Source organism: Senimuribacter intestinalis, assembly GCF_943192965.1.
Taxonomy (GTDB): domain Bacteria; phylum Bacillota; class Clostridia; order Peptostreptococcales; family Anaerovoracaceae; genus Senimuribacter; species Senimuribacter intestinalis.
Map to the genome: position 1 here is coordinate 1 of NZ_CALPCF010000012.1, position 109,309 is coordinate 109,309.

A 109,309-nucleotide genomic window follows, 5' to 3' on the forward strand; every position below is an offset into this window, starting at 1 on the left:
GTCGTATGTAACCATTTCTTGCGGTTCTACCGCTTTTTTGCAGTTTTCACACCAAAGCATTACATCACCTCTTCCATCGTTACTTGTCCGTCAAGTTGGGATTCCATAGCGTTTGCTGTTCTTAGCATGTCATATGCCCGGCTGCGGAGTTCCCGCGCCATTACCTTGGCTTCTTTCTTTGTTCCCAGCCGGTATCCGTGTCCTCTTGACTCGGATATGATTTGATAACCTTCACGCCGCAGCTGCCGAACAGCTTCTCTAAAGGTTCTCTCATTGATTCCGATTGCCGCCGCCAGTGTGAATCTATCCTGCGGCTTATTGGTTAGCATTGACAACACCATCATTTTTGTGGTATCATCAGGTTGGTTTTTTATGATTGCGCCTTCGGGCGCTTTTTCTTTACCCTTCATTTTCAGTCACCGCTTCCTCCGCTTCTTTTTCTGCCTTGAGAATTGCTTTTTCCGTTAAATATGAGAGTTCTCGCTTTGCGTTATCAGCATCAATTTCCTTTTTAAATAAGCCATATACAGCTGAAATGGTTTCTCCTAATTCACACATAATGTCCGAAGCTGTTCCTTCAATTGTGATGTGAATGTCTGTTTTAGTTGATGTTGCTTTAATCATTTGTTTTCCTCCTCAAAATGCCATCAGCGCACACAATGCTGCATAAGCGCCTACCGTTCCAAATATAAATCCTATAAGGGCTAGGGCAACATGTAGGTTGCTCTTGTAGTACTTTCCTCCTGGTTTAAATTCTTTCATCGTTTCTACCTCTTTCTTTATGTTTCTTACTGTTCTCCTTAAGGTATCTTTCGATTTCCTGTATTGAGTATCTCCGCTGCCCTCCCGCCCACTCTGGGGTTATTTCTCCCCGATTTTGTATCCGCTGCAAAGTCGACATTGAGATGCCTAAAATGTTAAGCACCTGTTTTGCGGAGTAATATACGGGCATTTGGTTCTTTTCCATTCACTTCCGTTCCTTTCTTACTCCTCCAAAAAGTATTCAATTGATACGCCGAAGTAATCGGCAAGAATTTTAAGCTTATCTACTTTCGGAGCATATCGTCCCGCTTTCCAGTGACTAAACATGGATTTGTTCAAGCCAGTTTCCTTACATACTTTGTAAGTTGAAAGTTTTCTATTTTTCAATAGTAGTTCAAATTTCTCATACAAATCAGATTCCTCCTCTCATTATTAGTTGACAAATCACAACTAGTATGCTATTCTAAATTTACTATAATCACAAAAAGCAACTAGTGCATACCATAAAGTTAGGATTTCGTTGTCTTTTCTTAACTTTATCTCTATTATAGTTGTTCATTCTAAACTTGTCAATAGCAAAAGTTGTTTTTTGTAAACTTTTTTTGTGAGGTACAATATGTTTGAAATTTCAAAGAGAATATGCGACTTAATAGATGCATCTCCGGAATTATCTGACTCTAAACTTGCTGAATATATTGGGGTAAATAAGTCATCAGTAAGTCAATGGAGAAATCAGCGAAGTGAACCAAAATCAAGATACATCTCAGACATTGCTGATTACTTAAATGTAAGTACAGATTATTTGCTTACCGGAGAAGAGGCAGAGAGTTACTACTTTGACCCAGAAGTATCTGAGATGGCGCAGGAGATGGCAACTCGACCAGAACTAAAGGTATTATTCAAAGCTAGCCGCAATGTTTCCAAAGAAAGCATTGAAGCTATAAATAACATGATTCAACAAATGACAAAGGATTAAGAAGGTGATGAAATGAACAGCAAAGTCATTTATCAAAACTTACCGTGTGATATAGATGGTTACACGGTTGCTAATCTTGATGACAATGGAGAGCCGTTTTATACCATTGTTTTAAACACCCGTCTTTCGGACGAGCGTCAAAGGCTTGCCTGTTATCATGAGCAGCTACATATTTTAGAGGCTGATTTTGATAAAGCAAAAGAAGTTGGAGTTGATGAAGTAGAAAAGGAAGTTCGCAAGTCGAAATACGAGTTTGCGATATAAACGTTAATATTATTGAAAGGATATGCCAATGAACTATTACGAATTACTTGAAATTAGGGAAGATGCCTCAGATGAAGTTATAAAAATGGCATATAAGGGTTTATTGCGCAAATATCACCCTGATGTTTATACAGGTGACCCAGAATTTGCACATGAAATCACTGCAAAACTTAATGAAGCCTATGAAGTACTTTCAGATCCAGACAAAAGAATGTATTATGATGCGATTCTGGCTGCTGAATGTTTTGCAAAAGATGCCGCTGAGTTTGAGAAAGAGTCAATTCAAAATGAAAGCAATACCACTGAGCCATCTAGCGATTTTGTATCCCCTCATCCTGATTCAAGTTTAAAAAGACCTAAAATGGCTTGGTTCTCATTCTATATCAATGTATGGCTAATTATAAGTGCTATTTCAGGAGGAATAGCCACTATATTGGAACTATCCAAAGATGGTGCTGGGGAGTTATTGTCTATGGGGGGATATTTGTCTGTTCTAATGCTCATGCTTTTGGCTTTTGACATTGCAATGGTTATCCTTCCAATTTATTTAACTTTCTCTCTTAGGAAATTTTCTAAACGGGCATATTATGTAAATATATTGTATTTGGCTATGCTCCCTGTTTTAAGAACGTTTTCTAATCTGGAGAACTACTTGCAAGATGATTCATACCTTGCAAGTTCACTTGTTGCAGGAATAGTATTTTCGGCATTAAACCTGCTGTACTTTGAAAAAAGATTATTCTTTTTCAATCAAGATGCCTTTCCTAACACCAAAATTTATTTTAAACAGTTAATTGCATTGATTTCCATTACTGTATTATTAAGTGGTGGACTCTATTGCATGTTACAACCCGCATTTACTACTAATACGCCTGATACAGACGGGAGTTCATACATTGATTCAACCGAAGTATTCACAATTGAAGAAACCCGACGAGCACACGATAACTTCAATGATTTGGCTATTTTGTTTGGATGGAATAACTGCGAAGAATTCATCCAAAAAGCAGAAGAAGATTTATCTATAGACCTAATGAGTTATACTTTAAAAGATAAGTACTGTTATCTCGCTTCTGAATGGCTTGGATTGGATTCTTATGATGATGCTCTAGGCGCAATAGACCCTATCAATGGAAATACAATAAAAGATTTCTGGGATTATCAGGACTATGTATACGGCGTATGTGAGGAATCTTTAAAAAGCGAATAAAAATTAATCAACAAAAACAGCCCCAGTTGGCGCTGGGGTATTTTTGCACCCAAAATGGAGGTTTATATGGCAAGTTTTAAGCATAGAAATAACGGAAAAGTACAAATCACTATAACCCGTGGAAAAAAGTTTGACGGTTCCCCTTGTCGCTATTACAGAGAGGTTGATTATGTTTCGGAAAAAAAGTTAAAAGAGGATGCAGCTTTGTTCCTCGCTGACATAATCAATGGCAAGGTATCAACAAGCGACTCTACAACCTTAAACGCTCTATTCAATGATTTTATGGCTCACAACGGTAATATTAGTACAGAGCTTAAGGTTTCGACTGCAAGACGCTATGAGTCTATTTACAACAACCAGATAAAAGATTTTTTTGGGAATCGACAAATTAGTAAAATTACAAAGGTTCAAATTCGTAATTGGGTGAAGGAATTATCCGAGAACGGAAAGAATCTTAGGACAGGAGAACCACTGTCTCCAAAAACTATAAAAAATGCCTTATCTTTACTAAGTACACTTTACAAATACGCCATTGAGGATTTGGATTTACTTGAAAAGAACCCCTGCGAACACGTAAAAGTTCCTAAATCTACTAAGAAATATAAAATTCAAAAGGATTTCTATAAAGAACATGAAATTGCCGACTTAATCTCTCTATTATTCAAAGAAAAAGACACCAATACCGGGAAATGTCATGCAACTGCCATTCTGTTAATACTATTTACTGGATTGCGTATAGGTGAGGCTATGGGTTTGCGCTGGGAAGATATAGATTTTAACGAAAGTACTATAAATATCGAAAGAATCAGGCTCATGGTGCCAAACGATGGTGTAATAGAAGATACTCCCAAAACCGAAGGCTCTGTAAGAATAATAACTGTTCCTGATTTTGTTATGGAAATGCTGAAAGACTTACAAATTTATCAAAGAAATAATAAAATCGTTTTAGGAGAGGAATATACAGATAGTGGCTATGTATTCACAGTCGCAGAGGGTACGCCACATCACCCACATAATACTTACCATTGGTTCAAACGATTTTTAAAAAGATACGGATTAAGAGATACAACTTTACACGATTTAAGACATACACATGCAGCAATCCTTTCATCTATTGGAGTTCAGATTATAGACGTTTCAAAAAGATTAGGGCATACCAATACTAGAATCACACAAGAAGTGTACGAATATTATTTTAGAAACACTGATAAAGATATATCTGACAAACTTGAGCAATTCTATCAAAGAATAAGAAAAATGTAGTCAAAATGTAGTCAAGCAAAAATCCAACGGTCACAACCGTTGGATTTTCAACATTTCTTTGGTGCGGTCTAAGGGATTCGAACCCCCACGGTTTCCCACACGGACCTGAACCGTGCGCGTCTGCCAATTCCGCCAAGACCGCATATTTAATTTTATCAGCTGTGTTCCTGCCGACTATTCTATTATACATGACTACAGAAAAAATGCAAGTAAAATTTTTAACTTTTTTGGAGTTTCTTCGTATTTTTCCTGATACATTGACTATAGCTGAGAATAATTTCCTTTCGCTGAATAAACCTGCCCTAGCAAATCCCATTACTTTGAGCCAAACATCAGTCAGCTTGATACATTCACTGAAAAATTTTTTATCATTACAGAACTTCACCCTTTGTTTGCCATAAAAAAGGAAAATATATCTACAAATCAGGCTAAAAAGGAGTGGATTGTTTCCGCAACCCGATTTTATCCTATATTTTCTCCTCATACAAATAAATTAGTACAAAGAAGTCGTTCTCCACTGCTCTTTTAACTGTAATCTCTGTTAGATTTTCCTTTTTTTGAACCAGCTAGGGGTAAAGTTCTGTAATTCATTTTAGCATCTCTATGTGAACCATCACCCTGAGGGCAATCTTGATGCAAACACTCTTCCGTAAGTCTGTGGCAGCTCTACGTTTTACCGATATTGCTCTGCTAAAATTCTTGCCACATGTACCCCGCTGGCAGAAGCCTGCGACAGAGAGTGTGTCACACCAGAACCATCACCCAAGGCATAAAGCCCCGGTACACAGGTTTCCAGATTTTCATCAACTCGCACCTTAGAATTGTAAAATTTGACTTCTACACCATAAAGCAGCGTATCTTCATTAGCCGTTCCTGGCGCAATTTTGTCCAAAGCGTAAATCATTTCAATGATACTATCAAGTTGTCGCTTTGGAATCACCAAACTCAAATCCCCCGGCGTTGCTCCAAGGGTCGGGCGGGTAAAACATTTTTCCATGCGCCTTGCACTGCTGCGACGCCCTTTAACTAAATCACCAAATCTCTGCAGCAGTACACCGCCGCCCAGCATATTAGAAAGACGAGCGATGGATTCGCCATATTCATTACTATCTTCAAAAGGCTCGGTAAAAGTATTGGATACCAAAAGCGCAAAGTTGGTGTTTTCCGTATGCAGAGACGGGTCTCCATAACTGTGTCCGTTGACCGTAACAATACCATTGGTATTCTCCGATACCACCTCACCGCAAGGGTTCATGCAAAAGGTTCGCACCATATCATTGTAGCGATCTGTCTTATAGACAATTTTGCCCTCATAAACTGCATCGGTAATATGTTTAAATACCTCAGCTGGAAGTTCAACACGGACGCCGATATCAACCCGGTTCTTTTTCTGCTCAATTCCCAGTTTGTCGCAAACACCAGAAATCCACTTGGATCCAGATCTTCCTGTTGCAAGTACCAGCTTGTCGCACGTAAAATCGCCCTTATTGGTATGCACCACAAAGCTGCCATCTTCCGCACGCTCCACATCCTCTATGGTCGTATAAAACTGAGTGTCGATTCTTTCCTTAATATAGTCAAAAATTCTGCCAAGAATTTCAATATTTCTGTCCGTTCCCAGATGGCGTACCTTTGCCTCCAACAGATGAAGATTATTCTGCAGGCAGCGAGTTTTCAAATCAGAATCGGCAGTGGAATAAAGCTTAGCTTCAGAACCGCCCATGGAACAAAGTACGCTGTCCACATACTCCATCAATTCCAGCGCTTCGTCTATTCCGACATATTTGTGCAAGTCACCACCAAACTGGATCGTGATATTGTACTTTCCATCAGATAAAGTTCCTGCGCCGCCGTAGCCGTTCATAATATGGCACGGACTGCATTTCACACAGGTTTTCGTCTTGCCTGTCTTAATCGGACAGACTCTCTTCTCAAGCGGCGCTCCCTTATCCAGCATTAAAACACTTGCCTTATGAGAAAGCTTTGTCAGCTCATAGCTCATAAAAACACCGCTGGCTCCTGCACCTGCGATGATGATATCATATTTTTTCATCGTCCTTCTCCTTATTTTATCAGTACCTGCTTTAGGCACACGCAAAAAATAGAACCGCCTCATAGAAGCGGTTCTTATGAATTACAAGCCTTCGGTCGGCAGTACTTTATTCAGCTTCTGCCATGATTGCATCGAATTCCTGTACAACACTGTTAAACAGTTCTTCATCTTCAATATCAACCAGTTCAAACTCGTCTTCACCGACTTCATTATATCCATAAAGATAAACATCATCTGAATCATCCAATGGAATCAGTGCAATGTAATCTTTACCGGCATGATCGAAAATACCCATAATTTCACATTCCAGTTCAACGCCGTCTTCAAACTCTAAAGTGATGATATCAGCCTCGTCCTGCATGTTGTTCTTGTTCTCTGCCATATTAATCCTCCATTTCGCCGGAATCTGTACCGGCTTCCAATTGTTTCTTCACTATCTTAATAATATACCATTATTACTGAAATTTATCAACTAAAATATTCTTTTATGTTCTTTGCGATTGTTTCTGTGATGCCGGGAACCTCTGAAAGCTGTTCCAAGGAGGCTTTTTTGATATTGTCGATGGACTCAAAATGATTCAAAAGCGCATTGCGCCTGGTCGGCCCTACACCACTGATATTATCGAGGACAGAGCGAATCGCATTTTTATTTCTCAGACTTCTGTGATAGTCAATCGCGAAACGGTGCACCTCTTCCTGAATAGTTCCTACATATTTAAATAGAATAGGTCTTTCCCGAAGTTCCATCTCTCTTCCGTCTTCAAAAACAATCGCTCTGGTTCTGTGGCTGTCATCTTTTGCCATACCCACCACCGGAATATCAAGCCCCAGCGCAAAGAGTACTTTTCTCGCTGCAGTGACCTGTCCCTGTCCGCCGTCCATAAAAATTGCATCAGGAAGCTTTGCAAATGCCGAATCTCCTGCTTTCGCTCGCTTAAATCTTCTATAAATCATTTCCTGAAGACTGCCGTAATCATTAGGGCCTTCAATGGTTTTTATCTTAAACCTTCGGTAATCCCTGCGAATCTGTTTCGTTCCTTCAAAGACCACCATTGCTCCGACAGAATCCACGCCGTTAGTGTTGGAAATATCATAGGACTCAATCCGATATGCCTTCTTTTCTTCCGGAATATAGCCTGCCTGCCGCATCACATCTGCTACCTGCTGCCGTACTGCCGTCTGCTTTTCTTCGTTAAGCTTTGCCTTCTGTGAAAGTGTCTTAGTCATTTCGATACAATCGCTCTGTGCCATTTTCAGAAGTGCCCGCTTCTCCCCTTTCTGCGGCACAAAAATCCGTACTTTTCTGCCATCCCTGCTCAAAAATTCTTCCAGAAGTTCCTTGTCAGCAGGTTCCTCTTCTACCAATATCTCCGGCGGCACAACAGCCCACTGACTGTAATACTGCTTGATAAATTCCATTACCATTTCACTTCTCGCATCGTTTTCCCCAGTTTGAATCTGAAAGTTTTCTCTGCCGGAAAGTTTACCGTCACGGACAGTAAACAGTACGATAAAAGAATTCTCCTGGTCTTTGACCGGCAGCACCACATCCAAATCCTTATCATGAACCATGGTAACGCGCTGCGTTTCGGAAATTGCCTCAATAGACAAGATATAGTCTCTATATTTGGCGGCTTCTTCAAACTCCAATTTCTCCGAAGCCTCCTGCATTTTCTCCGAAAGACTGCGAAGCAGCGGCTTTTCTTTTCCGCCGAGAAACTCAAGCACCTTGTCAATCTGCTGCCTATATTCTGCTTGGCTGATCTTTCCTGCGCAGACACCACGACACTGATTGATATGAAAATTCAAACAAGGTCTGTGACTTGCAGGAAACTCTCTGGCGCTGCATCTTTTCAGCGAGTAAATATTGGAGAGCAGCTCAACGATCTGATTCACTGCACCTGCATCACTGTAGGGACCAAAATACTTATTGCCGTCCTTTGCGATGATTCGCGTCTTTACAACTCTGGGGAAATCCTCTGTCGTGGTCACCTTTATATACGGATAGGTCTTGTCATCCCGCAGCAGCACATTGTATTTGGGCATATACTTCTTGATTAAATTGCACTCTAAAATCAGTGCCTCCATCTCCGTACTGCAGGTGATATACTCAAACTCTGCAATATGAGAAACCAGCGCCCGTACCTTGGGGTTGGTCTTTGCCGCACTCTGAAAGTACTGTCTGACGCGATTTCTCAGAGAAATCGCCTTTCCAACATAAATAACCTGACCCAGTTTATCCTTATGCATATAAACTCCCGGACAATCCGGGAGCTTTTTTAAATTCTCTTTGATATCAAACATGTCAGAACCGCCAATCTCTTTCCTTATGTTCCTGTTCTCTTCGCATTTCCTCTAAAGCGATTTCCATCACCTTCTGCTGGCGCAGTCTTCTCTTGCGACGGCGTGCCCTAGCTCTTGCCGCAGAAATCCAGACATAAGCTACAGCTGCCACAACGATAAAAATGCCGATTAAAACTGCCGCCAAATTGGAAATACCCAGATAAGAAGTGAACCAGCCAGTTTCAATATCTTCTTTGATAATTAAGTCGACCTCATTAACAAGTTCATCACCCACATAGATTTCCAGCTTACCTGCAACAGTTCCAGATTTAACCGGTGCTTCTATATCACTGCGCATAACAGTCTGCGTCGCAACCAATGACTTAGACGCCTCTTTCGGCAAATAAGCATAACCTGTTTCTGCAGTGTAAGCCTCCACACTGGTCTTTTCTCCGTGTTTGATTCTTACCTTGCCTTTTTCTTTGTCCTTGCCAATAACCTTTACACCCTCTACCTTAGCACAGGCATAACGAATCAGTTTTTCTACATCATTGGTCCGTTCTTCTGCCGTATCTCCCAGCACTACAATAAAAAGTTCCAGTCCGTCATTCTGGTAGCCCAAAGCGATACTGCAGTTGTTGGCATCCCAATAGCCTGTCTTTCCACCATAAACGCCTGAATCCTTATCTTTTAAAAAACTGAGATGCGTCTTCAGGTTTCGTTCCTTGCTCTTATTGGTCTTTTTTACAGTGTAGGAAGTACTTCCTGCCGCCTTTCTGATAACATCGTTAGACAATGCGGTCTTAGTTATCAGCATCATGTCGTAGGCTGAAGTGTGATGACCTTTTTGCTTCATACCATTTGGATTCTTAAACTGGGTGTTTTCGCAGCCGATGTTTACAGCCGTCTTATTCATCAGCTTAACAAAATCCTTCATGTTTCCAGATACTGCCTCGCCAAGAGCATAAGCAGCATCATTGCCCGACGGCAGCAGCGCGCCGTAAATCAAATCTTTTACGGTTAAAACCTCTCCTGCTTTTAAATTCATGGAAGCCTCTTTTTGGGAAGCCGCCGCGTGAGAAATAGTTACTTCTTTGTCTAAAGGCAGATTCTGCACTGCGAGAAGCACCGTCATCAGCTTGGTTACACTATACGGAGCAATTTTTTTGTTCATATTCTTAGAATAAACAACTTCTCCTGTATTCTGGCAATATACAATAGCGCCTCCTGCCGTCACATCCGGTTTTTCCACCTGTGCGCCAAAGACATGCGCTTCTGCAAAAAACAGCAGTATCATGACAATCAGTATAGATAATGTTTTCTTCAATGCATTACTCATAGTTTATCAATTCTCTTTCTCAGCCTGCCATGTCAGTTTTTTGTAGCTGTAATTCAAAATTCTATTGGTCGATGTGTATCTTCCGCCAGTAGTATCTTTCAGCACTACTGCGTAGACCAGTTTTCCTTTCCGCTGACAGGCTGAAACCAGTGACGCATTTTTGCCATCCCAGGTGCCGGTCTTTCCTGCAAAAACCCCAGATTTTGGGTATTTCTTTCCCGCAACCAAATAATTAGTCGTAGATATGTATCTCGCTTTATGTTTATTGGTTTTCGACATTTTATACATTTCCGTGCTGCATGCTGTTCTAATTAAATCTACCTCCATGGCAGCCTTTGCAATCTTTGCCATATCATATGCGGAAGCGTAGTGATCTTTTGCTTTCCATCCATGGGGGTTTGAAAAGTGACTGTCCACACAGCCCAGTTCCTTTGCCTTCTGATTCATAAGCACTGCAAACTTAGCCTTAGATCCAGATACACCATGAGCCAGTGCCACAGCCGCATCATTGCCCGATGGCAAAAGAGCCGCATAAATCAAGTCTTTGACTTTTACCTTTTCTCCGGCCTTTAAATAGGCTGTCGAGCCGCCGGTGTTTGCCGCCCATTTTGTTACGGTCACCGTATCCTTCGGCGATAAATGCTCCAGTGCCACCATACAGGTCAAAAGTTTGGTGGTGCTCAAGGGGTCCCGTCTGATGTGAGGGTTTTTAGAATAAATAGTAATGCCAGTTTCTCCGTCAATGACAATGCCGCTCTTTGCGCTGATCTCGGGTCTTTCCGGTTTTTCCGCGGCGTAAACAGCACTGCCTGTACCTACCGCTGTAAAAAGCAAAGAAAAAGAAAGCAGCACCGCCGCCGCCTTTCGTGCCTTATTTCTCCATAAGTGATTTTTTTGAGTCTCCATCATATACCCACCTTATTAAAATCTTTATCTCTAAATTTATTCTAACATGAATCCATGCGTTTTTGAATAGCCAACTTGCCTTTCTCTATAAAAAAATCAGCGACAGGAATTTCCCACCGCTGACTGCTTCGATAGAATTTTTAATTTTTAAAGAAATAATCCGCAAGCTCAAATCCGTTTTCAAAATAAGTACCTGCTGCGATGCCTGCCTTTTCGTTAAACTGACGACTGCTGTCTTCCGTTTTTTCATTTCTGCTGTCGTAAATTACGTATGGCACCGGCGTAGATGAATGGGTTCTGATTGCAAGAGGCGTTCTATGGTCAGGAACCTCCAGTACTTTGAAATCCTCACCATCAGCACGAAGAGCCTCCACAATCGGCTTCAGCACTTTACTATCGATGTCGGAAAGACACTGAATTTTTCCTTCCATATCCCCCTGGTGTCCGCATTCATCAGGACCTTCCAGATGGACATAGACAAAATCCTTGCCGTCTCTAAATTCTCTGATAGCTGCTTCTGCCTTTCCAGCGAAATTAGTGTGGAGCGTTCCAGTCGCCCCCTCTACATCAACAGAGTCAAGACCTGCACAGATTGCAATGCCTTTAATCAAATCGACTGCACTGATGGCAGTTCCTGTAATCTGATATTTATCGTAGAAAGAAGACAGCTGCGGTTTCTTGCCCTGACCCCAAATCCACAAAGAGTTAGCCGGGTTCAGTCCTTTTTCGATGCGTGCCTTGTTGACTGGATGATCCTTTAATATCCCGTAGCTTTTTCTCATCATCTCTGTCAAAAACTCGCTGCCTACACCTTTCGGCAGATAATCTCCTACCTTCTGATCCAGCACATCATGAGGAGGTGTCAGGTCAAAGCCAGTTTCACCGTTATGTACAATCAGACAGTGCCGATAGCTGGTTCCGGTATAAAACAGTTTTTCATCATCAGCAAAAGCCTCATTTACCGCCTGAATCAACTGATCTGCTTCTGCTGTAGTGATATCGCCCGAGCTGTGATCTTTGATGATTAAATCCTCATAAGCGCCTTCGCCGGAAAGTGTAATGATATTCGCTCTGTATGCTACATCAGTATCAGACATCTCAATACCGATGCTGGCAGCTTCTAGTGGTGAGCGACCGGTCAAATAGACCGTAGGATCATAACCCATTACCGCAAGATTGGCGGCATCGCTACCTGGTGCAATGCCGGGTGGCACGGTTCTTACCATGCCGATTTCTCCCTTTGCCGCAAGTCCGTCGATAAAAGGCATATTGGCAACTTCCAGCGGCGTCTTTCCGCCCAGCTGTTCGATATTCTCATCACCTGCCCCATCGGGAACCAAAATTAAATATTTCATCGATTTACTCCTTTTATTTTTAACGCAAAAGACTGTCTCAAAATAGAAACGATACTTGCACCATTTTATCCGAAAACGAGAACAATGGTGCACAAAAACCTATAATTACTGCTAATTCGCTTTCATCTGGAAACTGTAAACATCAAATCCGGAATCGAATTCTCCATAATATTCCATTTCAATCCAGAATTATGGTTCATTTTAAAGCCCAATCAAGAAAATCCGCACCATAAGCCTCTATTTCACCATAAATGATGCAGAATGTCGGTTTTACATTCTAAAAAATGCACCATTTTCGGTATTTTTAAGGAAAATGGTGCAAAAGAAGCAAAACTAATTTTGAAACAGTTCCTTCTGCATACTTTATTTGTTTTCTTCTTCGAACTTCTTCATAAATGCGATGAGCTTATCAATACCTTCCATCGGCATCGCATTATAAATGCTGGCTCTCATACCGCCTACAGTTCTGTGACCGTTCAGGTTTACCATGCCTTCTTCCTTGGCCTGCGCAACAAACTTCTTATCCAGTTCTGCATCACCTGTTACAAATACCACGTTCATCAGGGAGCGGTCTTCCTTCGCTACAGGACCTTTGAACAAGGCGCTACTGTCGATATAGTTATAAAGCTTCTCTGCTTTGGCAACATCCGCCGCGTGCATTGCCGGCACTCCGCCCATCTCTTTGATTAGCTTGAATACTTCACCAGCAATATAAATCGGGAAGCATGGCGGTGTATTATACATGGAATCCTTATCCGCATGAATCTTGTAGTCCAAATAAGTCGGTACTTTCTCATCTGCAAATCCCAGCAGGTCTTCTCTGATGATAACGATAGTTACACCTGCAGGCGCTACGTTCTTCTGTGCGCCGGCAAAGATCAGTCCAAACTTGCTGACATCAATTTCTTCGCTCAAAATACAGCTGGACATATCGGCTACCAGCGGAATATCGCCTGTATCAGGCACCTCATTAAAGTGCGTTCCGTAGATAGTATTGTTGTAGCAGACATAGACATAGTCTGCATCCGGTCTGATATCGTCTTTCGAGAATTTCGGAATATATGTATAAGTATCTTCTTCTGAACTTGCAATTACGCGAATATCCCCATATTTACAAGCTTCCTGGTATGCTTTCTTTGCCCAGGATCCTGTTACTACGTAGTCAGCCTTTTTAGAGGCTCTAAGCAGGTTTAATGGCACCATTGCAAATTGAAGAGTTCCTCCACCTTGTAAAAACATAACTTTGTAGTTATCAGGGATATTCATGATTTCTCTTAAGTTAGCTTCTGCATCTTCGATGATCTTTCCAAACTCTTTTGAACGGTGACTCATTTCCATTACTGACTGGCCGCAACCTTTATAATCAGCCAAGTTAGCTGCTGCATCCTCGATGACAGAAAGTGGTAACATCGATGGACCAGCGGAAAAGTTAAATACACGATTTGGTTTTGTCATTTCGTCGCCCTCCATTAGTTTTTTGAATTTATCTTACGCAGCCAAAAGCAAAATTTGCACTTAGCCCACATAAGAACGAATATTTTCTTATTATAACACTTTAATCCTTGAAAGTAAAGCGGTAAGGTGTTATAATTTTTCTAAATTAGAAAATACATTAGGAGGTACTTTTACATGTACAAAATTGGAACCTTAAATAAAATATCCCCCGTGGGACTTGCCCACCTTTCTGATAAATATACAGTCTCTGACGATATTTCTGAGGCAAACGGTATTCTGGTAAGAAGTCAGGACATGCACGAGATGCAGCTGCCTGAAAGTCTTTTATCCATTGCAAGAGCAGGTGCGGGTGTCAATAACATTCCCCTTGAGAAATGCGCTGACGCAGGTATCGTTGTCTTCAACACGCCAGGTGCTAATGCCAACGCTGTAAAAGAACTGGTGCTAGGCGGATTGTTCCTTGCTGCCAGAAATATTCCTGCAGGCATCGCATGGGCGGGGACCCTGACCGAAAATGTAGGTAAAGCAGTTGAAAAAGGAAAGAGTCAGTTTGCAGGAACTGAAATAAAGGGAAAAACTCTCGGAGTTGTCGGTCTTGGCGCTATCGGCGTGCTGGTTGCTAACGCCGCCGCTGATTTAGGCATGAAAGTAATTGGCTACGACCCATATTTCAGCGTGAAAGCAGCGCACAATTTGTGCTCCTGCATAGAAGTTAAAGAAGATGTCAAAGATCTACTCCCTCTGTGTGATTACATATCCATCCATGTTCCTGCTATGGATTCTACAAAAGGCATGTTCAACAGAGAACTGTTCGCACTGATGAAGGACGGTGCAATCCTGCTCAACTTCTCCAGAGATAAGCTAGTAAACGAAGCTAACCTGCTGACTGCTTTAGAAGCAGGAAAGCTCGGCAAATATGTGACCGACTTCCCAACAGACGGTGTACTGAACAAGGAAAATATTATCTGTCTGCCTCACCTTGGCGCATCTACTGCTGAAGCAGAAGACAACTGTGCAACCATGGCGGTAGAACAGACCATGGATTATATCGAAAATGGAAATATTGTAAACTCAGTAAACTTCCCTGCTGTAAACTTAGGTGCAAAAGCGTGTGCTTGCAGAGTTGCCATTGCAACCAAGGGCGTTGAAAATCCGCTGAAGCTGGCCTCTGATTTACTTGCAAACTATAAAGTTACTGCAATTTCCGGCAATGTTCGCGGCGCATACGGCTACGTACTGGCTAATGTAGCCGAAGCTGTTGCAAATGTTCCTTCTGCTGAAGGTGTAATCAAAATCAGAGTTATCTAATTCGCAAAATTCATTATGAAGATATACTTCAGCCCGGTCATCAGACCGGGCTATTTTATAAGGAGGATTATTTTGAGTAAGAAAAATAGAGTATTCAGCATCATCCAAGTTGGAAACAAAGATGATATGCCAAGCCGCGTCTATGACATCTCTCTGGTCAGTGCTGTCATTGCCAATGTCTTTTAGCAATCTTTGAAACCTTTCCCCAGGCAGATCCATACCTGCCCTTCTAAAATATTTTGAAGGTATTACAGTGATTTTTTTCACGGCGGAGAAAAATTGTAAAGTTTACTTGACATATCCTTCTCAATATCGTATACTCTATGTAAAGCTAGCTTTACATGCGGATTCAAAAGGAGTTACTATATGAAAAACCGTCTAGAAGAAATTCGTACGACTAAGGGGATCAAGCAGGATGAACTGGCAAAGGCATTGGAAGTTTCTCGCCAAACTATCAGTTCACTGGAAAACGGGAAATATAATCCCTCTATACTGCTTGCATTTAAAATCGCCAGATACTTTAAGCTGTCTATCGAAGATATCTTTATTTATGAGGAGGAATAAAACTATGCTGTGTAAAATATTGGGGAAAGATAATCCCGTGTTCAATCTTATTTTAATCATTGCCGGTGTCGTTGCTATCGCCTTTGGGATTTGGTATTCCTATATTACCCCAGAGGATGTACATCATCTGCAGATGCTGGCAGGTATGTTCACCGGCATGGGCAGTGCTTTTCTTGCCATCGGTGTCTTGAATACCCTTCGCTGCCACTTTGGCTCTGCCGAAAAGAGGAAACAGCGTGAAATAGAGCGAAACGACGAGAGAAATGTGCAGATTACCCGCTATGCCATGTCCTGGGCTGCCTTTGGTTCTGTTCTTTTCTCTGCAGTTCTCATCTTTGTACTCACTGCACTGAACTATATCCTGCCATCCATGCTGATTCTTGCAGGCGTGTATGTGGAACTGATTATATTTCTCGTTGCATACAAAATCCTTGAAAAGAAGATGTAATGTCCTATTGTGTCGGACTCAGTCTCTTTCTTATGTTGTATGATACAAATCCATGTCAGCAGAACGCAGGAAAACGTTCCAGTCATGGGCTTTTAAAAAGTAGAGAGGCAGATTCCTAAGAATCTGCCTCATATTGCATTTTTGCGTATTTAATTTATTCTACAATTCTTCTCACACAGATAACTGGTCCTGTATAGCTTACGCCGGTTACCGCAACACCCATGCCTTCGTTGACCGCATGGACAACTTGCCCGCCGCCGATATAAATCGCTACATGCCCGTAATAGCAGACCAAATCTCCCGGCATCGCCGCGCTGAGAGAAACTTCCTTTCCGTAGTTTCTCATTGCACCAGCATCATGCGCCATGGTAATTCCAAAATACTTATAGACCGCAAGAACAAAGCCTGAGCAATCTGCACCTTGCGTCAGACTGCTGCCGCCGTACACATACGGTGTACCCACAAAGCGAAGCGCATAATTTGCAATTGCAGAACCATTTCCCTGATAAGTTTTACCACCAGTCGGTGCAGCAAGCACACCGGTTCCCTTTACAACAATCCGTTTTTTCGGTTTTTTAATCACTTCCGAGTTGATTTCCTCGGTCTCTGTAACAATGCCATTTTTGGAAGTCACCAGTTCGGTAACCTTTTTCTTACCATAGGTGCCTTCCTGCTTTACAACCGTTGTATTCTTTAAAACTTCTGAAGAAGTTTCTTTGACAGTTCTAAACTTAATCTTTTTTTCCGAAGTAATTTCCTGCGTTACGAAAACGTCTACCATCGGCTTCATCTCATAGAGCCGAATCTCATCTCCCGGATACATCGTAGAAAAGTCATTGTCCTGGTTCATTTCCATGACCTCTTCCACTGTGAAGTCATAGTTCTGCGCAATACTCCAGAGGCTGTCGCCGCTCTTTACAGTATACGTCAGTTTTTCTTTTGTTCCGGAAAGAATATAGTCTACCGCCTCATCCACGTCAGATACTGCTGGTTTTTCTGAAACCTTGTAAGCCTTCATCTCTACAGTCATTTCCGGTGTGCATTCGATGGCTTTTACAATAGCCCCCTCTTGCACATAGTGATTCTTTACCGCACGAATTACCTGCTTTGCTGCTGATTCAGATGTAAGCACCGCAACTGTGTTTTCGCCAATCTTTACATCCCAGTAATCTTCGCTGGCATTAGCTTTAATTGTGGATGCGCAAAATGCGGCTGAAACAGTGATTGCAAGGATAACTATCCCTGCAATCAAATATTTTTTTGATTTAATTCGTTCTATTAAACTCATGATTCTCTTTAATCCTTCTCTTGCTCTTAGTCAAGAATGCGTCTCACGCCAATAATCGGACCTGTGTAAGTTGCACTGGTAACTCTGATTCCCAGTCTTTCATTCACTGCGTGAACTGCTTTGCCGTTTCCTGCATAAATAGCAACGTGCCCGGAATAAATCAGGATATCGCCCTTCTTTGCGTTTTTATAAGAAACTGCTTTTCCAACACCAGACTGCCCAGTCCGTGGCAAATCAATGCCAAAGTGCTTATACACAGCATATACAAATCCAGAACAATCAGCTCCGTTTGTCAAGCTAGTCCCACCGTAACGATAAGGATTCCCAACAAACTGCTTCGCATATTCTACAACCTCAGAACCTTCGACAAAATCAAAAGTCTTGCCAGCTTTTGCCGTAACAGAACCTGTACCCTTCAGTACAACCTTGTCCACTGGTTTCTTGATAGTTTGCTTAGAAATCAACTCACTATTTGTTTCCTCGCCATTTACCTTGGTGATTTTTTCCGTCACTGCTTGCTTGCCTTTAACGCCCTTGGTCTTCACCTTCTGTGTTCCCTTGGTCAAAGAACTTGTCTTCTTATAAACAGTGTTATAGTCAATTGACTTCGTAGATATAATTTCTTCCACCGTCGTTACTTCTACATATGGAACCTCTGAATACAGTACCATATACGTGCCCTCTTTGATAGTCTCATCGGTGTCATACTCACCAAAGTTCAAAGACGCCAGCTTCTTCGCAGAAATTCCCTTTTCTTTTGCAATGGATTTCAGCGTATCCCCTTCCTCTGTCTTATAAACGTAATATTCCACCTTACCTTCGCTGAGTTTAGCAATGGCTTCCTCCACATCTATTGTTCTGGCATTGCTACTGAATGCCGAAAACTCTTCATCAATGTAGGCTGTAATTTTCTTGATTTCAATGATAGGGTCAAACTGTACTTCCAGTACATTGGAGCCCTTGGACAGGTAATAATTCGATAACCCCTCTATTACCTGATTGGCAGATTCTTCAGAATCCACATATAATACTTCTTCATCTCCAATTACGACCGCCCATAACTCGGTTTCAAACTGATCTGCCGCATGAGCCGTACCAGTAAAACCAAATACAACCGTGAACATCATGGACATAATCAATAGAACTGAGGCAGTTGCTTTAAACACCCTTTTGATTTTAGTATTGACTCTCGTCATAGAATGATTTGACATAATACTATTTCCTTTTCATGTTTTTCAATTGTCTCACAGCTATTATCCTACTTTATATGCATCAAAAAGTCAAGTTTTATACGGTTTTTTCACACAATTTTCACAAACAAAAATCACCATAAACGTTTAAATTTCAACGTTTATGGTGATTTAATATTTCTTAATATTTCTTAAGAATTTACAGTTTTGTATTTCATATTTATTCTCAAAATAGAATAAATAATCACGCATAGTACGATTGCTGCACACACATCTAAAATCGAGTGCTGTTTCACAAAGCAGGTAGCCATACAAATCAGTCCTGCAATCACAACTGCTGTTACCTTTACCGACATAGATTCAATCGACTTTGTGGTACAAATTCCCATAGCTGCAAAAATAGCACCCTCTACATGAACGCTGGGCATCACATTTGTATTCGTATCCGCTTCATAAATCAGCCGAACTACCTGCGTCAGAAGATTTTCCCGAGGAAAAGTCTCCGGCCGCAAATCCTGTCCATTAGGAAAAATCAGACAAAATATAATACTTGCAGTAAAGCCGATAATAATGCAATACATGTACAGCTTAAAACCCTGCACATCACGCAATAAAAGCCAAAATCCCGTCACAAACAAAAGCGGATACCACAGGCAGTAAGGTATAATAAACCATTCATTAAATGGTATCAAATCATCTAGAAAGCAGTAGGACACCCAATAGTCCGCCGTCTCCGGCACACACTGCTCCATTAGAAAAAATCCAACCAAATAAACTGGCACATACAAAATTAGCAGCACATGACCGTATTCCTTAATCACAAACCCTCTTTTCATAGCAACCCTCTTACCTCCTCGGCACAATCAACCGAATGGCGCCTTGTATGTTCTTAATCTCAATAGTCTCACAGCCTTCCTGATATTCCCCGTCCAGTGTCCAAGGCATATCTTTGTCCGCAGTAATTTCCAGCTTACCGCTGCTGAAAAAGGACAGCATTGGCGAACTGTAATTCTGTGTAGTCAGTGCTAACAAAATCTGATTTAGTTCTAAAATGTTAGACGGCGCCTTAATGAGAAGTACCTCGAACAGACCATCATTCATATCCACCAAATCATCTGCAAGAGTTAAAAGACCTCCCACAGAAGTGGAATTACAAATTGCACCAAAGAGATAATCACCCCCATAGATGCCCTGCTCCATTTTCAGCCACAACCTGAGAGGCTTAATGGATGGAATATCCTTAATTCCTTCCAAAATATATGCTAAATGTCCCAGAGCATTTTTGATACTTTGCGGCGCTTCGTAGGAAGCTTTGGTAAACGCACCAAATGATGCAACATAGGAGAAATATCTCCCATTAAAACTGCCGATATCAAGTGCTCGTTCCTCGCCTGACACGATGTCTCTTGCCGCCTGCAAAATATCTTTTGATAAGTGAAGGCTGTTTGCAAAATCATTGGTGCTGCCAGCTGGAATATATCCAATAGGCTTGTCTGCTCCCGACAGCAGCAGCCCATCTATTACCTCATTGAATGTTCCATCGCCACCAATGCACACGATTAAATCAAAATCAGCCGCTTGTCCTTTTACAATCTCCGTGCCGTCACCTCTTGCCGCAGTCGTCTTTACTACCGTCTCAAAACCTGCCCTACAAAAAATATCAATTATCTCTACAAAATGTTTGTTTGCCTGTTTTGTTCCTGCGCAAGGATTCAAAATCACTAATACCTTTTTCATCAATCCCGTGTTCCTTTCTATCTTTCTATATCAATATACAGCTTAGCTTCCTCCTGTTCCTCAATCGGCCAATTCCATAAAATCCTCTTTACTACATTTTCGTCCCAGCGAAAATGCCCTGAGACCTTCATACCGTCTGCTGCAAAGAGACGATCTTCCTCTGCCGCAGGATCCTTCCCATGTTGAATCACATAACTTCTTCCCCAAAGATTTCGAAACGGGGATACAATCGCTACATGACTGGATTCAAAGGTCACAATATCCCCCGCCTGCCAAACAATCAGATTATCCACATCTGTACTCAGCACTTTGGAGTTTCGTTCGAAGAACCGTTCCAGCTGCGGAACCAAACGAAAGTCAATATTGGTATCTCTGATAGATATAACGTCTACATAAGCCTTTGGATAGTAGTAAGTATCTGCGTCAACCAAATCTTTAATGGATACATCAATACCCTCAAACGCCTTCCAGACCACATCCGTACAAACACCGATATCATCAGGCGGATAGCCGCCGGCAAAATAAGTATCTTCATATCGCAGTTCTTCATTGCTGATGTAAGCCCTTGCCGCCATAGTAATCATAAATCCCTGCTCTATCTCCTTAGAAGGCGCTAAATCTATTTCGTCCTGCGAAAACAGCACATAAGCAGTCACGCCTAGAGCAACCGCCAGAAACAATGACAGAAATACATAGAATCTCGCTTTTATCTGATATTTTCTTTGTCTCATTGTGCCGTTCCTCCTTTTGTGTCCTTCCATACTTTATTAAACAGAATTCCAAGACAAAGCACCCAAGATAAAAAGTAAAACCAAAACAACAAAGCTACCATGCTCGCCAGGGAACCATAAATAATATCGTAGTTAACCGTGTAGTCTGCATAATAGGAGTACACGATGGTTACAACCAGCATGCCCACCGCGCCCAAAATACTTCCTGGAAGGATCTCCCGAAACGGCAGTTTTTCGCTTGGCAGAACGTAATAATTATACGAAACCATCAGAAAGTACAGAACCCACGCAAGAGGCCATCTAAGCCAGGTCCATAAGGTATCAATTATGGTTCCTTCAACAAGTTTTCCGAGGAACAGCTGTAAAATCAGTTTCCCATATACCAGAATAATGGCGACAAAAGCAAGAGTAAATACCGTCAGCGCCATAGTTTTCACTGCACGAAACCTCTCGCCCCAAAAACTCCCAGTTGTTCTACCGTCTGAATAGGTATAATTGGTAATTCTCATCATGGAAAACTGAGCCCTGGAAGATGCCCACAGAGCCATAATCACCAGCACAATATTAGCTGTAGTCGCAGGTTTATAATTTAGCAGCCCCCGCAAAGTGTCACCCATACCCGGCGCAACGTATTCTCCTATCCATTCATCCAGAAAATCCAGTGAAATGTCCAAAATACCGAGAAGCTGCGACAAAACGATAATGGTCGGCACCAAAGACAGCATAATATAAAAAGACATCTGTGCTGCAAAGCCCTGATAATAAGGATCGCTAAACTGCTTGATTCCAAGAAGAATCATCTTGATCCATCTATTTTTTAACAACTATATATTCTCCCTTTCTTCAAGCAGCTTTTCAAGCTGCTTAAGCGCCTTCGCTCTGTGACTGATTTGATTTTTTTCCTCCGCTGAAAGCTGCGCAAAAGTTCTCTGATATCCGTCAGGAACAAAGAGGGGATCATAGCCAAATCCGTTTTCACCTACTGGCGCATCAATGATGTGACCTTCGCACTCACCGCGAGCTGCCAGTTGTGTGCCATCTGGATAGACCATCGTAATAACCGATACAAACTTCGCCCTTCTTTCCTTATAGGAAACACCCTCTAAAAGCATCAGCAGTTTCTCATTATTCTTAGTGTCGTTTCCATCCTCACCTGCAAATCTAGCAGAATAGACACCCGGTGCACCGCCAAGATAATCCACCATCAGTCCTGAATCATCTGCAATGGTAATTTTACCGCAAACTTTCATAATTTCATTTGCTTTTTTAAAGGAGTTTTCCTCAAAGGTCTCTCCATCCTCTTCAATTTCAAATTTGGGAATGCCCGCCTCATCTCTCGAAACGATGTTCATACCAAATTTCTTAGTAATTGCTTCAATTTCCGTGATTTTGTGCTGATTTCTGGAAGCAGCAATAATGGTTTCCATGATTTTGTCCTTTCTTTTAATTTACGCAGGTTTCGCTTCTTGGCAGCTTATCTGTTTAAGATTTCTTTTTGTATCTGGTGTAGCTGGCTACAGCCCTTAGTTGCCAAATCAAGAAGTTCAAGAAGCTGCACTTTCGTAAATGGCGCATCTTCGCCGGTTCCCTGCACTTCGATGAACTCGCCCTTGTCGGTCATAATCACGTTCATATCCACCTGAGCATGAGAATCCTCCTCATAGCAAAGGTCTAAAATACACTCACCATCCACAATACCCACGCTGATGGCAGAAACTGCAGCGCTGACAGGAATTTCCTCAATCAACCCCTGCTCCTTCATCCACTGCATAGCTTGTACCATTGCAATATAGCCTCCTGTAATGGACGCTGTTCTGGTGCCGCCGTCTGCCTGAATGACATCGCAGTCAATCCAAATGGTTCTCTCTCCCAGCTTTTCCATATCCACAACAGAGCGAAGAGACCTTCCGATTAAACGCTGAATCTCCACAGATCTGCCGTCCGCCTTTCCCTTTTCTCTCTTTTTTCTTGTTCCGGTCGAGCCAGGCAGCATGGCGTACTCCGCTGTCACCCAACCTTTTCCTGTTCCCACAAGGTGTTTTGCCGTCGATTCCTCGACACTGGCAGTACAAATCACCTTGGTATTTCCCATCTCTATCAAAACTGAACCCTGTGGACTCATCAGATAATGGTCAGTTACTTTTACTTCTCTTGTCACATCAAATGCTCTATCTGTTCTCATACTTTTTCTCCTTTATAATAAGCCCTTAATTCCGATGATTACCAGAATCACACCGCCTAAAAGACCCGCCTTACTCTCAAAAATATTTCCAAATTTCTTCCCTACTAAGATTGCTCCAAAGACCAGCACACCCGTAATAGATGCAATAAGGCTTACCGTTGGCAAAATTGCTACACTGGCTGCGCAAAAACCTACTCCTACTGCAAAGGCGTCAATGCTGGTCGCCACTGCCTGAAAAAACAAAATTCCTGCAGTCAGTCTTTTTTCATCATACACTTTGGACGGCTCGCTCCGAAAACTTTCCCGCACCATATTGCCGCCAATGGCGCCTAAGATGAGAAAAATCACGATTCCGCTATATTTGGTAATCCATCTGGCAAAGACAGATCCCGCATAGTACCCAAGCAGCGGCATAATCCCCTGAAATATGCCAAATGCCAAAATCATGGCTATGTAATCAGTTTTTCTAAGGGGTTTAAAAATCATGGCATTAGATATAGATACTGCCACTGCGTCCATGGCAAGACCTACGCCAATCAAAGTAATCTCAATCAGTCCCATACTCTCTCCAAATTTCCAATTTTACCTTATAGTATACCATTTTATGGGTTTTCCCGCAAGCCCTGATGTGGTATACTAATTACAGCTATCTGTAATTATAATATGTAACAAGGAGTTTTCAATACGATGAAATTAACAATTTTAGACGCATATTCTATAAATCCAGGAGATTTATCCTGGGCACCAATCGAAGCGCTGGGTACTTTTTGCACTTATGACAGAAGTTTTCCGGAAGAAATTGTAAATCGCATCAGCGACTGCGATGGTTTCTTCGTCAGCAAATGTCTCATTACCAGAGAAGTTATGGAAAGCTGTCCGAAGCTGCAATTTATCGGAGTCACCGCAACGGGTTACGACAATGTTGATATCAAAGCCGCAAAAGAACTTGGCATAGCTGTATGTCATGTACCTGCATATTCTACAGATGCCGTTGCACAGCATACCTTTGCGCTGATTTTGGAGCTGACCAACAGAGTCGGTAGCTACGACAGTTCCGTACAAGCCGGTCAGTGGTACAAAAGTCCCGATTTTACCTTTATCAAAGAACCGCTGACTCTTTTAGACGGCAAATCACTTGGTATCATCGGCTACGGAAATATCGGAAAGCGGGTTGCCCACATTGCGGAAGCTTTTGGCATGACTGTCAACGTCTACAGCCGTAACAAGGAGGCTGCTCTTAAATCTGATTTTGTTACTTTACACTGTCCTTTGACCGCTGAAAATAAAGGATTTGTCAATAGTAAAATGATTGCCGAAATGAAAGATGGCGCAGTGCTGATTAACACCGCCCGCGGCGCACTGATCAACGAAGAAGATTTAGCGGCGGCACTTCGTTCTGGCAAACTGTCCGCGGCAGCCATAGACGTGATAGACGGCGAACCGCCGAAAGAGCCGCACCCACTCATTGGGCAGCCTAACTGTATTCTGACCCCACACATCGCATGGATGCCAAAGGAGACCAGACAGAAAGTCATCGACATCTGCGCTGCCAACCTGAAGAGTTACTTAGATGGCGGCAGACTGAACAGAATTGTATAATTATATCGAAAACTTTAAAAGCGCTGGTAGCTTTATAACGCCAGCGCTTTTTACTATCTTATCTCCAAATCATATCCTTACAAATCTCATCCAAGGCATACGCCCCGCACATCGCCATGGTGTCGGCAAGTTCCGCCTGCACCTTTGCAACGTAGTCCTTTACGGCTTGTCCTTCTCCGCCATAAACCGCATTGACAAAGGGTCTTGCCAAAAGCACTGCATCTGCGCCAAGGGCCAGCGCCTTAAACACATCTACACCGTCTCGGATTCCGCCATCTACCAGCACTTTCATGGAGCCGCCTACTTCATCTGCGATTGCTTCCAGCACTTCCGCCGTAGCCGGGCACTGATCCAGTACTCTTCCTCCGTGATTGGAAACGATGATAGCAGAAGCGCCTGCTTCCTTTGCCTTGCGTGCCGCTTTCACCGTCATAATGCCCTTGACGATAAAAGGAATTCCTGCCTCTTCTATAATTTCTCTCATCTCTTCCACAGACTTGCTCCCTGCGGGAGGCTGGAAATTTTTTAGAAATGGAAGCCCTGCTGCGTCAATATCCATAGCCACCGCAAAGGCCCCAGATTCTTTCACCAACCCCAGCTTTTCTGCAATCATGGCTTTGTTCCAAGGCTTTACTGTCGGCACACCCAGACCGCCTGCTTCTTTAATAGCAATGCTGGCAGCCTTCATCACCTCCGGGTCCATACCGTCTCCTGTAAAAGCAGCAATGCCGCTTTCCTTACAGGCAGGAACCAGAATGTTGTTATACTCCAAGTCGTTGTACTTGTCGCCGTAGTGCATATTCACTGCCCCGACAGGACCTGCAAAAAATGACGCAGCAAAAGTTTTTCCAAAGAGAGAAAAGGCTGTGCTGACTTCTCTTTTTTCGGTCAACGTATCCATGTTGATACGAATTTCCTTCCACTTATCGTAATTTCTAATTGCCGTATCGCCGATTCCCTTTGCTCCAGGACCGGGAATTTGGTTCTTACATGCCCTGCCGTTACACTGCGGGCACAGCTTACAATGTCCTTCCATAAGTGCGTTCTCCTTTCCGCAATTTATATCTACAATTTACATCTGTAATTTATATCAGCAAGAATCCCAGATAGCTTGCTACCATGCCCAGGGCACAAACAGTCTGGATTGTAGCTTTTTTAAAGCGCAGCATCACCCAGAATAGGATTGTTGCTGTGCCTCCAAAAATCAGCAGGTTTTCAATCTGGTGATCAAAAGTTGCGTAAACGCCGCTGCCCATGGACAGCACATCTGCCACAACTAAAATGATGAAGTTGAAGAGATTGCTGCCAATGATATTTCCTACAGCGATATTAAAGTTCTTCATCTTAAACAGGGCAATGGTGGAAGTCACTTCCGGTAACGATGTGGCTACACCGAGGAAAATCGCCCCCGCAAGACCCTGACCCAAATTTAATTTGACGGAAATTTCATCAGTCAAATAGGTCAGAATAATACTAAAAGCTATGATTCCCACTGCCGCGAAGAAGAACCTCACACCGATTTGTTTTACCGAAAGCGAAGTGCTAGACTCCGAATGATAATCCAGTACAGCCTCATCAGAGGTTACATCGTCAGCCACCGCAAGGTACTTGGCTCCCAGTCCGTAAATCAGTGCAATCAAAACCGACGTGATGGACAGATGAAGAATCCTGAACTGTAAAATCCCGGCAAAATTGAGGGTAATCAGAATATAAATCACAAGCACGACCACCGTCACATGGCGATAACTCTTTGACACCTTTCCTTTCGCAAAGTTCTTTGAAAACAGCAGGATAAAAAATGCCAGAGCACCCAGATTAAAAAGGTCGCTTCCCAAAATATTACCCATGCAAAGTCCGGGTCTTTCCAGCAGAACTGTCGCTGAAATACTGGTGAAAAGTTCCGGCAACGATGTCACCGCCGAAAGCATAATCCCACCCAAAAATGCGCCGGAAAGCTTCGTATTCTTATCCAAAAGGTCGATGTAATCCGATGCTTTAATTGATAAAACAACAACGATAACTGCTGCTGCAAGATACTCTAAATAAATCAATCTTGTTCTCCTCAAATTTTATAAATATAATGTTACTAATTTACGATCTAAAATTCCTTTTAGACCAAGCAGATGGAAATTTACTTTAAAAGTAATTCAACAAATCCACCGCATAAAACGTAATAAAGAATATGGTGGCGATAATCCGCAAAACCGATAAAATCGTGCCTAGGATTGACAGTACCAACCCTGCCGTTGCCATACCCTGACGCTCCGCATCGTTTCTTCCCTTGATGCCAAAAACAATACCGATTATACCAAGAACGACCGCAATCACCGCAGCAAATAATGCCATTACCATGGAAAGAATTCCCATAACAAGCGCCGCTGTCGCATCAGTGTGTGTCGCCTTTCGCTCTACTTCCGCATATTTTTCATAGTTAAAATCGACGATAGTTGCTCCGCCGCTTTTTTCCTCTTTCACTTGCGTTTCTTCACATTTATTTTCTTCTCTAAAATTATCCATATTCTACTCCTACTTTTTCTGTTTTTCAATCCACTCTGCCGTACTGATACCCCAGGATTTTAGTCCCTTTTCCAGGAACGCAAACGGCGGCAGAATGATGTGATTTACCACCCACATAAAGATAGCGTAAGTCGTATCAACAACCCAGTCGTAGCCCTTTGATACCGGTTTTGAGGCAAAAACTACCACGCACAAAGAGGCAAAGCCGAATACCATCACATAATACAAAAGGCTGCTTGCTTCCGGCATTGGAAAAATCCCTAAACTGATGCCGCCATGCTTCTTCATCCACTGGCGCACTACCAAATGCAAAATATATACTGGCATAGTATTTCTGCCTACATAAGCAAGATATGTATCCTTACTCGGCAGAATGTTGAACATCAGAATAATCCAAAGTGCGCCGATGATAAAGAGCACTGCTCTCATCAGAATATCCAGCCACCAGCATACGCCTGTAAAGGAGCCCGGGTCTTTCATCAGATACCAGCCTACCGGTACCTGCGGCACGCCGAATGCAAGAAGACACGATACGCCGATTAAAAATACGCCAAGCACTGCACACTGCCATTTTTTCAGACACTTAATCTTTGCGATGTGCTCCGGTGTGCAGTAATATCCTAAGAAAAAGAACGGGAAGTAGGATACAATTCTGCCGAGGGACAGATAATCTGTCAGAAACGGCAGACAACCTGCTATGAGATACAGCACAAAGGTCATGGCAAAGAAATACGGAATTTTAATGTAGTTTTTCTGAAATACTTTGTACAGAAACAACGTCACCATAAACCACATGGCAAAAGGCGCTCTGTCGAAATAAAGATTTGCATTGCCCCAAAACAAAAGCCGCACGCCGTAGAAAAAGAAAATACTCAAAATGTACGGCCACAGAAACACTTTAAAGGCGGTTTCTCTACTACGGTCTGGCTTCTTTGAAAAATAGCCTGACAGAAACATAAAAGCCTGCATGACAAATACATTAATAGTTATGTATACAATTCCGCTTAAGGAGCCTTGACTAAAATGTCCCGCCATTCTGGTAAAATGTGAAATCGGAATAGACCACATACACAGACCGCGGAGCGCATCAAAGACATAATCTCTCTGTTTTACTTCTCCCATTGGTAAATTTCTCCTTCATTTGTTATTTCAATCTATTTAGCCCAGTTCTGACTGCGTTTGACCGCCTCGTGCCAGCCCTGCAGTAATTCTTTTTGTTTCTTCTCCTCCATAGAAGGTACAAATTTCCTGTCGCTCTGCCAGTTTTCCAAAACATCCTGCGTACTTTTCCAATATCCCACCGCAAGACCCGCAAGATACGCCGCTCCCAGAGAGGTCGTCTCAATGCACTTAGGTCTTATCACCTGCTTTCTCAGCATATCTGCCTGAAACTGCATGAGGAAATTGTTGGCAGAGGCGCCTCCGTCCACGCGAAGTTCCCGCATCTCATGACCCATGTCCTGTTCCATAGCAAAGAGCAGATCATAACACTGATATGCCAAAGATTCCAGCGTGGCACGCACCAAATGATGCTTATTTGCTCCTCTAGTAAGTCCAAAAATTGAACCTCTTGCGTAAGGATCCCAGTAAGGGGCACCCAGCCCTACAAAGGCAGGTACGACAAATACGCCTGCTGCGTCTTTTACAGACAGCGCCATTTTTTCTGACTCACTGGACTTTTCCAAAATTTCCAGTTCATCTCTAAGCCACTGAATAGCCGCACCACAGACAAATACCGACCCTTCCAGCGCATAAGTGACCTTTCCATCCAGTCCCCAAGCGATTGTCGTAAGCATCCCACTTTTAGAAAAGATTGGTTTCTGCCCGGTATTCATCAAAAGAAAACATCCGGTTCCATAGGTACTCTTGGCTTCGCCCTCTTCAAAACAGGTCTGCCCAAACAGCGCCGCTTGCTGGTCTCCTGCGGCTCCGGCGATTTTTACAGGGCCACCAAAGATGGTGTCCAGCGTCTGTCCGTAAACTTGACTTGAAGGTCTTGGTTCCGGCAGCATCTGCTTAGGAATATTCAAGATTTCCAGGATTTCCTCATCCCACTTCAGCGTATGGATATTGAACATCATAGTTCTGGCTGCATTGGAGTAATCCGTGATATGTACTGCGCCGCCAGTCATCTTCCAGATAAGCCAGGTTTCAATGGTCCCAAAGAGCAGATTCCCCTCTTCCGCCTTTTGTCTTGCGCCTGCCACATTTTCCAAAATCCATTTCAGTTTGGTACCGCTAAAATAGGCATCGATTAAGAGCCCTGTCTTTTCCTTGAATTTATCGGAAAGCCCGCTTTCTATCAGGGTATCGCAGTACTGGGCAGTTCGCCTACACTGCCACACAATGGCATTATATACAGGCTGACCGGTATGCTTGTCCCAAACCACAGTAGTCTCTCTCTGGTTGGTAATACCGATGGCTTCAATATTCTCATAAGTGAGCCCCGCTTTCAGCATCGCTTCATGCGCAACCGTCATCTGGCTGGACCAAATTTCTTCAGCATCGTGCTCTACCCATCCCTCTTTCGGATAAATCTGACGAAACTCTTTCTGTGCAGCGCTGATCTGGTTTCCTTTCTTATCATAAATAATGCACCGGGAGCTGGTTGTCCCCTGATCCATTGCTAATATGTATTTTTCCATCTCATTCTCCTAATAATCTCTGGCTATACAAATACTGCCATAATCTGATTGGATATATCAATGCCTGCTTCAGAAAGCCTGAGCCTTCCATGGTCTTCTAAAAGGCTGCCGCTTTCCAAAAATGCTGTAAGTTCTTTTCTTCTATCAGCATATACTTCCCAAAACGCTACAGCGAATCGTCTTTCAAATTCCGTAAGATCAATACCGCAGGTTTTGCGAAGACCTGTAAAGACAAACTCGCACATATCGTCTTCTCTTGTGTTCTTGTGAAATTCCGGAAAAGGTGCTTCAGTAAAGCGAACCCCCTCTACATATGAACTGGCGCCGCTGCCTATCCCCAGATAATCTGCAAGCGACCAGTATTTCAAATTATGCCTGCACTGTTTCCCCGCCTTTGCCGTATTAGAAATCTCGTAATGATCATAACCAGCTTCTTTGAGCACCTCTATAGCGCGATGATACATGCGCCGATCCTCTTCATCGGAAATCTCTTTAATCTCTCCTCGCTGAAACATTTCATAATAGGGCGTGTCCTCTTCAATCTGCAGACTGTAAAAAGAAATATGCGCAGGCTGCAGATCGACTGCCTGCTTAAGTGTCTTCTCCCAAATCTCCATAGTATGCCCCGGCACTGCAAACATCAGATCCAGATTGATATTATCAAAGCCACACTGCCTTGCCATCTGAAAACTTAAGACCGCATCACTGCTGTCGTGAGCCCTGCCTAGACTCTTTAAAATTCCATCATCAAAGGACTGAATGCCTATAGAAAGCCGATTGATGCCAAAAGATCTGTAAGCCAGCAGTTTTTCTTTAGTTAAAGTCTTCGGATTTGACTCTATGGTAATTTCCACCTCTTTATCAAGGAAAAAACACTGGCGCAGCTGATCCATAACTTTTCCGATTAGAGAAGCCGGCAGAATCGAAGGCGTGCCTCCACCGAAAAAAACCGTATCCACAAGATACTTCTGTCCGTAAACCTCCCCATAGGCCTTGATGTCTTCGAGAAGTTCTTCTATATATGCCTCCTGTTGAGCGAGACTGCTGCCGCCGCTGGAATAAAATCCGCAGTACAGGCACTTTTGCAGGCAAAAGGGAATGTGAATGTAGATTCCCAGTTTCTGTCTTTCTTTATTTGTTGTCGTCATATTTCAGCACCGCTGTGAAAGCCTCCTGTGGCACTTCCACCTTTCCGAACTGACGCATTCTTTTCTTTCCCTCTTTCTGCTTCTCAAGGAGCTTCTTTTTCCGGGAAATGTCGCCGCCGTAGCACTTGGCGATAACGTCTTTTCTATATGCCTTGACCGTCTCACGAGCGATAACCTTCTGCCCAACCGCCGCCTGAATCGGCACCTCGAACTGGTGCATAGGGATAATCTCCTTCAGCTTCTCACAGACAAAGCGTCCCCTGTTGTACGCCTTTGACTCGTGAACAATCATGGAGAATGCGTCCACCAAATCTTTGTTGAGCAGCACGTCCAACTTGACAAGCTGAGATTTCTCGTAGCGGATAAACTCGTAGTCTAAAGAGCCGTAGCCGCGAGTCTTCGATTTCAGCGCGTCAAAGAAATCATAAATAACCTCGTTGAGGGGAAGCTCATAGTGGAGCTGTACTCTGTTTTCGGTGATGTATTCCATGTGAAGCATTTTGCCGCGTCGATCCTGACAAAGCTCCATGATAGAGCCTACGTATTCTTTTGGAATCATGATGTCCGCTTTTACAATTGGCTCTTCGATATGGCTGATTTCTGTCTGATCCGGCAGGTTGGTCGGATTCTGAATCATCTCCACACTGCCATCCTGCAGCACAACCCGATATACTACACTCGGCGATGTGGTGATAACCGCCAGTCCAAACTCCCGCTCCAGACGCTCCACGATAATTTCCATGTGTAAAAGTCCCAGAAATCCACAGCGGAATCCAAATCCCAGCGCTGTAGAAGTTTCCGGTTCAAAGAGAAATGCCGCATCGTTGACCTGCAGCTTCTCAAGTGCATCTTTGACACCCTCGTACTTTTCACCCTCTGCAGGGTAAATGCCGCAGTAAACCATAGACTGCACTTTCTTGTAGCCCGGCAGGGGTTCTTCTGTCGGTTCCTTATCCAGCGTGATTGTGTCGCCTACTCTTGCATCACGAACCTGCTTAATACTGGCACAGATGTAGCCAACCTCTCCTGCCCGCAGAGATTTAGTCGGCACATGACCCGGCGCCATAACGCCTACCTCGGTGACCTCATACTTCTTATTTGTATTCATCAGACGAATGGTATCACCCACTTTAACAGCACCGTCAAAGATACGGGTGTAAATCACTACGCCTTTGTAATTATCGTAAACAGAGTCGAAAATCAGCGCTTTCAGTTTGCCGTTCACATCGCCTGTCGGCGCAGGCACAGTCTGTACTACCGCCTCCAAAAGGTCTGTAATACCGACGCCTTCCTTTGCAGATACAAGCGGCGCCTCTGATGCATCAATACCGATCATCTCTTCGATTTCTTCCTTGGTCTCCTCTGGTCGGGAACTTGCCAGGTCGATCTTGTTCAGGCAAGGCAGAATCTCAAGATCCTCTTCCAATGCCAGATACACATTCGCCATCGTCTGCGCTTCTACTCCCTGGGTGGAGTCAACGACAAGAACCGCACCTTCGCAGGCTGCCAAACTTCGGGATACCTCATATGTAAAGTCCACATGACCCGGCGTATCGATGAGATTGAAAATATACTCATTGCCGTCCTTGGCCTTGTACACAAGACGAGTGGTCTGAAGCTTGATGGTAATGCCGCGCTCCCGCTCCAAATCCATGTTGTCCAAAAACTGTTCTTTCATATCTCGATGGGCAACCAGCCCGGTATTCTCAATAATTCTATCGGCAAGGGTCGATTTGCCGTGGTCAATATGAGCGATAATACTAAAATTCCTGATAAATTTCTGATAATCCATAAATTTCCTCGCTTTGCACGTACTTCTTCAAGATATATTTTATAGCAAGATGGCTTATTTTTCAATGTAATTTTCTAGTTTTTCTGTAAGACTTTCTGCAAAAGAATCAGTATTTCTTTCCATCATGGCACACTGCCTGTCCACATGAACTACTGCCATGGTGCCTACCATAAACAGCATGAACAAAATCACTGCATTTCTAAAAGTTTTCAAAATCATTCCTCCAGTGCATCTGCCAGAATTTCTCCGAACACCTCTGCACATCTTCTGACATCTTCAATATTGTTTCGATTATTCCCCATTTCAATTAAGATGGATTTTCCAGAAAGTTCCTGGTTATACCAGTAAGGCCGTTCCAGAATTTCTCCCGTATAGCCGCCATACTTGCTGTCCGCAATAGTATTCAGCTTCCCAAGAAAAGCGCTGTTCTCCTCATAGGTTTCCGTCGTGTTGCTGAGCACATAGGAATATACGGCGCAGGTTTTTCCGCCGACAGTCTGTACTGGACCTGCGACTTCTGCCGCCGTTGCATCTCTGTGCAAATCGATGATACATTCTATGGATGGATATTTTTTTAGCAGTGCCTTAACAGTTTCAAAACTTCTGGAGTAGGATTCGTTATACGAAGGATTGTCGTGAAGCGTTTTGTCATGAACCACACCAATCCCCCGCTCTTCCAGCACATCAGTCAGCACATCACCCGCATCACGTACCGTGTTTTCCTCTTTTGTCGTATGATAATTGCCGGAAGAAGCCGGAAGATAGCTTTCTGTGGCATGGGTATGATAAATAAGCACCTTCGGTGCGCCGTTATTCTTCTTCACCTTTTTGGGCTTTATTTTTTCATCTTCCTTGCTTTTCTCTGTCTCGGTCTGCACTGCCGCTGTGATGTTTTCGTCACCGGGTTCAGTATCATTGTCTGCAATGAGCTCCATACACGGCAAGCTGCTTTCGATACACATGGCCGTCAGCTGTTGTCCACTGACCGCTTCTCCTGTCATTTTGAAAAAAAAGCCTGCCACTGACACCACATAAAGCAGTGCAAAAAAAAGTATCGTCTGTTTTTGTCTCATTGCCTTCCTCTCTCCTTGCTTATCTAAGGTACTCTAAGAGTATATGCCGGGGTGCAGGGTAATATTAACAGCTTTTGCAATGATGTCCGAAAAAGATTTGATGACAAGGTCAATGTCCGTTGAAGTGACTACCATGTCAAATTCTCTGCTGTCCATATAGTGATATGCTTTTTCTTCTGGAATTTTCATCTCCTCTAACGCCTCCAAAATAACAGTCTTTGAATCAATCACCGTAGGCACACCGATAGCGATGACTTTTGTACCCAGGGAGGCTTCATTCAGTTGCTTTCGCACATTCCCCATACCAGCACCAGGTGATATGCCTGTATCGCTGATTTGAATGGTAGTACTGACTCTATCGATATTTCTTGCAGCCAGCGCATCGATGGCGATAACTACATCGGGCTTTGTCATCTCTACTGCCTTTTCGATAAGTTCTGCCGTCTCCATGCCAGTGGTTGCAGTTACCCCCGGTGCCAATCCGCTGACATTGGACATTTCTTCATCGCCGTCACAGCCGAAAATTTTGAAAAGATGACTGGTTATCTTAATCTTAGAAACGGTATGCGGCCCCAGACTGTCCGGTGTAACCTTCTCGTTGCCAAGCCCTACAACCAGTACTTTTAGGTCGTACCGATGTTTCACCAGCTTGGAGAGCTGCCTTGCAAGAGCCTTTGCCGCTCTTTCCGAAATCCCCTCTTTTTCATCGATAATCCCCGCAACCTCCATGGTGACATACCTGCCGCAAGGCTTTCCCAGCATGGCTTCACCCTTTAGATTGACTATGTCAATGGTCGTTACTTTGATGTCTTCATCAATCTTTTCCTTGTCCATCACGATGCCGTCCTTTTCTCCCGGACGAACACCAGACTGTTCCAAATTTTCAACGCCTTCCACTGCAAGGTCTGTTCTGTATTTCAAAAAAATCACCTCCGTGATGTGTAGTTTTTCTTTAAAAAGTATGCCCGCAAAGGCGGTAAATATGTAACTTGCTAAAAAAGCCTTGCAAATTCCCACTGTTTAGGCTATACTTAATGTGCGAATTTAGCGTAACAAAGCTAAAAATTTAAATAGTGGGGTGAATAATTATGGCAAACATTAAATCCGCAAAAAAAAGAATCAGAGTAATCGACAAGAAAACGGCTAGAAACAGAAGAGTTAAGGACCATGTAAAGACTGCTCTTAAGAATTTCGATGCTGCTTTAGAAGAAGGCAACATGGAAGCTGCTGCAGAGAAATTTGTAGTAGTTGAAAAGAAATTAATGCAGGCTGCAGCAAAAGGTACTCTTAACAAGAAAGCTGCTTCCAGAAAAGTTTCCAGATTAGCTAAAAGATTCAACGCTGCAAAAGCAGCAAAATAAGTCTCACCCGTCCCCACCAGTGCATAAGTTAAATGCACATGCGAGAGCAACAAAACCGATGGATGTGTCTCCCATCGGTTTTACTTTTACCCAAAATAGAAAGGACTGATTATTATGTCACTACATATCGGCGCCGAAAAAGGCAAAATCGCAAAGACCGTTCTCATGCCGGGCGACCCGCTGAGAGCCCAGTTCATTGCAGAAAACTTCTTGGAAAACGCAGTCAGATACTCAGAGATCCGCAATATGTACGGTTATACCGGAACCTACAAAGGGGTTCCCGTCTCTGTGCAGGGCAGTGGTATGGGCATGCCGTCCATGGGAATTTATTCCTGGGAACTCTTTACAGAATACAATGTAGAAAACATCATCAGAATCGGCACTGCCGGCGCTTTCCACGAAAAACTTTCCGTAGGTGATATCTTGGTTTGCCTGGCGGCCTCCACTGACTCCAATTATCAGCATGCATTTCATGTACCGGGGCAGTACTCCCCTAGCGCCAGCTTTGAACTTTTAACAAAAGTCATGGACGCTGGAAAAGAAAACGGCATTTCCTTTAAAGCCGGAAACACCGTATCCTGTGACGTATTTTATGAGCTGGGAACCAAATGGTGGAAAGAATGGTCGTCTATGGACGTCCTAGCTGTAGAAATGGAAGCCGCAGCTCTTTATATGAACGCCGCATATCATAGCCGCAATGCACTGGCTATGATGACTGTAAGCGACCACTTTATCACCGGTGATAAAGCTACTGTCGAGCAGCGTCAAAACCAGTTTACTGATATGATGAAGCTGGCGCTGGAAGCAGCAATCAAATAGTCTTTTAAAGAAAGACCATTAATTTTTTGTACAGTTCCATTTCAATATTCATCAATCTGCCGGCCAGGGCACGTTCCTTCTGGTCGGCATTTTCATACTGACGTAAATACTTTCCCAAGGACTTCACCCCCATATGACATCCGTCAATCAAAAGCTCCGCAACACGGCTATCATCATCAGACATCATCATCTTTACTTCTGTAGTAAACCACATCATAGCTTTTGCCATTGTCGGCGGGTCCTTTTCATCTTCACCATCGTTGTTCAAAAGCTGGTGGGCAATATCTCCAACAAGCTGATGTTCCTTTCTGTATTCTTCAATCAAGTCTTTCAAATCCTGCTCTTTAACAAACTCAATAACCTGATTAAAACTATTGGTTGCATTTTTGCAGCCCGCGTTAACTTCCCGTAAAAGTCTAATACTATCTTCGTTCATGATTTCATTCTCCTTTTTGACTTAGTATTCACACGTTCAGCAACACTTATGCAAAAAAGACTTGCATTTGGGGAGAAGTCAAGTTATAATACAGTTATAGGTATAAAAGGAAATTTCAGTAATTTTTTAACGAGAGCAATCCAATTGGGTTGCTCTTTTTGCGTGCGGATTGATAAGGTCAATTCAAACCTAATTTAAACTTAACACCACAGAACCACACAAGGAGGAAAAATATGGATAAAACGATTCATTCAAACAGAAATTACCAGGATAGTGTCTTCTCAAAACTGTTTTCCAATGAAGAAACCGCTTTGGAACTTTACAATGCACTGAGCGGAACAAGCTATGGACCTGAAACAAAAATCAGAATTACAACACTAAATAATGTGCTATTCTTAGAAAAATACAACGATCTAAGCTTCACTATCGAGGACAGAATTATCGTTATGGCAGAACATCAAAGCACGATCAATCCCAATATTCCATTGCGATTACTGGGTTATTCAACAGATACATATACAAAACTTATCGATACAGACAGGCTTTACAGCAGCACTCAAATCAAACTGCCAACGCCTGTCTTTTATGTATTCTATACAGGAAATGAACCTTGGAACGTCAAAAGCCTAAGCCTTGCTGACAGTTTTATCGAAGCGCCTCCCGAAAACTCGTTAAATTTAGTAGTCAAGCTCATCAATTTGCGATACAATAAAGATAACGAAATTTTAAATCGCAGCAAAACCTTGCTGGGCTACAGCAAGCTGGTTACTTATGTAAAAAACAATTTAAGCAGTGGCGCATCTCTCGAAAATTCTATCAGATTAGCAGTCCAGCGTTGTATTGAGGAAGGCCATATCGTAGACTTTTTAAAAAAACATGGGGAGGAAATCGAGAAAATGAAGTTTTATGAATTCACGATGGAAGAATACAGAAATTTAATTGCAAAGGAAGCCGCCGAGCAGGGACTTGCGCAGGGCATCGAACAAGGCATTAAAATCTTTATCTTGGATAATCGCACGGAAGGCATACCCGACGATAGAATCTTCACCAAACTGATAAACCTCTTCCATCTGACAGAGGAAAAAGCATTAGAATATCTAAAACAGTGAAAGTGCGAACGGAAAACCGTTCGCACTCTTTTGATTTATATATCACTGATATTCCTTACTTACTCGTACCAATATTCTTTTAGTAATTTTTTATATTTTTTAAATACCCCAAGCCAATTTTTTCGTTGGGATTCCGTTAATTTCAAAACAACTGACGCGCCATCATCACCATAAACACGAACGCGAACCTTCTTTTGTTCGAAAATCTTAATGATTTTGTTCAACTGTTCTTCTCGGTCTTTACTATTGCTAGACAGTGTCACCCACCAATCTGAACAGGATGAATACATTCCATTTTTGTAGTTGTACCTGCTCCATTCGGTTTCATCTCCTAATTCCATGGTAACTCTTCGATTACTTGTATAAAACCGAATCTTTTCCAGATTGAGATTATAATAGCCGATAGGAGAAACAAGCGCAACGCGCCCTCTTACTGCAAGTCTCAAGGTTGCAGTCTTTCCCTTCTTTTTTATATCTATATATGGTTGACAGGAACCACCCAAAATGTACATGGTTTCATAACTGAATTTTGCGTCTGATGAAATAGTTTTGCCATATAGTCTGGCATGTTCGCCGACATCTATGTTTTTATAAACAATGTTCTTTGTCGCAAGCGACTTTGCAAGTCTGGATAATTCTTTATAAGTTGGTTCTACAAATACGGTCTCATAGGTATACGACCTAAAGCAAATACATACGTCCGCCTCTGGTATCACTGTGATCTCATAAGTTCCCTCAGGCAAGTCTGTAAAATTAAATTCTTTGTAATAAGCCCGGTCTGCACGTTCAGAGGTATTGACTGTAAAAGTCTGATTGTAATTGCGGTCTCCGGTAATTAAAGAAACTTTTAATTGATATGGTGCAGTTTGCATTTCATCATAATCGGGAGATTCTTCTGTTTCCCAACACTGAATGCGCAGCTTTCCCTCCGCTCCGACCTTAACTTGATCGCTTTCCGAGTCTCCTGCTACTATAACTTCTGTCCAGTCACTAACTTTTGCCCACTCTCTTTTCTCACCGCCGTACACATGAATTGACATCATACATATCGATAGAATAAGCAGAATAGAAATCCACAATCTGTTTTTGATTCTAAACTTTTCCAAGAAAATGCTCCTTCCCGAATCATATCTTTACGATTCTAGTATTTTTTGTAATAGCCATCATATAATATCTGCACCGCTGCTTTTTTCCAATATACCCTGTCGTTCTTCTTATTTCATCTCATTCAGCACTTTTTTCGCTGCTTCGTGATCACCCATCCAAGGCACTCTGCCATCTTTATGATACATATAGGTCTCGTCCCCTTTGCCGAGAATCAGCACGCAGTCCCCGGTCTTCGCACCGGTAATGGCTGCCTCAATAGCCTTATAGCGATCCTCTATCACAACACCGTTTTCGTGTTCCATGCCAGACAAAATCATCTCGCTGATTTGTGCGACACTTTCGTCTCTCGGATCTTCTTCGGTCACATAGACAGTATCGCAATATTTGCCGGAAATTTGCCCCAGCACCTTTCGCTTTACCTTGTCCCGCTTGCCGGCACAGCCAAATACGGAAAAAATTCTTCCGCCCTTGACAATTTCTTTGGCATACTGAAAGACCTTTTCAAATCCGTCCGGCGTGTGGGCATAATCTACAATAACCGTAAAATCCTGCCCTTTATCAATAATTTCCATTCTGCCGTCCACCTGCGAAATGTGCGAAAGTTTTGGAAGCATATCCTCAATAGCCATACCCGCCTGATGCATACCGGCGATTGCGCCCAATAAATTATATAAATTATATTTGGCAGAAAGGTTCGTTTTTACCGGATACCGCTTTCCATCATGTACCAGCGTGAACTCCGAACCGCTGACATAAAGGCATACATCTTCAGCCCTATAATCCGCATCTCTGTCGATTCCGTAGGTCACATATCTGCAAGCTGTACATGCTGCTAACTCCTCAAAACTCCCCTCATCTGCGTTAAGCACTGCCACTCCGCTTTCTTTCATCTGCGTAAAGAGCAGCTTCTTCGCCTCAAAATACTGCTCCATGGTCTTGTGATAATCCAGATGATCGTAAGTCAGATTCGTGAAAATAGCCACATCAAAATCCACTGCGTCTGTACGTCCCATGGCAAGACCGTGAGAGCTAACTTCCATAGCGACCGCTTCCATGCCATAATCCGCCATTTCCTTTAAATTCCCGTGAATCTCCAGTGCGTCCGGCGTCGTCAGACTAGGAATTCTGCTCACATCACCGTAGCGAACTGCAATCGTTCCCATATAGCCGCAGGGCTTTTCATATACATCACTGATAATGCTGGTTGTAGTGGTCTTCCCGTTGGTTCCGGTGACACCAAAGACTGTCATCTTACAGCTTGGCTGTCCAAAAAACAAATCACAAATGCGATTCAGTTCTTTGTTAGTGTCGCTGACTTTCACATAGGTAACCCCTGCGAGCTTTTCAACCTCATCGCTGTGAACCACGCAGACTGCGCCCTTTTCACATGCCATCTTTGCAAAGCGATGCCCGTCCGCTTCCAGTCCCTTTAAACAGAAAAACATATCCCCTGCTGCGGCTTTTCTGGAATCAATGCAAAGACCTTTTATTTCAATATCGGGTTGACCCGAAAATAATTCTGATAAAAACATAGTTTCATACCCTCCTGGATTTTATGGTTCCCATATGGTCTATATTTTACCATCATTATGAAAAAATAACAACGGGATATTCCAGTTTCTCCACAGCAAACCCATGAAAACAAACTGCCTGCACGAAAGAACGCAATTCTCTTTCTGCAGACAGCCTGTCGTATTTTTATTCACATGCCAGTTTTTCGATGGCAAGCCGGTAGATTTCTCTAGCTTTTTCCAGATCCTCTGTAAAAATCCATTCATTTGCCTGGTGTTCTGTCAGTTCCCTGCCTGGAAATGCCGGACCGAACGCCACGATATTATCCATGGCTCTTGCGTAAGTACCTCCGCCGATCAGCTGCGGCGGTGTATCATCACCGGTTACCTCTCGGTATGCCTCCATCAGCTTACTGATGACGAATCCGTCCTGAGCCATATAAACTGGTTTCATCGCCGCTTCAATTTCTACCGCAATCTCCGCATCAGCAAAATTATCACACAGTTTTGACACCACATCTTCTTCTGCATAAGTGACCGGATAGCGAATATCCACTGCCAGCTTCACTTTTCCATCGTCCATAGAAATCTTACCGGCATTAAAGGTAAGCCCACCGCTGGCAGAATCAGAAAGACCGATTCCACAACCAGAGCCGTCCAGGCACCAGCCGATTTTATCCATATACACCTTCGCAAAGTGACAATCTCTGGCAGCAGCCTTTTCCATCAGTTTGGTAATCGCATTTTCTCCATCCTCCGGCGTACTGCCATGAGCAGCTTTACCTGTCTCTTGAAAAACACTTCCGTCCAAAAGCTTTCCCTTTGCCCATGCCGCCACCATGTTAGGCGCATCACCGCCGGCAATCTCCAAAAATCCTGCTTTCGCTGCATCCATAGAAAGCACCGCCATCAGAATGCCCTTTTCTCCATAAATCGCAGGAAAATCAGCGTCTGGTGTGAATCCGAAGGATGGAATTTCCTCACAGGACTTGTAATACTCCATATCTTCCCAGTCGCCGCATTCCTCCATCACACCAAAGATAATACGAACGCGCTTGTTAAGTTTTTTTCCCGATTCCAGCACATCCTTCATAGCATAAATCGCTGCCATAGCAGGCCCTTTATCGTCCATGACTCCGCGTCCATAAATGCGGTCTTCCTTTACCGTTCCGGCAAAAGGTTCGCAGGTCCAGCCCTCTCCTGCCGGCACCACATCCAAGTGGCAAAGAATACCCATCAATTCCTCACCTTCACCGATTTCTGCATAGCCCAGTTTTCCGTCTACATTCTTCGTACGAAATCCCAGTTCCTTACAAATATCTAGTGCGCAGGCAAGCGCATCGAAAACTTCTGGCGTTCCGGTTACGCTGGGAATTGCAAGCAATTTCTGTAAGCTTTTAATCATTTTGTATTATCCTCCGATATTTTGCAAAATCTTTATCATGCACTCAATTATACACGAAAGCCTTAATTCCGTCTACCCTCAGTCTGAGACCAGTGCAGCGAATCAAAAGCAACTTCACCCGGTACAAAGTTGTTAAATCCCATACGCACCATAGATTCCAGCGTCACACAGCCGTTCAATACCGGCTCAATGACATTGACACGAATCCGTCTTTCAGAAAGAATCTGGAGCAAGTCGTCGTAGATATAGTACATTGCCGTACAGCCAAGACATATGACACTGACTCTGTCTTTCTGCACCATATCAGCACAGAGATCTGCCAAAGATGCAAGCACTCTCTCCTTTTTCTCTTTGATATTTTCCACCATCAAGTCCAGCGCTCGAATAGAGGTGATACGCTCTGAGACTCCAAAGGCTCTTGCCTTCTTCTCTTCATTTAAAATGCCTGCCTGATCAGTAGTAATGATGCCGATTCTCTCTCCCAAAGAAAGAGCAGTAGTTACCGCTGCTTCATAAGGTCCTACAGCCGGTATCAGCCCCATCTCTCGAAGTGCATACACGCCCGGATCATCAAAACAGTCCACAAAGACGCCATCAAAATCCTCCGCATTTTCCCGCACCGACATGACGACCTGACTGCCGTTTACCATGCCGGCAAGCTCTGTCTCCACCGTTTCAAACCCATACTGCAGACTGGAAAATTCCAGTTCCGTCTCCGCCGTCAGATGAGGTTTCAGATATGCGGCAAGTTCTTCACTGTATGCAGAAAAATCTCCTACCACAGGGATGATAAATTTTAGTTTCATCACCTGCGCCTCTTATCTTTCATTAAAAGGCACGTAATCAAAGTCAAAGCCAAAACTTCTTGGACCAAATACTTCAAGACCTCTTTCCGTTTTCCAAATTTCTGGTGCCGGCAGTACGAATACGGTCAGTTCCATGCCGTTCTCGTAATTAGGGTTAGTCACCGGTGTGCCGTCTTTGTCCACAACACAGATTAAATCTGGCACTGTAATGTCCACTTCACCATCCAGATAGGAAACTAGATGCTCGTTCTTGTACCAGAACTTATACTCGTGACCTTCATATGCGCCAGTACCTTCCAGTACAGTATCGCCAAAGATAAAGCCTCCAGTTTCTTCTACTTTCCATTCTTTTACGATACCACGGAACAGTACCTTGCCGTTTCCTGCCTCGCAGACTTTTTCGGCTACATCTTCACCATTTTCCTTTGCTTTTCGAAGGGCCTGCCCCAGCTTCAGCGTGTAAGACAAGGCATCAGGGATGATTGCACCGCGAAGCTGTTTTCCGGTAATAGCATGGTCCGCCACACCGATTTTGTTGCCGCTGGCAACAGCCACACTTCTAACAATATCCTCCGCACGCATATCATCTACAATATCTTTTACAATCATAGCATCACCAAACTGTGTTGCCAACGCAATCGGCGCCATAGGAATGTCTTTCACAAAGAAAGTGCTGTGCTGCAGCTCCGGTACAGAACGCCCTGCCGGGTCAGCGTCGATAATAGGAACACCCAGCTGGCAGGCTGCGTGAAGCGCAAAGGCAGTGTTTGCACCACCGAGTTCTGTAGAAACCGCGCCAAAAAACTTCTGACCGAAGTAATCCTCTAAGGTGCGGAATGCCAGCAGCGATTCCGGATAGCCCAGAAGCGGCAGGTGGGCATACTCCTCTCCGCCGCCTTCCAGCGAAGCAGGAGAGCCGCACATATACGGCACTGCAATGTACGCGTCATCTGGCACTTCGTCCACACTTGCTATGTACAAATCTTTACCCTGTTCAAAATCTTCCTCCATGGTGCGAAGTCCCAGTTCTAAGTCTCCACCTCCGCCAGTGCCTACAATGGTGCAACCATAAAGAATATCAATAATTTCTTGTTTTTCAAGCTTTCTCATAATTCTATCCTCCAATCAAAATTCTTCTAAATTATTCCACTGTTCCGTCCAGCTCTCTCGACTTTGACGGAATGAATTTTTCAACAATCAGGTAAACGATGAGTCCCCAGAGCAAACCAGAGTAGTCAACTTTCACCACAAAAGCTGCAATGGCAATAGCGATTACCGTCGAAATAATACCAGTCCAGTTGAAGCCTTCCACTCTGTGCCAGCTTTCCGGTTTCCCTTTTCCGACAATCCAGTAGTCCGCCATCATGACGCCGCCCATGGCGGAGAACACATAGGACAGCAGGCTCAGGAACGATTCAATGTGTCCCAGAATGCCCAGCACTGCCAGGACGATGCCTACAAGACCGGTCACCAAGGTCGCCAGCTTTCTCTTGTTATCCGGCAGATTAAAGGTCATCACCACATCCAGTCCCGCAGAATAGGCATTGAGGGAATTCGTGGTCCAGGTTGCCAGAATCAGCACAATAATGCCCAGAAACGGCAGTCCCACTGTTGCCAGTACAGACGAAATGTCGTAATCGTTTGCTACCTTTGTCATGAGAATTCCCAAAACCAGCGTAAAAATAGCCGCTGGAAGTATTCCCCAGAAAGTGGATTTGATAGTTTCCTTTCTGCTCTTCTGAAATCTGGTAATATCAGAACAAGTGACAGCAGCCACTGCCGTAAAGCTGAAGGAAAGACCGATGCCCTGAATCATAGTCATGGACTGTTCTACCTCTACAGAAAGCCCGCCAGACCCAAACTTTCTAAATGCCATCACAGTACCCAGCACCATGATGATAACCAGCAGCGGAATGGAAACGGAATCCAGCTTTTTCAGCGCATTCATACCGAACACAGCACTCAGAAGCATAATCACACCCCAGATGATAGAGGATATGGTTACTGGAATTTCTAAGCCGGTTGCAATTTTCATCAGGTTAGAAAATGCATCGCCACATACGTTGCAGTTGATGCCGAACCAGCCAATCATGGAAATTGCCAGCAGCGAACTGATTAAAATTCTGGCTCCCTTCGTTCCAAAAGTTGAGCAGGTAATCACCGCACTGGGAATCCCCAAATCTGCTCCCTGCATCCCCAGAAAGAAAGAGATGAGAATCGTAAGCAGATACCCGATAATTCCCGCTGCAAGGGCTTGCCACAGCGGCATAGATGCCGACAGAATTGCACCCAGCAGAAGGCTCGGAACGCAGATAAACAGTCCTGTCTGCACAGCAGCCAGTGAAACCCACCCTTTTCGGTCTTCAGGCTTTACTCTCTCTAGAGCAAAGTCTTCCATTGACTTTTTGTTTTCTTCTAGCATAGTAAAAACTCCTTTTCTTTGATTGCACCAATCATATCAATTTTCTGATAACTTGTCATTATCGAAAAGCCTAAGAAAGAAAGCTTATTTTTGTAAATTTCACAATTCGTTATTGCTTTTTCCCGGGATTCATTTATAATTTATACAAATAACACTGTCGAAAAGAGGAAAAAAATGAAAAAAATCACCGTTTCAGACATCCTGAACCTGGATATCTTCAGCGGCTACCGTCTGGTTGCAGGCAAAAGCGGGCTCCTGAATGAAATTCACTATATCAATATCTACGACAATCCCATCAGTGAGATTGATACAGATATTCAGCTTTTTCCCGGCGATGTCTATCTGACCTTCTTTTACTATGGGAAAGACGATACTTCTTACATCATGCATACGCTGGACTATCTGATTTCACAAAAAGGCGCTGCACTCATTGTCTTTGACGAATATATGAATACGCTGCCAAAAGATGCAATTGCCCTTTGCGACGCTGCAGGTCTTCCCGTCATTTTTCTCAATTGCCGCACCCCCTATTCTCTGGTTATTGCAAGCATTATGGAATGTAAAATCGCCATGGAGCAGAAAAATACACTGGAAGAAAAGCTGGAAACCATTGTAAGCCGCAACAGTTCCGCCGATGAAAAACACCATCTTCTGAAAGAACTTAACCCTTCCTTCCAGCAAAATATCACGGCACTATTCGCACAGACCGAAGCAGATGTACTGCCAAGCGATATTGTCAATCTCATCTCTATCATCATTCGCGACCTTAGAAATTTTGCTGCAGAATTTCGCGGTGGAATCCTGTTTCTGCTTTCCTACCCGGACAGCAGAAACGATACTGCCGCTAAAACCATACAGCACACTGCCGACCAAATCCATACTGCCTTTCCCGGCGCACGCATTGGTGTCAGCAATCCCCATAAACTGGATGATGCGGGCAGAGCAATCTCAGAAAGTCTGCTGTGCATTACTGCCGGCAAACCTGATGCAGCAGGGCGAATTGACTACAGCGAACTCGGTGTTGCCCGCATTCTTGTGGATTTTTTGGGAAGCCCTGCGCTAGAAGAATTTTACAATGACATCACGCTGCCGATTCAAAAGTCTGACGCACAAAACAACACCTGTCTTTTTGACACCATGCGAATCTTTGCCGAATATGAAATGGACTACAAAAAAACAGCGGAGGCAATGTTCGTACACGAAAATACCATCCGCTATCGTATCAGTAAGCTAAAAGAGCTGATTCCTTATGGAAAAAGTGATATGGACTTTCTGGAGACAATCTCTATCATCTCAAAAATCCACTATATGAAGCAGCGCTGAGCCGTTTTGTATAGCTTTTACGCCATGCGCTGCCCTACGATTACATCAGAGACTCGTCTTTTGCCAGCACCGGTCCGTCATAAGCAAAGGAGGGCATCAGTTCCAGCTTGAATTTGTTCGTTTTGCGCTTATAGTCAATCTTTGCTTTGACTTCCTCATCTTCACAAACACCGGTTCTGATATAAGTGTCAAGAGCCGCATAAGTGAATCCCAGATTTTCTTCATCGGAAAGCCCTGAAAGTCCGTCGATTGGAGTCTTTTGCACCAGCTTTTCAGGAAGGCCTAGGTAAGCGCCGATGGCTTTGACTTCCTGCACAGTAAGATGGGACAGCGGGCTGAAATCTCCTGCCGCATCGCCATATCTGGTAGAATAGCCTACCCAGTCTTCCGACAAATTGCAGGTGTTGGCAACACGTCCGTTCATGGACTGCGCCACAGCGTAAGTTGCCGCCATACGAAGTCTCGCCGGCAGGTTGGTCCTCGTCTGCTTTGTCACCTCACAAGGTAGCTTATCTGTAATTTCTCCGAGCAGTCCGTCAAATCCTGCTTTAATATTAATAATAGTATGGTCTATTCCAAGATGGGATACCAGCAGCTTAGACGCGTCAATATCCGCCTGCTCGCCATTTGGCAGAAGCACACCGAACACTCTGTCCTTTCCAAGTGCGGCTACGCAAAGTGCAGCTACCACAGAACTGTCTTTTCCGCCGCTGATGGCAACAACTGCCTTGCAATCCTTTCCGTTTACTTCAAAAAATTCCTGAATCCAGGAAATCACATCCCTCGTTACCTTTTCTACATCAAACTGATACATCTTTCTACCTCACTAAAATCTGACACATTTTCATCGCTTCAAGGGCGTTGTTATGGCTCTCCGGCGTTACACCGGCACAGCAGGAACCCTCCACGGTAATTGGCGTCTCAGGATAAGCAGCCTTCAAAATCATTCCGTTGGAAATCACGCAGATATCTGTGCAAACGCCGCAAAGTTCAATTTCCGCTGGTGATGCTCCCGCCAGCTTATCGCAAAGCCACTTTGGTAAATCGAGACAGCCGAAAGACGGTTTGTCTAGCGTGTTTCCTTCGGCTACGTAATCCGCCAGTTCATCAATAATCTGCCATCCATCGCTGCCCTTGATGCAGTGCGGGACCGGCAGCAGCCTGCCCTCCTGGGTATTCAGGTAGTCCTCGCCATGGGTATCCCGTGTAAAAAATACCGGCAAGCCGCTCTCTTTGTAGCTTTCGATTTTTTTCTTTATATTTTCAATAATCTGCTGTGCCTCCTTATTTGCCAAAGCTCCTGTTACGAAGTCCTTCTGCATATCGATTACCAGCAAAATTTTATTTTTTTCCATGATTGATCTGTCTCCTTCTTCTTTCTGCATAACAGTTTACAGCAAAAAAGCCGGTCGGTCAATGCGATATCGCCTTTATTCTGTAATGATTTCGTTCCACCGCATGAGACTAATCAGGTTCAGCAGCTTCTCGGAGTCAGTTCTGTATTCCTCTTCACTGACGCCGCGAACCAAGCCTAATGCCACAGAAAGTTCAGTACTGGTTGTCTCCACGAATCCTGAATTTTTTTCGATATATACTGTAATTCCATGATTCCAATCCGGTTCATCGTACGGCCATTGGCTCTCTGGTTTCTTTACAACCCGCAGGCAAATAGGCTCAAACTTTCCTTCAATAAAGCAAATACCATTTCTATAGTTGTATTCAAAAATTTCAAGATGAATTTGATTTTTCTTCATTTCTTCCGCATCAAATTCCTCTATATCAAAATACTCTTTTAAATAATTTTCATAAAGTGAAAAATCATATTCGTGTGGTGTAATCTGCGGTTTATATTCTGCCAACAGCTGTGCAATTTGTTTTTCTCCCTCAATACTGCCGCCTTTTTCCCCGATATAAACTGCAGGCCTTCCTGTATTTTCTCCTCGCAGCCATTTCCAAATCCGCCATATGATTCGTTTCATCTTTATCTCCATATTTTTACTTAGGTTAATACTTGTAATCCTATTATACTTCCGCTCCCGTAATAAATCAATCCGCGTCATTTTCGTGGATTATAAGAAAGTCGGCTGCGCCGATTCTACTTAGATGTGAACTTTCTTGATATTTCCTACATAATAAAAATAAATTGCGGTGCATCGTTGACATTTGAGTCGGATATAATGTATAATGCCAGTAGGCAAAAGAAATTAGTATTTCCACGAATACACCTCCCTTCCGTTGCCGGATTGGGTATGACAACACCTGTATTATATCATACTATATCGCAAAAGGAAAATATTTTTATTTTTTCCTTTTATTGTAAATTTTCTTCATTCCGTGCAGTTTGTCCCACCATCCAATAATATCTCAACTACTGAAAGATTCAGCACATAGTATCTTCCCATTTTCTCCACTGCCCCTGCATTGGCAAAATTACTCATCAACCTGGAAACAGTAACTCGATTTAAATGAAGAATTTCGCTGAGTATCTGATGGGTCAAATCCAGTTCAATAGTCACAGTATCATCCGCCCTCCTTCTGCCGCAGACCGCCACAAATCCAAGAAGCAGCGTCAGCAGTCTGCTTTGTGACTGCGGAATCGCAAGCAGTGTAATCCTGTTGAAATATAAATCACCCTGCATGTCAGAAATGCGCAGCGCGTTCTTTACAAATGAAGCATTATCTTCCACTAATAAACGTACATCCCTTCCTGAAATCACATAGCAGCTGCACCGGCAACATCAGAAACGTCGGTCAGAAATTATATAAATTTCTCACAGTAAAAGACGCAGAATCCTTAAAAACCGTCTGCACCTTCGTGGCACTGACCTTTTCTTTTGCTTTAGGCGCAGTTCCCGGCACCTTGTTTTGTCTCTGGCTTTCCGAAAAAGCCGTCTGGATTTGCGCTGTGATCATGCTGCTTCTGGCGCTGTGGATGAAAAAAGCAAGTAACTATATTTCATAAATCTTTCAGAAAAAGAGTCGTCATTACATTCCTTTGTAAGCACGGCTCTTTTTCACACGAAAAGTTTGATTTTATCAAACTTTGTGTATAAATATTACAACTTTTATGTTATCATAGAAATAATGACAAGGAGGTTTATAATGGAAAACAGAGTTGCATTAATTTCAATTATTGTAAAAGACTTAAATGTCGTAGAAGAGCTTAACGATATGCTGCATCAGTACAGCAGTTACATTATCGGCAGAATGGGACTGCCCTACAGGGAAAAAGAAATGCATATTATCAGCGTAGCCATCGATGCGCCGTCAGATATCATCAACGCGCTGTCCGGTAAGATTGGAAAGCTGCCGGGTATCAGCAGCAAGGTCGCCTATGCCAACGAATAATCCAGTAACGCGCACCATCGACGCCTTGGCGAAAGGCACTGTACCGGAAGATGACGCACTCCTTGCACTGCTTGCCTGTGATTCCCCTGAGAAAAACCAGTATCTGCAGGAAAAAGCAGATATCCTGCGTCGACAAACCTTCGGAAACCATGTCTATATCAGAGGTCTCATCGAATTTACCAACTACTGCAAAAATGACTGCTATTATTGCGGTATCCGCAAAGGCTGCAAGTCCGTGACTCGTTACCGGCTAACACCGGAAGAAATTCTGCAGTGCTGCGAAAACGGCTACGAACTTGGCTTTCGCACCTTTGTTCTGCAAGGCGGTGAAGACCCTTATTGGAATGATGACAGACTGGCGTCACTGGTCGAAGCAATTCGCGCTGCCCACCCAGACTGTGCCATCACCTTGTCTGCAGGTGAACGCTCCCAGGAAAGCTATCAGAGACTTTTTGATGCCGGCGCAGACAGATATCTGCTGCGTCACGAGACCGCAGACAAAGCACATTATCAAAAACTGCACCCGCAGGACCTTTCCTTTGAAAACCGCATGGAATGTCTGCAGCACCTAAAAGAAATTGGCTATCAGGTAGGCTGCGGCTTTATGGTCGGCTCTCCAGGTCAGACCATAGAACATATCCTGAAAGACCTGCGGTTTCTAGTAGAATTTCAGCCTCATATGATTGGAATCGGACCTTTCATTCCGGCTGCAGGCACGCCCTTTGAAAAGGAGTATGCCGGCTCTGCTGACCTGACCGTAAAGCTTCTTTCCATCATTAGGCTCCTTTTGCCAAAAGCGTTGCTCCCAGCAACCACAGCCCTCGGAACGGCATCGGAAGACGGCAGGCTTCGCGGCATCTGTGCAGGCGCCAACGTCATCATGCCCAACCTTTCTCCGGCTTCTGTCCGGAAAAACTATCGGCTCTACGACAATAAAATCGCCACCGGCGCAGAAAGTGCTGAGGGTATTTTACAATTAAAGAAACAAGTTGAAAGAATTGGTTATGAGATAGTGACCGCACGCGGCGACTATCCTGACATAAAATGAACTAAAACCTAACGGGAAAGAGATTCTGACCCGAAAGAAAGGAAGTAAAAATATCATGTACAATCCAAAATCATTACACGCAGAAGAATTTATCAGTCACGAGGAAATTCTAGACACCCTCGCTTATGCCGACGCAAATAAGTACAACAAAGAACTGGTTCGCTCCATTTTAGATAAGGCTGCCCTTCGCAAAGGCTTAAGCCACAGAGAAGCCTCCGTTCTGCTTTCCTGCGAAGACCCAGAGATTACCGAGGAAATGTACGCACTGGCAGAACAGATTAAGAAAGACTTTTACGGCAATCGTATCGTCATGTTCGCGCCGCTGTATCTTTCCAATTACTGCGTCAACGGCTGTGTCTACTGTCCGTACCACCATCAGAACAAGCATATCGCAAGAAAAAAACTGACCCAGGAAGAAATCAAAAAAGAGGTCATCGCCCTGCAGGATATGGGACACAAACGTCTTGCCCTGGAAGCCGGAGAGGACCCTGTCAACAACCCAATCGAATACATTTTGGAATGTATTAAAACCGTATATTCCATTCACCATAAAAACGGCGATATCCGCCGTGTCAATGTGAACATTGCCGCAACTACTGTAGAAGAGTACAAAATGCTCAAAGATGCCGGCATCGGTACCTATATTCTGTTCCAGGAAACCTACCACAAAGAAAGCTACGAACAGCTGCATCCGACCGGACCGAAGCACAACTACAACTGGCATACAGAAGCTATGGACAGAGCCATGGAAGCTGGCATCGACGATGTCGGTCTTGGCGTACTGTTCGGTCTTGATCTCTACCGCTACGAGCTTGCCGGTCTTCTCATGCATGCAGAACATCTGGAAGCAGTACACGGCGTCGGGCCGCACACCATCAGCGTGCCGAGGATCAGACCTGCAGACGATGTAGACCCTTCCGACTTTGACGGCGGCGTAGACGGCGGTATTACCGACGACCTCTTCGCAAAAATTATCGCCATCATCAGAATCGCTGTTCCGTATACCGGCATGATCATGTCTACCAGAGAAAGTCAGGAAATGCGCGCCCGCGCGCTGCACCTGGGCATTTCCCAGATCAGCGGTGCTTCCAGAACCAGCGTCGGCGGCTACGACGAAGAAGAGCCGGAAGAAGAAAACTCCGCACAGTTTGAAACCGACGACAAAAGAACGCTGGACGAAGTAGTAAAATGGCTCATGGATATGGACTATATTCCAAGTTTTTGTACCGCTTGCTACAGAGAAGGCAGAACTGGAGACCGCTTCATGACCCTCTGCAAAAACGGACAAATTCTAAACTGTTGCCATCCAAACGCGCTGATGACCCTGAAAGAATATCTGGTGGACTACGCTTCCGCAGATACCCGTAAAGTCGGCGAAGCCCTAATTGAAAAGGAGCTTTGCAACATTCCGAAAGAAAAAGTGCGTCAAATTGCAGAAGAATACATCAAGGAGATAGAACATGGCAAGAGAGACTTCAGATTCTAATTTGTCGGGTCTTTCCCAGACCCCCAGCGCAAACAGAGTGCATATCAGCTTTTTCGGCAGGCGCAACGCCGGAAAGTCCAGTCTGGTCAATGCAGTGACCGATCAGTCCCTTTCCATCGTATCTGACGTAAAAGGCACCACCACCGACCCGGTCAGCAAAGCCATGGAGCTGCTGCCTCTGGGACCTGTAGTAATTATCGATACGCCAGGCCTTGATGATGAAGGCATCCTCGGTGAAAAGCGGGTAGAAAAAACCTATCAGATACTGGCAAAGACCGATGTTGCAGTGCTGGTCATCGACGCTGCAGAAAAACCATCCTCAGACGATTTTTCTCTGATGGAACTACTGAAGAAAAAACAGATTCCTTACATCATCGTACTGAACAAAACTGACCTCCTTGCAGCTGTCCCCGGCACAAAGGATTTTGATTTTCCGTTCCTTGCAGTCAGTGCAAAAGCCGGCAGCGGCATTACAGAATTAAAAGAAAAACTAGCACAGCTGGGAAAATCTACTGCACCTGTCAAGCAACTCATCGGAGATAAGCTAAGTAAAAATGATGTGGTGATTTTAGTTACGCCAATCGACGAATCCGCCCCAAAGGGCAGACTAATTCTGCCTCAGGTGCAGACCCTTCGCGATATTCTGGACACCCACGCTATTTCTATGGTAACTCAGGTACCGGAACTTTCCGCCTGTCTTTCCGCGCTGAAAGCCCCCCCTGCTCTGGTAGTTACTGATAGTCAAGCATTTCATCAGGTGAAGGAAATCGTTCCCCGCAGCGTACCTTTGACTTCCTTTTCCATTTTGATGGCGAGATTCAAAGGTATTCTGGAAACGGCGTCAAAAGGCGCCCATCATCTGCCAACGCTTTCTGACGGCGACCGGGTACTCATTTCAGAAGGCTGTACACACCACAGGCAGTGCGAAGACATCGGCACCGTAAAACTGCCCGGCTGGATTGAGAAGTTTACGGGAAAAAAGCTGGATTTTCACTTCACCAGTGGTGGGCAGTTTCCGCAGGATTTATCCCCCTACGCCCTGGTCGTCCACTGCGGCGGCTGCATGCTAAACGAGCGGGAAGTGCTTTCTCGCATGGAACTTGCCAAGGAAGCTGGCGTTCCCTTTACCAATTACGGTACACTCATCGCCCATATCAATGGGATTTTAGATAGAAGCTTGGAGATTTTTCATGAATAAAGATAAAATTACAAATAGTCGAAGAGTCGTCGTCAAAGTAGGCACCTCTACTCTGACTCACGCTGGCGGCAAAATGCACCTGCGCCACATCGAAAACCTCTGCAAAGTCCTATGCGATCTGCAGAATGCCGGAAAAGAAATCATTCTAGTTTCCTCCGGCGCTATCGGTGTCGGCATCGGCAAGCTGGGACTTTCAACTCGGCCCGAAGAAACCAGCAAAAAACAGGCGCTGGCTGCCATTGGACAGTGCGAGTTGATGTTTATGTACGATAAGTTTTTCGGTGAGTTCAGTCAGACTGTAGCCCAGATTCTGCTCACCGCAGATATCGTAGACAACGACCGAAGCCGAGAAAACGTTCAGAATACCTTTTCTGAACTGATTGCCCTCGGTATTATTCCTATCGTCAACGAAAACGACACCGTTGCCACTGACGAACTAGAGGGACTCAGTATCGGCGACAATGACACCCTGTCTGCCATCGTCGCTACATTGACAGACGCAGACCTTCTGGTCATCTTAACCGATATTGATGGGCTTTACGACAAAGATCCTAGAAAGCACCTCGACGCAAAACGCATCGCCCACGTGCCTGTCATCGATGATGCAATCACCACCCTCGCAGGTGGCGCCGGTTCCAAATTTGGTACCGGCGGTATGGCAACAAAAGTCAGTGCGGCACAGATTTCTACGGGTGCGAAAATCCCGTGCTGTGTCATTGCTGGTGACCGTCCGGAAAATCTATACGACTTATTTGATGGAAAAGACATCGGAACGATTTTTGGAAATTTGGAGGACTAGATTATGGAACATTGCTTGACTACTTTAGAAACCATGGGGCAGCGTGCCAAACAGGCTGAACGTGCTCTTCGCACTGCCCACGAAAAAGACAAGACTGCAGCGCTTGAGCTGATTGCTGACGCCCTTGTCAATCACACAGAAGATATTCTCGCCGCTAACGAAAAAGACCTTGAAGCTGCCTGCGGTGTTCTTTCCCCTTCTATGATAGACAGACTGACTTTGACTGCAGAACGTATCGCTTCCATGGCTGATGCGGTTATCGCAGTTTCCAAATGGAAAGACCCTGTGGGAGAAATTCTAGAAGAAAGAGATTTGCCAAACGGCTTACATATTCAAAAAACTGCAGTGCCTCTGGGCGTTTGCGGTATCATCTTTGAAGCTCGCCCTAACGTCACCAGCGACTGCGCAGCCCTCTGCATCAAAGCAGGTAACGCTTGTATTCTCCGCGGTGGAAAAGAAGCATTTCATTCCAACCAGGCGATTACCGAAATTATGCGAAGCGCCCTTTCTGCATCAGCCCTAGATATCAACTGCGTACAGCTGGTTTCCGATACTTCCAGACAGTCGGCTTCCGAAATGATGACCCTGACCGAATACCTGGATGTGCTGATTCCCAGAGGTGGCGCTGGACTGATTCGTTCCGTCGTAGATAACGCAAAAGTGCCTGTAATAGAAACCGGCGCCGGCAACTGCCACATTTATGTAGATAAAGCTGCTGATATCAATATGGCTCTGGACATCGTCTTCAATGCGAAAACTTCCCGACCTTCCGTCTGTAACGCTGCTGAAAAGGTGCTGGTGCACAAAGATATCGCAGAGCGTTTTCTGCCTGCCATGGCTGAGCGCCTTTCCGAAAAAAATGTTGCCCTTCACGGAGACAGTGCAGCTCTTGCAATCCTGCCGTCCGCAACCCCTGCCGCTTCTGAAGAATGGGGGCAGGAATATCTCGATTTCATTCTCGGCATAAAGGTGGTCGACTCTATAGAAGAAGCCATTGCTCACATCGAGCAGTACTCCACCCACCACAGCGACTGCATTGTGACCGGCGATCAAGAGGCAGCAGATAAATTTCTTATCTCTGTCGACTCTGCAGCTGTTTATCACAATGCTTCCACCCGCTTTACTGATGGCGGCGAAATGGGGCTGGGCGCGGAAATCGGCATTTCCACCCAGAAACTTCATGCCAGAGGTCCTATGGGCGTAGGTCAACTGGTATCTTATAAATACATCATCACAGGAAACGGTCAAATTCGTTAGTGGACGACGTACCAAATCCGCTGCCGATTCATAAGAATAACATATAGCAATGGAAATATTTTTATGAGTTTGGAGTGATAGAATGATATGAACGGAATCATATGGGCTTTACTGGGCACCCTGTTCACCTTCTCGGTAACTTCGCTGGGTGCCCTTAATGTTTTTTGGGTTAAGAAAGAGGTCAGCAGCAGTGTACAGTGCGTCTTCCTCGGCTTTGCAGGCGGTGTTATGGTGGCAGCTTCCGTCTGGTCGCTGCTCCTTCCAGGCATAGACAGAGCGGAGGAAAACGGACAAATCAGCTGGCTGATTATCACTGGCGGCTTCCTGCTTGGCGTCATGGTTCTTCTGATTGCTGACGCTTATATGAAGCGTACTTACATGCGCAGACTCTCCAGCGGAAAACTGGTCAGTCTGAAACAAAGCACGTTGATGCTGGTGCTTGCCATCACCATCCACAATATTCCGGAAGGTATGGCGGTAGGTCTCGCATTTTCTCTCGCCTTTGCAGGCGATGCTGATCCCGCCCTTTTCTCCGGTGCAGCTGCGCTTGCCCTTGGTATCGGTATTCAAAATTATCCAGAAGGCACTGCTGTTGCCCTTCCTCTGATTAAAGACGGAATGAGCAAGAAAAAAGCCTTTTTCATCGGCAGTATGTCTGCCATTGTAGAGCCGATTTTCGGCGTACTGGCAGCAGTTGTTGCAACCCTCATTACGCCGCTGATGCCGCTGCTTCTAGCTTTTGCGGCTGGCACGATGATTTATGTTGTCGTTCAGGAACTGCTGCCGGAAGCCCAGATGTGTGAAGGCGACAAAACCGCCACCCTGGGCTTTATTGCGGGGTTTCTGATTATGATGATTTTGGATGTGAGTTTGGGGTAATGAGGATTCTGCACCATTTTGCACTGATATGAACTAAATGGTGCAGGTTCTCAAAACGCAAAAACAAAAATCCGCACCATTTTTGCTGAAATACGACAGCATGGTGCGGATTTTTAAAGATGACAGTTCTTATTCTGATACAAATCTATATCTGATTTCATTAGCCCAGCAGGATGGACTCGAATCATCAGAAACAACTTGTAAATAGTAGACCCCTGATTCAGAAACAGAGAACTTAGCTTTCTGGTGTCCTTTTTCCTGACCCGACGGCTCTAAGATAGGCTTTTGAATCGAATTTTTTTCAGCGTCACAAAGCTGGATATCATAAGTAACTCTCCAAAAATCCCTGTCAACATAAAGCATTCCGGAACCAGGAACATTGACTTCAAAATACGTTTTTTGTTCTTTTCCCGTAGAGAAAAAGAACCCCCACTCCCCCTCTTGCAGTGACAGCTCGGTATTAACAACTGCCAATAGACTTTCATACTTTGCAATAGCATCTTCATTGGAATTTTTACTATAAACAGCTATATAGTAAACGCCCGGCTTCAGTACAATTCCTTCTCTCGGCTGGTGCTTCGGCTGTATTTCAGTCAGATTTCCCAGCGCACTATCAAGATCCATCTTTAACACTTCTTCAATATGAACCTCTGCAACGGGATTTCCCAATTCAGAACTTCGATAAACCCCGTAAGAAATATTTTTTAATGTTGAATCTTCCCACACATCCATCATTAAAATAGACGTTTCTTTAATGTCAATCTTATATCGAAATCCATATTTTCCATAACTAAGCCGCTCTTTCTCCTTAAAGTCCAATTCCTTAACGCAAAGTTCACTTCGTTCATTGGGAAGCACAAGCGGACTTTCTTCAGGAATCAATTCAGGACAATCGGATATAGTCTCAGGCTTATCACCTTGCAAAAACAGACTGATGCAACAAAATATAACCAATAACCCCACTATGCCCGTTGCTGCAATTATATATTTTTTGATTCTTAAGTTACTCTCTCTATCACGCTTCATAACAATATCCTCAAGAAATTATAACGAATGTCTTAGTACGCTATTCAGTCGTATATCCTGTGATACGATATACAACATGGATTCAGTGCCTTGTTAGATGGATGCAAATCAAGTTCTCCAGTGTGCTTCAAATAATATATACCCTCTTTCGGAAATTCAACCGTATAGAGATTCCCCTTTCCTGATTCCTTTTTTTCAAGGGTTTCAATCAGAGAAAAATCCTCATGACATAACTGCAAATCTTCTGTTTCGCAGGTACTGGTAATTTCTATTTTCTGATTGCTCGCTGCCTCAATTTTAAAAAATGTTTCCTGAACAGATTTACAGATAAAGAAATGCTGTTCCTGGTTTTCCTTGAGTTGATATACTTCTTGCAGCGTGCAGTATTGACTGCGGTAAGCAAAATCAAACTCGTCTTTTGCATTTATGGTATAAACACCAATATAGTAAGTCCCCCTTTCAAGGGTTTCTATAATCATTTCCTGATACTTAGGATAATCCTTTTCCTCTGCGCCCTCTTCCATCGCCCCCGACGCTTTTCGATTATATCCCATGTCAACTTCACTGATTGCTTTTGTCAGCTGCTCATCACGATAAATACCATAATGCAGATTTTTTTCACTGCCATCTTCCCAAATATATTGAGTCAACACCGTAGGTTCTTTTACAACCAGCTTTTTCCGAAAACCGTACTTGTGATAAGCTATTTTCTGTTTATCTGACAAGCTGATTGTATTCTCATCAATATCCCACCCATTAAAATCTGCTTCTGCCAGAACCGGTGCCAGTGCTTCACAGTCAGGGATTTCCCCCGAAGACTGCGGTCTTTCATAGGTGGCATAAATTACAGCAAAAACGATAATTAATGCAATATATACTTTGTATTTTTTCTTGGTGAAAAACTTGTCCACACTTATATATTTCCTCTCCATCATACTACATTAAAATTTCCTATAACTCAACTTACTGTGATTGCAACTTTCCAAAATCGCTTAATACAGTTGCGTTTGTATATCCCGAATCTTCTGCAAAAGTTTTCATCTTTGTAATTCTAAAATCAAGCATCTTATAATGCGATGAATTCTCACTATGAAAGTCATTGCAGGTATCGTAGCCTGATCGGTTTCCATTCTGGCGATCAACTACTTTAGAGATGACTGCTTTAGCAATGTCATATCTTCCAGAACGAATCGTGATATCATCAGCACTAGGGTGTTTAATCCTATGCCAAGTCATTAATGATCCAACCGATGATTTATCAAAGGCAGAATGTGCAAATGTATCTGTTGCAACATGCATTGCAAGTCCCATCACAAAAGCCTTCTGATTTGCATCACTCTTCCCCCAAATTGCAATATCTGCATTGCCACTCGATAATGTTTTATCTCTGTCAAGTATCCCCTGAATTCCTGCACGAATCTCATCATAACAGATTTTATTAAGTCCTGGAACGTCAGACCTTGAAACAGAAGTATATCCTTCACCTCTTCCATATGCTGCTGCAATTTTTACAAGAAACATATAGTTAGCCATATAATTACAATCCCCTGTTCCGAGTGCTCCTCCTGCATCATCATGCCATGCATATCCATGAAACTCGGGATGTCCTGTTATTCCTTGAACAAATGCATGAAGCGTTTTGTTATCTGCATAAACAGCACCTTGTTTAAATGCTGCGTTTCCCGTAAAGGCAGTATGCACTTCAGATCCCCAACTCCCATCCACTATCGGATCACTCAAATCCTCTACTGGTTCGAAATTCTCTGCAACCTCAATTTGCTCCATTGCGATTTTCTCAAATGAAATGCTCTCAACATCAGGTAAAATCTTTATTTCATCCTCCGACTTTACCGGAGGCTCCAATGACACCTCTTCGCTGATTTCTTTGTGAATTTCATCACCAACACTTTCTTCTCCCGAAAGTTCCTCCACACTCTCCACATCTGTTTCATCTTCTTGAACACTCTCAGTTGACGCAACCTCTTTCACCTCTGAAATAGACGATTCAGCTAAATCTACTTCCTGTGGAATATTCGTTTCTTCAACATGCCCATTCTTTTCACTAGCAATTTCTTCAAACTGTGCATAAACCTCATCATAAATCTCTAAAGCATATCCATAATCCACCAGCCCATATCCACTTCCTGCGGATTCAATTTTTTTGCACTAAGCTTGATTAGAGTCTTAATAAAAGTTGCTGGTTTTGCCACATCTTTGCTCCAAAGTCGTGCTGCAATACCTGCAACTTGCGGTGCTGCAAGACTAGTCCCGGATAGAACTAAATCTTCTCCAAAGTTTGCCTGTGCCAATACAGCCTCTCCAGGAGCCATGACATCAACTTCTTCACCCTTTGCACTAAAATCACTGACATTTCCTGCTGCATTTACAGATCCCACAGCCAGTACATTTTCGAAAGCTGCCGGATAGTCAACCCCCTGTGTTCCACGATTTCCTGCAGCTGCTACAACAAGAATCCCCTTGTCTGTTGCTGTATCAATCGCAGTCTTTAGTGCCTCTGAATAAATCTGCGTACCAAAACTGATGTTGATAACCTTCACATCCTTCTCTATTGCCCAATAGATTGCTTCAACTACGCTACTGATAGGTGCTTGCTTATTTTCATCTAAAACCCTCGCAGAATGCAATTCAATATTACCGCCTGTACCTATTACATCACTACCTGTTCCGCTGCCCGCAATCATGCTCGCAACACTGGTCCCGTGTCCTGTAAAATCCTCATACAAAGGTGTTGTTACTGGAGTATCTTTTATGAAGTTTCTCCTTTCCTTCACTGTGATATTATCTGTTACATCAATACCAGAATCAATCACTGCTACTTTTACAATTTGATTGGAATATGAGGCTTCCATATTCAGCGCATCTTGATTCCAGATTTCACTAAGTGGTTTAACCATATCCTCACCAGCTTCAACTTCGGTATCTATGGTAAAATCCTTTTCTACACAAATAATATCTTTATCTGTTTCTATACGAGCAGCTTCAGAATCGGAAATTTCGACAGTTAATGCATCTCCATTTTCAGCTATCACATTGTATTCTTCTTTCAGCTTCTCAATACTGTCACCATCCTTTGTGATAACAATATATGCCTCCTTCTCTTCCTCTGCATAAACTGTGTTCCGGTCAAAACATAGTCCTAATTGCAGTATCACCAATGTAGCGATACAAATACATGTTACCATCCTGTTTGATTTCTTTTCAAATCCTTTATACATGGTTAACATCCTTTTAAATCCTATTTCCATTTCCTTAAAACAATTTACTGTTTATTCGATATTACTACATTCGTAACTTGAAGTCAATAATTATTTTATTTTATTTTATATTTGATTTATATTATTTCAGAATACATGTATCAGTCTCATGGATTTGTATAACTTCCACACATTTCACAAAATATTTTTGTGTTTTTTACAAAAACTTATTGACAACTACCAATTCCGGTGTTATGATAGGGAAGAATTAAATATGAGCTAAACCTTTGATGGAGAGTAGTAAGCTTTGAGACTTACCTTTGAGAGAGCTGTAGATGGTGAGATTACAGCAGGCAAAGACAGAACTGAATGGACTCCTGAGGGCAAACCGAACCGGCTATCTTTTTCACGATGCCGCAGTAGGGGCGACGGAGAAGGACACTTCGTAACCAAAGTCGGCATATGATAGTATGCGCAGAGTGGATGACAGGGTAAACCTATCGTCAAGCCGGGTGGCACCGCAAGAGAAATTTATACTCTTGTCCCAGCAGATATCGTCTGGGACAGGAGTTTTCTGCTTTTTGAGCTAAAATACACCCCTCTCCCGCGCACAATTGAAAGGAGAAAGAAGACATGAACAACGAAAAGAAAATCCCTTACAAAATTTATCTGGAAGAAAACGAGATGCCAACGCAGTATTACAACGTTCGGGCAGATATGAAGAAAAAGCCTGCGCCAATGCTGAATCCTGCAACGCTGCAGCCTGTAACTGAAGCTGACCTGACGCCGGTATTCTGCGAAGAGCTTGTAAAGCAGGAGCTGGACAACGATACCCCTTACTTCGATATTCCGCAGGAAATTCAGGACTTCTACAAGATGTATCGTCCTTCCCCGCTGGTTCGCGCTTACTGCCTCGAAGAAAAGCTGCAAACCCCGGCAAAGATTTATTATAAATTCGAGGGAAACAATACCAGCGGCAGTCACAAGCTGAACTCCGCAATCACTCAGGCATACTATGCTAAGAAACAAGGTCTAAAAGGCGTCACCACAGAAACCGGTGCCGGTCAATGGGGTACTGCCCTTTCCATGGCATGCGCTTATCTCGGTCTTGACTGTAACGTATACATGGTAAAGGTATCCTACGAACAGAAACCGTTCAGACGAGAAGTGATGAGAACCTACGGCGCTAACGTAACTGCCTCCCCTTCCAATACAACTGAAATCGGCAAGAAAATCCTTGCAGAGCATCCGGGAACTACAGGAAGTCTGGGCTGCGCTATTTCTGAAGCTGTTGAAGCAGCTTTATCGAAAGATGGATACAGATATGTGCTGGGAAGCGTACTTTCTCAGGTTGTCCTTCATCAGAGTGTCATCGGTCTGGAAGCAAAGGCTGCCATGGACAAATATGGAATTTCCCCTGATATTATCATCGGCTGCGCCGGCGGCGGCTCCAATCTGGGCGGACTGATTTCCCCATTCATGGGTGAAAAGCTCCGCGGAGAAAAAGACTACAGATTCATCGCAGTAGAGCCTGCCTCCTGCCCGAGTCTGACCAGAGGTAAATACGCTTATGACTTCTGCGACACTGGAAAAGTAACGCCGATGGCTAAAATGTATACCCTGGGCAGTGGCTTTATTCCTTCTCCAAACCATGCAGGCGGTCTTAGATACCACGGCATGAGTCCAATTCTTTCTGAACTTTATGATCAGGGCATGATGGAAGCAAGAAGCTACGAACAAACCGAAGTCTTCAAAGCTGCAAGCGATTTTGCCAGAGTGGAAGGCATTCTGCCTGCACCGGAAAGCAGCCACGCTATCAAAGCTGCTATCGACGAAGCGCTCCACTGCAAGGAAACAGGTGAAGAAAAGACCATTCTCTTCGGTCTGACCGGAACCGGCTACTTTGACCTGAAAGCATACGAACAGTTCAATGACGGTACCATGAATGACTACGTACCGACCGATGAAGATTTGCAAATCGGATTCGACAGTCTGCCTTCGGTAGAACGGTAAGTTTCCTGCACCATTAAATCCAAATGTGAGGACAATGATGCAAAACTAGGCAAGTAAAATAGTGCAAAGGCTATAAATTAGAAAAAGCTGGAAAATAGAATTTCCAGCTTTTTCCTTTGTGTTCCTTAAAATACATAAATTTAAGTAGTGTACAAAAAATTTCGCACCATTGACTGTGTTTTTTCGAAAAATGGTGCAGGTGGCAGCAGTAACCTGCTGAAAAGCGCACCATACAAGCTATTTATAAGGAAAATGGTGCAAGTCATTCAGTCGCACGCACTTTGCCCGGAAGTTTTTTATACTCCCCGAAGATTTGCACTGCGATACCAATTAAAATAAACAACAATCCTGCGATTGCAAACAGTTCGATTTTCTCTCCCATGAGGAAGTAAATCCAAACAAGGGAAGCCACCGGAGTAATATACGCCAAATTGGAAATAATCGCTATGTTTCCGGTCTGTAAGGCTTTTGCCCAAAGGGCATAGCTCAGTCCGTAAACCAACACCCCTGTCCATAAGACACCGCCCCACTGCGGCAGTGTTAGCACCGGAATTTCGATTTGCTGTGTCAGTAATGCAATCAGCGATGCAACGGTAGAAATCAAATAATACAACATCATTCCTACAAAATTATCGGCGGAAACGCCTTTATTTATCACGCAGAACAGACCATAACATACTGCTGCTCCACCAGCAAGGCATACCCCGGGAAGACTGATACCACTCAAATTATCAAGATTTCCTTCTGTCACTACGATAGCTACACCAAGGAAAGAAATTAAAAGTGCCAGCCCTTTCCAAACAGTCATTTTCTCCTTTAAAAGGATACAGGAAAAAATCACCAGAAAAAACGGCCATAAATAATTAATGACACTGGACTGCTGCGCTTTTAAGTATCCGAGACTGCTGTTAATCATCGCATTATAGAAAAAGGTCATCAGTCCCAGCAACACTAGAACGTGCAGCTCCTTCTTTTTAATTCCGCTACGACCTTTTTTCAACTTTCCCTGAGCAGTATTTAAAGCAAATAAAAACAAAAAAGCGACCAAACTATTGAAAAAGAGCATAACCATAGGATGCAGTTCCTTTACCATTAGTCCTATGACTGCAAAAGATGACCCCCACAGAAAAATTGTGATTCCTGCATAGGCATATTCTCTTGTCATTTCTTATTATAACATCCCTTCCATTTTTATTATCTTTATAAATCACATAGCATATCCGCAATTTATAAATAGTATACCAAATCTTCCATAAAAAGGAAAGTGTAAACTTTTAATCACAGCATTAAGGATTAAACGGTAAAATTACCTACTGGAAGAAAATATAGAAAAAACTCTATGAGATTTGATTTTCTATGCTATTTATTGTATACTGGTAACGCCAAAGTATTTGGCCAGAAAATCTAGTAATAATGGTTTTACATCCCCATTTTATAAGCTACATATAAGGAAAGGACTGATTCACATGGATTACGGAAAATTAGCACTGGAACGTCATGAAAAGGCTGGCGGCAAAATTGAAATTACCTCTCGAGTAGAACTGAAAGACGCAGAAGATTTAGCGGTCTACTATACGCCTGGAGTTGCAACGCCTTGTCTTGCCATAAAAGATGACCCAGAAGCAGCTTCCAAATACACATCGAGAGACAGGCTGGTTGCCATCGTAACTGACGGTTCTGCCATTTTGGGGCTTGGCAACATCGGAGCCCTTGCCGGCATGCCGGTTATGGAGGGAAAAGCGATTCTCTTTAAACATTTTGCAGGTATAGATGCCTTCCCAATTTGCCTGGCATCACAAGATCCTGAAGAAATTATTGCAACTGTAAAGAATATTGCCCCTGGCTTTGGCGGTATCAACCTGGAAGATATCGCTGCCCCTGCCTGCTTCGAGGTAGAAAGACGACTGAAAAAAGAACTGAATATCCCGGTATTTCACGATGATCAGCACGGTACCGCCATCGTTACCTGTGCTGCTCTGATCAATGCGCTGCGTATCACAGGTCGCGCCATGGAGAACTGCAAAATTGTCATTAATGGCGCTGGTGCAGCAGGCAGCGCAATCGCTCAAATGGCATATAATCTAGGGTGCCGAGATATCTTAATTTGCGACAGCAAAGGCATTGTTTCCGCTCACAGACAGCTGAGCAGCGCCAAGAAAGAACTTCTTGACTTCACCAATCCTGACAATATAGAGGGCAGTCTGAAAGAAGCTGTTGTTGATGCTGATGTATTCATCGGTGTTTCCGCACCAGGCGTCCTCTCTTCTGATATGGTAAAAACCATGGCAAAAGATCCAATCATCTTCGCTATGGCAAATCCTGTTCCAGAAATTTTCCCGGATGATGCAAAGGCTGCTGGCGCTGCAGTAGTCGGCACAGGTCGTTCCGACTATCCAAACCAGATTAACAATGTATTGGTATTCCCTTCGCTGTTCCGCGGCGCTCTCGATGCAAAGGCTACAACCATCACCGAGGACATGCTCATCGCTGCAGTTTATGCACTGGCTGACAGCATTCCTGCAGACGAACTTTGCCCAGAAAATATTCTGCCGACCGTATTTAACAAAGATGCTGCCAATGCTCTCGCTGCCGCTGTAAAAAAAGCCTGGGAAGACAGATAAATGAATCTGCTGATTTCGCCTATCGCTCACATGGAGAGCGTATTTCCTGATAAATTCGGTATTCCCCGTCAGAGCGGGCTTGCCCAGGGCATAGAATCCAGGATTATCTTTGAAAAGCCCTACCGCAGCATGGATTCTCTTCGAGGTCTGGAAGGCTTTTCACACATTTGGCTTATCTGGGGATTTTCAGAAAACCCTCAGATTACCGAAAAAAACTGGTCGCCTACGGTGCGCCCGCCGCGCCTTGGAGGAAACAAACGAGTTGGGGTCTTTGCAACCCGCTCTTCCTTCAGACCCAACGGTCTTGCTCTCTCATCAGTTCGCATAGAAGAAATCAAGCAGGATCCGAAATTGGGTCCAGTGATTATCGTTTCCGGCGCAGATTTAATGGATAGCACACCGATTTATGACATAAAACCGTATATCACAACGGACTGCCATTCGGATGCCGTCTGTGGCTTTCAGGAAGAAACCAGAAATTATCAGCTGAAGGTGAATTTTCCCGCACCGCTGCGTTCTGCGATTCCAGAGAAACTGCAAAAAGGACTTTTAGAAGTACTCTCACAGGATCCACGTCCTTCATACCAGAGCGACTCGCAGCGGATTTACGGAATCCGTTTCGCAGGCTTTGATGTGCGGTTTCAGGTAGCAGATGATACCCTGACTATAATAGAAGTAAAAACGCTGTAGCCCACAGGCCACAGCGTTTTTCTCGCAGTTTTTATTTATTCCCGCTCCCAAAGAGCTTTGGCGGTAACCTTCGTATCTAAAAGTTCCGGATGTGCATATTTATTCCTCTGATAAGTATTTTCTTTAACCGTGAGCTCCACTTCAATGGTCCCTAAGGCTCCCTGCTGCCTTGCTCGCTTCTCTGCCGCCTGTTTTGCCAGTCGCTTTGCTGCCTCTACTGCTTCGCTATATTCAGGAATAGAGAAAGTTTTTTCACCGCCGGTAATCACGTAGGTCAAATAGGAACTCTTGATGCCTTTGTACGGTTCGATGATAATCGTACTTTCTGTGCTGATATTCCCCATAGCCGCACCGATAGCGTTTGCAACCTTGCCTGCTTCCGGGAAATCTGCCTCAGTGCCAAGAAGCCTTGCCACATCTTCCATAAAAATCTTTGTCGGGGCACCGATTCCAATGAGCCTGGACGGTGTCACAAATGATGGAATCAGGCAGGATCCACTTCCAGAAACTTGATCTGAAAAAATCATTGTCGTCAGCTTTTCCAACTGCTCTGTTTCCTCTTCCGTAAGATCTTTTCCCGTCTTATATTTCATCAGAATCCGCACCAGATTACTGTATAATCTGGACTTTGTCAGATTGTAAATCTCCTTGCAAACCTCCTCAGCAGGCAGCTTTGTTACGCTAGAAAGGTATGCCGCACCCAGCCTGCTGGCTTCGCAGTCAAACTCCGTATAGTCGCCAAACACGTGCATTGCATCAGTAGGTGTCATCCCCGCACGCATAACAATCCCTTCGTCCTCAAGACGCTTCATATGCAAAACATGCGGACTGATTCTTGCCGCATCTGCAGCGTCCTTAAAAATCAACGGTCCTAAAGCCAGCGCCTTAATAAAACGCTGTTCTGCGATCGTATATCTAGCTAGATTCTCCGGCATTCCCATCAACACGAAAAACTCATGAGCCGGATAGCTGAAAGGCTGATCCATATGTACCAGCGTTTTCAGCTTTTTTATCACTTCCGGATACTGACTTGCCAGCATACAGAGCGGAATATAGCGGCGTTTTTCCAGGTAAAGATTCCGTCCCTTATACTTGACCGCACTGTCGCCGCCAAGCGCGAAAGTATCAATAGAAACGCCCTTTACCATTGTTTTCCACTCGCCAATCGTAATGCCTCCCTCTGTAGAAACGGGCACACCATTTTTGACAAATGCTACATCGCTGGTAGTTCCGCCGATGTCTACAATCAATGCGTCCTCATAGCTGGAAAGCTCCATAGCACCGATAATACTGGCAGCTGGACCGCAAAGCAAGGTTTCTACCGGCCTCTGTGCAGCAAACTCCTTGCTCATAATGGTACCGTCACTCCTGACGATGACGATAGGCAGATGCAAATTCATCTCTGCCAGCGATGCATCGATGGAAGCGAAAAATTCCTCCATGACCGGAAGCAATCTTGCATTGAGCAAAGCTGTCGCACCTCTGCGAAGCACGTTCAGTTCCTGATAAAGCTCATATCCTCTCACACAGGGGATTCCCAGACTTTCGCCGATGATACGCGCCGCTTCTATCTCGTAGGCTCCATCATCGTATTTGGGATTGACCTGCACGATAGCTGCGCTGTCATACTCTGCAAACTGACTTTGTAAATCCGCTTTTAGTTTTCCCCAGTCCGGTGTGTTTTCCGGACTGTCATCTTTCTTCGCATCCCCTGTCATAAAATAGATCTCAGAAAGAGACGGCAATCCGTAAGCCTCCCTGGTCTTTTCAATCTGTGCCGGATTTACGCCGATCAACACCAGCTTAGCTCTGCCTCCCTTATGCTCTACACAGGCATTGGTCGCCAAAGTCGTAGACAAAGAAATATACTGCGCCCTGGAAACAGCTTCTTTCTCCAGTCCTTTCAGCACCGTTAGAATACCAACTTTTAAATCTCGCTTCGTTGTCAGTGTCTTACTCTGAGAAAGCACCTGATGGCTCCTGGTATCGAATACCACTGCATCGGTGCAGGTTCCTCCAGTATCAATTCCAATTCCGATCATGGCGATGTCCTTCTTTCTTTCATATTGCCTTTATTGTAACACATCAGCTGAATCGCTGCACGCACGACTGACAGAAAAATTGGTATAATCTTTAGGCGCATACCTTTCTCAGAAAAAATAACGCAGGAGCTATCTAAAATTCCTGCGTTACATTATTTACTTATCAATTAGTCAGATCCGATTAGTCTTCTTTTACCAATTCCTTCAGAGAAGTTGCAAGGCCTGCAAGACCAGAAATTTCGGACGGAATGATAATCTTGGTCGCCTGCCCGTCTGCTGCCTTCTCAAAGGAGTTCAGACTCTGCAGTGCAATAACCTCTTTATTCGGCTGAGATTCTACCAACATCCTAATACCGTCAGCGGTCGCCTGCTGTACCATTCTGATGGCTTCTGCTTCACCTTCTGCTTCTCTGATTGCAGCTTCCTTTCTGGCCTCAGCTTCCAAAATTTTAGACTCTTTGCTTGCCTGTGCTTCCAGAATCATAGCCTCTTTATTACCCTCTGCAATCAGCACTGCGGATTTCTTTTCACCTTCAGCTCTGAGGATTGCCTCTCTTCTTTCACGTTCCGCACGCATCTGTTTTTCCATAGCCATCTGAATATCTCTCGGCGGTGTAATGTTCTTTACTTCTACACGGTTGATTTTTATACCCCATGGGTCAGTCGCCTCATCCAGCACCATTCTAATTTTAGTGTTGATGTGCTCACGGCTTGTCAGGGATTCGTCCAGCTCCAGCTCACCGATGATATTTCGAAGGGTTGTTGCTGTCAGATTTTCGATAGCGTCCATCGGGCTTTCTACACCGTAAGTATAGAGCTTCGGATCAGTAATCTGAAAATATACAACTGTATCAATTTCCATGGTTACGTTATCCTTGGTGATGACCGGCTGAGGCGGAAAATCGATGACTTTTTCCTTCAAAGATACTTTTCTTGAAATTTTATCGATGAGAGGAATTTTGAAGTGGAGACCCACCTGCCAGGTTCCTTTATATGCACCCAGCCTTTCGATGACATAGGCTCTTGCCTGCGGCACGATTCTGATATTGGTTACAACCAGAGAAATCAGAATAACAATCACGATTGCGATAATAATTACATTAATAATAGCTTCCATATTAATCTCCTTACTGAATCCAAGGGGCTACAACTGCTTTGACCCCTTCTATCCTAATCACTTTAACCTTGCTTCCTTCATCCAGAGAATCCTCGCTGTTCTGGCTGACCGCAGTCCAGTCCTGACCAGAAAGCTTGATGATACCCGGTTCAAAAGGTTTAATCGCTGAAATAACAACGGCTTCTTTTCCAATCAATGCATCAACATTGGTCTTCTCTACACCAGTTTGCAGCTTCTTGACGAAGAGTTTCCTCGTTGAAACCAGCAGAACAACGGATACAACAAAGAAAAGTACTACCTGCACAGCAATGCCTGCACCTAAAAGCGAAGCCGCAAGTGCAATCACTGCGCCGCCTGCAAACCAGATGGTGGTCAGTCCCATAGTCAAGCCCTCTACTACGACAAAGACAATCGTCGCAACAAGCCAGAATACCGACATGCTAACTGTCAGTCCTAAAATCGTCAACAATCTTACCTCCTCCTTGCGTTTCTTTCTTAATCAAAGGCTTACTTTCTATATTCTTAAATCAGCATACTTGCCCCGTATGTGATATAAGAGACAACAATTCCGGCAATTACTACGCCGATAAAGACAGCCGGCAGTGCTCTCTTCAGTCGCATATTCAACATAGCTGCTACCAGTGCGCCGGTCCAAGCGCCGGTGCCTGGAAGTGGCACTGCTACTAAAAGCACTAGACCAAACCATTCGTATTTATCAATCATGACAGACTGTTTCTTCGCTTTCTCTTCAAAGCGGCACACAAGAAAATCCAGTCTCTCGCTTTTTTTTCTCATCCAGTCAAAAACTTTTCTGACAAAGAGAATAATAATCGGTACTGGCAGCAGATTACCTATAATCGAAACGACAAGCGCTTCTTTTACAGAAAGTCCCGCTGCTACACCTGCGGGGATTGCTCCTCGCAGTTCGAGAACGGGAACCATGGAAATCAGCATTGTCATCATTAAATTGCCAGTATGTGTTCCCCAAAAACTCATCATTTAAATCTCAATTACTCCTACTTTATTAAATTATATAATATTTTTGCGCCAATGTAAATACTCTTTCAGAATTTTTGACAAAATTTTGTCAATTTCTGAAGCTACCTTTTACAAAACAGACCTCGCTGAAAAATCCACAGGAGGTCCGCCTATTTTTTTGCTATTGCTTGTCGTTTAGCACCGCCTGCGCCGCCGCAATTCTTGCAGCAGCCAAAAGCTGTGGTCTGCAGGACACATAGTTCAGTCCAAGCTGGTGACAGAACGCAATGCTGGCAGGGTCTCCCCCGTGTTCACCGCAAAGCCCGATTTTTAGGGTTGGCTTCACCTGTCTGCCTGCCTTAACAGCTGTATCCATCAGGCTTCCAATTCCATCTCTGTCGATGGTCTGAAACGGGTCCTCCGTTAAAATTCCTTTTCGGATATATTCTGCAATCATTAGTTCCGTGTCGTTTCTGGAAAATCCAAAGGTCATCTGCGTCAAACCACTGGCACCAAAGGAGAAAAAATCTACCTCTTTCGCCACTTTATCCGCAATCAGTGCTGCTCTGGGTACTTCAATCATAGTGCCCACATAAAAGCGCACTTCACAGCCGCTCTTTTCGCTGCACTGCTGTGCCGTTCTGACCACGATTTCCTTAACAAATTCCATCTCTTTATCAATTCCAATGAGCGGCACCATAATCTCTGGTAAAATTTCAATACCTTTTTGCTGCTGCACCTCGATAGCGGCTTCCATAATAGCACGAGTCTGCATTTCCGCCATTTCCGGATAAGTAACAGCCAGCCTGCAGCCTCTATGCCCCAACATAGGATTCATTTCCTGAAGCCGCTTATATGTTTCTTCAATCTGCGTACAGGAAATGCCTGTACATGCTGAAACCCATCTAATATCCTCCTCTGTATGAGGCAGGTACGCAGAAAGAGGCGCATCCAGCAGCCGAATGGCGACAGGTCTATCCTCCATCACTTCATAGATTGTCTTAAAACACTCTTTTTGATACTGAAACAGTTTTTCCAGAGCATGGGCTCTTTGCTGCTGACTATCTGCCATCATCGCCTGACAGATTATTGGCAAATTTTCTCTTTTAAGAAGAATCTGCTCCGTTCGGCAAAGTCCAATTCCTTCTGCACCAAGGGCTGCTGCTGTCTGCAGTTCCTCCAGTCTGTCCACATTGGCTCTGATTTTCAGTGTCCTAATTTCGTCAGCCCAAGACAGAATTTTTTCCAATTCTTCAGCACAGCCACCGTTTAAGCAGGAGGTCCTGCTTGGATCAATTCTCAAAACCGCCGTTTCCTTGGTAATCAGTCCTTCGCTAGCCATATCTGCCGCCGCTTTTACTGCCGCTTCCGCAGTTCGCTTCGCAGCGCCAGTCTGCACCATGCATAGCTTGCCGCGCTCAACGACAAATTCCATGTCCTGCATGTCCAAAAAATACTTTTCCAATACCGCAGAAATCCGCATAAGTTCTTCATAAGCAGCAGGGAAAATCATTGGCATTTCTTTCAAAGATTTTACTGCGCAGCGCCCCGACTCTGTCGCCTTCAGTTTTCCCTGCGCGTTTTGCAAGAATTCTCCTAAGAGCAAGTTCTCACCATTTTCTGGGTTTCTGGAATGGGCAATTCCGGTGCAGGAATCCTCTCCCAGATTTCCAAACACCATAGCCTGCACGCAGACTGCAATACCTGCACCCTGTGTATCTGTGCTATGCCATGCAGAAAATATAGCGGCAATTGCAGCAAGGAGCTGCTCCTTTGGATTTTGCGGAAAACTTCCGCATCCCACTGTCGCTTCATACATCTGCTGCAGTCTTCTGTAACAGTCATAAGCAAATCCGGAATTTGCAGTCTGCTGACTCAAACATTCTGCGATATCGTCGTTTAATCCAAGGTTCAAAATAGCATCCGGCGTCTGAACATCAGAACACGCTGCACTAGGGCGAACCGCCACCAACAAAGGATTCTCTTTATCAGCAAATCTTTTCCCGGTGACTTCTTCCAGCTCCTCAAGCTTCGCAAAGATTTCAGCAGCGATGTCCTCGCCAATCGTGCAATCCTGTTCAACATATTGATTACACGCCTGCGTTGTCACAGTAAATCCAAAAGGTACCGGCAGTCCAATTCTGGTCATTTCAGCCAGATTTGCCCCCTTTTCGCCGAGAAGCCCTACGAGGTCCTTTGAGCCTTCGTTAAACGCATATACAAATTTGCTCATGCTCTAATCTCCTTCTTCCACCGATTAAAAGATTAGCCTTTCTTCGATGTATCCCTTTACTTCCCCAATCGGCAGTCTTACCTGCTCCATTGTATCTCTGTCACGAATGGTTACACATCCGTCAGTTTCCGTATCAAAATCTACACAGATACAGAACGGTGTACCAATTTCGTCTTCTCTTCTGTATCTCTTTCCAATAGATCCAGCTGCATCGTAGTCCACACTGAAATACTTCGCAAGTTCTTCATAAACAGGTTCGGCAACCGGTGCCAGCTTCTTTGCAAGAGGAAGTACCGCAGCCTTAAATGGCGCAAGGGCTGGATGGAATTTCATCACAACTCTGGTGTCTTCCTTTCCGTTTCCGTCGGTCAAAGTTTCTTCACAGTATGCATCAACGAGGAATGCCAGTGCAACTCTGTCTGCGCCCAGAGACGGCTCGATACAGTACGGAATGTACTTCTCACCCGTTTCTGAATCCACATAGTTCATTTCCTGTCCGGAGAACTCGCTGTGCTGTCTAAGGTCAAAATCAGTTCTGTCTGCAATCCCCCAAAGCTCACCCCAGCCGAACGGGAATAAGTATTCCAGGTCAGTTGTCGCATTGCTGTAGTGAGAAAGCTCTTCTTTCTCGTGATCTCTGGTTCTGATATTTTCCATATTCATATTCAGAGATTTGAGGAAGTTAATGCAGTATTGCTTCCAATAGTCAAACCATTCTAAATCGGTTCCCGGCTTACAGAAGAATTCCAGTTCCATCTGCTCAAACTCTCTGGTTCTGAATGTAAAGTTACCTGGCGTAATCTCGTTACGGAAGGATTTACCAATCTGGGCGATACCAAACGGAATTTTCTTTCTTGCAGTTCTCTGTACATTCTTAAAGTTTACGAAAATACCCTGCGCTGTTTCAGGTCTTAAGTAAATCTCCGCCTTGGAATCTTCTGTAACTCCCTGAAAAGTCTTAAACATCAGGTTAAACTGTCTGATGCCTGTAAAATTACTCTTTCCACAATCTGGGCATTTAATCCCTTTTTCGGCAATATATCCTTCCAGTTTTTCATTGGACCAGCCATCGACAGGAAGAACTTCCATGCCGCTTTCCTGCATGTACTCTTCAATCAACTTGTCAGCCCTGAATCTGGATTTACATTCCTTACAGTCGATAAGCGGGTCAGCAAAACCGCCTACATGACCGGATGCTTCCCATGTTCTCGGATTCATCAAAATAGCAGCATCAAGACCTACATTGTATTTCGATTCCTGTACAAACTTTTTCCACCAGGCTTTCTTGACATTATTCTTAAATTCCACACCTAAAGGACCGTAATCCCAAGTATTTGCAAGGCCTCCGTAAATCTCCGATCCCGGAAACACAAAACCTCTGTTTTTCGCTAGTGCAACGATTTTTTCCATAGTAACTTCTTTGCTCATTAGTATTAAATTCCTGACCTTTCTCACTATATATTTTAGTCTTCTTTCTGAAGTTCTTCGTGAATTTCATCATACTGACAGTCATCACATCTTTCTTCGCAAGGCTCTACACAAACCTCGCATTCCTTATCGCAAATGTTGACGCAGCAGTCAAAATCATCTTCATCATCATATTCTTTATCTTTTCTCAGCTTATCTTTTGCTTCCATCGCTGCATCCTTTGCCTTTGCAAAGGCAATGCCGCTTTTTTCTTTGATATCTTCATAAACGCCAGGTGCCTTTTCTTTAATATCTCCATAGATATCGGAACCTTTTTCCTTGGCATCTTCGTAAAGGTCTTCAGCCTTTTCTGTAATATCGATGACAGAGCCGTCATCTTTTACAAATTCAATCTTGCATTTGAAGCCAAATGCTGCAACGATACCTGCAATCATCCCCCATGGTGCAACAACAGTCCCCAAAACCCCAACAGTCAAAGGAATATTTACCAGTGTATCTCCGTCACGAGTAACTAAAATCTTTGAAATATTGCCTTTCTTCACCGCTTCTTTCATCTTGGCAATCAGTGCCTCTTTCTGTTCACCTAGCTTTGCTGCCGGCTTCTGGTCAATAGTTTCCTCTATTGCAATAATCGCGTCTACCACATTACCCTCTGCGGCTTCAAGCGCTTCCTTGGCTTCCTTATAGGTCACGCCGGTTCTGTCTTTAACCAGTTCAATCTTTTCTAATGTGATTTCCATGTTGATACCTCCTAAAATTCTCCTTTAAACATATTCTCGCTGTTTAACGTGCCAATCTCTAAATAATATGACATATATTCACGTAAAATGCACTGCAGCAGCTCGCCTACACTATCTGCAAGCGCAATTTTTTCAAAGCCGCTCATAGGCGTTTTTGAAAAAAACTTTAATATATTAACTATATCAAATTTCGGCGCATAAATCAATGTATCATTGCTGTTATTTCTGCATTTTCCACAAACCATACCGCCATCCCGGACACTAAAGTACTTCAATTCCTCTTTCCCTCCGCAGCAGACGCAACTGTCCAATACAGGAAAAACTCCCAAAACACTCATAGCCTTAACTTCATAAGCTAAAACCAGCGTTTTGTGTTTCTTTTCCCGCTTCTCCATAGCAGCTAAAAATTCGACGAGAAGATTGAAAAGTTTTGGCTGCGGCAAATCCTCCGGCATCATCTTCTCCGTAAGTTCTAGCACAAATGCGGATTCCATATATTTATCTACATCTTCGCCGATCCTAAAAAAGCTGCGCCTTACCTCTCCACTGTTAAGATTATAGTACTCTCTTCCCTTATATAACTCGTAATTTCCATAAGTAAACGGGCGCAGCGCCAGAGCAGCCTTATTCCTTCCCTTCTCGCTTAGACTGCTGCCTGCACTGATTTTTCCATATTTTTTTGTAAATAAAAGAATCATTCGCCTGCCGCCAGCAGCTTTTATCTGCCGAAAGACGATCCCCTCCGTGCTTGTGTACATCTCTTATTCCTTATAACCAAAATTAGACAGTGCAAAGTCGCTGTCACGCCAGTTTTCTTTTACTTTGACCCACAGCTGCAAAAACACTTTAGTTCCAAGAAGTGCTTCCATTTCAAGACGGGCACTTTTGCCGATACCCTTCAGCTTCTTGCCCTGCTTGCCGATGATAATACCCTTATGAGATTTTCTTTCGCAGTAAATTACCGCGCCGATTCTAGTAATGTTCGGCTCTTCCTTGTAGGACTCAATTTCTATGGCAACACCGTGAGGCACTTCCTCTTCCAGGTAATTGAGCACCTTCTCTCTGATGATTTCGCTGACAATAAACCGCTCTGGGTGATCTGTTACCATGTCTTCCGGGAAGAACATCGGTCCCTCTTCCAAATAGGTTTCAATCTTTGCAAGCAGCTGTGGTACATTTTTTCCCTCGAGCGCAGAAGTGCCGTAGATTGCGTCAAAGACGCCGGTTTCTTCGTACTCGTCAAAAATTTCTTTGTATTCTTCCGGTTCCATTTTATCAATTTTGTTGATAACCAGAATTTTGGGCGTATCCAGATCTCTGATCATATCCAGAATATACTTGTCTCCCGGACCTTTTTTCATGCTGCCGTCAACAAGAAATAGAACCACATCTACTTCTTTATAAGTGTTGACCGCCATTTCCGTCATAGCCTCACCCAGCTTGTTTCTCGCCTTGTGTATGCCCGGCGTATCGATGAACACCATCTGCACACCGTCTGTCCCGGTCACTGCCTCATCATCAAATCTGGTGTAAATACCACGAATGCTGTTTCTGGTCGTCTGAGGCTTGTCCGTTGTAATCGCAACCTTCTCTCCTAATATGCTGTTTAAAAGTGTCGATTTTCCCACATTGGGACGGCCGATAATACCGATAAATCCTGATTTCATCATATTCTAAATCCTTCCGGCAATAATTCCTGCAATGTATACTCTTTCAAATGTTCCTCGTCTTCTCCTACAATCACGCGAAGTGCCGGTGCAAACTCATAGAGAAACTGTCTGCAAATACCGCAGGGAAACGCACATCCCTGTTCTGCTGCGATGGCAATGGTCACAAAATCTGCAGCACCTTCAGAAATCGCTTTCACGCAGGCTGTCCGCTCTGCACAAATAGTGCCGCCGTAAGATGAATTTTCCACATTGACACCGGTAAACACTTTCCCCTTTGCCGTTAAAAGCGCCGCACCAACCCGAAATCCCGAAAAAGGCACATAGGCGTTTTTTAGGACTGATTGTGCTTTTTGAAATAACTCCCTATCTTCCATGTTCATCTCCTTTTTTCTAAGGTAATTTATCTTCCGATTCCCAGATACGCCATTACCTGCTCTTCTTTCTCCCGCATTTCGTTCTTGTCTGCCTCCTTCATATGGTCATAACCCAGAAGATGCAGCACACTGTGTGTAAACAGATAAATGATTTCCCGTTCAAAGGCATGTCCAAATTCCTCTGCCTGACGCTGTGCCTGTTCTTTACAAATTACCACATCACCCAGACAAATTTCTCCAACTTCCGGAAGCTCATCGAGGTCATCAAACTGTGGGAACGAGAGCACGTCAGTAACCTTGTCCGTCTTTCTGTAATCCCTGTTCAGGCAGCGAATCTCCTCTTCACCTACAAAGGTAACACTGATTTCGCTGCGATCTTCATCGATACCTAAAAGGGTAAGACAGCGTCCGAACGCCTTTTCCATAGTCTCTAAAATCTCTTTGCCGACCTGTTGTTCTTCTTCAAAAAATATTTTCATCTGGTAAACCTCAATTATTCCTGTATTTCTTCCGGGTGTTTTTTATAATAGATATCATAAGCGTTAATAATTTTCTTTACTAACTCGTGACGCACTACATCGACATCTTTCAGATAACAAAAGTCGATGTCCTTTACATGCTTTAGCACTCGCTCAGCTTCCACCAGACCGCTTTTCCTGCCTCTTGGCAAGTCTATCTGGGTCACGTCACCAGTCACAACGACCTTAGAGCCAAAGCCCATTCTGGTCAGAAACATTTTCATCTGCTCCCTTGTGGTGTTCTGCGCCTCGTCCAAAATAATGAAAGCGTTGTCCAAAGTTCTGCCTCTCATATAGGCCAGGGGCACCACTTCGATTGCTTCTTTTTCCTTGAGCCTCAGCGCATTTTCTCTGCCCAATACATCATAAAGAGCATCGTAAAGCGGTCTTAAATACGGATCCACTTTTTCCTGTAAATCTCCCGGCAAAAATCCTAGACGTTCTCCTGCCTCTACTGCCGGTCTTGCCAGAATGATTTTCTGAACTTCCTTATTTTTAAAAGCACTTACCGCCATAGCAACTGCAATATAAGTCTTTCCCGTTCCCGCAGGACCAATTCCAAACACAATATCCTTCTTGCGAATGCTGTTTACATACTCTTTCTGTCCGATGGTCTTTGGACGCAGAGGTTTTCCCTTGCTAGTAAAGCAGATAATATCCTTGCTGACATTATTTTCTCTATAAGAAAGTCCCTGCTTCTCAAGACCTATGATATAGTTTACTTTCTGAACATCCAGGTGTTCTCCGCTTCTTTGTACCGCCATCAGTTCCTTTAGGATATTCTCCGCCAGCCCGATTTCCTCTCCTCGAAGAAGAAGACTATCATCTCTTTGGAAAATCTCAACACCTGTGTTATCCTGAATCAAATTCAAATTGGCATCCATATTGCCAAAAAGCTCAATCCGATCTATATCATCCTCTATCTGAATTCTCTTTAGTTCCTCGCTTGCCTTTGTCAATTACAATCTCCTTTTCTACGCCAACTCTCTGGCGAGTTTCTACAGTTCCATACACTCTAATTTTACCTTTTTTTTCGTCAAAGTAAAAGTCTTTATTTAAAATTTCAGCGTTTTTAGGTGTATTTTCTTTTATCCAATCCCGTAAAAGGGCTTCCGCCCGCTTTTTTGACTCCCCGGCATCCATATAGAAGGAAAAATAGTACGGTACTCTTGCCACAATTTTGCCGTCTGCATGAGTATAGTGCTCCAGTTTTGCGTCCTCCTCCACCGGATAGGAGGGATGCTCTATCGGCACGGTACCTGCGATAAGAATATCTCCTTTTTTCACAAAATCGTTCTCGGCTACAAGCGCCCTTCCTTTATAGGTGTAAATTCGCTCGATATAGCAGTCTTGATCGCTGACAATATCACAGGGCTTTTTACTATTTGCGGCGGCAGCTGGTGCCTGTTTACTTTCCGAAATCTGCACTTCTACATAGCCGCCTTCATAAGCCACCCTGCTCCAGACGATAGTATCAAAGTTTTGAAATAGTTTTTTCTCTATATCATCACAGTCAAAACGGCGCAGTGCTCCCTCGTAAAGCCCCTCTTCTGCAATCAGTTCCCTGATACTGGTTTCCGTAATGGTTTCACACCCAATAATATTAATTTCCCGTACAAAGAGTGTCTGTGCAAAGAAAAATAACAGAAACACGCAGATTCCTGCAATCATCATCTTTCCTGCCTTCAATTTTTTAAAAAGGCAGACTGTACCGCCTTCACCAATCTGCGTGATTTTGTATTTGCTCCCTGCCAGTTTTTTTAAAGTGCGCAGACCTTCCTTGCTGACTGTAAAATAAACTTCAGTTTCGTCTTTATAGCGGACTTGACGCAGCAGAATGCCCTTTGCTGCTGCCTGCGAGAGAATCCTCTCCGGCTTAAATCCCTCTAGTTTAACGTTTACCCGATGTTTTATAAAATTCGATTCCTGTGATTTCGCCCTCAAGTTCCATTCGCCCTTCCCAAATTTCACTGATGATAAAACGGTCGCCCGTCACCGTTACATAGAAACGCCCCGTATCTACCGTCACCTGCGTGTCGCTTATTAGCACCACCTGTTTCACATTTTCGATGATGGCAGTTTTCGCAGAAGCTGTAATCTTCGGTCCTCTTATATCAAAATCATATGTAATCTCATTTAGCAGTTTCATAAAAAAAGCATATGACATCAACAGCTCACATATGACAAAGATTTGGGAATAAAAGAAAAGGGAAGAGGCTCCCATTTTTATTGTTGCAGAAATACCCCCGATTTCGGATAACTTTCCCCTCTCCATTGGTACTGTTTTTCACTGCTACCTCTCAGAAATTTTTCCATTTCAGGTCTCATCAGTTCCGGATAGTCAGTAATAATCCCGCTAACGCCCATCTGCAAATACTGTCTGGCTTTCTCAAAGTCATATACCGTCCAGACATATACAGGCAACCCGTGAGTTCTCGCCTGATACACCAGCGAATAACTGATTTGATTTTCTTCCGGTGCAAGAAAATCTATATCATACTTCCAAATGGAGTCATCAATATCTCCAGAAGTGCCAAAGATGCAATATCCCACCCACCATTCAGGATGTGCTGTTGTAATAGGATAAATGCAGTCATAATATAAGGACATAAAAATCGTCCGATCACCAAAATCAAATTTTTCCACTAATTTAATAACAGCCGCCGCCAGTTCCTTCTCATTACCGCCCGACGGTTTCAGTTCAATGAGAAGACCCATACCACTTTTCGCATTCTTTGCAAACCGGATGGCTTCCTCCAAAGTCGGAATCCGTCCTTCCTCCCCCGGATGATTTCTATCTCGAATCTTTCGCGCCTGCAATTCTTTCAAAGTCAAATCTGCCACATTAACCCGCTCCCCGGAAAGACGCCAAAGATTAGTGTCGTGAATCAGCACCGGAACACCGTCTTTCGTTAACTGCACATCCACTTCTGCAAATGCGCAGTTCAAATCAGAAGCTCCCTTTACCGCTTCCATCGTATTTTCAATACCTGCACTGCTTCCCCGATGTCCGATAATCCAAGGCCTGTGAACATCTGTAACAGGTGATAATGCACCTGCTGCAACATAAACTGCAACGCCAAAAAACACTGTAGCTGCCAAAACCATATTCCGTTTCTTTTTCATCTTTACGCTAAAGGCTCTGCCGTGGCGACCTAAAATCTGCAATACAACAGCCCAATCACTTTCCCACACCGGATAATGGTTCCTCTCTCTACCCTCATAATTCTCCCAAACAACAACAAGCAGATAAACACTGCCTGCCAAAACTATGACGGAGACCGCTGTGAAGGCAAGCCAAATGAGAAAATCCAGCCAAAATCCCTGGGTATGTACCAAATACTTGGCAAAATCCAGATCGAAGTCCTTATATTCCAATCGTTTCCTACTGGTAATCCACGTAATATACGGCGTTGCAAAGAAGTAAAAAATCGCCCCGCCTGTTGCTGTCACCTTATACTTCCACGCCATCTTTTTCAAAAGCTTCAAATTACTGCTTACGGCTGTAAGCAATGTTTGCTGTCCCATCACCATATAAATCGGAACAAACATAGTCAGCAAATACAGAATAAAATGCGCAGCATAGATTGCCAGTACGCCGACAATGCCAATAAAACTTCGAATCATTTCTCCCTGAATAAACCACGGAATCTCAACCACAGGTACCATGGTGCTGGTCCAAAGTATATTAGTAAAAGGAATTACTAAAACAAAAACGAAAGCCGACAGAATCAGGTTCCAGCCTTTCAGCGAGTTAAAATTCCAAACAGAGCCTTTGAGAACCTGTGGCAGTTTAAATTCCTCTCCATCCCTGCATAACTTTACGATATGAATAACTACTGCATATTCGTAAAACACCAACATACCAGCACATAAAAATAATGCTGTAAAGATGAGGAATCCATTTACGCTGGAAAAAGTTGCAATAATATCCTTGTTAAAGTTAAGACCTCTGGAGGCTACATAAGTCTGATAAATCTCATTCATCAACGGGTTTGCCAGACAAATGATAAACAGTTTGTATAAAATTTCAAATTGAATCACTTTCTTTAACACTTTCCTCATGTTCCGTCTCCTCCTTTGTCAATTGATTTCTATTTTACAATATCGCAGCCTTGTGGACAAGTATCTCTTTAAGAAGCTGCCAACGGCTAAAGTTGCAAAAATTTATCTCTTCTAAATAGAAAAAACAACCTGACATTTTGTCAGGTTGTCCTGTTTTCGTATTTTGTGCTTTATGACAGAAATTCCATCACAACTTCTTTTACCAAGGAGCCGTCCGCAAGACCCTTGACCTTGCCCATAACAGGCCCCATCAGCTTACCCATGTTCTGCTTGCCGCCTTCAATTCCCAGTGCGTCTGCAGTTTCCTTGACAATCTCCATGACTTTTTCCTTGGATAATTGTTCCGGTAAGTATCTGTTCAGAATTTCTATCTCCGCGTTATATGCTTCTGCCAGATCTGCTCTTCCAGCTCTTTCAAAATCAGCGAGGGCATCCTTACGCATTTTTACCTGCTTGGATAAAATTGCAATAATGCCTGCGTCGTCCAGTTCTTCTCTGTTATCCACCTCATACTGCTTAATGGCAGCACGAGCTAAACTGATTGTACTCTTAGCTGTTTCATCATGGGCTTTCATTGCCTCTTTAAAATCAGCCATTAATTGTTCTTTTAAAGTCATTTACTATCACCTCGATCCTAAATGACTAGTATTTCTTAGCCTTTTTTCTAGCAGCTTCAGACTTTTTCTTTCTCTTTACGCTTGGTTTTTCGTAATGCTCTCTCTTTCTGAGTTCGCTCATAACGCCGTCTCTTGCGCATGATCTCTTGAATCTCTTCAGAGCGCTTTCCAAACTCTCGTTTTCTCTAACGATTACCTGTGCCATATTCCAATTCACCTCCTGACTAACTTGAAAATAATTAGCTGTGAACAGTCTTTTGCCTATAACGGAACTATTATACTATTTTTGGCGGCGATAGGCAAGTCTAAAATTAAAAATCTTTTTTTACATTTTTTGCCCGAGTACAAACATTCTGCCTGTGCTGGTCCCTTTCCTTCAGCCTAGTCTCAAAATCAGCGGCACTACAATCGGCACTGCTGCGCTTTGCACAACCCCGCTGATAAAAGAATATATGGCAATGTCGCTTCTCGTGGAACGTTCGATAATCGGCAGGCAAACATCCATAGACGAACATGCCGGCACCGCCATTGCCTCCAGATATCCTATCTTTTTTGCCACCAGCGGTACAATCAAAATTGATATAAACTCCCGCATAACGTTGTGCATAAAGCAAATAGCACTTGCGGTCACAAGTCCTGCTTCCATAATCAGTCCCGGTGCAAAGGTATACCAGCCAAAACCGCCGCCCACTGCAAGGGCTTCCTGCAGCGAGATTTCGGAAAGAATCGGCACACAGACCACCGCCCCAATCAGGGTTCCTGCCATCACTGCCACTGGAAAGAGAAATACACGCACGCCCACCTGTCTAAAATGCTGCATCGCTGTACCGTCCACGCCCATATCAAAGCCGACAAAAAACAGCAGTACGCAGAGTCCTTTATCATCACGTTAATTAGATTTGAAAAAACTTCCATATCCGAAAAAATATGTGGTATACAAAAATGTCCAAAGAGCAGTCCGCCCGCCACACAAAGAACGATGATAGCAGTCATGAAGTTCATCTTGTTGTCCGAAGATTCTTCGTCTGCGTCTCCTTCGGTTTTTATTTCCGTTTCCGACGTCATTTCTTGCACCATCCCGCCGCGGTCTTCCTTACTTTGAAGATTTCCAAACCGGTCAATCCCCATCAGTTTACGAACTGCCGTCATGGTTATGATGGAAAACAAAATGATGGAAATCGTTATAATCAGCGCATAGAGTCCAATTGAATTGAGATTCTCCACCACCTCTCGGTTAGCACCCATTCGCATGCCCATGGAAAAAATCAATATGATAATCGCAAAGGTCTGCAGTCTTCCAGTCCATCGAATCAAAGTCTCGTGATTGCGCAGTTTGCTCCCAAAGAAATAACCAATTACCGCCATCGACAGGTATAGTGCTAAATCCGCCATGCCATATCTCCTTTTTTAACATGCTATGGTTCATTATAATATAAAAACAACAGGCTGACAATAGTTGCCAACCTGTTCTATAAAAAGTATCATTAGCCATCAATACTGACAAAATGATAGCAGCGTGTAGGATTTTGTCAGCAAATCGTAAAGACCCCGTCTTAATACGCCTGAAAACCTGACAGTACTGACAGAATCAAAAATAATTGTCAGTCCTGTCAGGTTTTTTGATAAAAACACAGACAAAACTGACAAAAATCTAAAAAGCTGTCAGCTTTGTCAGTTCCAGAAAATCATTACACGTTTTCGTGCGTTTTACGTGATTTGTTCTCATTGTTTCTGTTATGCCGTCACAAAGCCCAGCGCGATAAATCCAACTGTCGCAATAGCAAAGGGAAGTGCTACAAGCGGTCCCGAAGTACGGAAATACTCTGCATTGGTAATTTGTGTAGAAGCAGAAGTCAAGATAACTGTGTCTGAATACAGACAGATATGACCGCCAGAGGATACTGTTTCACGTAAGCATCTATGTCCGACCACTCCCCTTCCTCCTGCGTACCCAAAATCAGTTGAATTTTTTTATGCACTGGCATTCCACTGTCTTTCATCGCTTTCATTGCGTAAAGAGAAGCAATAATTGCGCCTTTATCGTCCAAAGTGCCTCTTCCGTACAGTTTGCTTTCCTTTTGTACGAGAACAAAAGGAGGCGTCTGCCAAGCTGCTAGATTCCCCGCCGGAACGACATCTACATGCGCTAAAATCCCCACTGTTCAAGTGGCTGGCTGCTATAATGCACCTCTGTAATCAAGCAGTAGTCCTCCTGCTCCAAAATTGCACTTTCACTTAAATTGGACGGGCTCAACTTCTGTATGCCTGCAACGGAAAGATATCTCTTGAGCTTTGGCGCTTCCTCATTTAAATCATAGTAAAAAGACATAGATACACTGCCCCAGTCCTCTTTATCAAAATCAAAACACTCCTGCAAATACCACACCATATGGCTTGCTTCCTCAAAACATCCCGGTCTTCTGAACTCCGCCGGCATAGAGCCAATCTGAAATTTTCCAAGAAGAAGCAGTTCGCTTCTGTAGATATACCGAGGGCTTTTGAAATTTCTCCTACGGTCAGATACATGACCTGCCTCCTTGTCTGCTGTATTATTGTGCAACAGTCCGTTGTACTTTTTATGCCAGTTCTTTTTCTAGTTATTCGTCCCAAGGTTATTATACCATTATTTTTTACTTTTTCAATATATGTGGATAACGGTATTACATTCATCTACCGCCACATTCCCCATCTCTACCAAGGAGAATATCAAGACCGTGAGGCAGTGCCGGCAGAATAAATTCCAGCTGCTCTTTTACCGCCTTAGGGCTTCCCGGCAGATTGATAATCAGCGTCTTTCCACGGAGGACTGCGACTCCGCGAGAAAGCATCGCTTTTGGCGTAATTTCAAAAGATTTAGCGCGCATATACTCTGCAATTCCCGGCACATTTCGCTCTGCCACTGCAAGGGTTGCTTCCGGTGTTACATCTCTAGGTGAAAGACCTGTGCCTCCGGTCGTCAAAATTAAATCCAGCTTCTCTACATCGCAGAGATTACGCAGGGTCTGTTCGATTACAGACTGCTCATCGGGAAGTAATACACTGCAAACAACCTGATAACTGTCTTCTTCAACGTCCTCCAGCAGCTTTATGATGAGAGGCCCGCTTTCATCTTTTCTCTCGCCTTTAGCGCCTTTATCGCTAAGGGTCATTACTGCCGTTCTGTACGTCTGATTACTGATGTAATTTTTTTTCTCTGAAAATGACATGACCGCTTTTGCCTCCTTCTTTTTCTTCAAGGTGAATTTCTCCGATCTCCATGAATTTATCCATGGCTTTACACATGTCGTAGACAGTTAACAGCGCCACGCTGACTCCCGTTAGTGCCTCCATTTCCACGCCGGTTTTTCCGCTGGACTTCGCAGTACAGATACAGGTAATAATGCAATGGATATCATCCAGCATCCAGTCCACAGAAAGCCCTGCCAATGGCAGCAGATGACACATAGGAATCAGCTCCCACGTCTTTTTAGCCGCCATAATCCCCGCTGTGGTTGCAACTGTCAGCACATCGCCCTTTGCAACGCAACCCTCTATCACCGCAGCATAAGCCTGCTGTGACATCTTGATACAGCCTCTTGCTACAGCGCGCCGCTCTGTTACATCCTTTTCTGCCACATCTACCATCCGCGCATTACCCTTTTCATCAAAGTGTGTCAGCTTCATGTTCATCCTCCGTTATCACTTCCAGCCTATCTCCGACTTTTACTTTTCCACCCTTGATTACCTTTGCAAATACGCCTTCTGTCGGCATAATACATTTGCCGACAGCCTGTGCAATGGCGCATCCGTGATGACATTCTTTTCCGATTTGCGTAAGGACCAGTTTCGCATCTCCAATCTGAAATATACTGCCAAGGGGAAGTCGTGCAAAATCCACGCCGCTTACCACCAAATTTTCACCAAAATCCCCATCATCCACTGAAACTCCCAGCGCCTTAAAAGCCTCTATCTTTTCCCAGGAAAGAAGGGAAACCTGCCTATGCCACGTTCCTGCATGAGCATCGCCTACAAGACCATGGTTTTCCAAAAAAACTGCCTTTCCCACGTTTTTCTTTACAGTCCCCTTTTTTTCACTGGTACACACTGCTTTTACAATTCCTATCATTGTCATCCTCCTATCTGGTACATACTGCGCGTTTCACTGTTGCCTGTATCTGATGTGCAAAACATATGCCGGCTGGGCTTGCTGAAAATTCCATCTGTAATTGCCGACAAAATCTCTGTATCCGTCGCCTTTGACCGCAAAAGCTTTCGCAGATCAATCCCCATACTATGATGCAAACAGGGTTTTAAGAAGCCTCCGGCAGTCAATCGAATTCGATTACATTCTTCACAAAAACTATGGGACATTGGACTAATCATGCCGATTCTTCCACAGAATCCGTCCAGCTTGTAATAAACTGCTGGACCGTTACCCCGCTGCTCAAGTGTCAGCTGCGGGGTGCCGTAAACCTCCTCCAATACTTTCAGCACCGTCTCTTGTGTATATCCTGCAAAATTCTTTCCAGGTCCCATAGGCATCATTTCAATAAAACGCACATCCATAGGATAGTCCTTTGCCAGGGCTGCCAACGATGCAATTTCATTCAGGTTATATTCTGCCAAAGTCACTGTATTGACCTTGACCGCAAGATTTTCTTGTTTACAACAGGCGTCCAGAGCCTCAATGACCTGCTTTAATTCTCCTCCTCTTGTGAGAGTTCGATAGCAATCCTCCTTCAGCGTATCTATACTGATGTTAATACCGTCAATTCCTGCATCTAACAAGTCCGGCAGCTGCTCCTTGAGTAACAGACCGTTGGTTGTCAGAGTTACTTCTTGGATTTCAGAAATCCCCTTAAGGCCTCTGACGAGGTGGGAGATATTTTTTCGCACCAAAGGTTCTCCGCCTGTCAGCTTTATTTTGCGAACGCCGCATTTTGCAAACAAGCCGGCCAAACGAAGAATTTCCTCAAGGGATAAAATCTCTCCATGCGCACATGGGTCGATTCCTTCAGGCGGCATACAGTATCTGCACCGCAAATTACATCGATCTGTCACTGAAAGGCGCAGATAGTCTATATTTCGTTCAAATTGATCTTTCATTTTTTCTCAAAGCCTCCATCCCTGTACTTTACCACTGCATGACCACAGTGAGTCAATCTGCACCCTCTGTTTTCGTCAAAATCTTTATTAGCAATGTGGCATAAAAAGGCGCTGGCAATGCCGGTATGTACCACAACTAAGAATTTTTTCTCCTTGGGATGTGCCTCCATCATTCGAAAAAGGGTTTCCTCCATCCGGCTTGCTGCCTCTGCAAAGGTTTCCCCTGCTGGCGGTGGCACTGACGGGTGCAAGCCCCGCAGTGCATACTGCAACGGAAATTCCTTTTCAATCTGTTTGAAATACATACCTTCCCACAGCCCCATGTCCATTTCAGAAAGCCCGCTTTCCACTCGAATTTCTCGCGTGCCTTCAGCTAATACCACAGCTGTCTGTTTGCTTCTTAGAAGCGGGCTGCAATAAACTGCTTTTACACTTTTGACTCTGCGAAAAAAGGAGGTTTCCATCAGTTTCTCAACCTGTTCAAATCCGGAAGGCGCTAAGGGTGGGTCGCTGCCTTTTCCCAGACAGACTCTACCGTTTTCCTGTAAAATTGAAACTCCATGGCGCACCAAATAAAAAGTTCTGTCACTCATTTTAATTCTCCGTTTTTTCACCTTTCCTTAGGGCAGCCCGCACTGCAATCATCTCCGCTGCAATGCTGACAGAAATTTCCGCCGGTGTCTGTGCACCGATGGAAAGACCGATGGGCGAATGAATTCTTGCAATATCCGCTTCTGAAAAGCCATCACCAAGAAGCCGTGTACGTGTTGTCTGCACTTTGCTTCTACTGCCGATCATCCCCGTATAAGCTGTGTGCTTTTCCAAAACTTGACGCAGCACCGTATAATCAAAGGCATGACCGCGGGTCATAATCACCGCAAAGTCTGCTTCGTCCAGCCGCAAACGATCATTAACACAATCAAAGGATCCGCAAATAACTTCTTTTGCCAAAGGAAAATCTGCCGGATCTGAAAACTCCTCCAAGCTGTCATATACGACACAAGAAAAATCTATTCCGCTCAGCAGCGGCACCAATTTTCTGGCAATATGACCTCCTCCGAAAATGTAGACCTTTCCTTTCACTGCCAGCGGCTGAATGTAGTAGCTTCCCGTCTCCCTCCAAGAAGCTGCAGCCGCCGTGCTCAAACAGTTTAAGTACTGAATTGCAGACTTTGCCCCTGCTACCACTTCCGTCTCTGAAAGGACGCTGACAGTGCTGTGCTGCCTTTCATCCACCTCAAATACAATCCAGCGGTTTTGGTTGCTTTCTGCCTCCTTGCAGATAGTTTCATAAAGAGCGCAGTTTTCATCTGATGGTGCGATATACTGCAAATATACTCTGATATCGCCGCCGCAAATCATTCCCAAATCCTGTACATCATTGGGGTGCAGCATGAAAAAATCCGTTTTAGAGCGGCCTTTTTTCATCACATCCGCCGCCATCTTGGAAACCCTATGCTCCACAGCTCCTCCGCCGATTGTTCCAAAGCACTGTCCACTTTGACTGACTGCCATACTAGTACCTGCGCCTCTGGGCGCCGAGCCTTCGCTTGAGATAATCGTAATCAGCGTACACGCCTTTCCTTCCTCCAAGTTTTCCTTAATAAATCGACAAATCTGCTTCATTTCTACCTCCTGTTAACGTCTGTACCAGTCAAAACAGCCCGAAAATATTTCCTGACCGCAAGTTTTAAGCTGTTTGCAAAACAGCTCATAGGAACCGATTAACTGCCTGCAAGATGGCGTTAAGGTGGATCCTCCGCCTCCTATCCCGCCCGAATTTTTGCAAAGCATGGAAAATCCGGCTCGTCGCTCTGCATTTTTAATAAGCTTCCACCCGTAGCTATAGGCAATGCCCATTTCCTCACATGCTTTTTTTAATGAACCTAAGCGATCCACAAAATTCAGCAAGTAAACCAATTTTTCGTCAAAAAATATCTCTCCATACTGCAAAGACACCTGACATGTAAAGGTAAAAGGTGTCACCCTGCTTCCCATAAGCGTTTCCCTCTCCCAAGCCTGTTTCTTCTCCACTAAAAGACGATAGTCTTCCTTCGTATCCATGTCCATAAGTACAAAGGGATCCTCCACCGCTATCTCTGTGACAGCCTGGATTTTTTTTAACGCCCCGTAAAGCCCTTCCCGTCCGTCATGGGAAAGAATTTTCTCATAAGCAGCCTCCGAAAAAATCACAGGATGTCCGCTGATACCGTTATGCACAGGATATACGACGCCTTCACTTTTTTCCGCTGCGCAAAGGAGCTTCTCCACGGTTTCTTCTGTCACCGCGGGAATGTCTACCGGCCACAGAATCACGTGCTCCGCCCTGTCTTTCATATAGTCAAATCCCATGCAGATGGAGTCGAACATATGACTTTTCCTGTATGCGCCGTTATATAAAATAGTAATATCTTCCTGCTGCAAAGCATAGTTCATCTCTTCAGCCCGATATCCTGTTACCACTGCAATTTCCGTCACCTGCTTTGCTTTGAGCAGATGCAGAATAGATTGCAATACTGTAGTTTCTCCAAAAGGCATCAAAGGCTTAAAATTGCCCATACGTGAAGACAGTCCTGCCGCCGGTATCACAGCAGCAAAGGTTTTTTTCTTCATCGCTCAGTACCTCCCAAATGTACAATTGGGAAAATGACAAACCTCGCACAGTTGACACAGTCCCCCTTCTGCTAAGGCCAGCATATCTTCTTTTGTTATTTTCACATCAGTAAACAGCTGGGGCAGCAATACGTCTAAAACTGTAACCGGCAGACTGATAGCCGCTCCCGGTACGCCGACCAGCGCAGCTTTGCCCAAATAAGAAACCAAGGTCATATTGCCCGGCTGACTTGGCACACCATATGTGATAATCTCAGCACCACACGCTTTGATTGCCGCTGGTGTCAAATCATCAGGATCTACCGACATACCGCCTGAGAAAAGTAAAAGTTCTGCACCCTGATCCAAATATGACTGCGCCGCTTTGACAATCTGCTCCTGTCTGTCATCGCAAATTGTTGCGCCAAGCACTTCACAAGGAAAAGCTGTCAGCTTCTTTTTCGCTACCATTTCAAATTTGTCGGCAATTCGTCCCTCATATATTTCCGACCCGGTGATGATAATACCGACCTTTTTCTTTTTATAGGGCAAAAGAGCCAACAGGTTTTCATTCTGACATAGTTTCTCTGCCTGTTCAATTTGCTCTTCCGTTGTCACCAGCGGTATGATTCTCATAGAAGCCAGTCTGTCTCCTTTCTGAACGGGATAATGATCCGGCAAAGTCGTTATAGTAATGTCACCTATTCGATTTATTTCCGAAAGAAGTCTGCGGTTTACCCGAAACATTCCGGAGGTATCTGCTTTCAATACCATTTTTCCTTCAGATGGTCCCTCGTAATGTGCATCCTGCAACGATGCCATAGCAGCAAGGCGCTGTGCCGCCTCCTCTTCATGTATTTCCCCAGCCTTATCTTCCCAAATAAAAATATGTTTCTTACCGATTGCCAATAAAGCTTCTATATCCTTCTTAGAAATCACATGTCCGCGGCGAAATGCCGCACCTTTAAATCCGTCTCTCATGGCGGTAATATCGTGACATAATCTTTGTCCGACGGCATCTTCTACTCTGATTTTTTTCATTTTCCATTTTCCTTCCTTATTTACTCTGTCAGCAGCATGATGGCAGCAGGCGGCAAATAAAGCTCGACCTCTGTACAGTCCTTCTTCTGCATCCCATCTAGTCCAAAAGGCAGCTGGCAGCGCAGAATCGTTTCTGCTTTTGCCCCATGGGGTCTAAGCAAAAGAATGAAGCAGTCCGGATTTTCCAAATACCCTTCTACTGTACATTTGCAACGATTTTCCCTTGGATCCTCTGGTCTTGCCAGTCTGAGATCCCCTTCTCTGATTCCAACATAGCAGGCTGCGCCGGCTCTGTCCTGCGCCTTCTTCGCCCAAAGCTTTAGATTCCAGTCCTGCGCATATACCCATCCGCCCGATTGACATATTGCCCGAGAAAAATTTCTGCAGCCTAAAAGCTGTGCGCCTTTTTTCGTTTTGGGATTGCGATAAAGCTCTGTCTTTTCTCCGATGTTCTCTATAACGCCTTCACCCATAACTGCAATACGACTTGCCATACGATAACTCTCCTCTATATCGTGGGAAACCAAAATGGCAGTTTTTCCAAAGTCTTTCAAAAGCAGCTTAATCTCCTGCTCCATCCTCTGACGAAGATGAGAATCAAGCGCCGAAAAGGGTTCGTCCAAAAGCAGTATTTCCGGAGCTGAAAGCAACATTCGGGCGAGGGAAGTTCGCTGTCTTTGTCCACCGGAAAGCTGCGCAGGATAGTGATTCATCAAATTCTTTAATCCCATTCGTTCAATCATATCCAAAGCTAAGCTTTTCCGAAGGGATTTTTTTCTGCGATAAGCGCCTGCCATAATATTTTCCAGTACCGTCATTGAGGAAAACAAGGCATAATCCTGAAACAAAAGCCCCGTATGCCTCTGCTGCGGCGGCAAGTCGATACCCTTTGCCGAATCAAATAGCACCTTTTGATTCAGTACAATCCGGCCACAATCCGGTTTTTCAATTCCTGCAATGCATTTCAGCGTCATAGTCTTTCCGCACCCTGAAGAGCCTAATATTGCCAACGTTTCTTCACCTGCCTGAAATTGTACTGACAGCTGAAAATTCCCAAGTCTCTTTTCAATATCTACTTCTACGGCCACTTTTCTTTCCCCTTTCCTGCTTTCTTTCCAGCAGATTCACAGCTAAAAGTACAATAAAGGAAATACCCAAATTGACAAGTACCCACCTGCCCGCTAGCCCGTCCTGTCCGGTCTGCCACAGTTGGTAAACTGTCGTTGAAATTGTAGCGGTTTTTCCCGGCATGTACCCTGACACCATACTGGTTGCTCCATATTCGCCAAGACCTCTTGCAAAAGTCAAAACCGTTCCTGCAAGAATTCCCTGTCTGCATTCCGCCATACGAATATGCCAAAAAACATACGTATCCGTCAGCCCTAAGGTTCTGCCCGCATATGCCAAATTTTCATCGAAGGATTCAAATGCACCTCGCGCCGTTCTATACATCAGCGGAAAAACGACTACTGCAGTTGCAAAGATAGCAGACCACCACTGCATAGTCAGTTTGACATCGAACATCTCAAGAAGCCAGCTTCCAACCATTCGCCTTGGACCCAGTATTTTCAGCAGCAGAAAGCCTATCACCGTAGGCGGCAGTACAAGGGGCAGGGTTAGAGCTACGTCTAAACAGCCTTTGACAAGTCGCGGTAATTTGGAAATGCAGTATGCCGCAGCAATCCCTGAAAAAAATACCAAAACTGTACTGATTAAGGCAATACGCAGCGAATTCAGCAGCGGAAACCAATCCATACTTTTCTCTCCTTCTATACTTCAAGTTATCACTGCTACACGGGTGTAAAGCCATACTTTAAAAATACAGCAGCAGCTTCTTCGCCCTGCAAAAAGTCTAAAAATGCTTTTGCCTCTTCAAGTTTTTTTGATGTATCCAGCAAAGCCGCCGGATAGATAACCTGTCCGCACATCTTTTCCTCCGCAGTATCCACTACGGTTAATCCCGCAGTCTTTGCATCTGTCTCATAGATAATGCCGCAATCTACCATTGCCTCTGTCAACTGGGTTGTAACTTCTTTTACATTGCTGCCGTAGGTAATCAGTCCTGCCTTAGACAGCGCCTGTTCTGAAAGCCCCAGGTAATCCAAAATCTTCTGAGTATACTGCCCTACAGGTACATCGCTGTTACCCATGGCTAAAATAATCGTTCCCTCTTCAAGCCCTTTTTTTAGATCCTCAAAGGATTCTATTTCTGCGGGATTTCCCTCCGGCACTGTTAGAACCACCTTGTTCTCCAAAATATCAAAGCGGCTGTCCTCTACACGGTCAGAAAGAGCATCCATCTGCTGCTGGGCTGCGGATATAAAGATGTCGCACGCTCCACCTTCTTCAATTTGGGTCAGCAGCGTTCCTGAAGAGTCGAAATTAAATACCAGCTTTACTTCTTTATTCTCCTGCATATATGTATTTCCAAGTTCTGTCAAGACTTCAGTCATAGAAGCTGCTGCAAATACGTGCAGCTCTGCAGGCTCTGTTTCTTTCTCCCTTTCTCCGCAGCTCCCAAGTAAAAGCAGAAGTATCATTGTCAGCAATATTGCTGCCTGTTTACATGTTTTTTTCATCGCTTGCCTCCTCATCATACCGTTATATTCCTACAAGAATAACGGTGCTTCCAGTAAAGCAGGAATTCTTTCATTCCTGCCTTACTTTTCCATATTGGTTATATCAGCTTTTCCAAAGTTCTGCGGGTTAGTACTTCTAGCAGATGTACCTTATAGGCATTTTCTGCAAGGGGTACACAATCTTCAACAGCAAGGGCTGCTGCTTCCTCTGCTACTTGGCGAGTCAGATCTTTTCCGCGAAGAAACTCTTCTACTTGGTGCATCCGCTTTGGAACCGGCGCTGCCGCTCCAAATACGACTCTGATGTCCTTGACCTTCTGTCCGTCCATATCCGCATTTAACGCGATGCTTAGGATTGGGAAATCGATGGACTTTCTAGTTCTATGCTTGTAGTAAATCTGCTTGTTTCCGGCTGCCGCTTGCGGCACACGAATTTTCGTAACGATTTCGCCTTTTTCCAGCACGGTAGAGCCCATAACAGCCGCCTTAAAGAAATGCTCTGCCAAAATCTCCCGTTCATTTGTTACGATCATCGCATCAAGTGCAATTAGGGCTGTGCCTACATCCGTAGGACTGACAGCTACACATCCGCAGTTTAAGCAGCGCTCTGCCTCCTGCAAAATTTCTTCTATGTTGAGGGTCGTAGAAATTTCTTTATACAGTTCCCGCTCCTCTAAAGGTGCATTGGCAGTCTTTGCTTTTTCCGTTTTCTGCAGCGCATATGAGCTGAAGGAGATTTTTTCGCCTCTTTCAGTCTGTACCACTTCCTCCATTCCGCCGATGGTTTCGCAGATGGACTTTGCACAGTTTCTTCCTTGGAAAATTGCCTTGACTGCAGTTGCCGGGCCATAGGCTGCATCTCCTGCTGCAAAGATTGCTTCTTCAAAGGTCTTTCCGCTTTCTTTTTCAGAAAGCGCAATCAGTCTGCCGCCGCTGCTTAAGGACTCAAAGCCTTCTAAATCAATGGTCTGTCCGATTGCAACTATGACATTATCTGCCTCAAGCTCTCTGGTTACATCCTGAACCGGCGCAATATTCCCAAGCCCCGTTTCATCCTCATCGATTTTTTCCATTTGCTGTAGTACCAGCGTTTTAACTTCTCCGTTTTCTCCTTTGATGACCTTCTGCAAGGTGGTCAAATCCAGAATTTGTACGCCCTCTTCCAGCGCTTCTGTAATTTCCTCCTCTTCTGCCGGCATTTCGTCATATGGCAGAATACTCAGCAGAGTAACTTCCTTTGCTCCCATCTTTCTTGCACTTCGACAAACGTCGAAGGAAGTATTACCGCCGCCGATAACGACTACTTTTTCTCCCAGCTTCTGCGGTACTCTGTCCGCTGCTTTTTGCAGAAATTCAAGGGCATTGAGTACGCCGTCTGCATCTTTTCCCTCAAATTCAAGACCCAGTGAAACCCATGCACCGATTCCTACAAGAACAATATCACATTCCTTGTATAAATCTTCCAGTGTAACAGTTTCTCCTACCTTGGTATTCATCCTGAAGTTCACACCCAGACCCAGCAAGATTTCCTTATATCTTGCCAAGATTTCCTTTGGCAGTCTGTAGGACGGAATTCCGTAATACAGCATACCGCCGATTTCCGGATTCTGATCCAGTATCGTCACTGTATGTCCCGCCTGCCGCAGATAAAATGCCGCTGATAATCCGGCAGGACCACTGCCGATAACGGTAACCTTTTTGCCGCTTTCTTTCTTAGGCGGGGTAATGAAATCTTCCGGATGTTCCAGCACATAATCGCCGAGAAAACGTTCTGCTTCCCTAACGGAGACACTTTCATCAAATTTCTTTCTGTTGCAGGTCTGCTCACAGGTATGAGGACAGATTCTGCCCGTTACCGCTGCCAATGGATTGACTTCAAAGAGAATCTTTGCAGCACCTGCAATATCGCCGCTGCGCAGCCGCTCCATATAAGCCGGTATGTTGGTAGAGTTTGGACACTCCACTTGGCACGGCGGATCGCAGACTTTGAAAGCTCCGAAAACTGAATGATATAGATTGTTTCCTACCACTGCGTTGCAGCGTTCTCCGCCTTTTCTAAGACAGTTAAACTTATCGCCCTGATAGCGATAATACCAGCAGCGTACCTGTTGGCAGATGTTGCCGCCGACTGTCGCAACGTGTCTGATTTGTGGCGATGCAACTGTTCTTGCCGCCTCTGCCAATGCCGGAAAAATTTGGTTGATTTCCGCATTTTTCTCAATTTCAGAAAGTGTTGTTGCCGCGCCCAGCGTTAAATAGTTTTCATCTTTGATAATACCTTGTAAATCCTCCGCCTTTTTCAAAGATACTATTTCATTAATTTGCTGTGGCAAAATGCCTTCCCTAATGACGCCGATCAGGTCTGTGCCGCCTCCCATAGGCCAGGAGGAATCACCTTTTTCCTTCAGCAGCGCGGAAGCTTCCTTTGCACTTCCTGCATAATATACTTCTAAATCTTTCATGCTCTGTTTCCTCCCTTTTCCATCAGTTTATTTAAAACTTTCGCAGGTGTAATGGACTGATCGTCAATTCTGATTCCCACAGCATTATAAATTGCGTTGGCAATAGCTGCACCGGCGCCTGTAAATGCCCCTTCTGCCATGCCTGCAGCGCCATATTTTCCAAGACCTTTCCATTCCTCTATCAAAACAGGGGTAATCTGTTTTGGAAAATCTGCCATGGTCATCATTTTATAGTCGATATAGTTATTGTTTAAAACAGTTCCAGTCTCTTTATCGTAGTGAAGTTCTTCAAAGAGGACTTCTCCGATTCCCATGGCCTGTCCGCTGATCTGATGACTTTCTGCTCCGGAGGCGTGCATAACGCAGCCCACATCATTGAGGACTACCATATCGGTTACCTCAACCTGCCCTGTTTCAATATCTACCTCTACATCTGCAAACCATGCGCCAAACGGCAATCCTGCTTCCTCTCTCACATTATGGCGCGCATGGTGAATATGAATCGGTACACAGTCGGTATGCAGCATGAACCATTCAACACCGATACGGTTTTCCGGCTTTACCTTTTCAAAGACATACCCGTCTTCGATTTCCAATTCTTCCGGACTTTTTTCCATATATTCGCCGACTCTGCGCAGGATTTCACTCTTTAGCTTCTGCGCACCTTCTGCCATCGCCTCTGCGTAAAGGAAAGAAACGACACTGTCTGTCGGTGCATTATCCCGCAGTCCCAATTCCGTATCGCCAAGTGGTGTCCACAGAATATCTTCCGGTTTAATATTGAGATAATGCAGATTTTCTGCACAGGCAAAGACTGCCGCACTGTTGCCGCCAGCCCCTGTTTCTGAGGTTGGCGCTTGAATAATTACCGACATATCCGGATTCAGTCTGATGCTCACTTCATAGAAGCCGCGCGTTAATTCATTAAGTTCTGCATGCCACTGATTCCATACAGCTACACCCATGCCACGTTTTTTACATCCTTCAATCAACTGCCCTTCACCGGCCTTATGGCGATTTTTCCAGCCGATTATTTTTGCACCTTCGTCCAGCACTCTGCAAATACTCCGATTCTTTTCCCCCGGCCAATTAAAGTCATTGGTGCAGTTCAGCTTAATAATATCTATCACATCAATGCCGGTTCTTTCCGCCAGTTCATCTAACAGCGACATAAAGCACCAGCAAAGCTGCACATTCCCGATACCGCGTACGACACCACCCGGAACTTTATTTGTAAACCAAGTATAGGAATACAGGCTGACATGTTCAACAGGAGCAAAGGCTCTGTTCATGGTTTCACTGACAATGAACTCTACATTATGGTCACAGCCGCCGATATATGCGCCGCTGTTTCCCTCTGCGATCATTTCCATACCGGTAATCTTTCCGCTATTTGTGCAGGCTGCTTTAATTTTATATCGATTTTCACTTCGGGTTTCGTGAAACTCTTCATGGTTTGTCATCTTATATCTGACAGGCCTGCCTCCCGCTCTTTTTGACAGATACGCAGTAATCATAAAGAAGATATCTTCCCCAGTGTTCCATTTACCCATATGTGCGCCGCTGTTTCCGTTTCTGACACGGATTTTATTTAACGGAACGTGGGTATAATCGTGCAGATACATTCTGGTTTGGTCACTCATATAATGGTTGGTCCAAACGTCCATTTTGTCCTCATCCCAGCGTATCACGCAGCCTCTGTACTCCAAACAGCCATGGGTGCTGACCCCGCCATAGGTTTTTTCTACCTCCAGTACAAAGTCAGCTTCCCGCAAAGATTTTTCTACATCTCCTCTCTTATAGAAGAGATGGTTCTCAATTCCATCTTCACTGTGTCTAAGCTGGTTTGTAGAAGGGTTCAGTTCCGGATGCAAAATCGGTGCATCCGGCTTTTTCGCCTCATCCATTTCATATACAGCCGGAAGAATTTCCCACTTAATGTCGATTAGTTTTAAAGCTTCATCTGCAATTTCAGGGGTTTCAGCCGCAACTGCAACTCCCATATGATCTCCGACCCAAAGACCTGTCTGCGGTAAGAAATCCCTGTCCCAATAACGCGTAATCGTATCCGACTCTTTTGGCGTAATGGCAATATCTGTCCACGCATGGGTGGTTCTGCCAAGCGCCCGGATTTCTTCATCGTCATAGCGAAGCACTGCAAAAACGCCCGGCAGTTCCTCGGCTTTCGTCGTATTCATCTTTAAAATTCTTGCATGGGGATACGGGCACTGCAAAATCTTTGCATAGAGCATGCCCGGCAGTTTTCCCTTCAAGGTGATATCATCCAAATACTGGGTTTTCCCGAGGGTCTTCTCCTTGGCATCAATCTTCGGACGATATGTACCCATATAACGTTTTTGCTCTCTCGGCACATAGGCAATCCTATCTTTACTCATTTGAAGCCTCCTTTGCCTCTTCCCTGCACTTGCAAATATGGTCTGCGGCTTTTTCTACCGCTTTGTGGATTCCGTGATAGTAACCGCAGCGGCAAATATGACCTGACAATGCTTCCGTAATTTCTTCGTCTGTGGGATTTGGATTTTCATTGAGTAAAGAATGCGTTTCCATAACAAAGCCCGGCGTACAAAAACCACACTGCATGGCAGTCCCTTCTCCGGGTCCGTATGTATTGACAAAAGCATCAACCACAGGATCGCTTCCATCTAAGCCCTCTATAGTCAAAATATCACATCCATCTGCATCGGTTACCAGCATCATACACGAAAGTGCTGATTTACCATTTATTAAAACCGTACACGCACCACAAGCACCCTGCTCGCAGGATACGCGTACGCCTGTCAAACCGAAGTGTTCTCTCAGCACCTTTGACAGTGTATCCGCCTCTTCATAATCCCTTCCCTTTTTCAAGGCATAGGCACGTCCATTTACATTCATTTGAATTACATCTTTGTTCATTTTGTTTGCCCCTTTCTCTCCATGGCAATCACTTTTTACTTATACCTATAAATACAGCAAAAAATATGCCAAAGGCTGTTTTCATGATTTTCTGTTGTTTTTCAACCCTTTTCGGGTCCCCATCTTTTTCTTTCGCCGGCGATAGTTTCTAAATTGAAACATTTATCGATTTTAGTTTCATTTTTGTAACTTCACAATTTTATCAAGTACAGCCTCCGGCGTAATGGACTGCTCGTCAACCCTTATCCCCACCGCATTATATATGGCGTTTGCAATGGCTGCTCCCGTTCCCGTAAAAGCGCCTTCTGCCATGCCAGCTGCACCATATCTGCCAAGTCCTTGCCATTCTTCTACCAAAATCGGTGTAATCTGCTTTGGAAAATCCGCCATGGTCATCATCTTGTAATCGATGTAGTTGTTATTGAGTATTGTTCCTGTTTCAAAGTCATAGTGCAGCTGCTCCATCAGCACCTCGCCTACGCCCATAGCCTGTCCGCTGATTTGATGACTTTCTGCTCCGGAAGCGTGCATAACACACCCCACATCGTTGACAACGACCATATCGACAACTTCTACATTGCCCAGCTCTGTATCCACTTCAACTTCCACAAACCAGGCTCCGAAAGGAAGCCCCGCCTGTTCTCTCACGTTGTGTCTTGCATGATGAATATGAATCGGCACACAATCTGTATGTAGCATAAACCACTCTACACCGACTCTGTTCTCCGGATTAGCTCGCTCATAGACTTCCCCGTGTTCAATGTCTAAAAGAGAAGGTTCTTTCTCCATGTATTCGCCGACTCTGCGCAAAATTTCAGCTTTCAATTTCTCTGCAGCCTCTACCATTGCCTCGGCATAAAGGAAAGAAATTACACTGTCGGTTGGCGCATTATCTCTTAATCCAAGCTCTGTATCGCCAAGAGGCGTCCACAAAATGTCCTCCGGTTTTACATCCAGATAGGCAAGATTTTCCGCACAGGCAAAAACTGCGGCGCTGTTGCCTCCTGCACCAGTCTCTGAGGTTGGCGCTTGAATGATTACAGACATATCGGGATTTAATCGAATGCTGACTTCGTAAAACCCTCGTGTCAGCTCGTTTAATTCTGCGTGCCATTGATTCCAGATAGCTACTCCCTTGCCTCTTTTCTTGTACCCATCAATGAAAGGACCCTTGCCTGCCTTGTGGCGATTATCCCAGCCGATTGCCTCTGCGCCGAGGTCTAACACCTTGCAAATGCTGTGATTGGCTTCTCCCTGCCAGTTGACATCGTTACCACAATTCATTTTTAAAATTTCCAGCACATCAATGCCCGTTTTTTCTGCCAGTTCATCAAGCAACGCCATGAAGGTCCAACATAGCTGCACATTACCAATGCCGCGTACCACGCCGCCCGGAATTCTGTTGGTGAACCAGGTATAGGAATGCATTCGGATATGGTTTACCGGCGCAAAGTCTCTGTCCAGCACTTCCCGTACCAGAAACTCCACATTATGGTCGCAGGCTCCAATATATGCCCCCGTATTACCCTCGCAAATCATATCCAGCGCCAGCACCTTTCCTTCCTTGGTGCATCCGGCCTTTACTCTGTACCGATTTAGATTTCTTGTCTCATGGAATTCCTCATGGTTGGTCATCTTGTAGCGCACCGGTTTTCCTGCCCGCTTAGATAAGTAAGCTGTAATGATGAAAAAGATATCTTCTCCTGTATTCCATTTTCCCATATGTGCGCCGCTGTTTCCGTTTCTGACGCGGATTTTGTTAAGAGGCACGTGGGTGTAATCATGGAGAAACATTCTCGTCTGATCGGACATATAGTGGTTGGTCCATACATCCATCTTGTCCTCTCTCCAGTCGATGACACAGCCACGGTACTCCAAGCAGCCGTGAGTCGATACCCCACCATAGGTCTTGTCCACTTCTAAAATAAAGTCTGAAGCTTCCATATTTTTGTCCACATCTCCGCGACTGTAGTAAAGATCGTTTTCAATGCCATCTTCACTGTGGCGCAGCTGGTTTGTCGTCTCATCTAATTCCGGATGAATGATAACCGCATCTGCTTGTTTGGCTTCCTCCATCTCATAAATAGCGGGCAAAATTTCCCACTTGATCTCCACCAGTTTTAGCGCCTCTTCAGCAATCTCCGGTGACTCCGCTGCAACTGCTACGCCCATATGGTCGCCAACCCAAAGTCCTGTTTCCGGCAAAAACTCCCGATCCCAATATCGCATGACGGTGTCGACATCCTTCGGTGTAATCGCAATATCTGTCCAGCAATGGGTAGTTCTTCCTAATGCGCGAATTTCCGGATCGTCACATCGAAGCACTGCCCACACACCAGGCAAGGCCTCTGCTTTTTCCGTATTCATCTTAAGAACCTTCGCATGTGGATAAGGACACTCTAAAATCTTTGCATAGAGCATTCCCGGCAGTTTTCCCTTCAAGGTAATATCGTCGAGATATTGGGTTTTCCCCAAAGTTTTCTCCTTAGCATCAATCTTTGGCCTGTATGTACCCATATAGCGTTTCTGTTCCCTTGGTACATAATGGGTTTTTACTTTCTCCATGACTTTCTACTCCTTCCTCCATATATCTTTATATAAAGCAAAATATATGCCAGTACTCTTCTGCGCAGCATAACTCTCTGTCCTGCTGTAAATTTCAATCCTTTCAACTAAATCATGTTCTCTCCAACGTTCCTTTTATTGTTTCAATTTCGATATACAGTTTCATCATTGCAACCTTTTCTTGAAACATGTATCTAAAGAAATAACAGGGAGCACAACTTAAAATCATGCCACCTGTTATTTTATTTAGCCGTTTGAATTTGCTTTCATGTCAATTACCATGTAGTCGTGGGCCGATGCCGGCATCAAGGTATTCTTTGCAAGGCCTCGATAATCCTTACCGTACATATCCCAAATATTGGTATTGCACATCAGTTCCTGGGTTCTGCCTATAAACTCACCATTTTCATACACCATGCCAAATTGTATCGGAAGGGCGTAGCCTCCTATGTTGTTGTAGGAACCTGCCAAAGAGAAGAATACATAGATTGCCCGCTCCTCTCCTACCAGGGTATCCAGTGCTTGGTGCTGACCAGTAATTGTCAGACCCACAGGACGGATTTCAGGAATTCCTGTGCCTCCAATGCCGCCCAGACAAGGCACATTCTCTGGCTTGGCCTCTGCACTTCCCGTATTTTCAAGCCCGTATTTCAGACTGACGCTTTTATCGGTGTACGGTCTTAAAAAAGTACCGTCTTTGACAAACTCTACCACGCCGCCGTCGATGATGGTGCCCTCCGCATCAAAGAAAGGTCTTCCAATATACTTTGCAGGATCACTATACTGTATCAAGTTAAAATCCTTGTTGAACACCTGCTTGCCCTGCTGCCCGCAAAGCAGCGAGCCGCCGGCACCATAATGCTGCCCGTTGAGTTCCCGTTCAAAACAGGTGTTGATGAATCCATAATAAACGTTGAAGCAATCCGTTGTCGATATAATAATCGGATAAGTTTTTCCCTCTTCGACGGTGATTACATTCTCATAATTTGCAAGAACCCGCTCTGCATGGGCAAATATCTCATCAGGCTCGAAGGTTCTGCTTTTATACGGAATTGCGCCATCGCTGATGTTGATTCCATCACGCATTTTTAGATTGATTTCCCCTAAATAATACCGGTCTTTGAAAGACAAATCCAATCCTTGGGTATTTTCAAGCTTATGCTCTTCTTCTACAATCCGAATAGAATTGCTGAAAATAATGCCCGGAAATCTCTTTTTTAAGCGAATTACCAAATCCTCACACTGATTCTCGAACGCCTTATAATCCGGCTCTTTTTCTCCTTCTGTCATATCCATGTGACAAACTTTTTCTTCTTCCGGAGCCGGCTCATACGGCACTTGATAGCGGAGCATTTCCTCCGCCCCGCGAAACATCTTCTCTTCGTCGCAGTCACTTTCAGTGTATTTCAGCCCAATTAAACCGTTGTCATAAACGCGAAAGCCTTTCTTCTTGCTCCGGCGCTTGCGAGTTGCGTCCAATCTCGAATTGAGGAATACAGCTGCATACTCAGTGCTGTTAATTTCATATTTTTCTCTGATCATTGCCATTCCTCCTTATACGACACTCATAGACTTAAATCTGACATACGGTCCGCCGTCAGAAGTTGCAAGTCCTAGCTGTGGCGGCTTACCGCAGCGAATATAGTATGCCGGCTTCAAAATAACCTCAGCCGTTCTGCCCTCGATGGCTGCCAGCGCATCTTTACATCTTGAAAAAATTAGTGATACAGCAACTGGTTTTGTAATCTTTCCATTTTCAATCAGGTAACATCTACCGGGCGCAATACTGAACACATCCATGCCTCCACCTGCGATATAGGTATCAGCAAAAATGCCCTTTTCGATTCCTTTGAATAAATCTTCCATAGGCATAGTGCCCGGATTAAGGTAAACCGTGGTCATTCTCACCATAGGCTCCCATGTATAATCAATCGCTCTGGCATTTCCCGTCATCGGAAGATTTAGTTCAGCTGCTGCAGCAGCATTTGTCATTCTATCACCGACACAGCCTTCTTTTACAATAGCAGTTGGTCTCGACCTAGTTCCCTCATCATCAAAAGGCAAATAAATAGATGACTCAATTTCTCCATCATCCACAATGGAAATACCCCTATCACAAAACTCCTCGCCCATATTCCAAATCTTTTCCATACCTGGTGAATCTACGAAGAAATCGCCTTCACTTTTATGCCCCACACTTTCGTGGCAGAGAAGTCCGGTATTCTCTGGAGAAAATACTACAGGGTAGGCGCCTGGCTCTACACTGACACACTCGCGCACAAACTCTTCTGCCTTCTGAATGTGCTCCGTAATCTCTCTGTCCACACTTTCATCAAGGTCAGATAACCGATGTCCAAACTTTTCATAATTTTCTACAAGCACATTCTCTCCGCAAGCAAAAGTTCCGGACAGTACCAGCGATAAAACCTCTTCATCGTAATAAAGATTTGCACCTTTGCTGGAATAAAACTCTCTCACATTGTGAATTAGAAGCAGCTGCGTTGTTAAATCGGTCATCAAAGAACACTGAGATACGTACTGCTTTGGATATTTTGAAACCACTGCAATTTTCTCATCCAAAGACAGGCTTTGAAATCCGTCCTCATAAGAAAGCTTTCGATACTGATTTGCCTCCAGCTTCTTTATAATCGGGCAATCGTATACATTGGGATTTGGCGTAGCCTTTTCCGCCAGCACATCAATTTCCGTCTGAATGTTCTCTTTTCCGGTAAAGGAACTGTAGTACCAGCGATGACCGTCGTAAATGCGAAGGAATATACCTTCAACATCTTTCTCTTTTATTTCTGCCAAAACTTCTACGTCATAAGTCAGCTGGGTTTCACTGTAATTGTCAATTCTAATATCCGTATACAGGTTTTCCGGAAACTTATACATAGCGTTTTCCCCCTTTATAAACAGTAAACGGCTCTTTGATTACGCTGGGTTCATCGTAAATACATTTTTGCAAAATCAACAAATCAGCAGCTTTTCCAGGCTCTACGCTCCCGTGGCTGTCTTCTACGCCAATGAGCTGCGCCGCAACGCAAGTTGCACTTTTCACCGCCTGCACCGGACTCATACCCGCTTCAATCATATAGAGAAATTCATCTCTTGCGCTGCCAAACTGGTTAAACGGCGTACCTGCGTCTGTTCCCAGTGCAATCTTTACACCGGACTTTAAAGCAAGCTGAAAACTTGCCCTGTGCGCCTCCTTTGCCGTTTGTGCCTTTTCTACTAAATAGGCCGGCAGACTGTCCTTTTGTTTTAAAATCTCATAGACCGCTACCAAGGTCGGCACATAGAAAGTTCCCTTTTCCAGCATCCAGCCAATGACTTCCTCGTCCAGATAAAATCCATGCTCTACAGAATGAATACCTGCACGCACTGCATTTTTAATTCCTGCATTGCCCTGAGCGTGAGTCGCAGTCCGAACGCCTGCATGTTCTGCTTCTTCGATACCTGCTCTCAGCTCTTCATAGGTCAGCTGCGTTGATGTAGTTTTCACGCCTTTCGTCATCACGCCGCCAGTTGCCATCATTTTCAGATGACCTGCACCATCCTTTAAAAGCTGTCTGACGGCCTTTCTCATCTCATCAGGACTATCTACCTCTACGCCAAGCTGCCACCCGTGACCGCCGGTCATGCAAATCAGCTTACCACACGGCAAAATATCAGGTCCTGCAATCTGGTCTGCTTTCTTTGCTCTTGCAAGGTCAATATCGATATTCCGTGGATCTCCCATGCCTCTTACATAGGTGATTCCATTTTTTAGCAGCGCATCCATATGGTTGATTGCATCTATTGTCAGTGCTGCATCGCTTCTTGCCGCTATAACACCGGGATCAGGACAGAAAGGATCCATACAGAGATGTACATGACAATCTATCAGCCCCGGCATAATGGTCTTTTCAGTACAATTCACCCGCTCTGTGTCTTCTCCAAAGGAAAGCTGCCCGTGGGGGCAGACTTCCTTTATCATATCACCTTCGATATAGACATCGTAACCTTTACGGCTCTCTCCTTCATATACGTCTATCACATTTGCATTTTCAAGTAAAATCTTATTCTCCATCATAATTTCCCCTTTTCAATTACAGCAGTTCCTTAAATTCTTCTGTTGAATACGCAAGTCCGGCCTTTTTCTTTTCAAGGGCATCCTGCAACGCCGCGAAGTTCTTCTTCGTTACTGGATACTTATAAAGTGCTATGGTTGCTAAGATAAAGAATATCGTCGGAATCACAGTAATCACTGTGTTAAGTCCGGACAGTACTTCCGGAGTCTGTTCTGCCGCCATACCGTCATAGCCGATAAAGGTAAGAGAAAGACCTGCAACCCACATTGCAAGGGCTCCGCCAGCTTTTTGGATAAAGGACATTAAGGCCACAATACTTCCTTCACGGCGTTTTCCATTGACAAACTCATCTACTTCACAGCTGTCATAGGACAAGGTAACATAGTGTGCAACAAAACATCCGTTGCAGAGTACCAGCCCAACGATATAAATGTAGAAGGCAATTCTATTTTCCAAACTCATAAAGAAACAGATAATACCTACAATAACCTGAATTATGGCTACACCCATCAAAACTTCTCTCTTGCCTATACTGTTACAAAGCTTATTGGCAAATGGGAGCATTACCATAATCGCTACACTGAATACTATCCAGAACAGACTCTGCTCCTCAGGAGTCAATCTTGCCAGATTATTCATGACATAGACTAAATTGGTAGAAATTAGAAGCAGTCCGAACAAAGCAAGCATCATAGAAATTGTCAAAATTTTAAAAGTGCGAATCTTAAACAGTTCTTTAAAGGTTGCCAGCAGGTTTTCTGTTTTCACATTTTCGGACTTCTGATAAGGCTGATCCCATCCTTTTGTGAAATAAACGCATACCGCACAAGTGATTAAAAGAATTGCCCCAGTAATCCATGCAGTATATTTCCAAGCGTCAGCTTCTTCTCCTCCATGGTTCAGGGTCCAGCTGAGTACCCACATCGGACCTGACGTACACAAAATTAGAATCGCATTTTCTAAAATCATAACTACAGTTCTAAGGGTATTTCTTTCGTTATAATCGGTAGTAATCTCTGCTCCAAAAGCAAAGAATGGAATTACCCACATTGTGAGAGTCAGCCAAAAACCCAGTGCTGCCACAACATAGTATGCCATTTGTGCAATTCCTGTAAAGTTTACCGGTGTAAAAAGCATAATTACAAATAATGCCAACGGAATAATCGCTCTGCACATATACGCCCTTCTTCTACCCATTGGGGACGTACAGTTATCCGACAATTTTCCCACAATTGGGTCTGTAATTGCATCCCACAGCACGCCGATTAAAGCAATCGTACCCGCTAACGCTGCAGGAGCTCCAGCCACGTCGGTCATAAAATATACGAAGTAAACATTAAATAAGTTCAGTGGCATCGCTTCACCAAATCCGCCCATACTATAGGCGATCTTGGCTCTCAAAGGTAATTTCTTGTCCATATGTATCCTCCTTTTCCATTATGGCACTGTGAACAGCCTTGTGCTGTCTTCTTTCATATATAAAGCAAGGAGTATGCCAATGCGTTTTTTTCAAATCAGCCGCTTGAATCCCTTAATTTTTCAATGATTTTGAAAAAAACTTTCGGCATGTGCCTAATTTTCTCCAAGAACTGCGTTTCATGTTTGAAACATTGCATTTTTTTAGTCCTAAAAAAGTAACATTTCCTTGACAGGTCGCCGTACCAGTTTTATAATTCTACCATATCATAAATGGAGGAAAAATACATGAGCAGATTAGTTAAAATTCAGCCTACCGTCCAGCAAGTTGCCAATGCCATATCCACGGTTCTAAACATCGAAACCTTGATTCTCGATGAGAATTTAAAGATTATTGCCGGTACAGGCCAGTATCAGGAACGCATCGGCACCTATGAAGCAGAAAGCCGTTACGTCGAAGAATTTCTGTACAAATACCTCCTGCGTGTAGGCGGCACCTATGTGGTAGACGATATCAAGGATCCCCTGTATGGTCCTACAGAATGGATCAGTGGGGAAAAAGGCGAAATCTGCTGCACGATCTCCTATCACGAGAAACATATTGGCATCATTTCACTGGTTGCTTTTACAGAAGAACAATACAATCATCTGATTGATAACCAGTTTTCAATTTGCAACTACTTAAAAAATATGGCAACGCTCCTTTCCTCCTATTTAGAAAATATCGACCATGTGCGGGACTTAAACGTGCAGTCTAACCTGCTGACTGAAATTGTCAACGGTTCCCCACAAGGTATTGTTGTCATCGATCGTGATGGCTATATCACTAATGCAAACAAAAAAGCAGAATACCACATTTTAACAAATGCTAATCTCAGCTGGGGTCTTATCGGACTTCATCTTGATGCATTCTGGCCTGCTGCCACCGCTATCTTTTTAAATACAAAGACAGGATTTCAGAACAGAGAGCTTCATTTCAAAGAAGAGAATATTAAAATCATGGCTTCATGCAAGCCTGTTTATGATGAAAATGCGCTGCAACGGGTTATTATTTTCTTTGACGATATTGCTGAAGTCAAGAAAACTGCCTACAAAGTGTTAGGCTCAAACACTATGAATTTCGATTCTATTATCAGCTGCAGCGATGAAATCGCAAAGGTAAAAGAATTTGCCCGTAATATTGCAAAAAGCACCTCTACCGTACTGATTACCGGCGAAAGCGGCGTAGGCAAAGAAATGTTTGCTCGTGCCATTTATGCAGAAAGTCCTAGATTTAGCGCACCATTTGTCACAATTAACTGTGGCGCTATTCCGGAAAACCTTATCGAAAGTGAGCTTTTTGGCTATGCTGACGGTGCATTTACGGGAGCTTCGAAAGGCGGACACATCGGCAAATTTGAAGCCGCAAACGGCGGCACCATATTCATCGACGAAATCGGAGAGCTTCCTCTTGCTATGCAGGTCAAACTTCTTCACGTCATCCAAAACAGGCAGATTGAACGAATCGGCAGTAACAAGCTCATCGATATTGATGTACGTATCATCGCTGCGACCAACAGAAATCTAGCAGAAATGTGTAAAACAAAGGAATTCCGCGAGGATTTGTATTATCGTCTCAATGTAATCCCTATCACAATACCGCCTCTTCGCAAGCGAACAGACGATATACTCCCTCTAGCCAAATACTTCTTGGAAAAATATGCACAAATGTTAGGCAAAGAGCTTCTGGATTTTTCGCCTGAGGCCGCAGATTTGCTACTTCTCCACCGTTGGCCCGGCAATGTACGTGAAATCGAAAATGTTGTAGAATACATTTCCAATGTTGCCCAAGGCACATTGGTTTTGCCGGCAGACTTTCCGCCGCTCTTCCAGTCCCTAACCCACTCCAAAATAAAAGCAGACGAAAGAGAAACTCTGAAATCCAATGTAGAAAAATATGAAAATCTGGTTCTGTATAAACATCTGCAAGACTTAGAAAGCGGAGTCATCACTCGTGAAGAACTGGCAAAAAAGATGGGAATCAGCAGAACCACCCTCTACCGAAAGCTGAAAAAGCTAGATGAGGGTTCTCCGGATCAATAACCGAAGACACATTGACAAAAGATAAAGTTCCAGACCTTTAAACTGTAGTGCGTGGCAACATCATCCCCATAATCATATATATTGCAATAAAAAACCTCAAAAATATGCATATTTTTCTCGAAAGGTGTGCATTTTTTGAGGTTTTTCTTTACAAAACATGTAAACTTTCAACAAATATAACTGCTGAACAGACGTAAAAAATGGATGGTTTACACAAACCACCCATTTTATTTATGCTATTAATCTACAGCTGTTTTCTTCTAGGATCTCTTTTTCCTAATTCCATATACTGTGCCGCAAAGTCCAAGGACTGCTGCGCCAAGCACTACAAGCCATGTCAGCATATTTGCTGTATCGCCTGTTTTTGGAATCCACCAAGGCAGTTCATCTGTATCTGCCGGTTCATTCTCGTTCAAAATATCCTTGATTTCGCTCGGGTCTTTGATATTCTTATCTGGTTTCCCGTCTCCATCTGTATCGATATTGGTATCTGGCTTGCCGTCTCCGTCCGTATCTACATTCAGATCCGGAATACCATCGCCATCGGTGTCGATATTGATATCCGGTTTACCGTCTCCATCTGTATCGATATTGATATCCGGTTTGCCGTCCCCATTGGTATCTACATTGATATCTGGTTTACCGTCTCCATCGGTATCTACATTTACATCCGGTTTACCGTCTCCGTCTGTATCGATGTCCACATCCGGTTTGCCATCTCCATCTGTATCCTTGTTGATATCCGGCTT

Annotated in this window: 112 protein-coding genes and 1 tRNA gene; 24 read left to right on the forward strand and 89 right to left on the reverse strand. The window is 44.1% G+C overall.

All coding sequences use genetic code 11. The features are described 5' to 3' along the window. Nucleotides 1-59: 59 nt before the first annotated feature. From NFR88_RS10680 to NFR88_RS10695, 5 genes are read right to left on the reverse strand one after another with little or no spacing between them, the layout of a single operon-like run. Complete coding sequence (locus NFR88_RS10680; protein WP_251615849.1) at nt 60-410, reverse strand: hypothetical protein; 351 nt, start codon at nt 408-410, stop codon at nt 60-62. Beyond that, nucleotides 400-624 carry a hypothetical protein gene (locus tag NFR88_RS10685; RefSeq protein WP_251615851.1) on the reverse strand — a complete coding sequence of 75 codons (225 nt, stop codon included), beginning with the start codon at nt 622-624 and terminating at the stop codon, nt 400-402. The genes NFR88_RS10680 and NFR88_RS10685 overlap by 11 nt, the downstream gene beginning before the upstream one ends. A gap of 12 nt (nt 625-636) precedes the next feature. Then, entirely contained in the window at nt 637-762 is a 126-nt protein-coding gene (locus tag NFR88_RS15075; RefSeq protein ID WP_285813861.1) for a hypothetical protein, read from the reverse strand. Next, nucleotides 749-967: a helix-turn-helix domain-containing protein gene (locus NFR88_RS10690; protein WP_251615853.1), complete on the reverse strand. Its 219-nt coding sequence runs from the start codon at nt 965-967 to the stop codon at nt 749-751. The genes NFR88_RS15075 and NFR88_RS10690 overlap by 14 nt, the downstream gene beginning before the upstream one ends. Before the next feature lie 17 nt (nt 968-984). Further along, the gene (locus tag NFR88_RS10695; protein ID WP_251615854.1) at nt 985-1,173 is read right to left on the reverse strand and encodes a helix-turn-helix domain-containing protein; all 189 of its coding nucleotides are present in this window, start codon (nt 1,171-1,173) and stop codon (nt 985-987) included. 205 nt (nt 1,174-1,378) lie between these two features. On the opposite strand from NFR88_RS10695, the gene NFR88_RS10700 reads away from it, so the two are divergent. The 4 genes from NFR88_RS10700 to NFR88_RS10715 all read left to right on the forward strand — a co-directional run bounded on the left by NFR88_RS10700 (nt 1,379) and on the right by NFR88_RS10715 (nt 4,475). Beyond that, nucleotides 1,379-1,738 carry a helix-turn-helix domain-containing protein gene (locus tag NFR88_RS10700; RefSeq protein WP_251615856.1) on the forward strand — a complete coding sequence of 120 codons (360 nt, stop codon included), beginning with the start codon at nt 1,379-1,381 and terminating at the stop codon, nt 1,736-1,738. A gap of 12 nt (nt 1,739-1,750) precedes the next feature. Next, entirely contained in the window at nt 1,751-2,002 is a 252-nt protein-coding gene (locus NFR88_RS10705; protein ID WP_251615857.1) for a hypothetical protein, read from the forward strand. A 28-nt stretch (nt 2,003-2,030) separates the two neighbouring features. Continuing rightward, a complete protein-coding gene (locus tag NFR88_RS10710) occupies nt 2,031-3,212 on the forward strand; it encodes a J domain-containing protein (protein ID WP_251615861.1) in 1,182 nt (393 codons plus the stop codon). A gap of 66 nt (nt 3,213-3,278) precedes the next feature. Continuing rightward, nucleotides 3,279-4,475, forward strand: a complete 1,197-nt coding sequence (locus NFR88_RS10715; protein ID WP_251615863.1) for a tyrosine-type recombinase/integrase — start codon at nt 3,279-3,281, stop codon at nt 4,473-4,475. A 59-nt stretch (nt 4,476-4,534) separates the two neighbouring features. Here NFR88_RS10715 and NFR88_RS10720 read toward each other — a convergent pair. From NFR88_RS10720 to serC, 8 genes are all read right to left on the reverse strand, one after another. Next, nucleotides 4,535-4,617: transfer RNA gene (locus NFR88_RS10720), tRNA-Leu, on the reverse strand. A gap of 531 nt (nt 4,618-5,148) precedes the next feature. Continuing rightward, a complete protein-coding gene (locus NFR88_RS10725; RefSeq protein WP_251615864.1) occupies nt 5,149-6,528 on the reverse strand; it encodes an NAD(P)/FAD-dependent oxidoreductase in 1,380 nt (459 codons plus the stop codon). A gap of 106 nt (nt 6,529-6,634) precedes the next feature. Then, nucleotides 6,635-6,910: a DUF1292 domain-containing protein gene (locus tag NFR88_RS10730; RefSeq protein ID WP_160202734.1), complete on the reverse strand. Its 276-nt coding sequence runs from the start codon at nt 6,908-6,910 to the stop codon at nt 6,635-6,637. Nucleotides 6,911-6,996: 86 nt separating this feature from the next. Next, nucleotides 6,997-8,832: an excinuclease ABC subunit UvrC gene (uvrC, locus tag NFR88_RS10735; RefSeq protein ID WP_251615866.1), complete on the reverse strand. Its 1,836-nt coding sequence runs from the start codon at nt 8,830-8,832 to the stop codon at nt 6,997-6,999. 1 nt (nt 8,833) lies between these two features. Continuing rightward, complete coding sequence (locus NFR88_RS10740) at nt 8,834-10,150, reverse strand: D-alanyl-D-alanine carboxypeptidase family protein (RefSeq protein ID WP_251615869.1); 1,317 nt, start codon at nt 10,148-10,150, stop codon at nt 8,834-8,836. A gap of 6 nt (nt 10,151-10,156) precedes the next feature. After that, a complete protein-coding gene (locus NFR88_RS10745; RefSeq protein WP_251615871.1) occupies nt 10,157-11,056 on the reverse strand; it encodes a D-alanyl-D-alanine carboxypeptidase family protein in 900 nt (299 codons plus the stop codon). A gap of 140 nt (nt 11,057-11,196) precedes the next feature. Further along, a complete protein-coding gene (locus NFR88_RS10750) occupies nt 11,197-12,411 on the reverse strand; it encodes a cofactor-independent phosphoglycerate mutase (RefSeq protein ID WP_251615873.1) in 1,215 nt (404 codons plus the stop codon). 363 nt (nt 12,412-12,774) lie between these two features. Next, nucleotides 12,775-13,866 (reverse strand): 3-phosphoserine/phosphohydroxythreonine transaminase, encoded by a 1,092-nt coding sequence (gene serC, locus NFR88_RS10755; protein ID WP_251615875.1) that lies wholly within the window; start codon nt 13,864-13,866, stop codon nt 12,775-12,777. A gap of 174 nt (nt 13,867-14,040) precedes the next feature. Between serC and NFR88_RS10760 the strand changes: the two genes are divergently transcribed. The 3 genes from NFR88_RS10760 to NFR88_RS10770 all read left to right on the forward strand — a co-directional run bounded on the left by NFR88_RS10760 (nt 14,041) and on the right by NFR88_RS10770 (nt 16,186). Further along, complete coding sequence (locus tag NFR88_RS10760; RefSeq protein ID WP_251615876.1) at nt 14,041-15,174, forward strand: 3-phosphoglycerate dehydrogenase; 1,134 nt, start codon at nt 14,041-14,043, stop codon at nt 15,172-15,174. A gap of 366 nt (nt 15,175-15,540) precedes the next feature. Further along, nucleotides 15,541-15,738, forward strand: a complete 198-nt coding sequence (locus NFR88_RS10765) for a helix-turn-helix transcriptional regulator (RefSeq protein WP_160200366.1) — start codon at nt 15,541-15,543, stop codon at nt 15,736-15,738. 4 nt (nt 15,739-15,742) lie between these two features. Beyond that, nucleotides 15,743-16,186 carry a hypothetical protein gene (locus NFR88_RS10770; protein ID WP_161909141.1) on the forward strand — a complete coding sequence of 148 codons (444 nt, stop codon included), beginning with the start codon at nt 15,743-15,745 and terminating at the stop codon, nt 16,184-16,186. 154 nt (nt 16,187-16,340) lie between these two features. On the opposite strand, the gene NFR88_RS10775 is transcribed toward NFR88_RS10770, so the two are convergent. The 9 genes from NFR88_RS10775 to NFR88_RS10815 form a co-directional block, all read right to left on the reverse strand. Further along, complete coding sequence (locus NFR88_RS10775) at nt 16,341-17,474, reverse strand: C40 family peptidase (protein WP_251615877.1); 1,134 nt, start codon at nt 17,472-17,474, stop codon at nt 16,341-16,343. Nucleotides 17,475-17,500: 26 nt separating this feature from the next. Next, the gene (locus NFR88_RS10780; protein ID WP_251615878.1) at nt 17,501-18,670 is read right to left on the reverse strand and encodes a G5 domain-containing protein; all 1,170 of its coding nucleotides are present in this window, start codon (nt 18,668-18,670) and stop codon (nt 17,501-17,503) included. A 185-nt stretch (nt 18,671-18,855) separates the two neighbouring features. Next, entirely contained in the window at nt 18,856-19,500 is a 645-nt protein-coding gene (locus tag NFR88_RS10785; protein WP_251615879.1) for a phosphatase PAP2 family protein, read from the reverse strand. A gap of 10 nt (nt 19,501-19,510) precedes the next feature. After that, nucleotides 19,511-20,401 carry a diacylglycerol/lipid kinase family protein gene (locus tag NFR88_RS10790; protein ID WP_160200371.1) on the reverse strand — a complete coding sequence of 297 codons (891 nt, stop codon included), beginning with the start codon at nt 20,399-20,401 and terminating at the stop codon, nt 19,511-19,513. A 17-nt stretch (nt 20,402-20,418) separates the two neighbouring features. After that, nucleotides 20,419-21,132: a DUF1287 domain-containing protein gene (locus NFR88_RS10795; RefSeq protein ID WP_251615881.1), complete on the reverse strand. Its 714-nt coding sequence runs from the start codon at nt 21,130-21,132 to the stop codon at nt 20,419-20,421. Then, nucleotides 21,129-21,956, reverse strand: a complete 828-nt coding sequence (locus NFR88_RS10800; protein ID WP_160200373.1) for a YihY/virulence factor BrkB family protein — start codon at nt 21,954-21,956, stop codon at nt 21,129-21,131. The genes NFR88_RS10795 and NFR88_RS10800 overlap by 4 nt, the downstream gene beginning before the upstream one ends. Beyond that, complete coding sequence (locus tag NFR88_RS10805) at nt 21,957-22,559, reverse strand: XTP/dITP diphosphatase (protein ID WP_161909136.1); 603 nt, start codon at nt 22,557-22,559, stop codon at nt 21,957-21,959. 47 nt (nt 22,560-22,606) lie between these two features. Then, complete coding sequence (gene rph, locus NFR88_RS10810) at nt 22,607-23,314, reverse strand: ribonuclease PH (RefSeq protein ID WP_160200375.1); 708 nt, start codon at nt 23,312-23,314, stop codon at nt 22,607-22,609. Nucleotides 23,315-23,326: 12 nt separating this feature from the next. Further along, nucleotides 23,327-23,875: a manganese efflux pump MntP gene (locus NFR88_RS10815; RefSeq protein ID WP_160200376.1), complete on the reverse strand. Its 549-nt coding sequence runs from the start codon at nt 23,873-23,875 to the stop codon at nt 23,327-23,329. 126 nt (nt 23,876-24,001) lie between these two features. Here NFR88_RS10815 and NFR88_RS10820 point away from each other — a divergent pair, with 126 nt between their 5' ends. Beyond that, the gene (locus NFR88_RS10820; protein ID WP_251615883.1) at nt 24,002-24,913 is read left to right on the forward strand and encodes a D-2-hydroxyacid dehydrogenase; all 912 of its coding nucleotides are present in this window, start codon (nt 24,002-24,004) and stop codon (nt 24,911-24,913) included. 58 nt (nt 24,914-24,971) lie between these two features. Here NFR88_RS10820 and NFR88_RS10825 read toward each other — a convergent pair whose 3' ends face one another. From NFR88_RS10825 to gpr, 10 genes are all read right to left on the reverse strand, one after another. Next, nucleotides 24,972-25,949 (reverse strand): alpha-hydroxy-acid oxidizing protein, encoded by a 978-nt coding sequence (locus NFR88_RS10825; protein ID WP_251615887.1) that lies wholly within the window; start codon nt 25,947-25,949, stop codon nt 24,972-24,974. 49 nt (nt 25,950-25,998) lie between these two features. Continuing rightward, on the reverse strand, nt 25,999-26,964 hold the full coding sequence (locus NFR88_RS10830; RefSeq protein WP_160200379.1) for a sodium:calcium antiporter: 966 nt from the start codon (nt 26,962-26,964) through the stop codon (nt 25,999-26,001). A gap of 85 nt (nt 26,965-27,049) precedes the next feature. After that, nucleotides 27,050-27,430: a DUF4190 domain-containing protein gene (locus NFR88_RS10835; protein WP_251615891.1), complete on the reverse strand. Its 381-nt coding sequence runs from the start codon at nt 27,428-27,430 to the stop codon at nt 27,050-27,052. A 9-nt stretch (nt 27,431-27,439) separates the two neighbouring features. Then, the gene (locus NFR88_RS10840; protein WP_251615894.1) at nt 27,440-28,552 is read right to left on the reverse strand and encodes an acyltransferase family protein; all 1,113 of its coding nucleotides are present in this window, start codon (nt 28,550-28,552) and stop codon (nt 27,440-27,442) included. A 32-nt stretch (nt 28,553-28,584) separates the two neighbouring features. Beyond that, nucleotides 28,585-30,075 carry a glycerol kinase GlpK gene (gene glpK, locus NFR88_RS10845; RefSeq protein WP_161909129.1) on the reverse strand — a complete coding sequence of 497 codons (1,491 nt, stop codon included), beginning with the start codon at nt 30,073-30,075 and terminating at the stop codon, nt 28,585-28,587. Between the two features lie 23 nt (nt 30,076-30,098). Then, the gene (gene hemW, locus NFR88_RS10850) at nt 30,099-31,223 is read right to left on the reverse strand and encodes a radical SAM family heme chaperone HemW (protein WP_251615896.1); all 1,125 of its coding nucleotides are present in this window, start codon (nt 31,221-31,223) and stop codon (nt 30,099-30,101) included. Beyond that, nucleotides 31,207-33,015, reverse strand: coding sequence for a translation elongation factor 4 (gene lepA, locus NFR88_RS10855; RefSeq protein WP_160200384.1), 1,809 nt, complete (start codon nt 33,013-33,015; stop codon nt 31,207-31,209). Before lepA ends, hemW begins: the two co-directional genes overlap by 17 nt. A gap of 54 nt (nt 33,016-33,069) precedes the next feature. Then, entirely contained in the window at nt 33,070-33,228 is a 159-nt protein-coding gene (locus NFR88_RS10860) for a hypothetical protein (protein ID WP_160200385.1), read from the reverse strand. Nucleotides 33,229-33,230: 2 nt separating this feature from the next. Beyond that, entirely contained in the window at nt 33,231-34,088 is an 858-nt protein-coding gene (gene spoIIP, locus NFR88_RS10865; RefSeq protein WP_161909127.1) for a stage II sporulation protein P, read from the reverse strand. Between the two features lie 33 nt (nt 34,089-34,121). Next, nucleotides 34,122-35,009, reverse strand: a complete 888-nt coding sequence (gpr, locus tag NFR88_RS10870; RefSeq protein ID WP_160200387.1) for a GPR endopeptidase — start codon at nt 35,007-35,009, stop codon at nt 34,122-34,124. A gap of 167 nt (nt 35,010-35,176) precedes the next feature. Here gpr and rpsT point away from each other — a divergent pair, with 167 nt between their 5' ends. Both rpsT and deoD read left to right on the forward strand, forming a co-directional pair. Next, nucleotides 35,177-35,449: a 30S ribosomal protein S20 gene (gene rpsT / locus NFR88_RS10875; protein WP_160200388.1), complete on the forward strand. Its 273-nt coding sequence runs from the start codon at nt 35,177-35,179 to the stop codon at nt 35,447-35,449. Nucleotides 35,450-35,563: 114 nt separating this feature from the next. Beyond that, complete coding sequence (deoD, locus tag NFR88_RS10880) at nt 35,564-36,268, forward strand: purine-nucleoside phosphorylase (protein ID WP_160200389.1); 705 nt, start codon at nt 35,564-35,566, stop codon at nt 36,266-36,268. A gap of 4 nt (nt 36,269-36,272) precedes the next feature. Here deoD and NFR88_RS10885 read toward each other — a convergent pair whose 3' ends face one another. Further along, on the reverse strand, nt 36,273-36,704 hold the full coding sequence (locus NFR88_RS10885; protein ID WP_251615900.1) for a DUF2383 domain-containing protein: 432 nt from the start codon (nt 36,702-36,704) through the stop codon (nt 36,273-36,275). Between the two features lie 233 nt (nt 36,705-36,937). On the opposite strand from NFR88_RS10885, the gene NFR88_RS10890 reads away from it, so the two are divergent. Beyond that, a complete protein-coding gene (locus tag NFR88_RS10890; RefSeq protein WP_251615903.1) occupies nt 36,938-37,813 on the forward strand; it encodes an Rpn family recombination-promoting nuclease/putative transposase in 876 nt (291 codons plus the stop codon). Between the two features lie 59 nt (nt 37,814-37,872). On the opposite strand, the gene NFR88_RS10895 is transcribed toward NFR88_RS10890, so the two are convergent. The 6 genes from NFR88_RS10895 to NFR88_RS10920 form a co-directional block, all read right to left on the reverse strand. Then, nucleotides 37,873-38,919, reverse strand: coding sequence for a hypothetical protein (locus NFR88_RS10895; protein ID WP_251615904.1), 1,047 nt, complete (start codon nt 38,917-38,919; stop codon nt 37,873-37,875). Nucleotides 38,920-39,027: 108 nt separating this feature from the next. Next, entirely contained in the window at nt 39,028-40,452 is a 1,425-nt protein-coding gene (locus tag NFR88_RS10900) for a UDP-N-acetylmuramoyl-L-alanyl-D-glutamate--2,6-diaminopimelate ligase (RefSeq protein ID WP_251615907.1), read from the reverse strand. A 166-nt stretch (nt 40,453-40,618) separates the two neighbouring features. Next, the gene (locus tag NFR88_RS10905; RefSeq protein ID WP_251615910.1) at nt 40,619-41,836 is read right to left on the reverse strand and encodes a Sapep family Mn(2+)-dependent dipeptidase; all 1,218 of its coding nucleotides are present in this window, start codon (nt 41,834-41,836) and stop codon (nt 40,619-40,621) included. Between the two features lie 62 nt (nt 41,837-41,898). After that, nucleotides 41,899-42,642, reverse strand: a complete 744-nt coding sequence (locus NFR88_RS10910) for an aspartate/glutamate racemase family protein (RefSeq protein WP_251615913.1) — start codon at nt 42,640-42,642, stop codon at nt 41,899-41,901. Nucleotides 42,643-42,654: 12 nt separating this feature from the next. Further along, the gene (locus tag NFR88_RS10915; protein ID WP_251615916.1) at nt 42,655-43,752 is read right to left on the reverse strand and encodes a DUF917 domain-containing protein; all 1,098 of its coding nucleotides are present in this window, start codon (nt 43,750-43,752) and stop codon (nt 42,655-42,657) included. 31 nt (nt 43,753-43,783) lie between these two features. Then, complete coding sequence (locus tag NFR88_RS10920) at nt 43,784-45,064, reverse strand: cytosine permease (RefSeq protein WP_161909120.1); 1,281 nt, start codon at nt 45,062-45,064, stop codon at nt 43,784-43,786. 174 nt (nt 45,065-45,238) lie between these two features. Between NFR88_RS10920 and NFR88_RS10925 the strand changes: the two genes are divergently transcribed. Continuing rightward, on the forward strand, nt 45,239-46,387 hold the full coding sequence (locus NFR88_RS10925) for a PucR family transcriptional regulator (RefSeq protein ID WP_251615919.1): 1,149 nt from the start codon (nt 45,239-45,241) through the stop codon (nt 46,385-46,387). A 40-nt stretch (nt 46,388-46,427) separates the two neighbouring features. Here NFR88_RS10925 and nadE read toward each other — a convergent pair whose 3' ends face one another. The 4 genes from nadE to NFR88_RS10945 form a co-directional block, all read right to left on the reverse strand. Then, nucleotides 46,428-47,201, reverse strand: coding sequence for an NAD(+) synthase (gene nadE / locus NFR88_RS10930; protein ID WP_251615922.1), 774 nt, complete (start codon nt 47,199-47,201; stop codon nt 46,428-46,430). Nucleotides 47,202-47,205: 4 nt separating this feature from the next. Beyond that, on the reverse strand, nt 47,206-47,742 hold the full coding sequence (locus NFR88_RS10935) for a cysteine hydrolase family protein (protein ID WP_251615925.1): 537 nt from the start codon (nt 47,740-47,742) through the stop codon (nt 47,206-47,208). A 75-nt stretch (nt 47,743-47,817) separates the two neighbouring features. After that, nucleotides 47,818-48,366 (reverse strand): hypothetical protein, encoded by a 549-nt coding sequence (locus NFR88_RS10940; protein ID WP_251615928.1) that lies wholly within the window; start codon nt 48,364-48,366, stop codon nt 47,818-47,820. A 348-nt stretch (nt 48,367-48,714) separates the two neighbouring features. Next, nucleotides 48,715-49,074 carry a helix-turn-helix domain-containing protein gene (locus tag NFR88_RS10945; RefSeq protein WP_251615930.1) on the reverse strand — a complete coding sequence of 120 codons (360 nt, stop codon included), beginning with the start codon at nt 49,072-49,074 and terminating at the stop codon, nt 48,715-48,717. Between NFR88_RS10945 and NFR88_RS10950 the strand changes: the two genes are divergently transcribed. The 8 genes from NFR88_RS10950 (at nt 49,056) to NFR88_RS10985 (ending at nt 56,402) form a co-directional block, all read left to right on the forward strand. After that, nucleotides 49,056-49,349, forward strand: a complete 294-nt coding sequence (locus tag NFR88_RS10950; RefSeq protein WP_251615933.1) for a DUF1275 family protein — start codon at nt 49,056-49,058, stop codon at nt 49,347-49,349. The two genes, NFR88_RS10945 and NFR88_RS10950, sit on opposite strands and share 19 nt — an antisense overlap. A 140-nt stretch (nt 49,350-49,489) precedes the next feature. Next, a complete protein-coding gene (locus tag NFR88_RS10955; RefSeq protein ID WP_160200405.1) occupies nt 49,490-49,735 on the forward strand; it encodes a TM1266 family iron-only hydrogenase system putative regulator in 246 nt (81 codons plus the stop codon). Continuing rightward, a complete protein-coding gene (gene hydE / locus NFR88_RS10960; RefSeq protein WP_160200406.1) occupies nt 49,722-50,783 on the forward strand; it encodes a [FeFe] hydrogenase H-cluster radical SAM maturase HydE in 1,062 nt (353 codons plus the stop codon). Before NFR88_RS10955 ends, hydE begins: the two co-directional genes overlap by 14 nt. A 55-nt stretch (nt 50,784-50,838) precedes the next feature. Beyond that, entirely contained in the window at nt 50,839-52,269 is a 1,431-nt protein-coding gene (gene hydG, locus NFR88_RS10965) for a [FeFe] hydrogenase H-cluster radical SAM maturase HydG (protein ID WP_251615935.1), read from the forward strand. Continuing rightward, entirely contained in the window at nt 52,244-53,467 is a 1,224-nt protein-coding gene (gene hydF, locus NFR88_RS10970) for a [FeFe] hydrogenase H-cluster maturation GTPase HydF (RefSeq protein WP_251615937.1), read from the forward strand. The genes hydG and hydF overlap by 26 nt, the downstream gene beginning before the upstream one ends. Next, the gene (proB, locus tag NFR88_RS10975; RefSeq protein ID WP_251615939.1) at nt 53,460-54,266 is read left to right on the forward strand and encodes a glutamate 5-kinase; all 807 of its coding nucleotides are present in this window, start codon (nt 53,460-53,462) and stop codon (nt 54,264-54,266) included. Before hydF ends, proB begins: the two co-directional genes overlap by 8 nt. 3 nt (nt 54,267-54,269) lie before the next feature. Then, nucleotides 54,270-55,523, forward strand: coding sequence for a glutamate-5-semialdehyde dehydrogenase (locus NFR88_RS10980; RefSeq protein WP_251615941.1), 1,254 nt, complete (start codon nt 54,270-54,272; stop codon nt 55,521-55,523). An 87-nt stretch (nt 55,524-55,610) separates the two neighbouring features. Further along, nucleotides 55,611-56,402 carry a ZIP family metal transporter gene (locus tag NFR88_RS10985; RefSeq protein ID WP_160200411.1) on the forward strand — a complete coding sequence of 264 codons (792 nt, stop codon included), beginning with the start codon at nt 55,611-55,613 and terminating at the stop codon, nt 56,400-56,402. Between the two features lie 129 nt (nt 56,403-56,531). On the opposite strand, the gene NFR88_RS10990 is transcribed toward NFR88_RS10985, so the two are convergent. From NFR88_RS10990 to NFR88_RS11005, 4 genes are read right to left on the reverse strand one after another with little or no spacing between them, the layout of a single operon-like run. After that, entirely contained in the window at nt 56,532-57,428 is an 897-nt protein-coding gene (locus NFR88_RS10990) for a hypothetical protein (RefSeq protein WP_160200412.1), read from the reverse strand. 44 nt (nt 57,429-57,472) lie between these two features. Beyond that, nucleotides 57,473-58,339, reverse strand: a complete 867-nt coding sequence (locus NFR88_RS10995) for a hypothetical protein (RefSeq protein WP_251615942.1) — start codon at nt 58,337-58,339, stop codon at nt 57,473-57,475. 52 nt (nt 58,340-58,391) lie between these two features. Beyond that, nucleotides 58,392-59,555 carry a hypothetical protein gene (locus NFR88_RS11000; RefSeq protein ID WP_251615944.1) on the reverse strand — a complete coding sequence of 388 codons (1,164 nt, stop codon included), beginning with the start codon at nt 59,553-59,555 and terminating at the stop codon, nt 58,392-58,394. Next, entirely contained in the window at nt 59,534-60,664 is a 1,131-nt protein-coding gene (locus NFR88_RS11005; protein ID WP_251615946.1) for a S8 family serine peptidase, read from the reverse strand. The genes NFR88_RS11000 and NFR88_RS11005 overlap by 22 nt, the downstream gene beginning before the upstream one ends. 612 nt (nt 60,665-61,276) lie before the next feature. Here NFR88_RS11005 and NFR88_RS11010 point away from each other — a divergent pair. Further along, nucleotides 61,277-62,656 (forward strand): TrpB-like pyridoxal phosphate-dependent enzyme, encoded by a 1,380-nt coding sequence (locus NFR88_RS11010; RefSeq protein WP_160200415.1) that lies wholly within the window; start codon nt 61,277-61,279, stop codon nt 62,654-62,656. 262 nt (nt 62,657-62,918) lie between these two features. Here NFR88_RS11010 and NFR88_RS11015 read toward each other — a convergent pair whose 3' ends face one another. Further along, nucleotides 62,919-63,821: a DMT family transporter gene (locus tag NFR88_RS11015; protein ID WP_160200416.1), complete on the reverse strand. Its 903-nt coding sequence runs from the start codon at nt 63,819-63,821 to the stop codon at nt 62,919-62,921. Nucleotides 63,822-64,122: 301 nt separating this feature from the next. Here NFR88_RS11015 and NFR88_RS11020 point away from each other — a divergent pair, with 301 nt between their 5' ends. Together NFR88_RS11020 and tsaA are read left to right on the forward strand one after the other, a co-directional pair. After that, the gene (locus NFR88_RS11020) at nt 64,123-65,277 is read left to right on the forward strand and encodes an NAD(P)-dependent malic enzyme (protein ID WP_160200417.1); all 1,155 of its coding nucleotides are present in this window, start codon (nt 64,123-64,125) and stop codon (nt 65,275-65,277) included. After that, nucleotides 65,278-65,967, forward strand: a complete 690-nt coding sequence (tsaA, locus tag NFR88_RS11025; protein ID WP_251615948.1) for a tRNA (N6-threonylcarbamoyladenosine(37)-N6)-methyltransferase TrmO — start codon at nt 65,278-65,280, stop codon at nt 65,965-65,967. A 35-nt stretch (nt 65,968-66,002) separates the two neighbouring features. On the opposite strand, the gene NFR88_RS11030 is transcribed toward tsaA, so the two are convergent. The 40 genes from NFR88_RS11030 to NFR88_RS11225 all read right to left on the reverse strand — a co-directional run bounded on the left by NFR88_RS11030 (nt 66,003) and on the right by NFR88_RS11225 (nt 106,481). Continuing rightward, nucleotides 66,003-68,009 (reverse strand): hydantoinase/oxoprolinase family protein, encoded by a 2,007-nt coding sequence (locus NFR88_RS11030; RefSeq protein ID WP_160200419.1) that lies wholly within the window; start codon nt 68,007-68,009, stop codon nt 66,003-66,005. 181 nt (nt 68,010-68,190) lie between these two features. Beyond that, nucleotides 68,191-69,126: an SPFH domain-containing protein gene (locus tag NFR88_RS11035; RefSeq protein ID WP_201759494.1), complete on the reverse strand. Its 936-nt coding sequence runs from the start codon at nt 69,124-69,126 to the stop codon at nt 68,191-68,193. Nucleotides 69,127-69,136: 10 nt separating this feature from the next. Further along, a complete protein-coding gene (locus tag NFR88_RS11040; RefSeq protein WP_160200420.1) occupies nt 69,137-69,592 on the reverse strand; it encodes an NfeD family protein in 456 nt (151 codons plus the stop codon). Nucleotides 69,593-69,648: 56 nt separating this feature from the next. After that, complete coding sequence (locus NFR88_RS11045) at nt 69,649-70,125, reverse strand: COG2426 family protein (protein ID WP_306770900.1); 477 nt, start codon at nt 70,123-70,125, stop codon at nt 69,649-69,651. 160 nt (nt 70,126-70,285) lie between these two features. Continuing rightward, nucleotides 70,286-72,337 carry a putative PEP-binding protein gene (locus tag NFR88_RS11050; RefSeq protein ID WP_251615950.1) on the reverse strand — a complete coding sequence of 684 codons (2,052 nt, stop codon included), beginning with the start codon at nt 72,335-72,337 and terminating at the stop codon, nt 70,286-70,288. A gap of 24 nt (nt 72,338-72,361) precedes the next feature. Continuing rightward, nucleotides 72,362-73,765: a glycine--tRNA ligase gene (locus NFR88_RS11055; RefSeq protein WP_251615952.1), complete on the reverse strand. Its 1,404-nt coding sequence runs from the start codon at nt 73,763-73,765 to the stop codon at nt 72,362-72,364. A 35-nt stretch (nt 73,766-73,800) separates the two neighbouring features. After that, nucleotides 73,801-74,505 (reverse strand): DUF4342 domain-containing protein, encoded by a 705-nt coding sequence (locus tag NFR88_RS11060; RefSeq protein WP_251615955.1) that lies wholly within the window; start codon nt 74,503-74,505, stop codon nt 73,801-73,803. An 11-nt stretch (nt 74,506-74,516) separates the two neighbouring features. Continuing rightward, the gene (gene recO, locus NFR88_RS11065; RefSeq protein WP_251615958.1) at nt 74,517-75,263 is read right to left on the reverse strand and encodes a DNA repair protein RecO; all 747 of its coding nucleotides are present in this window, start codon (nt 75,261-75,263) and stop codon (nt 74,517-74,519) included. 3 nt (nt 75,264-75,266) lie between these two features. Then, nucleotides 75,267-76,175 carry a GTPase Era gene (gene era, locus NFR88_RS11070; RefSeq protein WP_161880223.1) on the reverse strand — a complete coding sequence of 303 codons (909 nt, stop codon included), beginning with the start codon at nt 76,173-76,175 and terminating at the stop codon, nt 75,267-75,269. Beyond that, on the reverse strand, nt 76,172-76,555 hold the full coding sequence (gene cdd / locus NFR88_RS11075; protein ID WP_285813864.1) for a cytidine deaminase: 384 nt from the start codon (nt 76,553-76,555) through the stop codon (nt 76,172-76,174). Before cdd ends, era begins: the two co-directional genes overlap by 4 nt. 20 nt (nt 76,556-76,575) lie before the next feature. Beyond that, complete coding sequence (ybeY, locus tag NFR88_RS11080) at nt 76,576-77,028, reverse strand: rRNA maturation RNase YbeY (RefSeq protein ID WP_251615970.1); 453 nt, start codon at nt 77,026-77,028, stop codon at nt 76,576-76,578. Nucleotides 77,029-77,042: 14 nt separating this feature from the next. Then, entirely contained in the window at nt 77,043-78,026 is a 984-nt protein-coding gene (locus NFR88_RS11085) for a PhoH family protein (RefSeq protein ID WP_338546607.1), read from the reverse strand. Then, on the reverse strand, nt 77,980-79,011 hold the full coding sequence (locus NFR88_RS11090) for a sporulation protein YqfD (protein ID WP_160200427.1): 1,032 nt from the start codon (nt 79,009-79,011) through the stop codon (nt 77,980-77,982). Before NFR88_RS11090 ends, NFR88_RS11085 begins: the two co-directional genes overlap by 47 nt. Beyond that, nucleotides 78,959-79,216 carry a YabP/YqfC family sporulation protein gene (locus NFR88_RS11095; protein ID WP_160200428.1) on the reverse strand — a complete coding sequence of 86 codons (258 nt, stop codon included), beginning with the start codon at nt 79,214-79,216 and terminating at the stop codon, nt 78,959-78,961. The genes NFR88_RS11090 and NFR88_RS11095 overlap by 53 nt, the downstream gene beginning before the upstream one ends. Nucleotides 79,217-79,293: 77 nt before the next feature. Continuing rightward, nucleotides 79,294-81,132 (reverse strand): glycerophosphodiester phosphodiesterase family protein, encoded by a 1,839-nt coding sequence (locus NFR88_RS11100; RefSeq protein ID WP_160200429.1) that lies wholly within the window; start codon nt 81,130-81,132, stop codon nt 79,294-79,296. 170 nt (nt 81,133-81,302) lie between these two features. Next, the gene (locus tag NFR88_RS11105) at nt 81,303-81,749 is read right to left on the reverse strand and encodes a GatB/YqeY domain-containing protein (RefSeq protein WP_160200430.1); all 447 of its coding nucleotides are present in this window, start codon (nt 81,747-81,749) and stop codon (nt 81,303-81,305) included. A gap of 25 nt (nt 81,750-81,774) precedes the next feature. Further along, nucleotides 81,775-81,954 carry a 30S ribosomal protein S21 gene (gene rpsU, locus NFR88_RS11110; RefSeq protein ID WP_022146591.1) on the reverse strand — a complete coding sequence of 60 codons (180 nt, stop codon included), beginning with the start codon at nt 81,952-81,954 and terminating at the stop codon, nt 81,775-81,777. A 171-nt stretch (nt 81,955-82,125) separates the two neighbouring features. After that, entirely contained in the window at nt 82,126-82,569 is a 444-nt protein-coding gene (locus tag NFR88_RS11115) for a LysO family transporter (protein WP_251615974.1), read from the reverse strand. Further along, nucleotides 82,515-83,141 (reverse strand): LysO family transporter, encoded by a 627-nt coding sequence (locus NFR88_RS11120; RefSeq protein WP_251615976.1) that lies wholly within the window; start codon nt 83,139-83,141, stop codon nt 82,515-82,517. Before NFR88_RS11120 ends, NFR88_RS11115 begins: the two co-directional genes overlap by 55 nt. A gap of 461 nt (nt 83,142-83,602) precedes the next feature. Beyond that, nucleotides 83,603-83,908 carry a M20/M25/M40 family metallo-hydrolase gene (locus NFR88_RS11125; RefSeq protein WP_251615981.1) on the reverse strand — a complete coding sequence of 102 codons (306 nt, stop codon included), beginning with the start codon at nt 83,906-83,908 and terminating at the stop codon, nt 83,603-83,605. Next, nucleotides 83,896-84,309, reverse strand: coding sequence for a hypothetical protein (locus NFR88_RS11130; RefSeq protein ID WP_251615982.1), 414 nt, complete (start codon nt 84,307-84,309; stop codon nt 83,896-83,898). The genes NFR88_RS11125 and NFR88_RS11130 overlap by 13 nt, the downstream gene beginning before the upstream one ends. 106 nt (nt 84,310-84,415) lie before the next feature. Next, the gene (gene mog, locus NFR88_RS11135) at nt 84,416-84,985 is read right to left on the reverse strand and encodes a molybdopterin adenylyltransferase (RefSeq protein ID WP_307726238.1); all 570 of its coding nucleotides are present in this window, start codon (nt 84,983-84,985) and stop codon (nt 84,416-84,418) included. Then, a complete protein-coding gene (gene moaC, locus NFR88_RS11140; RefSeq protein WP_251615985.1) occupies nt 84,921-85,412 on the reverse strand; it encodes a cyclic pyranopterin monophosphate synthase MoaC in 492 nt (163 codons plus the stop codon). The genes mog and moaC overlap by 65 nt, the downstream gene beginning before the upstream one ends. Continuing rightward, nucleotides 85,393-85,854 carry an MOSC domain-containing protein gene (locus tag NFR88_RS11145; RefSeq protein WP_330588358.1) on the reverse strand — a complete coding sequence of 154 codons (462 nt, stop codon included), beginning with the start codon at nt 85,852-85,854 and terminating at the stop codon, nt 85,393-85,395. Before NFR88_RS11145 ends, moaC begins: the two co-directional genes overlap by 20 nt. 2 nt (nt 85,855-85,856) lie before the next feature. Next, a complete protein-coding gene (moaA, locus tag NFR88_RS11150; protein ID WP_251615987.1) occupies nt 85,857-86,834 on the reverse strand; it encodes a GTP 3',8-cyclase MoaA in 978 nt (325 codons plus the stop codon). After that, a complete protein-coding gene (locus NFR88_RS11155; protein ID WP_251615990.1) occupies nt 86,831-87,427 on the reverse strand; it encodes a histidine phosphatase family protein in 597 nt (198 codons plus the stop codon). The genes moaA and NFR88_RS11155 overlap by 4 nt, the downstream gene beginning before the upstream one ends. Before the next feature lies 1 nt (nt 87,428). Beyond that, nucleotides 87,429-88,460, reverse strand: a complete 1,032-nt coding sequence (locus tag NFR88_RS11160; RefSeq protein WP_251615992.1) for an XdhC family protein — start codon at nt 88,458-88,460, stop codon at nt 87,429-87,431. 12 nt (nt 88,461-88,472) lie between these two features. Then, nucleotides 88,473-89,447 (reverse strand): NTP transferase domain-containing protein, encoded by a 975-nt coding sequence (locus tag NFR88_RS11165; RefSeq protein ID WP_251615994.1) that lies wholly within the window; start codon nt 89,445-89,447, stop codon nt 88,473-88,475. Between the two features lie 3 nt (nt 89,448-89,450). After that, a complete protein-coding gene (locus tag NFR88_RS11170) occupies nt 89,451-90,467 on the reverse strand; it encodes a molybdopterin-binding protein (RefSeq protein WP_251615996.1) in 1,017 nt (338 codons plus the stop codon). A gap of 20 nt (nt 90,468-90,487) precedes the next feature. Beyond that, a complete protein-coding gene (locus NFR88_RS11175) occupies nt 90,488-91,555 on the reverse strand; it encodes a sulfate/molybdate ABC transporter ATP-binding protein (RefSeq protein ID WP_251615998.1) in 1,068 nt (355 codons plus the stop codon). Further along, nucleotides 91,533-92,222: a molybdate ABC transporter permease subunit gene (modB, locus tag NFR88_RS11180; RefSeq protein WP_251616005.1), complete on the reverse strand. Its 690-nt coding sequence runs from the start codon at nt 92,220-92,222 to the stop codon at nt 91,533-91,535. Before modB ends, NFR88_RS11175 begins: the two co-directional genes overlap by 23 nt. Nucleotides 92,223-92,257: 35 nt before the next feature. Continuing rightward, nucleotides 92,258-93,046: a molybdate ABC transporter substrate-binding protein gene (gene modA, locus NFR88_RS11185; protein WP_161909383.1), complete on the reverse strand. Its 789-nt coding sequence runs from the start codon at nt 93,044-93,046 to the stop codon at nt 92,258-92,260. A 98-nt stretch (nt 93,047-93,144) separates the two neighbouring features. Continuing rightward, a complete protein-coding gene (locus NFR88_RS11190; RefSeq protein ID WP_251616008.1) occupies nt 93,145-95,508 on the reverse strand; it encodes an FAD-dependent oxidoreductase in 2,364 nt (787 codons plus the stop codon). Beyond that, nucleotides 95,505-97,904 carry a xanthine dehydrogenase family protein molybdopterin-binding subunit gene (locus NFR88_RS11195; RefSeq protein ID WP_251616011.1) on the reverse strand — a complete coding sequence of 800 codons (2,400 nt, stop codon included), beginning with the start codon at nt 97,902-97,904 and terminating at the stop codon, nt 95,505-95,507. Before NFR88_RS11195 ends, NFR88_RS11190 begins: the two co-directional genes overlap by 4 nt. Then, nucleotides 97,897-98,424, reverse strand: a complete 528-nt coding sequence (locus NFR88_RS11200) for a (2Fe-2S)-binding protein (RefSeq protein WP_251616013.1) — start codon at nt 98,422-98,424, stop codon at nt 97,897-97,899. The genes NFR88_RS11195 and NFR88_RS11200 overlap by 8 nt, the downstream gene beginning before the upstream one ends. 177 nt (nt 98,425-98,601) lie before the next feature. Continuing rightward, the gene (locus NFR88_RS11205; protein ID WP_251616015.1) at nt 98,602-100,989 is read right to left on the reverse strand and encodes a xanthine dehydrogenase family protein molybdopterin-binding subunit; all 2,388 of its coding nucleotides are present in this window, start codon (nt 100,987-100,989) and stop codon (nt 98,602-98,604) included. Between the two features lie 246 nt (nt 100,990-101,235). Then, nucleotides 101,236-102,531 carry a metallopeptidase TldD-related protein gene (locus NFR88_RS11210; protein ID WP_161909380.1) on the reverse strand — a complete coding sequence of 432 codons (1,296 nt, stop codon included), beginning with the start codon at nt 102,529-102,531 and terminating at the stop codon, nt 101,236-101,238. Nucleotides 102,532-102,543: 12 nt separating this feature from the next. Then, nucleotides 102,544-103,884, reverse strand: coding sequence for a TldD/PmbA family protein (locus tag NFR88_RS11215; protein ID WP_160200450.1), 1,341 nt, complete (start codon nt 103,882-103,884; stop codon nt 102,544-102,546). Next, nucleotides 103,877-105,064, reverse strand: a complete 1,188-nt coding sequence (locus tag NFR88_RS11220) for a metal-dependent hydrolase family protein (protein ID WP_160200451.1) — start codon at nt 105,062-105,064, stop codon at nt 103,877-103,879. Before NFR88_RS11220 ends, NFR88_RS11215 begins: the two co-directional genes overlap by 8 nt. Nucleotides 105,065-105,080: 16 nt before the next feature. Continuing rightward, entirely contained in the window at nt 105,081-106,481 is a 1,401-nt protein-coding gene (locus NFR88_RS11225) for an MFS transporter (RefSeq protein WP_160200452.1), read from the reverse strand. Between the two features lie 285 nt (nt 106,482-106,766). Here NFR88_RS11225 and NFR88_RS11230 point away from each other — a divergent pair, with 285 nt between their 5' ends. Further along, a complete protein-coding gene (locus NFR88_RS11230) occupies nt 106,767-108,560 on the forward strand; it encodes a sigma-54 interaction domain-containing protein (protein WP_251616017.1) in 1,794 nt (597 codons plus the stop codon). A gap of 260 nt (nt 108,561-108,820) precedes the next feature. On the opposite strand, the gene NFR88_RS15080 is transcribed toward NFR88_RS11230, so the two are convergent. Further along, nucleotides 108,821-109,309, reverse strand: a 489-nt coding sequence (locus NFR88_RS15080; RefSeq protein ID WP_285813867.1) for an LPXTG cell wall anchor domain-containing protein, incomplete at its 5' end; no start/stop codon positions are given.

What these genes read in the sequence shown, in the direction of transcription:
- NFR88_RS10680 (WP_251615849.1), bottom strand. Translation starts at nt 410, where the DNA reads ATGAAGGGTAAAGAAAAAGCGCCCGAAGGCGCAATCATAAAAAACCAA.
- NFR88_RS10685 (WP_251615851.1), bottom strand. Translation starts at nt 624, where the DNA reads ATGATTAAAGCAACATCAACTAAAACAGACATTCACATCACAATTGAA.
- NFR88_RS15075 (WP_285813861.1), bottom strand. Translation starts at nt 762, where the DNA reads ATGAAAGAATTTAAACCAGGAGGAAAGTACTACAAGAGCAACCTACAT.
- NFR88_RS10690 (WP_251615853.1), bottom strand. Translation starts at nt 967, where the DNA reads ATGGAAAAGAACCAAATGCCCGTATATTACTCCGCAAAACAGGTGCTT.
- NFR88_RS10700 (WP_251615856.1), top strand. Translation starts at nt 1,379, where the DNA reads ATGTTTGAAATTTCAAAGAGAATATGCGACTTAATAGATGCATCTCCG.
- NFR88_RS10705 (WP_251615857.1), top strand. Translation starts at nt 1,751, where the DNA reads ATGAACAGCAAAGTCATTTATCAAAACTTACCGTGTGATATAGATGGT.
- NFR88_RS10710 (WP_251615861.1), top strand. Translation starts at nt 2,031, where the DNA reads ATGAACTATTACGAATTACTTGAAATTAGGGAAGATGCCTCAGATGAA.
- NFR88_RS10715 (WP_251615863.1), top strand. Translation starts at nt 3,279, where the DNA reads ATGGCAAGTTTTAAGCATAGAAATAACGGAAAAGTACAAATCACTATA.
- NFR88_RS10725 (WP_251615864.1), bottom strand. Translation starts at nt 6,528, where the DNA reads ATGAAAAAATATGATATCATCATCGCAGGTGCAGGAGCCAGCGGTGTT.
- NFR88_RS10730 (WP_160202734.1), bottom strand. Translation starts at nt 6,910, where the DNA reads ATGGCAGAGAACAAGAACAACATGCAGGACGAGGCTGATATCATCACT.
- uvrC (WP_251615866.1), bottom strand. Translation starts at nt 8,832, where the DNA reads ATGTTTGATATCAAAGAGAATTTAAAAAAGCTCCCGGATTGTCCGGGA.
- NFR88_RS10740 (WP_251615869.1), bottom strand. Translation starts at nt 10,150, where the DNA reads ATGAGTAATGCATTGAAGAAAACATTATCTATACTGATTGTCATGATA.
- NFR88_RS10745 (WP_251615871.1), bottom strand. Translation starts at nt 11,056, where the DNA reads ATGGAGACTCAAAAAAATCACTTATGGAGAAATAAGGCACGAAAGGCG.
- NFR88_RS10750 (WP_251615873.1), bottom strand. Translation starts at nt 12,411, where the DNA reads ATGAAATATTTAATTTTGGTTCCCGATGGGGCAGGTGATGAGAATATC.
- serC (WP_251615875.1), bottom strand. Translation starts at nt 13,866, where the DNA reads ATGACAAAACCAAATCGTGTATTTAACTTTTCCGCTGGTCCATCGATG.
- NFR88_RS10760 (WP_251615876.1), top strand. Translation starts at nt 14,041, where the DNA reads ATGTACAAAATTGGAACCTTAAATAAAATATCCCCCGTGGGACTTGCC.
- NFR88_RS10765 (WP_160200366.1), top strand. Translation starts at nt 15,541, where the DNA reads ATGAAAAACCGTCTAGAAGAAATTCGTACGACTAAGGGGATCAAGCAG.
- NFR88_RS10770 (WP_161909141.1), top strand. Translation starts at nt 15,743, where the DNA reads ATGCTGTGTAAAATATTGGGGAAAGATAATCCCGTGTTCAATCTTATT.
- NFR88_RS10775 (WP_251615877.1), bottom strand. Translation starts at nt 17,474, where the DNA reads ATGAGTTTAATAGAACGAATTAAATCAAAAAAATATTTGATTGCAGGG.
- NFR88_RS10780 (WP_251615878.1), bottom strand. Translation starts at nt 18,670, where the DNA reads ATGACGAGAGTCAATACTAAAATCAAAAGGGTGTTTAAAGCAACTGCC.
- NFR88_RS10785 (WP_251615879.1), bottom strand. Translation starts at nt 19,500, where the DNA reads ATGAAAAGAGGGTTTGTGATTAAGGAATACGGTCATGTGCTGCTAATT.
- NFR88_RS10790 (WP_160200371.1), bottom strand. Translation starts at nt 20,401, where the DNA reads ATGAAAAAGGTATTAGTGATTTTGAATCCTTGCGCAGGAACAAAACAG.
- NFR88_RS10795 (WP_251615881.1), bottom strand. Translation starts at nt 21,132, where the DNA reads ATGAGACAAAGAAAATATCAGATAAAAGCGAGATTCTATGTATTTCTG.
- NFR88_RS10805 (WP_161909136.1), bottom strand. Translation starts at nt 22,559, where the DNA reads ATGGAAACCATTATTGCTGCTTCCAGAAATCAGCACAAAATCACGGAA.
- rph (WP_160200375.1), bottom strand. Translation starts at nt 23,314, where the DNA reads ATGAGAACAGATAGAGCATTTGATGTGACAAGAGAAGTAAAAGTAACT.
- NFR88_RS10815 (WP_160200376.1), bottom strand. Translation starts at nt 23,875, where the DNA reads ATGGGACTGATTGAGATTACTTTGATTGGCGTAGGTCTTGCCATGGAC.
- NFR88_RS10820 (WP_251615883.1), top strand. Translation starts at nt 24,002, where the DNA reads ATGAAATTAACAATTTTAGACGCATATTCTATAAATCCAGGAGATTTA.
- NFR88_RS10825 (WP_251615887.1), bottom strand. Translation starts at nt 25,949, where the DNA reads ATGGAAGGACATTGTAAGCTGTGCCCGCAGTGTAACGGCAGGGCATGT.
- NFR88_RS10835 (WP_251615891.1), bottom strand. Translation starts at nt 27,430, where the DNA reads ATGGATAATTTTAGAGAAGAAAATAAATGTGAAGAAACGCAAGTGAAA.
- NFR88_RS10840 (WP_251615894.1), bottom strand. Translation starts at nt 28,552, where the DNA reads ATGGGAGAAGTAAAACAGAGAGATTATGTCTTTGATGCGCTCCGCGGT.
- glpK (WP_161909129.1), bottom strand. Translation starts at nt 30,075, where the DNA reads ATGGAAAAATACATATTAGCAATGGATCAGGGGACAACCAGCTCCCGG.
- hemW (WP_251615896.1), bottom strand. Translation starts at nt 31,223, where the DNA reads ATGACGACAACAAATAAAGAAAGACAGAAACTGGGAATCTACATTCAC.
- lepA (WP_160200384.1), bottom strand. Translation starts at nt 33,015, where the DNA reads ATGGATTATCAGAAATTTATCAGGAATTTTAGTATTATCGCTCATATT.
- spoIIP (WP_161909127.1), bottom strand. Translation starts at nt 34,088, where the DNA reads ATGAGACAAAAACAGACGATACTTTTTTTTGCACTGCTTTATGTGGTG.
- rpsT (WP_160200388.1), top strand. Translation starts at nt 35,177, where the DNA reads ATGGCAAACATTAAATCCGCAAAAAAAAGAATCAGAGTAATCGACAAG.
- deoD (WP_160200389.1), top strand. Translation starts at nt 35,564, where the DNA reads ATGTCACTACATATCGGCGCCGAAAAAGGCAAAATCGCAAAGACCGTT.
- NFR88_RS10885 (WP_251615900.1), bottom strand. Translation starts at nt 36,704, where the DNA reads ATGAACGAAGATAGTATTAGACTTTTACGGGAAGTTAACGCGGGCTGC.
- NFR88_RS10890 (WP_251615903.1), top strand. Translation starts at nt 36,938, where the DNA reads ATGGATAAAACGATTCATTCAAACAGAAATTACCAGGATAGTGTCTTC.
- NFR88_RS10900 (WP_251615907.1), bottom strand. Translation starts at nt 40,452, where the DNA reads ATGTTTTTATCAGAATTATTTTCGGGTCAACCCGATATTGAAATAAAA.
- NFR88_RS10905 (WP_251615910.1), bottom strand. Translation starts at nt 41,836, where the DNA reads ATGATTAAAAGCTTACAGAAATTGCTTGCAATTCCCAGCGTAACCGGA.
- NFR88_RS10910 (WP_251615913.1), bottom strand. Translation starts at nt 42,642, where the DNA reads ATGAAACTAAAATTTATCATCCCTGTGGTAGGAGATTTTTCTGCATAC.
- NFR88_RS10915 (WP_251615916.1), bottom strand. Translation starts at nt 43,752, where the DNA reads ATGAGAAAGCTTGAAAAACAAGAAATTATTGATATTCTTTATGGTTGC.
- NFR88_RS10920 (WP_161909120.1), bottom strand. Translation starts at nt 45,064, where the DNA reads ATGCTAGAAGAAAACAAAAAGTCAATGGAAGACTTTGCTCTAGAGAGA.
- NFR88_RS10925 (WP_251615919.1), top strand. Translation starts at nt 45,239, where the DNA reads ATGAAAAAAATCACCGTTTCAGACATCCTGAACCTGGATATCTTCAGC.
- nadE (WP_251615922.1), bottom strand. Translation starts at nt 47,201, where the DNA reads ATGTATCAGTTTGATGTAGAAAAGGTAACGAGGGATGTGATTTCCTGG.
- NFR88_RS10935 (WP_251615925.1), bottom strand. Translation starts at nt 47,742, where the DNA reads ATGGAAAAAAATAAAATTTTGCTGGTAATCGATATGCAGAAGGACTTC.
- NFR88_RS10940 (WP_251615928.1), bottom strand. Translation starts at nt 48,366, where the DNA reads ATGAAACGAATCATATGGCGGATTTGGAAATGGCTGCGAGGAGAAAAT.
- NFR88_RS10950 (WP_251615933.1), top strand. Translation starts at nt 49,056, where the DNA reads ATGAAGCATTATCTTCCACTAATAAACGTACATCCCTTCCTGAAATCA.
- NFR88_RS10955 (WP_160200405.1), top strand. Translation starts at nt 49,490, where the DNA reads ATGGAAAACAGAGTTGCATTAATTTCAATTATTGTAAAAGACTTAAAT.
- hydE (WP_160200406.1), top strand. Translation starts at nt 49,722, where the DNA reads ATGCCAACGAATAATCCAGTAACGCGCACCATCGACGCCTTGGCGAAA.
- hydG (WP_251615935.1), top strand. Translation starts at nt 50,839, where the DNA reads ATGTACAATCCAAAATCATTACACGCAGAAGAATTTATCAGTCACGAG.
- hydF (WP_251615937.1), top strand. Translation starts at nt 52,244, where the DNA reads ATGGCAAGAGAGACTTCAGATTCTAATTTGTCGGGTCTTTCCCAGACC.
- proB (WP_251615939.1), top strand. Translation starts at nt 53,460, where the DNA reads ATGAATAAAGATAAAATTACAAATAGTCGAAGAGTCGTCGTCAAAGTA.
- NFR88_RS10980 (WP_251615941.1), top strand. Translation starts at nt 54,270, where the DNA reads ATGGAACATTGCTTGACTACTTTAGAAACCATGGGGCAGCGTGCCAAA.
- NFR88_RS10985 (WP_160200411.1), top strand. Translation starts at nt 55,611, where the DNA reads ATGAACGGAATCATATGGGCTTTACTGGGCACCCTGTTCACCTTCTCG.
- NFR88_RS10990 (WP_160200412.1), bottom strand. Translation starts at nt 57,428, where the DNA reads ATGAAGCGTGATAGAGAGAGTAACTTAAGAATCAAAAAATATATAATT.
- NFR88_RS11005 (WP_251615946.1), bottom strand. Translation starts at nt 60,664, where the DNA reads ATGTATAAAGGATTTGAAAAGAAATCAAACAGGATGGTAACATGTATT.
- NFR88_RS11010 (WP_160200415.1), top strand. Translation starts at nt 61,277, where the DNA reads ATGAACAACGAAAAGAAAATCCCTTACAAAATTTATCTGGAAGAAAAC.
- NFR88_RS11015 (WP_160200416.1), bottom strand. Translation starts at nt 63,821, where the DNA reads ATGACAAGAGAATATGCCTATGCAGGAATCACAATTTTTCTGTGGGGG.
- NFR88_RS11020 (WP_160200417.1), top strand. Translation starts at nt 64,123, where the DNA reads ATGGATTACGGAAAATTAGCACTGGAACGTCATGAAAAGGCTGGCGGC.
- tsaA (WP_251615948.1), top strand. Translation starts at nt 65,278, where the DNA reads ATGAATCTGCTGATTTCGCCTATCGCTCACATGGAGAGCGTATTTCCT.
- NFR88_RS11030 (WP_160200419.1), bottom strand. Translation starts at nt 68,009, where the DNA reads ATGATCGGAATTGGAATTGATACTGGAGGAACCTGCACCGATGCAGTG.
- NFR88_RS11035 (WP_201759494.1), bottom strand. Translation starts at nt 69,126, where the DNA reads ATGGAAGCTATTATTAATGTAATTATTATCGCAATCGTGATTGTTATT.
- NFR88_RS11045 (WP_306770900.1), bottom strand. Translation starts at nt 70,125, where the DNA reads ATGATGAGTTTTTGGGGAACACATACTGGCAATTTAATGATGACAATG.
- NFR88_RS11050 (WP_251615950.1), bottom strand. Translation starts at nt 72,337, where the DNA reads ATGAGCAAATTTGTATATGCGTTTAACGAAGGCTCAAAGGACCTCGTA.
- NFR88_RS11055 (WP_251615952.1), bottom strand. Translation starts at nt 73,765, where the DNA reads ATGAGCAAAGAAGTTACTATGGAAAAAATCGTTGCACTAGCGAAAAAC.
- NFR88_RS11060 (WP_251615955.1), bottom strand. Translation starts at nt 74,505, where the DNA reads ATGGAAATCACATTAGAAAAGATTGAACTGGTTAAAGACAGAACCGGC.
- recO (WP_251615958.1), bottom strand. Translation starts at nt 75,263, where the DNA reads ATGTACACAAGCACGGAGGGGATCGTCTTTCGGCAGATAAAAGCTGCT.
- era (WP_161880223.1), bottom strand. Translation starts at nt 76,175, where the DNA reads ATGATGAAATCAGGATTTATCGGTATTATCGGCCGTCCCAATGTGGGA.
- cdd (WP_285813864.1), bottom strand. Translation starts at nt 76,555, where the DNA reads ATGAACATGGAAGATAGGGAGTTATTTCAAAAAGCACAATCAGTCCTA.
- ybeY (WP_251615970.1), bottom strand. Translation starts at nt 77,028, where the DNA reads ATGAAAATATTTTTTGAAGAAGAACAACAGGTCGGCAAAGAGATTTTA.
- NFR88_RS11095 (WP_160200428.1), bottom strand. Translation starts at nt 79,216, where the DNA reads ATGAAACTGCTAAATGAGATTACATATGATTTTGATATAAGAGGACCG.
- NFR88_RS11100 (WP_160200429.1), bottom strand. Translation starts at nt 81,132, where the DNA reads ATGAGGAAAGTGTTAAAGAAAGTGATTCAATTTGAAATTTTATACAAA.
- NFR88_RS11105 (WP_160200430.1), bottom strand. Translation starts at nt 81,749, where the DNA reads ATGACTTTAAAAGAACAATTAATGGCTGATTTTAAAGAGGCAATGAAA.
- rpsU (WP_022146591.1), bottom strand. Translation starts at nt 81,954, where the DNA reads ATGGCACAGGTAATCGTTAGAGAAAACGAGAGTTTGGAAAGCGCTCTG.
- NFR88_RS11115 (WP_251615974.1), bottom strand. Translation starts at nt 82,569, where the DNA reads ATGCAGCATTTTAGACAGGTGGGCGTGCGTGTATTTCTCTTTCCAGTG.
- NFR88_RS11120 (WP_251615976.1), bottom strand. Translation starts at nt 83,141, where the DNA reads ATGGCGGATTTAGCACTATACCTGTCGATGGCGGTAATTGGTTATTTC.
- moaC (WP_251615985.1), bottom strand. Translation starts at nt 85,412, where the DNA reads ATGAAGCTGACACACTTTGATGAAAAGGGTAATGCGCGGATGGTAGAT.
- NFR88_RS11145 (WP_330588358.1), bottom strand. Translation starts at nt 85,854, where the DNA reads ATGATAGGAATTGTAAAAGCAGTGTGTACCAGTGAAAAAAAGGGGACT.
- moaA (WP_251615987.1), bottom strand. Translation starts at nt 86,834, where the DNA reads ATGAAAGATCAATTTGAACGAAATATAGACTATCTGCGCCTTTCAGTG.
- NFR88_RS11155 (WP_251615990.1), bottom strand. Translation starts at nt 87,427, where the DNA reads ATGAGTGACAGAACTTTTTATTTGGTGCGCCATGGAGTTTCAATTTTA.
- NFR88_RS11160 (WP_251615992.1), bottom strand. Translation starts at nt 88,460, where the DNA reads ATGAAGCAGATTTGTCGATTTATTAAGGAAAACTTGGAGGAAGGAAAG.
- NFR88_RS11165 (WP_251615994.1), bottom strand. Translation starts at nt 89,447, where the DNA reads ATGAAGAAAAAAACCTTTGCTGCTGTGATACCGGCGGCAGGACTGTCT.
- NFR88_RS11170 (WP_251615996.1), bottom strand. Translation starts at nt 90,467, where the DNA reads ATGAAAAAAATCAGAGTAGAAGATGCCGTCGGACAAAGATTATGTCAC.
- modB (WP_251616005.1), bottom strand. Translation starts at nt 92,222, where the DNA reads ATGGATTGGTTTCCGCTGCTGAATTCGCTGCGTATTGCCTTAATCAGT.
- modA (WP_161909383.1), bottom strand. Translation starts at nt 93,046, where the DNA reads ATGAAAAAAACATGTAAACAGGCAGCAATATTGCTGACAATGATACTT.
- NFR88_RS11190 (WP_251616008.1), bottom strand. Translation starts at nt 95,508, where the DNA reads ATGAAAGATTTAGAAGTATATTATGCAGGAAGTGCAAAGGAAGCTTCC.
- NFR88_RS11195 (WP_251616011.1), bottom strand. Translation starts at nt 97,904, where the DNA reads ATGAGTAAAGATAGGATTGCCTATGTGCCGAGAGAGCAAAAACGTTAT.
- NFR88_RS11200 (WP_251616013.1), bottom strand. Translation starts at nt 98,424, where the DNA reads ATGAACAAAGATGTAATTCAAATGAATGTAAATGGACGTGCCTATGCC.
- NFR88_RS11205 (WP_251616015.1), bottom strand. Translation starts at nt 100,989, where the DNA reads ATGGAGAAAGTAAAAACCCATTATGTACCAAGGGAACAGAAACGCTAT.
- NFR88_RS11210 (WP_161909380.1), bottom strand. Translation starts at nt 102,531, where the DNA reads ATGATCAGAGAAAAATATGAAATTAACAGCACTGAGTATGCAGCTGTA.
- NFR88_RS11215 (WP_160200450.1), bottom strand. Translation starts at nt 103,884, where the DNA reads ATGTATAAGTTTCCGGAAAACCTGTATACGGATATTAGAATTGACAAT.
- NFR88_RS11220 (WP_160200451.1), bottom strand. Translation starts at nt 105,064, where the DNA reads ATGATGGAGAATAAGATTTTACTTGAAAATGCAAATGTGATAGACGTA.
- NFR88_RS11225 (WP_160200452.1), bottom strand. Translation starts at nt 106,481, where the DNA reads ATGGACAAGAAATTACCTTTGAGAGCCAAGATCGCCTATAGTATGGGC.
- NFR88_RS11230 (WP_251616017.1), top strand. Translation starts at nt 106,767, where the DNA reads ATGAGCAGATTAGTTAAAATTCAGCCTACCGTCCAGCAAGTTGCCAAT.